At 28.6% G+C, this 115,343-nt stretch carries 122 protein-coding genes, 10 tRNA genes, 3 rRNA genes and 1 pseudogene (1 of these 136 running past the window's edge); 132 read left to right on the forward strand and 4 right to left on the reverse strand.

Going from position 1 to position 115,343, the window contains the following annotated elements:
* From VJI94_RS00005 to VJI94_RS00295, 59 genes and pseudogenes are all read left to right on the forward strand, one after another.
* Window positions 1-160: ribosomal RNA gene (locus VJI94_RS00005) — 23S ribosomal RNA — on the forward strand; the annotation flags it as partial.
* Window positions 161-406: 246 nt separating this feature from the next.
* Window positions 407-522, forward strand: a 5S ribosomal RNA gene (gene rrf / locus VJI94_RS00010).
* Window positions 523-980: 458 nt separating this feature from the next.
* Window positions 981-1,096, forward strand: a 5S ribosomal RNA gene (gene rrf / locus VJI94_RS00015).
* Window positions 1,097-1,171, forward strand: a tRNA-Asn gene (locus VJI94_RS00020). It begins immediately after the preceding rRNA gene.
* 5 nt (window positions 1,172-1,176) lie between these two features.
* A tRNA-Leu gene (locus VJI94_RS00025) sits at window positions 1,177-1,265 on the forward strand.
* Window positions 1,266-1,272: 7 nt separating this feature from the next.
* Window positions 1,273-1,347: transfer RNA gene (locus VJI94_RS00030), tRNA-Glu, on the forward strand.
* Window positions 1,348-1,361: 14 nt separating this feature from the next.
* Window positions 1,362-1,438 (forward strand) — tRNA-Met (locus VJI94_RS00035).
* 37 nt (window positions 1,439-1,475) lie between these two features.
* Window positions 1,476-1,551 (forward strand) — tRNA-Val (locus VJI94_RS00040).
* A gap of 5 nt (window positions 1,552-1,556) precedes the next feature.
* Window positions 1,557-1,633 (forward strand) — tRNA-Asp (locus VJI94_RS00045).
* Window positions 1,634-1,640: 7 nt separating this feature from the next.
* Window positions 1,641-1,716: transfer RNA gene (locus tag VJI94_RS00050), tRNA-Thr, on the forward strand.
* Window positions 1,717-1,721: 5 nt separating this feature from the next.
* A tRNA-Gly gene (locus VJI94_RS00055) sits at window positions 1,722-1,796 on the forward strand.
* A 33-nt stretch (window positions 1,797-1,829) separates the two neighbouring features.
* A tRNA-Arg gene (locus tag VJI94_RS00060) sits at window positions 1,830-1,906 on the forward strand.
* Window positions 1,907-2,230: 324 nt separating this feature from the next.
* Complete coding sequence (locus VJI94_RS00065; protein WP_004833738.1) at window positions 2,231-2,965, forward strand: gamma-glutamyl-gamma-aminobutyrate hydrolase family protein; 735 nt, start codon at window positions 2,231-2,233, stop codon at window positions 2,963-2,965.
* Between the two features lie 15 nt (window positions 2,966-2,980).
* Window positions 2,981-4,315 carry an APC family permease gene (locus tag VJI94_RS00070; protein WP_004833736.1) on the forward strand — a complete coding sequence of 445 codons (1,335 nt, stop codon included), beginning with the start codon at window positions 2,981-2,983 and terminating at the stop codon, window positions 4,313-4,315.
* Window positions 4,316-4,409: 94 nt separating this feature from the next.
* Entirely contained in the window at window positions 4,410-5,186 is a 777-nt protein-coding gene (locus VJI94_RS00075; protein WP_324007925.1) for a hypothetical protein, read from the forward strand.
* Window positions 5,161-5,952: a threonine/serine ThrE exporter family protein gene (locus VJI94_RS00080; RefSeq protein ID WP_269752319.1), complete on the forward strand. Its 792-nt coding sequence runs from the start codon at window positions 5,161-5,163 to the stop codon at window positions 5,950-5,952. Before VJI94_RS00075 ends, VJI94_RS00080 begins: the two co-directional genes overlap by 26 nt.
* A gap of 8 nt (window positions 5,953-5,960) precedes the next feature.
* Complete coding sequence (locus tag VJI94_RS00085) at window positions 5,961-6,446, forward strand: threonine/serine exporter family protein (RefSeq protein ID WP_004833733.1); 486 nt, start codon at window positions 5,961-5,963, stop codon at window positions 6,444-6,446.
* A 177-nt stretch (window positions 6,447-6,623) separates the two neighbouring features.
* Window positions 6,624-6,720 (forward strand) — tRNA-Sec (locus VJI94_RS00090).
* Between the two features lie 91 nt (window positions 6,721-6,811).
* Window positions 6,812-7,126: a YerC/YecD family TrpR-related protein gene (locus tag VJI94_RS00095; RefSeq protein WP_004833732.1), complete on the forward strand. Its 315-nt coding sequence runs from the start codon at window positions 6,812-6,814 to the stop codon at window positions 7,124-7,126.
* 159 nt (window positions 7,127-7,285) lie between these two features.
* Window positions 7,286-9,064: an aminopeptidase P family protein gene (locus tag VJI94_RS00100; RefSeq protein WP_118058655.1), complete on the forward strand. Its 1,779-nt coding sequence runs from the start codon at window positions 7,286-7,288 to the stop codon at window positions 9,062-9,064.
* Window positions 9,049-10,911 (forward strand): excinuclease ABC subunit UvrC, encoded by a 1,863-nt coding sequence (gene uvrC / locus VJI94_RS00105; RefSeq protein WP_324007926.1) that lies wholly within the window; start codon window positions 9,049-9,051, stop codon window positions 10,909-10,911. Before VJI94_RS00100 ends, uvrC begins: the two co-directional genes overlap by 16 nt.
* 1 nt (window position 10,912) lies before the next feature.
* Window positions 10,913-11,845 (forward strand): HPr(Ser) kinase/phosphatase, encoded by a 933-nt coding sequence (gene hprK, locus VJI94_RS00110; RefSeq protein WP_040597133.1) that lies wholly within the window; start codon window positions 10,913-10,915, stop codon window positions 11,843-11,845.
* Window positions 11,846-11,854: 9 nt separating this feature from the next.
* Window positions 11,855-12,742: a UDP-N-acetylmuramate dehydrogenase gene (gene murB, locus VJI94_RS00115; protein WP_324007927.1), complete on the forward strand. Its 888-nt coding sequence runs from the start codon at window positions 11,855-11,857 to the stop codon at window positions 12,740-12,742.
* A 3-nt stretch (window positions 12,743-12,745) separates the two neighbouring features.
* Complete coding sequence (gene rapZ / locus VJI94_RS00120) at window positions 12,746-13,597, forward strand: RNase adapter RapZ (protein ID WP_150262864.1); 852 nt, start codon at window positions 12,746-12,748, stop codon at window positions 13,595-13,597.
* Window positions 13,591-14,562 carry a gluconeogenesis factor YvcK family protein gene (locus VJI94_RS00125; protein WP_324007928.1) on the forward strand — a complete coding sequence of 324 codons (972 nt, stop codon included), beginning with the start codon at window positions 13,591-13,593 and terminating at the stop codon, window positions 14,560-14,562. Before rapZ ends, VJI94_RS00125 begins: the two co-directional genes overlap by 7 nt.
* 179 nt (window positions 14,563-14,741) lie before the next feature.
* The gene (dnaJ, locus tag VJI94_RS00130; protein ID WP_324007929.1) at window positions 14,742-15,881 is read left to right on the forward strand and encodes a molecular chaperone DnaJ; all 1,140 of its coding nucleotides are present in this window, start codon (window positions 14,742-14,744) and stop codon (window positions 15,879-15,881) included.
* Window positions 15,881-16,819: a 50S ribosomal protein L11 methyltransferase gene (gene prmA, locus VJI94_RS00135; protein ID WP_029948832.1), complete on the forward strand. Its 939-nt coding sequence runs from the start codon at window positions 15,881-15,883 to the stop codon at window positions 16,817-16,819. Before dnaJ ends, prmA begins: the two co-directional genes overlap by 1 nt.
* Entirely contained in the window at window positions 16,812-17,540 is a 729-nt protein-coding gene (locus tag VJI94_RS00140) for an RsmE family RNA methyltransferase (RefSeq protein ID WP_324007930.1), read from the forward strand. The genes prmA and VJI94_RS00140 overlap by 8 nt, the downstream gene beginning before the upstream one ends.
* Before the next feature lie 7 nt (window positions 17,541-17,547).
* Entirely contained in the window at window positions 17,548-18,858 is a 1,311-nt protein-coding gene (gene mtaB / locus VJI94_RS00145; RefSeq protein WP_029948835.1) for a tRNA (N(6)-L-threonylcarbamoyladenosine(37)-C(2))-methylthiotransferase MtaB, read from the forward strand.
* A gap of 17 nt (window positions 18,859-18,875) precedes the next feature.
* The gene (metG, locus tag VJI94_RS00150) at window positions 18,876-20,825 is read left to right on the forward strand and encodes a methionine--tRNA ligase (protein ID WP_324007931.1); all 1,950 of its coding nucleotides are present in this window, start codon (window positions 18,876-18,878) and stop codon (window positions 20,823-20,825) included.
* Window positions 20,825-21,595, forward strand: coding sequence for a TatD family hydrolase (locus VJI94_RS00155; RefSeq protein WP_029948837.1), 771 nt, complete (start codon window positions 20,825-20,827; stop codon window positions 21,593-21,595). The genes metG and VJI94_RS00155 overlap by 1 nt, the downstream gene beginning before the upstream one ends.
* A gap of 1 nt (window position 21,596) precedes the next feature.
* Window positions 21,597-22,148 (forward strand): ribonuclease M5, encoded by a 552-nt coding sequence (gene rnmV / locus VJI94_RS00160; RefSeq protein WP_004833696.1) that lies wholly within the window; start codon window positions 21,597-21,599, stop codon window positions 22,146-22,148.
* Window position 22,149: 1 nt separating this feature from the next.
* Window positions 22,150-22,992, forward strand: a complete 843-nt coding sequence (gene rsmA / locus VJI94_RS00165; RefSeq protein WP_324007932.1) for a 16S rRNA (adenine(1518)-N(6)/adenine(1519)-N(6))-dimethyltransferase RsmA — start codon at window positions 22,150-22,152, stop codon at window positions 22,990-22,992.
* A 125-nt stretch (window positions 22,993-23,117) separates the two neighbouring features.
* Window positions 23,118-23,348 carry a glutaredoxin family protein gene (locus tag VJI94_RS00170; protein WP_004833693.1) on the forward strand — a complete coding sequence of 77 codons (231 nt, stop codon included), beginning with the start codon at window positions 23,118-23,120 and terminating at the stop codon, window positions 23,346-23,348.
* Between the two features lie 179 nt (window positions 23,349-23,527).
* Window positions 23,528-24,379 (forward strand): hypothetical protein, encoded by an 852-nt coding sequence (locus VJI94_RS00175; RefSeq protein ID WP_324007933.1) that lies wholly within the window; start codon window positions 23,528-23,530, stop codon window positions 24,377-24,379.
* 132 nt (window positions 24,380-24,511) lie between these two features.
* Window positions 24,512-25,141 (forward strand): phosphatase PAP2 family protein, encoded by a 630-nt coding sequence (locus tag VJI94_RS00180; RefSeq protein WP_324007934.1) that lies wholly within the window; start codon window positions 24,512-24,514, stop codon window positions 25,139-25,141.
* On the forward strand, window positions 25,141-25,752 hold the full coding sequence (locus VJI94_RS00185) for a phosphatase PAP2 family protein (protein WP_004833689.1): 612 nt from the start codon (window positions 25,141-25,143) through the stop codon (window positions 25,750-25,752). Before VJI94_RS00180 ends, VJI94_RS00185 begins: the two co-directional genes overlap by 1 nt.
* 14 nt (window positions 25,753-25,766) lie before the next feature.
* Window positions 25,767-27,050 (forward strand): adenylosuccinate synthase, encoded by a 1,284-nt coding sequence (locus VJI94_RS00190; RefSeq protein ID WP_029948841.1) that lies wholly within the window; start codon window positions 25,767-25,769, stop codon window positions 27,048-27,050.
* A gap of 29 nt (window positions 27,051-27,079) precedes the next feature.
* Window positions 27,080-28,216: an HlyD family efflux transporter periplasmic adaptor subunit gene (locus VJI94_RS00195; protein WP_004833687.1), complete on the forward strand. Its 1,137-nt coding sequence runs from the start codon at window positions 27,080-27,082 to the stop codon at window positions 28,214-28,216.
* A complete protein-coding gene (locus VJI94_RS00200) occupies window positions 28,216-28,914 on the forward strand; it encodes a YggS family pyridoxal phosphate-dependent enzyme (protein WP_269754965.1) in 699 nt (232 codons plus the stop codon). The genes VJI94_RS00195 and VJI94_RS00200 overlap by 1 nt, the downstream gene beginning before the upstream one ends.
* Window positions 28,915-29,000: 86 nt before the next feature.
* Window positions 29,001-29,471, forward strand: coding sequence for a cell division protein SepF (locus VJI94_RS00205; RefSeq protein ID WP_004833685.1), 471 nt, complete (start codon window positions 29,001-29,003; stop codon window positions 29,469-29,471).
* A 4-nt stretch (window positions 29,472-29,475) separates the two neighbouring features.
* Complete coding sequence (locus VJI94_RS00210; protein ID WP_324007935.1) at window positions 29,476-30,255, forward strand: YlmH/Sll1252 family protein; 780 nt, start codon at window positions 29,476-29,478, stop codon at window positions 30,253-30,255.
* Complete coding sequence (gene lspA / locus VJI94_RS00215) at window positions 30,252-30,704, forward strand: signal peptidase II (RefSeq protein ID WP_324007936.1); 453 nt, start codon at window positions 30,252-30,254, stop codon at window positions 30,702-30,704. The genes VJI94_RS00210 and lspA overlap by 4 nt, the downstream gene beginning before the upstream one ends.
* Window position 30,705: 1 nt before the next feature.
* Window positions 30,706-31,374, forward strand: a complete 669-nt coding sequence (locus VJI94_RS00220; protein ID WP_269720911.1) for a uracil-DNA glycosylase — start codon at window positions 30,706-30,708, stop codon at window positions 31,372-31,374.
* 3 nt (window positions 31,375-31,377) lie between these two features.
* The gene (locus tag VJI94_RS00225; protein WP_324007937.1) at window positions 31,378-32,310 is read left to right on the forward strand and encodes an RluA family pseudouridine synthase; all 933 of its coding nucleotides are present in this window, start codon (window positions 31,378-31,380) and stop codon (window positions 32,308-32,310) included.
* Window positions 32,292-32,747: pseudogene (locus tag VJI94_RS00230) on the forward strand (GNAT family N-acetyltransferase); the annotation flags it as partial. The gene VJI94_RS00225 and the pseudogene VJI94_RS00230, both read left to right, overlap by 19 nt.
* 66 nt (window positions 32,748-32,813) lie before the next feature.
* Window positions 32,814-33,410, forward strand: a complete 597-nt coding sequence (locus tag VJI94_RS00235) for a peptidylprolyl isomerase (RefSeq protein WP_324008160.1) — start codon at window positions 32,814-32,816, stop codon at window positions 33,408-33,410.
* A 2-nt stretch (window positions 33,411-33,412) separates the two neighbouring features.
* The gene (locus VJI94_RS00240) at window positions 33,413-34,024 is read left to right on the forward strand and encodes a thymidine kinase (protein ID WP_004833679.1); all 612 of its coding nucleotides are present in this window, start codon (window positions 33,413-33,415) and stop codon (window positions 34,022-34,024) included.
* Window positions 34,025-34,117: 93 nt separating this feature from the next.
* A complete protein-coding gene (locus tag VJI94_RS00245) occupies window positions 34,118-34,318 on the forward strand; it encodes a cold shock domain-containing protein (protein WP_004833677.1) in 201 nt (66 codons plus the stop codon).
* 124 nt (window positions 34,319-34,442) lie between these two features.
* Window positions 34,443-35,009 carry a GrpB family protein gene (locus VJI94_RS00250; RefSeq protein ID WP_029948849.1) on the forward strand — a complete coding sequence of 189 codons (567 nt, stop codon included), beginning with the start codon at window positions 34,443-34,445 and terminating at the stop codon, window positions 35,007-35,009.
* A gap of 67 nt (window positions 35,010-35,076) precedes the next feature.
* Window positions 35,077-35,961, forward strand: coding sequence for an Hsp33 family molecular chaperone HslO (locus VJI94_RS00255; RefSeq protein ID WP_004833675.1), 885 nt, complete (start codon window positions 35,077-35,079; stop codon window positions 35,959-35,961).
* 9 nt (window positions 35,962-35,970) lie between these two features.
* On the forward strand, window positions 35,971-37,323 hold the full coding sequence (locus tag VJI94_RS00260; RefSeq protein ID WP_324007938.1) for an MATE family efflux transporter: 1,353 nt from the start codon (window positions 35,971-35,973) through the stop codon (window positions 37,321-37,323).
* A 271-nt stretch (window positions 37,324-37,594) separates the two neighbouring features.
* A complete protein-coding gene (leuS, locus tag VJI94_RS00265) occupies window positions 37,595-40,006 on the forward strand; it encodes a leucine--tRNA ligase (protein WP_324007939.1) in 2,412 nt (803 codons plus the stop codon).
* A gap of 104 nt (window positions 40,007-40,110) precedes the next feature.
* Window positions 40,111-40,668 carry an NUDIX hydrolase gene (locus VJI94_RS00270; RefSeq protein WP_324007940.1) on the forward strand — a complete coding sequence of 186 codons (558 nt, stop codon included), beginning with the start codon at window positions 40,111-40,113 and terminating at the stop codon, window positions 40,666-40,668.
* A gap of 98 nt (window positions 40,669-40,766) precedes the next feature.
* Window positions 40,767-41,591, forward strand: coding sequence for a patatin family protein (locus VJI94_RS00275; RefSeq protein WP_248109427.1), 825 nt, complete (start codon window positions 40,767-40,769; stop codon window positions 41,589-41,591).
* Window positions 41,592-41,599: 8 nt separating this feature from the next.
* Entirely contained in the window at window positions 41,600-42,289 is a 690-nt protein-coding gene (locus VJI94_RS00280) for a metallophosphoesterase (RefSeq protein WP_324007941.1), read from the forward strand.
* A gap of 1 nt (window position 42,290) precedes the next feature.
* The gene (locus VJI94_RS00285) at window positions 42,291-42,836 is read left to right on the forward strand and encodes a class IV adenylate cyclase (RefSeq protein WP_004833664.1); all 546 of its coding nucleotides are present in this window, start codon (window positions 42,291-42,293) and stop codon (window positions 42,834-42,836) included.
* Window position 42,837: 1 nt separating this feature from the next.
* Window positions 42,838-43,134, forward strand: coding sequence for a hypothetical protein (locus tag VJI94_RS00290; protein WP_004833662.1), 297 nt, complete (start codon window positions 42,838-42,840; stop codon window positions 43,132-43,134).
* 8 nt (window positions 43,135-43,142) lie between these two features.
* Window positions 43,143-43,868, forward strand: coding sequence for an HAD family hydrolase (locus tag VJI94_RS00295; protein ID WP_004833661.1), 726 nt, complete (start codon window positions 43,143-43,145; stop codon window positions 43,866-43,868).
* 67 nt (window positions 43,869-43,935) lie between these two features.
* Here VJI94_RS00295 and VJI94_RS00300 read toward each other — a convergent pair whose 3' ends face one another.
* Window positions 43,936-44,364, reverse strand: a complete 429-nt coding sequence (locus VJI94_RS00300) for a flavodoxin (RefSeq protein ID WP_004833660.1) — start codon at window positions 44,362-44,364, stop codon at window positions 43,936-43,938.
* A gap of 359 nt (window positions 44,365-44,723) precedes the next feature.
* Here VJI94_RS00300 and hrcA point away from each other — a divergent pair, with 359 nt between their 5' ends.
* From hrcA to VJI94_RS00375, 15 genes are all read left to right on the forward strand, one after another.
* Entirely contained in the window at window positions 44,724-45,737 is a 1,014-nt protein-coding gene (gene hrcA, locus VJI94_RS00305; protein ID WP_248109428.1) for a heat-inducible transcriptional repressor HrcA, read from the forward strand.
* A 15-nt stretch (window positions 45,738-45,752) separates the two neighbouring features.
* The gene (gene grpE / locus VJI94_RS00310) at window positions 45,753-46,283 is read left to right on the forward strand and encodes a nucleotide exchange factor GrpE (protein WP_324007942.1); all 531 of its coding nucleotides are present in this window, start codon (window positions 45,753-45,755) and stop codon (window positions 46,281-46,283) included.
* A 16-nt stretch (window positions 46,284-46,299) separates the two neighbouring features.
* Complete coding sequence (dnaK, locus tag VJI94_RS00315) at window positions 46,300-48,120, forward strand: molecular chaperone DnaK (RefSeq protein ID WP_029948863.1); 1,821 nt, start codon at window positions 46,300-46,302, stop codon at window positions 48,118-48,120.
* Window positions 48,121-48,301: 181 nt separating this feature from the next.
* Window positions 48,302-49,030 (forward strand): hypothetical protein, encoded by a 729-nt coding sequence (locus VJI94_RS00320; RefSeq protein WP_118058703.1) that lies wholly within the window; start codon window positions 48,302-48,304, stop codon window positions 49,028-49,030.
* Between the two features lie 189 nt (window positions 49,031-49,219).
* Window positions 49,220-50,545 carry a trigger factor gene (gene tig, locus VJI94_RS00325; RefSeq protein WP_324007943.1) on the forward strand — a complete coding sequence of 442 codons (1,326 nt, stop codon included), beginning with the start codon at window positions 49,220-49,222 and terminating at the stop codon, window positions 50,543-50,545.
* Window positions 50,546-50,601: 56 nt separating this feature from the next.
* Complete coding sequence (gene clpP, locus VJI94_RS00330) at window positions 50,602-51,180, forward strand: ATP-dependent Clp endopeptidase proteolytic subunit ClpP (RefSeq protein WP_004833650.1); 579 nt, start codon at window positions 50,602-50,604, stop codon at window positions 51,178-51,180.
* A gap of 10 nt (window positions 51,181-51,190) precedes the next feature.
* Window positions 51,191-52,414 (forward strand): ATP-dependent Clp protease ATP-binding subunit ClpX, encoded by a 1,224-nt coding sequence (gene clpX / locus VJI94_RS00335; protein ID WP_324007945.1) that lies wholly within the window; start codon window positions 51,191-51,193, stop codon window positions 52,412-52,414.
* A 13-nt stretch (window positions 52,415-52,427) separates the two neighbouring features.
* Window positions 52,428-54,776 (forward strand): endopeptidase La, encoded by a 2,349-nt coding sequence (gene lon, locus VJI94_RS00340; protein ID WP_324008161.1) that lies wholly within the window; start codon window positions 52,428-52,430, stop codon window positions 54,774-54,776.
* A gap of 1 nt (window position 54,777) precedes the next feature.
* Complete coding sequence (gene yihA, locus VJI94_RS00345; RefSeq protein WP_009448310.1) at window positions 54,778-55,368, forward strand: ribosome biogenesis GTP-binding protein YihA/YsxC; 591 nt, start codon at window positions 54,778-54,780, stop codon at window positions 55,366-55,368.
* A gap of 163 nt (window positions 55,369-55,531) precedes the next feature.
* Window positions 55,532-57,220: an ABC transporter ATP-binding protein gene (locus VJI94_RS00350; RefSeq protein WP_324007946.1), complete on the forward strand. Its 1,689-nt coding sequence runs from the start codon at window positions 55,532-55,534 to the stop codon at window positions 57,218-57,220.
* Between the two features lie 29 nt (window positions 57,221-57,249).
* Window positions 57,250-58,209, forward strand: coding sequence for an ABC transporter ATP-binding protein (locus VJI94_RS00355; RefSeq protein ID WP_324007947.1), 960 nt, complete (start codon window positions 57,250-57,252; stop codon window positions 58,207-58,209).
* A 1-nt stretch (window position 58,210) separates the two neighbouring features.
* The gene (locus tag VJI94_RS00360; protein ID WP_324007949.1) at window positions 58,211-58,990 is read left to right on the forward strand and encodes an ABC-2 family transporter protein; all 780 of its coding nucleotides are present in this window, start codon (window positions 58,211-58,213) and stop codon (window positions 58,988-58,990) included.
* Between the two features lie 2 nt (window positions 58,991-58,992).
* Entirely contained in the window at window positions 58,993-59,766 is a 774-nt protein-coding gene (locus VJI94_RS00365; RefSeq protein WP_269753863.1) for an ABC transporter permease, read from the forward strand.
* Window positions 59,767-59,993: 227 nt separating this feature from the next.
* Window positions 59,994-61,325 carry an aminopeptidase C gene (locus VJI94_RS00370; RefSeq protein WP_004833635.1) on the forward strand — a complete coding sequence of 444 codons (1,332 nt, stop codon included), beginning with the start codon at window positions 59,994-59,996 and terminating at the stop codon, window positions 61,323-61,325.
* 119 nt (window positions 61,326-61,444) lie between these two features.
* A complete protein-coding gene (locus VJI94_RS00375; protein WP_324007952.1) occupies window positions 61,445-63,157 on the forward strand; it encodes a M3 family oligoendopeptidase in 1,713 nt (570 codons plus the stop codon).
* A 39-nt stretch (window positions 63,158-63,196) separates the two neighbouring features.
* Here the strand turns inward: VJI94_RS00375 and purB are convergent, their stop codons facing one another.
* Complete coding sequence (gene purB, locus VJI94_RS00380) at window positions 63,197-64,627, reverse strand: adenylosuccinate lyase (RefSeq protein WP_324007953.1); 1,431 nt, start codon at window positions 64,625-64,627, stop codon at window positions 63,197-63,199.
* Between the two features lie 316 nt (window positions 64,628-64,943).
* Between purB and VJI94_RS00385 the strand changes: the two genes are divergently transcribed.
* From VJI94_RS00385 to trpS, 48 genes are all read left to right on the forward strand, one after another.
* Window positions 64,944-66,008, forward strand: coding sequence for a polysaccharide deacetylase family protein (locus tag VJI94_RS00385; RefSeq protein ID WP_314719980.1), 1,065 nt, complete (start codon window positions 64,944-64,946; stop codon window positions 66,006-66,008).
* 7 nt (window positions 66,009-66,015) lie between these two features.
* Window positions 66,016-67,227, forward strand: coding sequence for a DNA recombination protein RmuC (locus VJI94_RS00390; RefSeq protein WP_029948881.1), 1,212 nt, complete (start codon window positions 66,016-66,018; stop codon window positions 67,225-67,227).
* 316 nt (window positions 67,228-67,543) lie between these two features.
* Entirely contained in the window at window positions 67,544-69,793 is a 2,250-nt protein-coding gene (locus VJI94_RS00395) for a DUF1542 domain-containing protein (protein ID WP_324007954.1), read from the forward strand.
* Between the two features lie 438 nt (window positions 69,794-70,231).
* Window positions 70,232-70,567, forward strand: coding sequence for a 30S ribosomal protein S10 (gene rpsJ, locus VJI94_RS00400; RefSeq protein WP_004833624.1), 336 nt, complete (start codon window positions 70,232-70,234; stop codon window positions 70,565-70,567).
* A gap of 52 nt (window positions 70,568-70,619) precedes the next feature.
* Complete coding sequence (gene rplC, locus VJI94_RS00405; protein WP_029948883.1) at window positions 70,620-71,246, forward strand: 50S ribosomal protein L3; 627 nt, start codon at window positions 70,620-70,622, stop codon at window positions 71,244-71,246.
* Window positions 71,247-71,263: 17 nt separating this feature from the next.
* Window positions 71,264-71,887 carry a 50S ribosomal protein L4 gene (rplD, locus tag VJI94_RS00410; RefSeq protein ID WP_029948884.1) on the forward strand — a complete coding sequence of 208 codons (624 nt, stop codon included), beginning with the start codon at window positions 71,264-71,266 and terminating at the stop codon, window positions 71,885-71,887.
* The gene (rplW, locus tag VJI94_RS00415) at window positions 71,884-72,174 is read left to right on the forward strand and encodes a 50S ribosomal protein L23 (RefSeq protein WP_172965474.1); all 291 of its coding nucleotides are present in this window, start codon (window positions 71,884-71,886) and stop codon (window positions 72,172-72,174) included. Before rplD ends, rplW begins: the two co-directional genes overlap by 4 nt.
* Window positions 72,175-72,191: 17 nt before the next feature.
* Entirely contained in the window at window positions 72,192-73,025 is an 834-nt protein-coding gene (rplB, locus tag VJI94_RS00420) for a 50S ribosomal protein L2 (RefSeq protein WP_029948886.1), read from the forward strand.
* Between the two features lie 16 nt (window positions 73,026-73,041).
* The gene (gene rpsS, locus VJI94_RS00425) at window positions 73,042-73,326 is read left to right on the forward strand and encodes a 30S ribosomal protein S19 (protein WP_004833618.1); all 285 of its coding nucleotides are present in this window, start codon (window positions 73,042-73,044) and stop codon (window positions 73,324-73,326) included.
* 19 nt (window positions 73,327-73,345) lie between these two features.
* Window positions 73,346-73,678, forward strand: coding sequence for a 50S ribosomal protein L22 (rplV, locus tag VJI94_RS00430; RefSeq protein WP_004833617.1), 333 nt, complete (start codon window positions 73,346-73,348; stop codon window positions 73,676-73,678).
* 17 nt (window positions 73,679-73,695) lie between these two features.
* A complete protein-coding gene (rpsC, locus tag VJI94_RS00435) occupies window positions 73,696-74,430 on the forward strand; it encodes a 30S ribosomal protein S3 (protein ID WP_004833616.1) in 735 nt (244 codons plus the stop codon).
* Window positions 74,431-74,453: 23 nt separating this feature from the next.
* Window positions 74,454-74,888, forward strand: coding sequence for a 50S ribosomal protein L16 (rplP, locus tag VJI94_RS00440; protein ID WP_004833615.1), 435 nt, complete (start codon window positions 74,454-74,456; stop codon window positions 74,886-74,888).
* Window positions 74,878-75,084 carry a 50S ribosomal protein L29 gene (gene rpmC, locus VJI94_RS00445; protein WP_004833614.1) on the forward strand — a complete coding sequence of 69 codons (207 nt, stop codon included), beginning with the start codon at window positions 74,878-74,880 and terminating at the stop codon, window positions 75,082-75,084. The genes rplP and rpmC overlap by 11 nt, the downstream gene beginning before the upstream one ends.
* Window positions 75,085-75,090: 6 nt before the next feature.
* A complete protein-coding gene (rpsQ, locus tag VJI94_RS00450) occupies window positions 75,091-75,345 on the forward strand; it encodes a 30S ribosomal protein S17 (RefSeq protein ID WP_004833613.1) in 255 nt (84 codons plus the stop codon).
* 24 nt (window positions 75,346-75,369) lie between these two features.
* A complete protein-coding gene (rplN, locus tag VJI94_RS00455; protein ID WP_004833612.1) occupies window positions 75,370-75,738 on the forward strand; it encodes a 50S ribosomal protein L14 in 369 nt (122 codons plus the stop codon).
* Between the two features lie 14 nt (window positions 75,739-75,752).
* Window positions 75,753-76,064 (forward strand): 50S ribosomal protein L24, encoded by a 312-nt coding sequence (gene rplX, locus VJI94_RS00460; protein ID WP_004833611.1) that lies wholly within the window; start codon window positions 75,753-75,755, stop codon window positions 76,062-76,064.
* Window positions 76,065-76,083: 19 nt separating this feature from the next.
* Complete coding sequence (gene rplE, locus VJI94_RS00465; protein ID WP_009372736.1) at window positions 76,084-76,626, forward strand: 50S ribosomal protein L5; 543 nt, start codon at window positions 76,084-76,086, stop codon at window positions 76,624-76,626.
* 14 nt (window positions 76,627-76,640) lie between these two features.
* Window positions 76,641-76,910, forward strand: coding sequence for a 30S ribosomal protein S14 (gene rpsN / locus VJI94_RS00470; protein WP_004833609.1), 270 nt, complete (start codon window positions 76,641-76,643; stop codon window positions 76,908-76,910).
* A gap of 24 nt (window positions 76,911-76,934) precedes the next feature.
* Window positions 76,935-77,330 (forward strand): 30S ribosomal protein S8, encoded by a 396-nt coding sequence (rpsH, locus tag VJI94_RS00475; protein WP_004833608.1) that lies wholly within the window; start codon window positions 76,935-76,937, stop codon window positions 77,328-77,330.
* Window positions 77,331-77,363: 33 nt separating this feature from the next.
* Window positions 77,364-77,903, forward strand: a complete 540-nt coding sequence (gene rplF / locus VJI94_RS00480) for a 50S ribosomal protein L6 (RefSeq protein WP_324007955.1) — start codon at window positions 77,364-77,366, stop codon at window positions 77,901-77,903.
* A 16-nt stretch (window positions 77,904-77,919) separates the two neighbouring features.
* Complete coding sequence (gene rplR, locus VJI94_RS00485) at window positions 77,920-78,285, forward strand: 50S ribosomal protein L18 (protein ID WP_004833604.1); 366 nt, start codon at window positions 77,920-77,922, stop codon at window positions 78,283-78,285.
* A 17-nt stretch (window positions 78,286-78,302) separates the two neighbouring features.
* A complete protein-coding gene (gene rpsE / locus VJI94_RS00490; RefSeq protein ID WP_029948888.1) occupies window positions 78,303-78,809 on the forward strand; it encodes a 30S ribosomal protein S5 in 507 nt (168 codons plus the stop codon).
* Between the two features lie 14 nt (window positions 78,810-78,823).
* Window positions 78,824-79,003, forward strand: a complete 180-nt coding sequence (gene rpmD / locus VJI94_RS00495; RefSeq protein WP_004833601.1) for a 50S ribosomal protein L30 — start codon at window positions 78,824-78,826, stop codon at window positions 79,001-79,003.
* Between the two features lie 13 nt (window positions 79,004-79,016).
* The gene (gene rplO / locus VJI94_RS00500; RefSeq protein WP_004833599.1) at window positions 79,017-79,466 is read left to right on the forward strand and encodes a 50S ribosomal protein L15; all 450 of its coding nucleotides are present in this window, start codon (window positions 79,017-79,019) and stop codon (window positions 79,464-79,466) included.
* 1 nt (window position 79,467) lies between these two features.
* The gene (secY, locus tag VJI94_RS00505) at window positions 79,468-80,745 is read left to right on the forward strand and encodes a preprotein translocase subunit SecY (RefSeq protein ID WP_004833598.1); all 1,278 of its coding nucleotides are present in this window, start codon (window positions 79,468-79,470) and stop codon (window positions 80,743-80,745) included.
* Between the two features lie 17 nt (window positions 80,746-80,762).
* Complete coding sequence (locus VJI94_RS00510) at window positions 80,763-81,413, forward strand: adenylate kinase (protein ID WP_324007957.1); 651 nt, start codon at window positions 80,763-80,765, stop codon at window positions 81,411-81,413.
* Between the two features lie 18 nt (window positions 81,414-81,431).
* Window positions 81,432-81,713, forward strand: coding sequence for a hypothetical protein (locus VJI94_RS00515; RefSeq protein ID WP_004833595.1), 282 nt, complete (start codon window positions 81,432-81,434; stop codon window positions 81,711-81,713).
* 12 nt (window positions 81,714-81,725) lie between these two features.
* Window positions 81,726-81,944: a translation initiation factor IF-1 gene (infA, locus tag VJI94_RS00520; RefSeq protein ID WP_004833593.1), complete on the forward strand. Its 219-nt coding sequence runs from the start codon at window positions 81,726-81,728 to the stop codon at window positions 81,942-81,944.
* A 16-nt stretch (window positions 81,945-81,960) separates the two neighbouring features.
* Window positions 81,961-82,074, forward strand: coding sequence for a 50S ribosomal protein L36 (rpmJ, locus tag VJI94_RS00525; protein WP_004833592.1), 114 nt, complete (start codon window positions 81,961-81,963; stop codon window positions 82,072-82,074).
* A gap of 23 nt (window positions 82,075-82,097) precedes the next feature.
* Entirely contained in the window at window positions 82,098-82,466 is a 369-nt protein-coding gene (gene rpsM / locus VJI94_RS00530) for a 30S ribosomal protein S13 (protein ID WP_004833591.1), read from the forward strand.
* Window positions 82,467-82,479: 13 nt separating this feature from the next.
* Window positions 82,480-82,875, forward strand: a complete 396-nt coding sequence (gene rpsK, locus VJI94_RS00535) for a 30S ribosomal protein S11 (protein ID WP_004833590.1) — start codon at window positions 82,480-82,482, stop codon at window positions 82,873-82,875.
* Window positions 82,876-82,937: 62 nt separating this feature from the next.
* On the forward strand, window positions 82,938-83,879 hold the full coding sequence (locus VJI94_RS00540; RefSeq protein WP_004833588.1) for a DNA-directed RNA polymerase subunit alpha: 942 nt from the start codon (window positions 82,938-82,940) through the stop codon (window positions 83,877-83,879).
* Window positions 83,880-83,897: 18 nt separating this feature from the next.
* On the forward strand, window positions 83,898-84,242 hold the full coding sequence (gene rplQ, locus VJI94_RS00545) for a 50S ribosomal protein L17 (RefSeq protein ID WP_004833587.1): 345 nt from the start codon (window positions 83,898-83,900) through the stop codon (window positions 84,240-84,242).
* Window positions 84,243-84,497: 255 nt separating this feature from the next.
* Window positions 84,498-85,634, forward strand: a complete 1,137-nt coding sequence (locus tag VJI94_RS00550) for a cysteine desulfurase family protein (RefSeq protein ID WP_029948893.1) — start codon at window positions 84,498-84,500, stop codon at window positions 85,632-85,634.
* Window positions 85,635-85,645: 11 nt separating this feature from the next.
* On the forward strand, window positions 85,646-86,848 hold the full coding sequence (locus tag VJI94_RS00555; protein ID WP_004833583.1) for an AI-2E family transporter: 1,203 nt from the start codon (window positions 85,646-85,648) through the stop codon (window positions 86,846-86,848).
* A 9-nt stretch (window positions 86,849-86,857) separates the two neighbouring features.
* The gene (gene alaS, locus VJI94_RS00560) at window positions 86,858-89,464 is read left to right on the forward strand and encodes an alanine--tRNA ligase (protein WP_004833581.1); all 2,607 of its coding nucleotides are present in this window, start codon (window positions 86,858-86,860) and stop codon (window positions 89,462-89,464) included.
* Between the two features lie 15 nt (window positions 89,465-89,479).
* Window positions 89,480-89,731 carry an IreB family regulatory phosphoprotein gene (locus VJI94_RS00565; protein WP_004833580.1) on the forward strand — a complete coding sequence of 84 codons (252 nt, stop codon included), beginning with the start codon at window positions 89,480-89,482 and terminating at the stop codon, window positions 89,729-89,731.
* A gap of 55 nt (window positions 89,732-89,786) precedes the next feature.
* Window positions 89,787-90,212 carry a Holliday junction resolvase RuvX gene (ruvX, locus tag VJI94_RS00570; protein ID WP_029948895.1) on the forward strand — a complete coding sequence of 142 codons (426 nt, stop codon included), beginning with the start codon at window positions 89,787-89,789 and terminating at the stop codon, window positions 90,210-90,212.
* A gap of 10 nt (window positions 90,213-90,222) precedes the next feature.
* On the forward strand, window positions 90,223-90,465 hold the full coding sequence (locus VJI94_RS00575) for a DUF1292 domain-containing protein (RefSeq protein ID WP_004833576.1): 243 nt from the start codon (window positions 90,223-90,225) through the stop codon (window positions 90,463-90,465).
* 15 nt (window positions 90,466-90,480) lie between these two features.
* Window positions 90,481-90,924, forward strand: a complete 444-nt coding sequence (locus VJI94_RS00580) for a Fur family transcriptional regulator (protein WP_004833575.1) — start codon at window positions 90,481-90,483, stop codon at window positions 90,922-90,924.
* Window positions 90,925-90,966: 42 nt separating this feature from the next.
* Window positions 90,967-92,607 carry a ribonuclease J gene (locus tag VJI94_RS00585; protein ID WP_174411449.1) on the forward strand — a complete coding sequence of 547 codons (1,641 nt, stop codon included), beginning with the start codon at window positions 90,967-90,969 and terminating at the stop codon, window positions 92,605-92,607.
* 8 nt (window positions 92,608-92,615) lie between these two features.
* On the forward strand, window positions 92,616-92,939 hold the full coding sequence (locus VJI94_RS00590; RefSeq protein WP_004833572.1) for a YlbF family regulator: 324 nt from the start codon (window positions 92,616-92,618) through the stop codon (window positions 92,937-92,939).
* Window positions 92,939-93,577, forward strand: a complete 639-nt coding sequence (locus VJI94_RS00595) for an O-methyltransferase (RefSeq protein WP_324007959.1) — start codon at window positions 92,939-92,941, stop codon at window positions 93,575-93,577. The genes VJI94_RS00590 and VJI94_RS00595 overlap by 1 nt, the downstream gene beginning before the upstream one ends.
* 66 nt (window positions 93,578-93,643) lie before the next feature.
* Window positions 93,644-94,873: a U32 family peptidase gene (locus VJI94_RS00600; RefSeq protein WP_324007961.1), complete on the forward strand. Its 1,230-nt coding sequence runs from the start codon at window positions 93,644-93,646 to the stop codon at window positions 94,871-94,873.
* A 15-nt stretch (window positions 94,874-94,888) separates the two neighbouring features.
* Complete coding sequence (locus VJI94_RS00605) at window positions 94,889-95,425, forward strand: GNAT family N-acetyltransferase (protein ID WP_150262896.1); 537 nt, start codon at window positions 94,889-94,891, stop codon at window positions 95,423-95,425.
* A gap of 181 nt (window positions 95,426-95,606) precedes the next feature.
* Window positions 95,607-95,873 (forward strand): 30S ribosomal protein S15, encoded by a 267-nt coding sequence (gene rpsO / locus VJI94_RS00610; RefSeq protein WP_004833566.1) that lies wholly within the window; start codon window positions 95,607-95,609, stop codon window positions 95,871-95,873.
* Between the two features lie 55 nt (window positions 95,874-95,928).
* Entirely contained in the window at window positions 95,929-98,037 is a 2,109-nt protein-coding gene (locus tag VJI94_RS00615) for a polyribonucleotide nucleotidyltransferase (protein WP_324007963.1), read from the forward strand.
* Window positions 98,038-98,116: 79 nt separating this feature from the next.
* Complete coding sequence (trpS, locus tag VJI94_RS00620) at window positions 98,117-99,106, forward strand: tryptophan--tRNA ligase (protein ID WP_269753038.1); 990 nt, start codon at window positions 98,117-98,119, stop codon at window positions 99,104-99,106.
* Window positions 99,107-99,149: 43 nt separating this feature from the next.
* Here the strand turns inward: trpS and murC are convergent, their stop codons facing one another.
* Window positions 99,150-100,550, reverse strand: coding sequence for a UDP-N-acetylmuramate--L-alanine ligase (murC, locus tag VJI94_RS00625; RefSeq protein WP_118058733.1), 1,401 nt, complete (start codon window positions 100,548-100,550; stop codon window positions 99,150-99,152).
* 115 nt (window positions 100,551-100,665) lie between these two features.
* The gene (locus VJI94_RS00630) at window positions 100,666-101,163 is read right to left on the reverse strand and encodes a hypothetical protein (protein WP_324007967.1); all 498 of its coding nucleotides are present in this window, start codon (window positions 101,161-101,163) and stop codon (window positions 100,666-100,668) included.
* A 358-nt stretch (window positions 101,164-101,521) separates the two neighbouring features.
* Between VJI94_RS00630 and polA the strand changes: the two genes are divergently transcribed.
* The 10 genes from polA to VJI94_RS00680 form a co-directional block, all read left to right on the forward strand.
* On the forward strand, window positions 101,522-104,152 hold the full coding sequence (gene polA / locus VJI94_RS00635) for a DNA polymerase I (protein ID WP_324007968.1): 2,631 nt from the start codon (window positions 101,522-101,524) through the stop codon (window positions 104,150-104,152).
* The gene (gene coaE / locus VJI94_RS00640) at window positions 104,139-105,845 is read left to right on the forward strand and encodes a dephospho-CoA kinase (protein WP_324007970.1); all 1,707 of its coding nucleotides are present in this window, start codon (window positions 104,139-104,141) and stop codon (window positions 105,843-105,845) included. The genes polA and coaE overlap by 14 nt, the downstream gene beginning before the upstream one ends.
* Before the next feature lie 151 nt (window positions 105,846-105,996).
* Window positions 105,997-106,371 (forward strand): hypothetical protein, encoded by a 375-nt coding sequence (locus tag VJI94_RS00645; protein WP_324007972.1) that lies wholly within the window; start codon window positions 105,997-105,999, stop codon window positions 106,369-106,371.
* 185 nt (window positions 106,372-106,556) lie between these two features.
* The gene (locus VJI94_RS00650) at window positions 106,557-107,021 is read left to right on the forward strand and encodes a CtsR family transcriptional regulator (protein ID WP_004833556.1); all 465 of its coding nucleotides are present in this window, start codon (window positions 106,557-106,559) and stop codon (window positions 107,019-107,021) included.
* A complete protein-coding gene (locus VJI94_RS00655) occupies window positions 107,014-107,508 on the forward strand; it encodes a hypothetical protein (protein WP_248109454.1) in 495 nt (164 codons plus the stop codon). The genes VJI94_RS00650 and VJI94_RS00655 overlap by 8 nt, the downstream gene beginning before the upstream one ends.
* Complete coding sequence (locus tag VJI94_RS00660) at window positions 107,501-108,478, forward strand: ATP--guanido phosphotransferase (protein ID WP_324007975.1); 978 nt, start codon at window positions 107,501-107,503, stop codon at window positions 108,476-108,478. Before VJI94_RS00655 ends, VJI94_RS00660 begins: the two co-directional genes overlap by 8 nt.
* A gap of 11 nt (window positions 108,479-108,489) precedes the next feature.
* On the forward strand, window positions 108,490-110,913 hold the full coding sequence (locus tag VJI94_RS00665; RefSeq protein ID WP_324007976.1) for an ATP-dependent Clp protease ATP-binding subunit: 2,424 nt from the start codon (window positions 108,490-108,492) through the stop codon (window positions 110,911-110,913).
* A gap of 77 nt (window positions 110,914-110,990) precedes the next feature.
* Window positions 110,991-111,323 (forward strand): heavy metal-binding domain-containing protein, encoded by a 333-nt coding sequence (locus tag VJI94_RS00670; protein WP_004833551.1) that lies wholly within the window; start codon window positions 110,991-110,993, stop codon window positions 111,321-111,323.
* Between the two features lie 256 nt (window positions 111,324-111,579).
* A complete protein-coding gene (locus VJI94_RS00675; RefSeq protein WP_324007977.1) occupies window positions 111,580-114,261 on the forward strand; it encodes a cation-translocating P-type ATPase in 2,682 nt (893 codons plus the stop codon).
* Window positions 114,262-114,587: 326 nt separating this feature from the next.
* A protein-coding gene (locus tag VJI94_RS00680; RefSeq protein WP_150262905.1) for a formate--tetrahydrofolate ligase crosses the window boundary here: on the forward strand, window positions 114,588-115,343 show its 5' portion. Its footprint extends 915 nt past the window's final position; 756 of the gene's 1,671 nt are visible here — the first part of the coding sequence; it begins with the start codon at window positions 114,588-114,590; its stop codon lies beyond the right edge, outside the window.

A 115,343-nucleotide genomic window follows, 5' to 3' on the forward strand; every position in this document is an offset into this window, starting at 1 on the left:
AGTGCTGAAGGCATCTAAGCACGAAGCCCCCCTCAAGATGAGATTTCCTGTTGCAGAAATGCAAGAGAGATTCGATAAAGAAAATGTCGTAGATAGGTCAGAGGTGTAAAGGTGGCAACATCAAAGCTAACTGATACTAATAAATCGAAAGCTTGACCAGAAATATATACTCTTTAGTTGTAAGGGTTTTAAACAGAAATATATTGAAAAAGAAAAAGTAAATAAGTATGGCTGTGAGGCTTAAGAGGCTACACTGTTCCCATCTCGAACACAGAAGTTCATGACCTAACAGCAATCTGAGATTGCGTCGTAGGTCAGATGCTAAGAAACTCCATTTGTCAAACAAATGGCAAGTTTCGACAGTGAAAGCTCAGAGCTTAACGGCAAAGAAAAGTAAATAAACAAGTATGGCTGTGATAGCTAAGAGGATACACCTGTTCCCATCCCGAACACAGAAGTTAAGCTCTTAAACGTCGAAGGTACTGATACATCTCGTATTGGAAGAATAGAAAACAGCCAAACAAACCACTCGAAAGAATGGTTTTTTGTTTATATAAGTAATTAATTTTGTTTATTGTTGTGAAAGCTCAGAGCTTAAAGGTAAAGAAAAGTAAACAAAAAAGTATGGCTGTAAGGCTTAAGAGGTTACACTGTTCCCATCCCGAACACAGAAGTTAATGACCTAACAGCAATCTGTGATTGCGTCGTAGGTCAGATACTAAGAAACTCCATTTGTGAAGCAAATGGTAAGTTTCGACAGTGAAAGCTCAGAGCTTAAAGGTAAAGAAAAGTAAACAAAAAAGTATGGCTGTAAGGCTTAAGAGGTTACACTGTTCCCATCCCGAACACAGAAGTTAATGACCTAACAGCAATCTGTGATTGCGTCGTAGGTCAGATACTAAGAAACTCCATTTGTGAAACAAATGGTAAGTTTCGACAGTGAAAGCTCGTAGAGATTAACACCATAAAAACAAAATAAGTATGGCTGTGATAGCTAAGAGGATACACCTGTTCCCATCTCGAACACAGAAGTTAAGCTCTTAAACGTCGAAGGTACTGATACATCTCGTATTGGAAGAATAGAAAACAGCCAAACTCCTAGGTAGCTCAATGGTGGAGCACCCGGCTGTTAACCGGTAGGTTGTGGGTTCGAGCCCCACCCTGGGAGCCAATTATGCCGGGGTGGCGGAACTGGCAGACGCACAGGACTTAAAATCCTGCGATGTTAACTCATCGTACCGGTTCGATTCCGGTCCTCGGCACCAGTTCTTAGGCCCCATGGTCAAGCGGTTAAGACATCGCCCTTTCACGGCGGTAACCCGGGTTCGAATCCCGGTGGGGTCACCATTTATTATTTATGTGGCGGAGTAGCTCAGTTGGCTAGAGCATGCGGTTCATACCCGCAGTGTCAGGGGTTCAAATCCCTTCTCCGCTACCATTTTTATATTATATTTTTTTACATTGTGGTTATATTTGGGCGCATAGCTCAGTTGGGAGAGCATCTGCCTTACAAGCAGGGGGTCATAGGTTCGAGCCCTATTGTGCCCACCAAATACGGCCTGGTAGTTCAGCTGGTTAGAATGCTAGCCTGTCACGCTAGAGGTCGTGGGTTCGAGTCCCATCCAGGTCGCCACTATTTTGCTGGTGTAGCTCAATTGGTAGAGCAACTGACTTGTAATCAGTAGGTTAGGGGTTCAAGTCCTCCCACCAGCTCCATATTTGCGGGAGTGGCTCAGTGGTAGAGCATCGCCTTGCCAAGGCGAGGGTCGCGAGTTCGAATCTCGTCTTCCGCTCCAAGAACTCAGAATTTATTCTGAGTTTTGTATTATGTGCCATTAGCTCAGCTGGATAGAGCGTTTGGCTACGGACCAAAAGGCCAGGGGTTCGAATCCTCTATGGCACGCCAAAAAAAAGTAATTGCTTATTTGTGATTACTAAGTTTAAAATTAAGGATCGATGAAAATTCATTGATCCTTTTTTGGTAATAAAATTTGGGTATAATCAAATTAATTAATAATTTACTAAAAAGTATGATAAATATAATTAAAGTTTGAATTTCATATTTATTTGAACTTTTTATATTGTGATTTATTATTTATAATTTTGTATGTGAATGTGTTTATCTTATAATATGGTTTACATATTAATTTATGAATTAAAGTCATTTTATATTGTTTTTTTTCAACTTTAATGGTATAATTGTTAAGACACTATTTAAGGAGGCGATTTTATGAAACCGATTATTGGGATTTCAGGTAGTATTTTGATTAATAAGGGTAATACTTTTTCAGGTTATAGAAGATCTTATGTAAACCAAGATTATGTTGAATCCGTTTTAAGAGCAGGAGGTATTCCTTTCATTATACCATTTAATGAAGATTTGGAAAGCACAAGAGAAATGGTTGAGCAAGTTGACGGAATTATTTTATCAGGAGGACATGATGTAGATCCATATAATTATGGGGAAGATCCAATGTTAAAAATTGGAGAAGTTTTTCCTAAAAGAGATGTTTTTGATATGGAACTTTATAAGACTGCTATAAAATTGAAGAAGCCTATTTTTGGTATTTGTAGAGGCTATCAAATAATTAATGTTATTAATGGAGGAACTTTATATCAAGATTTGTCTTATGCCGATTTTGTTAAAATCAAGCATGATCAAGTAGACAATCCTACTCAAGCTACTCATTTTGTAGATTTGGAAGAAGGAACTTTCTTGAAAAATATTTTAGGTAAAGAATATAAGGTAAATAGTTTTCATCATCAAATAATAAAAGATGTTGCTCCTGAATTTAAGGTGGTTGCAAAAAGTTCTGATGGAGTTGTTGAATCTATTGAAAAAATTACAGAAGATAGTTTTATAATAGGAGTTCAATGGCATCCGGAAATGTTATCTTTAAATTGTGAAAAATCTCAAGAGATTTTTAATTCATTTGTAAGAAAAGTCATAGAATATAAAAAATAGGAGGTGTAAATTTTTATGACTGATAAAAACAAAAATAAAATGGGATTATTGAGTATAATTCTATTAGGATTTAACTCCATTATTGGTTCAGGTATATTCTTATTACCTAATAAAGTAATGGCACAAGTTGGACCTGCTGCACTTTTAGTAACAGTTTTTGATGCAATTTTGGTTATTAGTATAGCGATGTGTTTTGCAGAAGCAGGTGGAATGTTTAAGAAAAACGGAGGACCTTATGTTTATGCTAAGGAAGCCTTTGGTGAATTTGTAGGTTTTGAAGTTGGATTTATGAAATGGGCTATTGCAATTATAGCTTGGGCAACAATGACTGTTGGATTTGCTGAAGCATTAATGGGATTATTGCCAAAAGGAACTTTTTCAAATCCTAATATTGCAAAAGCAATAATAGTAACAATTATAGTTGTTTTGCTTACAGGACTTAACTTATCAGGTATTAAGGCAACGAAGATTGTAAATAATATTGTAACAACAGGTAAGTTGTTACCTCTTATAATTTTTATTGCTGTTGGTTTGTTCTTTATAAACGGTTCAAATTTTACTCCGTTCTTTACGCCAGGTACTCTTAAAGATGGTACAGTTATGACATCAGGAGCTGCTATTGGAGCTGCTGCGCTTACAATTTTTTATGCTTTTACAGGTTTTGAGAATATTGCCGTTGCTGCAGAAGATATGGAAAATCCGGAAAAAGATGTTCCTAAATCAATTTTATTGGTAATTTTATTGTGTTCAGTATTTTATATTGCAATTATTGGGATAGCTATTGGTATTTTAGGACCGGGTCTTGCAAAGGAAACAGCACCTGTACAAGCTGCATTTACTAAAATAATTGGTAATGCAGGTAAGTATCTTGTAGGAGCAGGTACTTTAGTTTCAATTGGAGGTATAAATATAGCTGCTTCAATAGGAACCCCAAGAAGTGGTGCTGCCTTAGCAAATGACGGATTAATTCCAAGAGTTGTTGCAAAGAAAAATTCAAATGATGTTCCTTACATTGCAATTATAATTACAGGTATTATTACTTTAGCATTGGGATTATATGGATCACTAATAGGATCATTTGCAATTTTAGCTGCAATAAGTGTAGTTTCAAGATTTGCACAATATGTACCAACTTGTTTATCAATAATGATATTAAGAAAGAAAAGACCTGATTTAAAAGCTTCATTTAGGGTTCCATTTGGTTGGGTGATTCCTATTTTTGCATCAGTTGTAAGTTGTTGGTTATTATATAATGCTACTAAACAACAAATAGTAATAGGTCTTGGAGGCTTGGTTATTGGAGTAGTAGTTTACTTTTTGATGAAATTGATAAATAAAGAAAATGCTTAATAAAAATGATTTATATCAAGAATTATAGAGAAGAAGTGATTTCTTCTCTATTTTTTATTAAAAGTTTATGGTAAAATATACTAGAGGTGATTTTATGAGTAATAGATTTTTAAATATAAAAAATATCATAGAAAAATTTTTAGTTTTATTTTTAATTTTTATATTAAGTTTTAATTTTGTATCTAAAAATTCTTTCGCGGATGATAACTTTGATAGAGCAAATAGAATTTATGACATGGATTATAGAAGTTTCTTTATTGGAAATATTGTTGATGATTCTAATGGAAAATTTAAAGTAAAAGTTACTACAATTTTTTTAGGAGAAAATCTTAAAGAAATTGAAGTTCCTAAGTTTAAAGAGTATAGTTATAGTAGGCTAACTCCTTCAAAAGGAGATTATTTTGTTGGAATTTTGAAAAAAGATAATACTTTAGATTTGACTTGGATTTTTAAAGCGACTTCCGGTAATTATCAAACACTTTATTTAGCTAATGATAAAGACCCGGATAATTCAGAGATTAAGTTATTCCAAAATATGATAAATAAGGGTGATTATGTTCCGAATCTTGACGAGATTGAAAGGAATAAAAGATTAGAGGCTAATAAATATTCAAAACCTAAAGATGATTTTAAAAAAAATTATGATGAGTTAACTGAAGAAGAAAAGAAAAAGAGGCTTGAAGCTGTAAATGAAAAATCTGAAAAAGAGTATAAAGAAAGAATGGAAGCAATTGCCAGTTTAATAAAAAATCCTGTTATGTTGATTGTTCCTACAATTTTATTTTTATTGATATTTTATGTTGTTCGTTCAAAAAGAAAATTTTTAAAGGAAATGGAAGAATGTGATGATGAGTACGATGATGAAAAATAATTCTATAAATAGTGATTATGAAGCAAAGAAATTATTAAATTTCAGCATTAAATTTTCTTACTCTTTGCTTTATAATGGAGCAGAGGTTTATAGAGTAGAGGATAGTATAAATAGAATTTGTAAATCTTTTCAAAATGTTAAAGCTGTTAATACCTTTGCATTGAGTAATATGGTAATAATTTCATTTGTATATAACGGAACAAATTATACAAGCATGAGAAGATTAAATGATTCAGGAAAGAATTTAGAAAAAATAGCCTTACTAAATGAGTTATCAAGAAATATTGTTTCAGGTAAAGTAGATGTTGATGAAGCGTTCAAAGAACTGAAAAACATAAAAAATAAAAGTTCATATAGTAATTTTACAACTATTTTATTAATTACTTTATCTGCTCCGTTTTTGGCATTTATTTTTGGGGGGACATTGAGCGATTTTATTCCGGCGTCAATGGCTATGCTTGTCGAAATGTTATTTCTGATTTATATTGGAAAATTAGGATTACCTTCATTTTTAACGACTTTTTTATCTGCATGTGCAGTTACACTTTTTATTATGACTATGTCAAGACTTATTCATATAGAAAATGTTTCAAGTATTATAATTGCAGGAATTATTCCGCTTTTTCCGGGAATACAGATAACAAATTCTATGAGAGATATTTTATCAGGAGATATTTTATCCGGAATAATAGGTATAATGTCTGCAATATTTACAGCTGTTTCTATTGCTGTTGGTGTTGTTCTAATTCTTAGACTTTTTGGATAGGTGGTTTTATGGATTTATTTTTAAACATTATTTGTGCAGTTGTATCGAGCATTGCATTTTCAATATTTTTTATAGTTCCAAAGAAAGCTATTGTTTATTGTACTGTTATAGGAACAATCAGTTGGATTGTTTACTATTTTTGTAGCAAATATTTTGGAAATGCAGTTAGTAATTTAATTGCATCTTTAGTTGTTGGACTTTTTGCTGAATATTTTTCTGTAAAATTAAAAATGCCTTCTACGGTATTTTTATATATCGGAATTGTAATGTTGGTTCCCGGATATGGAATGTATCATACTATGGAATATTTTGCAAAAGATGAGTATTTATTGGCTTTAGATAGTGGAATAAGTACTGTAGTACATGCAGGTTCAATAGCAATAGGAGTTTTGATTTCTGCGGTATTTTCCAGATCTATTAAGAGAGTTAAATTTGATAGATTAAATAAAATTAATGAAATAACAGAAAAAATTGAAGAGTTTGTGGAAAAATGAGAATTGTATCCTTTTACGACGCTTCACATCGAGAAGATGTTTAAGAATTTTGTTGTTTTGCAATAAAAAATATTTTTTAATATTTTATTTATAGTTATAATCAACTTGTTTATAAAAAATTTTGTAAAAGGTTGATTTTTTTTATTAGATAATGTATAATACTTAATGTTGTTTTATGGGAGTAGATGAGTTCTGGTGTGCTCTCTGGTCTTCAAAACCAGCATAAGGAGTTTGTAGCTTCTTAGGTGGGTTCGATTCCCACATATTCCCGCCAGTTTTTTATAAAATACAATTTAGTACTTGACTATTATTGTATAATGAAGTATAATTGAATAGAAATATTGTTAAATAATTGGAGGTGTGTTATGTCAAATTTAAAAAAATTACAATCAAAACAATTAGATGAATTCTTCGAAGCTATTTTAATGTTAAAAACTAAAGATGATTGCTATGCTTTCTTTGAAGATGTTTGTACTTTACGTGAATTAAATTCTATTTCTCAAAGATTGGAAGTTGCTAAACTTTTAAAAATTAGAAAAACATATAATGAAATAGAACTTGAAACTGGAGCATCAACTGCTACAATTAGTAGAGTAAATAGATCATTACAATTTGGTGCAGAAGGTTATGAATTAGTTCTTGATGCATTAATTGCTAAAGATTTGAAAGGTAAAAAATAATTAAATTTAGTTTTAATAGATACTGTTTGTAAAATGGTATCTATTTTTTTGTTTATTTAAAAGATTTTCATTATTGATTGTAAAAATTTATTGAAATATTAAATTTACAATGCTATAATATAGTTGTTAGAATTTAAATTTTAAGGGGGTATTGTTATTATGATTAATGAAAGAATAAGTAAATTGAGAAAGTTGATGGCTAAAAGAAATATAGATGCCTATATTGTACCTAGCTCAGATCCGCATCAATCCGAATACTTGGCGGATTATTACAAAACTAGACAATTTATAACAGGTTTTACAGGTTCAGCCGGAACAGCTGTTATTACTACTAAAAAATCTGGTTTATGGACTGATGGAAGATATTTTATTCAAGCAGCTAAAGAATTATCTGTAGGGGAAGTTGAACTTTACAAGATGGGTGTTCCTGATTCAATTTCTATTGAGGAGTTTTTGTTGAAAGAATTTCCTAATGGAGTAGCAAAGATTGCTTTTGATGGTAATAATACTTCTGTTGCAGAATATGAAAATTTAATGAGAAAATTACCTAATTTTGAGTTTATAACTGATGTTGATTATATAGGAGATATTTGGAACGAAGAAGGTCGTCCTGCAAAGCCGGACAGCAAAGTTTATATTTTTGATGAAAAATATTCTGGAGAATCAACTTCTGATAGAATTGCTAGACTTAGAAGCATGATGAAAGAAAGAGGAATAGACTATCATTTTATTGGTTCTTTAGATGATATTGCTTATGTTTTGAATATTAGAGCGAATGATGTTCAATGCAATCCTGTTGTAATTTCATATCTATTGATTTCTGAAAATACATGTAATTTATATATCGATAAATCTAAATTATCACAGGAAGTTGCAGATTATTTGAAAGAAAATAATATTTCAATTAAAGCTTATGAAGTTATAGCAAGAGATATTTCTGATATTGAGGCAAAGAAAACTTTATATTTAGAAACAAAAAAGACAAATGTAGCAGTTTATTCATCAATCGGAAGAGGAGTAAATGTTGTTACAGGCTTAAATCTTACTTCAATAATGAAATGTCATAAAAATGAAATTGAAATAAAAAATACTAAGAATGCATTCATTAAAGATGGAGTTGCACTAGTTAGATATTTAAATTGGTTGGAAACAGGTGTTTCAACAGGAACTATAACTGAAATGATTGCATCAGAAAAATTATTGGAATTTAGAAAACAACAAGATTTATTTATTGAAGACAGTTTTGAATCAATTTCTGCTTACGGTGCAAATGCTTCAATGCCACATTATAAACCAAGTCATGAAAATCCTGTAAAAATTGAACCTAGAGGATTGTATTTAATTGACAGCGGTGGACATTATTTAGATGGAACAACTGATATTACAAGAACTGTTGCACTTGGTAAATTAAAAGAAGAAGAAATTTATCACTATACGCTAGTTTTAAAGGCACATATTGCTTTAATGGAAGCTAAGTTCTTAGAAGGAACAAATGGTGGTTATTTAGATGCTTTCACTAGATATAATCTATGGAAAAACAGAATTAATTTCAATCATGGTACAGGACATGGAGTAGGTCATGTTTTAAACGTTCATGAAGGACCTCAAAGAATAGGAACTGCAGGTAACGAATATCCAATGGAAGTTGGAATGGTAACTTCTGATGAACCGGGCATTTATATTAGTGGTAGTCACGGAATTAGAATTGAAAATATTATGGTTTGTGTTAAAGATGAAATGACTGAATTTGGTCAATTTTTAAAATTTGATAATTTGACAGTTGTGCCTATTGATACAAGACCTGTTGATAAATCATTATTAACTGAAGAAGAAATTGTTTGGTTAAATGATTACAATAAGATGTGTTATGAAAAATTATCTCCATATTTAAGTGGACATGATTTAGAATACTTAAGAGAACAATGCAAGGAAATTTAAAAGAATTTGATATAAATTACGAATTAAAAAAGCTACCCGATTTACCGGGAGTTTATATAATGTATGATAAGGATGATAAGATTATCTATGTTGGAAAGTCTGTATCTTTAAAAAATAGAGTTAGGTCATATTTTACTACTAATCACAAATACAAAAAGGTTCAAGCTATGGTAGAACATATCCATAGATTTGAATATATAATTGTAAACAACGAAACTGAAAGTTTAGTTTTAGAAGCAAATTTAATTAAAAAGAATAGACCTAAGTATAATATAAATTTAAAGGACGACAAACAATATCCTTATATAAAAATCACAAATGAAAAATTTCCTAAAATTTTAAAAGTTAGAGATATTAAGGAAGATAAGGCTCAATATTTTGGGCCTTTTCCTACAATTTCAGACTTAGAAAAATTGATGGAATTATCTATATTGATTTACAATATAAGAGATTGTAAGTTGAACTTTGATAAAGGAAAGTTTTTACAAAGACCTTGTATGAGCTATTATTTGGAAAGATGCTCAGCACCATGTACTCAAAATATAGATAGAGAAAATTATAATAATGATGTTAAAAGAGTTATTAAGTTTCTTTCAGGAGATACAACTGAGATAAAAGAAATTTTACTAAATAGAATGAAACAGTCATCAGCTAAAGAAGAATATGAACTTGCGATGAAATATAGAGATTTCTTAAGTGAAATTGATTATTTATTTACTAAACAGATTTTTAATATCAAGAAATTTAAGGAATATCATTTGATTTCTTATGCTTATGCTGAGAATATTTTGGTTGTTGCAATTTTTATTGTAAATGATGGACTTGTAGTTGATAGAAAACATTTCATTGTTGAAAATATTTTGGACTTGGAAGTTGAAGAGCTATTCTCAAATGTTATAAGGCAATTTTACATAAGTCATCATAACAAGGTTAAAGAAGTATATATTGATTATTCGAATGAAAAATTTTTAAATGAAATTTCATTATTCTTAGCAAATATTTTTTCTGAAAAATCTATTTCTGTAAAAAATCCTAAAAAAGGTGTTAAATTTGATCAAATGAAAATTTTGCAAAAGAATGCAAATGAAATTTTAACAAAACATATTTTTGATAATAAAAATATAAATGTAAAATACTTGCAAGCTATTAATTATCTAAAAAATATTTTGGATATTGACAATCTAGATAGAATAGAATGTTATGATATTTCAAATATTTCAGGTGATTTTAATGTTGGGAGTATGGTAGTTTATAAAAATGGTTTTAAAAGCTCAAAAGATTATCGAAAATTTAAAATAAAAACAGTTGTAGGGCAAGATGACTATTCAAGCCATAGAGAGATGCTTACAAGAAGATTTAATAGATTTTTAGATGAAAAAATAAATTCTGCTGGAAGCAGTTTTTCAGAAAAGCCGGACTTAATTTTAATGGATGGTGGAAAGGGACATGTTAATGTAGCAAAAGAAGTTCTTTTGGAAAAGAACTTGGATGTTCCTGTTATTGGACTTGTAAAAAATGACAAACATAGAACTAAAGGAATAATTTTTGAAGACAATTATATCGAATTAGATATAAATACAAATATATATAGATTTTTATTTGACATACAAGAAGAAGTTCATAGATTTGCTATTAACTATCATAGAAGTTTACAGAATAAAAAATTACAAAATTCTGTTCTTGATGAGATAAAAGGTGTTGGAGAAATTAAAAAGATTAAACTATTATCTCATTTTGGAAGCATTTCTTCGATAAAAAAAGCAAGTGTTGAAGAACTTCTTATGGTTGATAAAATGGATAAGAAAACAGCTAAAAATATTTTTGAATTTTTTAATAATGAGGGATAATATGAAAAAAAGTGTTCTATTGAAAGACTTAGTTGAAAAACTTGGATTTGAGATTGTTTATAAAAGCGATGATTATGATAAAATAGAAATAGATATTAATGAAGTTAATAGACCTGGTCTTCAACTAAGTGGTTTTTTTGATACTTTTTCATATAAAAGAATTCAAATAATTGGACTTCCAGAGCATGAATATTATAACAAATATTTGCCCTTTGATGAAAGAAGAAATATTTTTGATAAGTTCTTTTCATATCCTATTCCTGCCTTAATTTATAGTTATGGAATTAATATACCTTACGAAGTTTATTCTTTGGCAAAAAAACATAATAGAACAATTTTAAGAGTAGATTATGGAACTACAAAACTTATTTCTAAGCTGAATGTGTTTTTGGAATTTGCTCTAAGCGAAGAAATTAGAATTCACGGTGGATTACTTGAAGTATTTGGTATGGGAATTTTAATAATTGGAAAAAGTAGTATAGGAAAAAGTGAAACTGCTTTGGAACTTATCGCCCGTGGACATAGATTAGTAGCAGATGATGCTGTCGATATAAGAAAAATAGATAATAAACTCTATGGAGAGTCCCCTGAAAATATTCGACATTTTCTAGAGATAAGAGGACTTGGAATTTTAGATATCCAAAGATTATATGGTGTCGGAGCAGTAAAAAAATCTACTGAAATAGATTTTGTTATTGAACTTGAAAATTGGATAGATAATAAAGAATATGATAGATTAGGGCTTGATGATAAATATAAAAGCATCTTAGGTCTTGAACTTCCATATATTGTAATTCCTGTAAAACCGGGTAGAAATATAGCACTGATTGTTGAAGTTGCAGCAAGAAATATGCGTCAAAAAATGTATGGATATAATGCTGCGGAAGAATTGAATAAAAGAATAATGGAAGAAATAAAAAATAAATCAAATTAGGTGGTAAATATGTTATTTAATAAATTGAATTGTATTGTAAGATATGATGAACCTTTAAAAAATCATACTACATTCAAAATAGGTGGAAATTGTATAGCTTTGGTTGAACCTAGAGAAATTTCAGATATCATTGAAGCTGTAAAAATATGTAGAGAAAATAGTATTAAATTTTTTGTAATTGGAAATGGATCAAATTTACTTGTTCCGGATGAAGGCTATAATGGAGTTATAATAAAATTAAAGAGTGAATTTTCAAAAATAAAAGTTGAAGGAGACTATTTAATAATAAATTCTGGTGCAAAATTATCAGAAGTTTATACTGTGGCATTTAAAAATTCTTTAACAGGATTTGAATTTGCTTCAGGAATTCCAGGAACAATAGGTGGAGCAATCTATATGAATGCAGGAGCCTATGGTGGGGAAATGAAAGATATAGTGGAATCCGTTCAAGTTTTGGATTTAGATAATTTCGAATTAAGAGAATTAATAAATGAAGAGCTTGAATTTTCTTATAGAAAAAGCATAATTCAAAGAAGAAACTATATTGTAACTAGTATTAAATTGAAATTACAAAAAGGAAATAAAGAAGAAATAAATGCTGTCTATGAAGATTTAAGAGAAAGAAGAAATTCAAAACAACCTTTGAACTTCGGTTCTGCCGGAAGTACATTTAAAAGACCTGAAGGACATTTTGCTTCAAAATTAATTGAAGATGCTGGACTTAAGGGATATCATATAAATGATGCTTGGGTTTCCGAAAAACATTCAGGCTTTGTTGTTAATAAAGGAAATGCAAGTTATAAAGAAGTTATGGAACTTATAGAATATGTTCAAAAAGTTGTTTTTGAAAAATTCGGTGTTAAATTGGAAACGGAAGTAAGAATTTTAAAGGATTAGGTTATGGAAGCAGTTATAATTACAGGAATGAGTGGAGCAGGAAAGACCTTGGCATTAAACCATTTTGAAGATATGGGTTATTATTGTATGGAAAATCTCCCTCCAAAATTTATTGTAGATTTTGTTGAATTAATTAATAATTCTACAAAGTCTATTGAAAAGTTGGCTATAGTTATTGATGTTAGAGCAAGATTTTTTGAAGACTTATCAGAAACAATTCAAAATTTGAAAAAAATGGATTGTGAATTAAAAGTTTTATTTTTAGATGCAAGTAATAGAACTTTAATAAATAGATATAAGGAATTAAGACGTCCTCATCCGGTAAATCCAAATGGAGCCTTGTCAGATTCTATAGAATTGGAAAGAGAAATGCTCAGTGAGATAAAGGATAATTCCGATATTATCATCGACACTACAAGACTTTCTGCAAGTAGCTTTAAAAATAAATTAAATACATTATTTTTTAATGGGAATAAAAAAGATTTGGTTATAAATATAGAATCATTTGGATTTAAAAATGGAATTTTGGTTGAAGCTGATTTAGTTTTTGACGTTAGATTTTTACCTAATCCATATTATATTGAAGAACTAAAAGAACTTAATGGAAAAGATGATGAAATTCAAAATTATGTTATGGGTTTTGATGACTCAAAGATATTTTTAAATAAAGTAGTTGATTTATTGGAGTTCTTAATACCTAAATATAAGGCTGAAGGGAAAAATATGCTTACTATTGGAGTTGGATGTACAGGTGGAAAGCATCGTTCAGTTTGTTTAGCTGAAAAAATTTATTCAGAACTTAAAAAAGAACATTCTAATGTTAATATTTCTCATAGGGATGAAAGACTATGGTAGATGATACTAGAATTGTAACCATAGGAGGAGGAACTGGAAGTTCTACTATTCTTAAAGGTTTAAAAAAATATTTTAAAGATATTACTGCAATTGTAACTGTAGCTGATGACGGCGGAAGTTCCGGAATGCTAAGAGATGATTTAGGAATTATTCCACCGGGAGATATTAGAGCTTGTTTGATTTCCCTAGCAAACACTGAAAAATCAATGGAAAGATTGATGAAATATAGATTTAAAGAGGGAAATCTAAAGGGACAAAGCTTTGGAAATTTATTTCTAGTTGCAATGGCGGATATTTATAAAGATTTTATGTTAGGTATACAAGAAACTTCAAATATTTTAGCAATAACCGGTAAAGTTTTACCAGTTACTTTAGATAATATAAAATTATTTGCAGAGCTTGAAAATGGAGAAATAATTGAGGGAGAAAGTAATATAACTGCTTTAGATTTAGAAGATGAAAAAAGTAGTAGAATAAATAGAGTTTTCATTTCTCCGAAATATGCTAAACCACTTAATGAAGTTGTTCATGAAATCTATAATTCTGATGTAATTTTAATAGGTCCTGGAAGTTTATATACTTCTGTAATTCCTAATTTGTTAATTTCTGAAATAAGTGAAGCATTAACAAATACTAAAGCAAAAATTTGCTTTATTTTAAATGTTGTTAATCAATCAACAGAAACCTTCGATTATAAGGTTACTGATCATTTAAACGCAATTTATAAGCATTGTGAAGGAATTAAAATTGATACAATTGTTGTAAATAATGAAATAATTCCAGAAGATGTAGATTTAAAATATAAAAGAAAAAGTGCAAGTCAACTGTTATTAAGTGATGAAGAAAGAAAGTATTTAAAAAAATTAAAAATAAGAATTTTAGAGGATAATTTAGTTAGTAAATCTTCAGGTTATTCAAGGCATAATGAAGATAAACTTGCAAGATTGATTTTAGAAAATTTTTAATAATAATTTAATTTATAATATTTAAAATTCATTAATTTTAGATTGGGTTTTTCCCAATCTTTTTTTGTTTTTATTTTAGTTAAATTGTTTAAATTTCAATTAAAATACTGGAAAGAAAGTTCATTTTATGGTAAAATTATATATTGAGTAATTATAAATTAATTATTTTAGGAGAGAGTATGAGAGATTTATATGAAATTTTAGGGGTTGAAAAAAATTGTAGTAAAGCAGAGTTAAAATCTGCATATAGAAAACTTGCAAAAAAATATCATCCGGATGTTAATCCTGATAATAAAGAAGCAGAAGAAAATTTTAAAGAAGTAAATTTCGCTTATGAAATTTTAAGTGATGATAATAGAAGACAAAAATATGATACTTATGGCGAAGCAAGCTTTAATGCAAATGCAGCAGGAGGCGGAGGCTTTGGAGGCTTCTCTGATATGGAAGATATTTTTGAAAGTATTTTTGGAAATTTTGGAGGCTTCGGTGGATTTGGAGGCTTCGGATCTTCTGCAAGAAATTCAAATCGACCAAGAAAAGGAGAAGATATTGAATTTTATTTGGATTTAGATTTCTTTGAAGCAGTAAATGGTGTAGAAAAAGAATTTTTTGTGAATGTAAAAACTGTTTGTAATAGTTGTTCAGGTAGTGGAGCTAAACCTGGAACTAAAAAAGTTACTTGTAAAAAATGTAATGGACGTGGAAGTATTAGAGTTCAAAGGCAAAGTTTTTTTGGAACAGTAGTTTCTGAAGAATTATGTAATGAATGTAATGGTACAGGAGAAATTGTTGAAGAAAAATGCGAAAAATGTAAAGGCAAAAAGTATGTTTTAGTCAGAAAGAAATTTACTGTTAAAGCTCCAAAGGGTGTAAATACAAATAACATAATGACTTTAAAAGGACAAGGTAATTGTGGAGAAAATGGTGGACCTAATGGAGATGTATATGTTATTTTCAAAGTAAAATCTCATAAATTATTTGTAAGAAATGGAAATGATGTTTTCTATGAATTACCAATTTCCTTTACAGAGGCAACACTAGGAGCAGAAGTAGAAATTCCAACTTTAGAGGGAAAAGAAAAATATACGATTCCTGAAGGAACAGAGACTGGTACAGAATTTATCCTTAAAGATAGGGGAATTTCTGATGTAAATGGATATGGTAAGGGTAATTTAACTTTTAGAGTTAAAATTATTACTCCAAAGAATTTAACTGATAGACAAAAGGAACTTTTAAGAGAGTTTTCTAATGAGAGAGAAGAACATTTGACGGAACATAAAAAGAACTTTTTTGAAAAAGTGAAGGAGCTATTTGACTAATGGACTGGACTGAAATTGAAGTTGTAGTAAAAAATCAATTTGAAGATAATATAGTTGGAATTCTTTATTTATTTGATATTGATGGAATAAATATAAAAGATTCAAGAGATTATGAAGAGTTTGCAAAAGAAAAGCCTTATTGGGTAGTTTTAGATGAGGATGATTTTGAAAAAAGTGATTTTATTACTGTTAAGACTTATTTAAAAAATGACGATGAAATTGAAGAAAATTTGCAAATTTTACAAGAGAGAATTTCAGAATTTGAAAGAGAATACAACGAAAAAGTCATTTTAAAAATAGATTCTAAAATAAAGACCGAAGATTGGGCAAATGAGTGGAAAAAATATTATAAACCTACAAAAGTTGGTAAGAATTTCATTATAAAACCAACTTGGGAAGCTTATGATTTAGCTGAAAATGAAGTTATGATTGAATTGGATCCCGGAATGGCTTTTGGAACGGGAACTCATGAAACTACAGCTCTATGTTTAGAAGCTCTTGAAAAAGTGGATTTAAAAGATAAAATAGTTTTCGATATAGGTTCTGGAAGTGGAATTTTATCTGTTGGAGCTTTGAAACTTGGTGCAAAAAAAGTAGAAGCTGTAGATATTGATATTCTAGGTGTTGAAGCAACTTTAGAAAATGCTAAGCTAAATAAAGTTGAGGATAGAATCATTGTTCATCATGGAGATTTATGTGAAAAATTAAATTCAAAAGCAGATGTAATTGTTGCTAATATTCTTGCACATATTTTAGTAAAATTATTGGATGATATAAGTAAATTTATAAAAGATGAAGGAATTTTTATTGGTTCTGGAATAATAGAAGAAAAATATTCCGATGTTGAAAACGCCTTGATAAAAAATAATTTTGAAATTTTGGAAGTAAACAAAAACAAAGATTGGGTTTGTGTAATTGCAAGGAGAAAGAATGCATAGATTTTTTACTGACGAGTCTATCTTAGATGGAAAAGTTAAAATATACGGAGATGACTATAATCATATAAAAAAAGTTCTTAGAATTGCAGAAGATGAAAAAATTGAGGTAGTAGTTTTAGGGGAGCTTTATATTGGGCATATAGAGATTTGTGATAAATATATTTCTGTATATAATTTGGAAAAAAATTCAGAAAATACTGAATCAAAAATTAAAATTCATCTATTGCAATGTTTGGCAAAGGGTGAAAAAATGGATTTAATAGTTCAAAAATCAGTTGAACTAGGAGTTTATGATATAACTTTGGTGAATTCTAAAAGATGTATCGTAAAAATTGATGAAAAAAAAGAAAATAAAAAAATTGAAAGATTGCAAAAAATTTCTTATGAGGCTTCAAAGCAATCAAAGAGATTAATTGTTCCTAAAATCAATGAATTAATACAAATTAAGGATATTATAAATTTTGTAGGAGATAATTACTTACTTGTAGCTTATGAAGAGGATAAAAATATTTCTTTAAGGGATGTAATTATGAAAATAAAAACAGAAGAATCCTGCAAAGATATTTATATATTAATAGGTTCAGAAGGTGGCTTTGAAAGAGAAGAAATTGAATTTTTAACAAATAATGGAGCTTTCAGCATTGGCCTTGGAGCTAGAATTTTGAGAACGGAGACTGCAGGCATAAATTTACTTTCAATTTTGCAATATGAATTTATGTAGGAGGTTTATGAATAAAGTTAGTTTTTTAACTCTGGGTTGCAAAGTTAATCAGTATGAAACTGAAGCTATGCAGGAGTTATTTAAGAAACGAGGGTATGAGATTTGTAATGAAAATGATATATGTGATGTATATGTTATAAATACTTGTACAGTTACAAATTTGAGCGATAGGAAATCAAGACAATTTATTTCCAGAGCGAAAAAATTAAATAAGGATGCTATTTTAGCTGTAGTAGGTTGTTATTCACAGGTTGCACCTGATGAAATTTCTGCAATTGAGGATGTAGATGTAATTATTGGAACTAAAAATAGAGCTAGAATAGTTGAATTATGTGAAGAATCAAAGAAGTCGAATTTAAAGTTTAATATCGTTTCAGAACTTACAAAGGATTGTGGTTTTGACGTTTTGTCAATAGAAAATCAAGAAAGTAAAACAAGAGCATATATAAAAATTCAAGAAGGCTGTAATATGTTTTGTACATACTGCATAATTCCTCATGCAAGAGGACCGATTAAGTCAAGACCAATTGATGATATATATGAAGAAGCTGTAAAACTTGCGAATAATGGATATAAGGAAGTCATAATAACAGGGATTCATGTTGGTTCTTATGGACTTGATTTAGGAAATGATACTAGACTTATTGATGTTATAGAAAAATTATCTACTATCGAAAATCTTGACAGAATAAGACTTAGCTCCATAGAAGCGGGAATTATTTCTAAAGATTTTTTAATTAGATTAAAGAATTGTAAAAAAGTTTGTGAGCATTTTCATTTGTCTTTACAAAGCGGTTGCGATAAAATTTTAAAACTTATGAATAGAAGATATACAACTGATATGTATAGAAAAAAAGTTAGAATGATAAAAGAAATTTTTCCAAATGTTGCTCTTACAACTGATATTATTGTTGGATTTCCAGGAGAAAATGACGAGGATTTTCAAGAGACATTAAATTTTGTAAAAGAAATAGGATTTTCTAAAATTCATGTTTTTAAATATTCAAAGAGAAAGGGAACTCCTGCTTTTGATTTTAAGGAACAGGTTGATGGAAATGTGAAGAAATTTAGAAGTAATGAATTAATCCTATTAGCAAAGGATATGACGACAGAATTTTTGAAAAAAGAACTTTCAGAAAAACATGAAGTTTTATTTGAAGAAAATATTAATGGAAATAGACTTGTAGGTTATACAAGAAATTATATAAGATTTTCTGCTCCTTATAATGAAGATATGAAAAACAAAGTTGTTTATTGCAATGGTATTTCGGTTGAAGGAGAAGAAATATTTGGATTAGCAAGTAAAATAAAGATTTAAAAATTAGGAGGCTTATTTTGGAAAAGAAAAACTTTTATTTGACAACACCTATTTATTATCCAAATAGTAATTTACATTTAGGTCATACTTATACAACAATTGTTGCAGATGTGTTAAAGAAATATAAACAAGCTCAAGGTTTTGATGTATTTTTTACAACTGGAACTGATGAACATGGTCAAAAATTACAAGAATCCGCTATAAAAGCTGGTAAAGCTCCATTGGAATATATTGATCCCATTGTTGAAAGTGCAAAAGAACTTTGGAGAACTTTAGATATAGATTTTGATGCTTTTGTTAGAAGTACAGATAAAATTCACGAAAAAAATGTAAGTGAAATTTTTACAAAACTTTATGAAAAGGGAGAAATTTATAAAGGGAGTTATAAAGGAATGTATTGTGTTCCTTGTGAAGCCTTTTGGACTGAAAGCCAACTAGTTGAAGGAAATAAATGTCCTGACTGTGGTAGAGAAGTTTCTCCTAGTGAAGAAGAAACATACTTCTTTAGACTTTCTAAATATCAAGATAGACTTTTAAAATTATATGAAGAAAATCCTGATTTCATTCAACCAGAATCAAGAAAAAACGAGATGATAAGTTTCATTAATGAAGGTTTAACTGATTTATCCGTTACACGTTCAAGTTTTGATTGGGGTGTTAAAGTTCCCTTTGATGAAAAGCATGTTGTTTACGTTTGGATAGATGCCTTAAGTTGTTATTTAACAGGTATAGGTTATGGAACAGATGAAGAAAAGTTCAATAAATTTTGGCCTTGTGATGTTCATTTAATTGGTAAGGAAATCATGCGTTTCCATGCAATTATTTGGCCTGCAATTTTGATGGCTTTAGATTTACCATTGCCAAAGAAAATTTTTGGACATGGATGGATTTTATTTGATGATGATAAGATGAGTAAAAGCAAGGGAAATATAGTTTATGCTGAACCGATTATAGAAAGATATGGAATGGATGCATTAAGATATTTTATGCTAAGAGAATTTACTTTTGGACAAGATGGTAATTTCACTTATACTAAAATGTTAAACAGAATTAATTCAGACCTTGTAAATGACTTAGGGAACTTAGTCTCAAGATCTGTAGCAATGTGTGAAAAGTATTTTGATGGTTTTGTTCCTTCTCAAACAGAATTAACTGAACTTGATAATGATCTAATCGAAATTGCCACTACTACTAGAGATAGAGTTGCAGAGTTGATGGATAAACTTAATTTTTCAATGGCTCTTGAAGAAATATGGAAATTAGTAAGAAGAACAAATAAATATATTGATGAAACAACTCCTTGGACTTTGATTAAAGAACAAAAAGAAGAAAGACTTAAAACTGTAATTTATAATTTACTTGAAAGTATAAGAATTATTTCAGGATTAATTAAGCCTTTTATGAAAGAAACTTCATTAAGAATAAATGAACAAATAGGTTATTCTGATTATTCTTATGAAGATTTAACTAAATTTGGACTACTTAAAGTTGGAACGAAAGTTTGTAAAGGTAAAAATTTATTTGACAGACTTGATGTTGATAAAGAATTAGAAATCATAATTCAAAAGAATTCAGAATTAATTGAATTGAGAAAAAAGAAAAATTCAGGAGCTGATGAAGTGAAAGAAACTGTTGAAGAAAATGAACTTATAACAATTGATGACTTTGCAAAAGTTGAACTTAAGGTTGGAAAAATCTTAGAATGTCAACCTCATCCAAAGGCAGACAGACTTTTAGTTTTTAAAATTGATATAGGAGATGAAGTTAGAACTATAGTTTCAGGAATAAGAAAATACTATTCTGAAACAGATCTTATAGGGAAAAAAGTTATTGTTGTTACAAATTTAAAACCTGTTAATTTAAGAGGTGTTGAAAGTAATGGAATGATACTTGCTGCATCTGATGATGAAAATTTAAGTGTATTAACTGTTTTAAATGATGTTAAAGAAGGCTCAGAGGTATCATAATGAAAATAGTAGATAGTCATTGTCATATTGATGATGAGAAATTTGATCAAGATAGAGAAAAGGTCATTTCTAATTTTGAAGATGATGGAATAGATTTTATTGTTGATCCAGCTTCTGATATATCATCAAGTGAAAAAATAATTGAAATTGTAAAAAAATATGATAGAGTATATGGAGCAGTAGGAATTCATCCACATGAAGTTGAAGATGTAACTGATGAAGATTTAAAAAAAGTTTATGAAATGTCTTTTAGTGAAAAAATAGTTGCTATTGGAGAAATTGGACTTGATTATTACTATGATAATTCTCCAAGAGAAAAACAAAAAGAAATCTTTAGAAAACAACTTGAAATCGCTGAGAAAAGAAATCTACCAGTTATAATTCATACAAGAGATGCAATGGGAGATACTTATGATATTCTATCCGAATTTAAAGGTAAAGTAAAAGGTGTAATGCATTGTTACACAGGTTCAAGCGAAATGGCAAAAAGATTTATGAAGCTTGGTTACTATATTTCTATTTCAGGAACGGTAACTTTTAAAAATGCAGTTAATGTTAGAGAAATGGTAAAGACTATTCCACTAGATAATTTGCTTGTGGAAACGGATAGTCCATATTTAACCCCAGAGCCAAATCGTGGAAAGCGAAACGAACCTAAATATGTAAGATTTACAGCTGAAAAAGTTGCTGAACTTAAAGAAATGGAATTGAATGATTTAATCTATAATACGAATAGTAATGTCAGGAATCTTTTTTCAATAGAGGATTAATATGAAAAAAATCAAAGAAATAATAGTAGTTGAGGGAAAAGACGATATTTCAAAAGTGAAGTCCGCCTTTGATTGTGATGTTATTGCAACAAATGGAACACATTTTTCTAAAAATTTGCTTAAAAAATTAAAAGAGGCAAATGAAAAATGTGGAATAATAGTTTTTACAGATCCCGACTACGCAGGAGAAAAGATTAGAAAAAATATAAACAGAGTTGTACCAAACTGTAAAAATGCTTTTTTAAGTAGAAGCCTTGCTCTTAAAGGGGATAATGTCGGGGTTGAAAATGCAAAAGTCGAAGATATTATTGAAGCTATTGAAAATGCAAAAGTAACAGTTTTAGAAAGAAAAGATGAAATTAATTTAAGCCTTCTAGCTTCTTTAGGAATTAGTGGAATGGGAAATAGTAAAGAGCTTAGAGAAAAACTTTGTGATTATTTTAAAATTGGATATTGTAATTCAAAGCAATTTATAAATAGATTAAATAGTTTTGGAATAACTGAAAGCGAATTAGTTTTAGCTGTTGAAAAAATTTTAGGAGAGGAAGTTTAAAATGGATTTGTATAAATTGTCGGTAATAAAAGAAATTTGTGATAAATTCGGATTTTCATTTTCTAAAAATTTTGGACAAAATTTTTTAACAGATAGAAATATCTTAGAAAAGATAGTTGAAGTTTCAGCTGTTGGCAAAGACTATGGAGTAATCGAAATAGGACCGGGTTTTGGAGTTCTTACAAAATTTTTACTTGAAAAAGCTGGAAAAGTTGTTTCAATAGAGATTGACACAAGATTGAAAGAAGTTTTAGATTATACACTTAGTGAATATGATAATTTTGAATTTGTTCAATCCGATGCTCTAAAAATTGATTTGAAAAAACTTATTGAAGAAAAATTTACTCAAAAGAAAATTGTCGTGGTTGCGAACTTACCATACTATGTAACAACACCAATAATAACTAGACTTTTGGAGAGTGATTTAGATTTGGAATCCATAACTATAATGGTTCAAAAAGAAGTTGCTCAAAGACTTGTTGCAGATGAAAACAGTAAAGATAATTCAAGCATAAGTTTATTCGTAAAATATTATGCAGATGCAAATATAGCTTTCAGTGTATCTAGAAATGTATTCGTTCCTGCACCGAATGTAGATAGTGCAGTTGTAAATATGAGACTTAAAAAGGAAAGATTTGAGTGTGAAAAAACAATGTTTAAACTTATAAAAAATGGCTTTGAAAATAGAAGAAAAACAATTTTAAATTCATTTTGTAAGTCCGGTATCGAGAAAGAAAAAATTATTAAGGTTTTAGAAAAACTAGATATAGATACTAGAATTAGGGCAGAAAAATTATCACTCAAAGATTTTAAAAATATTGCGAGAGAATATGAAAATTTATAAATTGTTGAGAAACTAAGAAAAAATAAAATATCCTTTGTTTAAACAAAAATACAGGGGGTATAAACTTACTGAACAAATATTGAAAGTATTCAAACTATTAAAAAATTTTTTAGGGGGAAAATGAAATGGCAAAAGTAGTAGTATATTCAAGTGATTCTTGTACTTATTGTAAACAAGCAAAGGAATTCTTAAAGGCAAATAATATTGAATATGTTGAAAAAAATGTTTCAACAGATTTAGAAGCTAGAAAAGAATTAATGGCAAAAGGACATATGGGTGTTCCTGTAATCTGTGTTGATGATGTAGAAATGGTTGGCTTTAACAAAGCTGAATTATCAAAAGCATTAGGATTATAATATTAAAGTAATGAATTTAAGAGGTTCAGTAAAATTGCTGAATCTTTTTTTGTGCATATTTTTAAGCTTTTTATTTAAGTAATTATTTACTTAAAGTAAATAAATTATTCTAAACTTTTATTTAGGTCTTGACTTAATATATATAATGTTGTCATACATATTTATTTTAGGAGGGCTTTATGGAAAATAAAAATTTAGAAAATTGTAAAAATGAAGAATCAGAGGAAATTATAAATGATTCTGGAAATGAAACTGAAGTTGCTAAGAATGAAAATAGCAATACTAAAGAAATTAGTTTAGGAAAAGAAAATAATTCCGATTGCAAAGAAAATGTTTTAGATGAAAAAGAAAAAAATATTGAAGAATTACAAAACAAAAACTCTTTCTTAAAGAAGGTTTGTGGTGGAGTTGTGGTTGGATGTATTTTAGCTTTATTTATTTTTAATAGTGTCAGAAATAATTCTATGGAAAAGAAGATAAATGAAATAGCTATAAAATACAAAAATCAAATTGAAACAGCTAACGAAAATGCTAAAAAGATAGAAACTGAATATGCAGAATACAAATCTAAAATGCAACCATATGAAAACATGCAGTTAGCAGAAAAAGAAAAGAAAGAAGCGGAATTAAAAGCTAAAAGAGAGAAAAAGGAAGCAGAGGAAAAGGCAAGAAAAGAAGCTGAAGAAAAAGCAAAAAAAGAAGAAGAAGCTAAAGGGTACGATACGGGTATAACATATGATGAATTAGCTAGAAATCCTGATAAAAACAAAGGAAAGAAGGTAACTTTTACAGGAATTGTTATACAAGTTATTAGAGGAAATGGAGAAGATCAATTTAGAGTTAGAGTCAATAATGACTATAAAAAGATAATCTTTGTTTCTTATATTCCTAAAAGTGGAGAGAATAAAATTTTAGAAAATGATAAAGTTGTTGTTAGAGGGGTTTCTGTTGGAGAAATTAGTTATAAATCTACAATGGGCGGAAAAATTTCTATTCCAGGAATAACTGCACATTCAATAGAAATCAAATAACAGAATAAAAATATTTTTAACAAACTACTGTTAAATTTTTGTAATTTAATAGTAGTTTTTTTGATAAAAAATATGTATTTTTTTGATTAATAAATCAATTTATGATATAATTATTTTGATTTAGGAGGAAAAATGGAAAAATTAAAATTAAGACAATTTATTGTTTTATTTTTTATAGTTTTATTTTGTAGCATTATTTTCGGTTTCTATCTAAAAAGTATTAGGCTGACTAATAGTATTGACTATAAAATTATGACTTTAATTCAAAATAATAACATTTTTACAAAAAATACTGTTCTCCTGAATTTTATTAAATTTGTAACATCTTTAGGAAATGGATTAACTTATTTTATCTTATTTATTCCGTTTGGAGTATATTTTTATTATAGCAATTTGAAAAAAGAGTTTTTATTTTTAATTGCTACATTACTATTAACGTATATGTTAAATGAGTTAATTAAACATATTGTATTAAGAAAAAGGCCTGTTGAATTTTTTGTAATAAATATGAGTGGTTTTAGTTATCCAAGTGGACATTCTATGAATTTTTCAGCTTTTTATTTAACTTTTAGATTTTTATTATCTGAAAGATTCAAGAGCGGGTTTATGAATATGGTTATCTATATTATGATTTTTTTAATTGCTATAAGTAGAGTGATTTTGGGAGTTCATTGGCCAACTGATGTTATTGTAGGATTTATATTAGGTTATTTTTGTTATGGTTTAGCTAAAGCATTATATCTTAATTTTTGGAGGGATTAATGGTATATTTGATTATCTTTACTGTTGTCGTACTTATTTTTACTTCGATAGTTGGAAATAAATTGAAAAAACAAAATTTTTTGATAGACTTAAAGTTAAAGAATTTTTTTCAAAATAATAATTTAAGATTTTTAAAATCTTCGATGAAACATATAACTTCAATGGGGGATGTTGTAACATCACTTATTATTATATTTCCTATCTTTTTTTATTCTGTTTCAGAGAAAAACTATGTATTGGCAAGTGCAATTTTAAATTCATCGTTGTTTAATATGATATTTTTAAATTCTTTTAAGTTTTTATTTAGAAGAGAACGTCCTGTTTCACATTCTGATATAAAATACTGGGGATATAGCTTTCCAAGTGGACATTCTTGCATAGGTTTGAGTTTTTATCCTACCGTTATGTACGTTTTGTTTAATGGATATAGCTCATTTCCTTTTTGGATGTTTGTAGGTGTTTTATTTGGACTTAGTATTGCAATAAGTAGAATTGTTGTTGGAGTACATTGGTTTTCAGATGTTGTCTTCGGATCTTTGGTAGGAGTTGTATTTTTTAGTTGGACGATATATTTGTATAATATTGGATTTTATTATAAATTTTTATTTTGATATTAGGAGGAACTATGGTTAAAGCAGTAGTAGGAGCAAATTGGGGAGATGAAGGAAAAGGAAAAATAACAGATATGTTAGCTGAAAATGCTGACATAATTGTTAGATTTCAAGGTGGTTCCAATGCCGGACATACTATCATAAATGAGTATGGAAGATTCGCATTGCATTTACTACCTTCGGGTGTTTTTTATAAGCATACAACATCTGTAATAGGTAATGGTGTGGCACTTAATATCCCTTATTTACTTAAAGAAATTGAGTACTTAAAAGAAAAGAATGTTCCTGATATTAATATTTTGGTTTCAGATAGAGCACAACTTGTTATGCCTTATCATATTGATTTTGATGCGTATGAAGAAGAAAGACTTGGAAAAAATTCATTCGGTTCTACAAAATCCGGGATTGCACCTTGCTATTCGGATAAATATGCAAAAATCGGTTTTCAAGTAAATGAATTATTTGATGAAAATTTATTTGAAAAAGTTAAGAGAGTTGTTGAATATAAAAATGTAATTCTAGAAAATTTATATCATAAAGAAAAAATTGATGCTAAAGAGTTATATGAACTTATGCTCGTTTGGAGAGATGCAATCAAACCTTATGTTTGTGATGTATCAAAATTCTTGAATGATGCTATAAAATTAGGAAAGAAAATTTTACTTGAAGGACAACTTGGTTCTTTAAAAGATACAGATCATGGCATTTATCCTATGGTAACTTCTTCATCAACTTTAGCAGGATATGGAGCAATTGGAGCAGGGATTCCACCTTATGCTATTACAGATATTATTACCGTTGTTAAAGCATATTCCAGTGCAGTTGGTGCCGGAGCATTTGTAAGTGAAATTTTCGGCGAAGAAGCTGAAGAGCTGAGAAGACGTGGCGGAGATAAGGGAGAATATGGTGCTACGACCGGAAGGCCTAGACGTGTTGGATATTTTGATGCAGTTGCTTCAAGATATGGTTGTAGAGTTCAAGGTAGTACAGAAGCTGTATTAACAGTTATTGACGCTTTGGGATATTTAGAAGAAATTCCAATCTGTATAGGATATGAAATTGATGGCGAGATTACCAGAGATTTTCCAACAACTGATAAGCTTGAAAAGGCAAAGCCGGTTTGGAAGGTTTTAAAAGGATGGAATAGAGATATAAGAGGAATTAAAAATTATGAAGAATTACCAATTGAATGTAGAGAATACATCGAATTTATTGAAAATGAATTGGAAGTTCCTGTTAAGATGATTTCTAATGGTCCAAAGAGAGAAGATATAATTTATAAAAATAGTAATATTTAATTTTATAAATTAGTACTAATGGGTATTATATGAGAAAACGTAATGGAATTTTACCTAATGCTAAAGAACATTTGGGTTTAGTCATTTTAATTGTATTTGTTAGTTTGTTTTTAATAAAAAATGTGTTTTTTAATAAAAATTTAAATAATGATATAATGGTTTTGGAAAATCCAAAAACTTATGATTTAAACCTTTCATCTAAAGCGTTAGTTATAAAAGATGAATACTTATATTATATTGGAAAGAATAATATTGAAGTAGATAATTCAAAAGTTGGCGTTGACAAAGAAATAGGTGAAGTTGATGTTTCAAAAGTTGACCAAAACTTTAAAGATTATTTAGCTGAAAAAGTTCAAGCATTGCAAGAGCAGGAGGATAACAAGGATTCAAAAGTTAAAAATATTGATTTGGAGGATGTTTTGAAACATATTCGAGATAAAGATTTTTCAAAAACTTTTGATATACTTTCAAGTGATCAAAACAAAACTGCTTTTGGTAAAAAATATAGTTCTGATAAATTATTTAGATATTCATTATTAAATGATACAATTAATTCCGGAAAAATTGTTTCAAAAAATTCCGGAGTTGTATTAAACAAAATTGACGGCCTAGAGAATGTATATGATTTTTCTGTTATTGATTCTATAGATGAAAAAGACTTTAATTTTGATAACGCAAATAATATTTCAAATATTGACGGAATAAAAATAGTAGATAATTTGAAGTATTATCTTTGTATCAGAGTTAAGGCTGAAACTTTAGAAGACATAGATGTAGATAAAAGTATAAAGGTGAATGTTGGAAATTCGGTTGCTACTGGAATAATCAAAAGGGTAAAAAAAGGTTCTGAATATGATTTAATTGTTGCTCAGTTTTCATCTGCTTTTAATGAAATTGCAGATAAGAGATTTATCGACTTAAATGTAATAAAGACAGTTTCTAGTTCTTTTGAACTTCCATTAACTGCTCTTACTTCTAAAGATGGTGAAGATTATGTTTTGGTGGTTGATTCTTTTGGTAATATAAAGAGAGCAAAGGTCAATGTTAAATTTATTGATAAGATAAATTCAAAAGTTTATATTGATTCAAAAAACAGTTCAGTTGGAATTTTTTCTAATATCTTAAAAGATGCCAGTAAAGTTAAAGAAGGTGCAATTTTAAAGTAATGAAAGAAAATATAAATAATATACTTGAAAAAATTTCTCTAGCTTGTAAAAATTCAAATAGAGATAAAAAAGAAATATTTTTGTTACCAGTTTCAAAGACAGTTGATGTGGATAAAATTCAAGAAGCTATCGATTTAGGATTTTATACTTTTGGAGAAAATAAGGTTCAAGAAATACTAAAAAAGTATGAATATTTTGATGGAAAAGTTAAATTTCATATGATTGGACATCTCCAAACAAATAAGGTTAAATCCATTATTGATAAAGTTGAATTGATTCACTCTTTAGATAGAATTTCACTTTTAGATAAGTTGGAATTGGAAGCTAAAAATAAAGGAATTACTGTAAATTGTTTAGTTGAAGTAAATATTGGTAAAGAGGATAGTAAATCAGGAATTTTTGAAGAAGATGTTTTAGATTTTATAAGAGAAGTTTCAAAAAGAGATAATGTTTTAGTAAATGGACTTATGACAGTTGCTCCTTATTGTGAGGATGCTGAAGATACTAGAATTTATTTCAAAAAGATGAAATCTTTGTTTGATGAAATTTCAAAACTTAAATTAAAAAATGTTGATATGAAGATTCTATCTATGGGAATGAGTAATGATTTTATGGTTGCCATAGAGGAAGGCTCAAACCTTATAAGGATTGGAACATCAATATTTGGTGCAAGAAATTATGGAGTACTTTCAAATTAATGAAAGTGTTAGGTAGATTGATTATAATTAGAAAATTTTAAATTTTCGTTTGTTATAAAATATATTAAAATATGAGGAGGAATATTATGGCAGGCTTTATGGACAAAATAAAGAAATTTGTTGGAAGTGATGACTTGGAAGATGAATATGATGATTATGAAGAAGAGGCAGTTGTTGAAAAGCAACCTAAATCAGTAGGAGAGAGCTATGCTAGAAATGCAGGAAATAAATTAGCTTTTGAAAAAGAAAAATCTAATGTCGTTACAATGCCAAATATTAGTAGATTTTTGATTTCTATCAGAGAGCCAATAACTTTTGATGATGGTACTCAAGTTTTAGATGATGTTTTAAAGGGAAAAGTTGTTGTTTTGAATTTGGAAATGTTAGAAGTTGATAAGAAAAGGCAAATTTTTGATTTTGTAAGTGGCGGTATTTATTCTCTATCAGGAAAAATCCAAAAAGTTACAAAAGATATTTTTATCTTAGCTCCTAAGGGAATTGATATCGATGGAAAAGTTAAAGATCAAATTGAAAATAACGGATTTTATCAAATATAATTAAATGAAATCATTTGATAAGATTAAGATTTTAGATAATATTAATAATATAGAAATTAAAAAGACCATCAATAAATTTTTAGATGGTCTTGTTTCTATGGAAAAAAATTACAAAGAAGTGTTTGTTTCTAATTTTTTTACTCCACTGGAGTTTAAATATGTAAAGAGAATTTTAAAAAATTTAGATTTGAATTATGATATTATCTTTGCTGAAGAAGATTATGAAAGAAAGTTTATAATTTTTTATAGGAATGACTATATACTAAATGATTATTTAGAAACCTTGCGATTTAAAGACATTTCAGGAATAGAACATAGAAATATCTTGGGAAGTATTCTACATTTAGGAATAAACCGTGAAAAAGTTGGAGAAATATTAAAAGTTGATGGATATTGGTATGTTTATTGCTTAAAACCTATAGGAACATTTTTATTTTCCAATTGTTTAAAATTTTCAGGACAAGATTTAAAATTGGAAATTCTGAATGATAATTTTATACCTACTAATTTCAGAAAATACGAAGATGAAAAAATAATAGTCTCCAGTTTTAGATTGGACTGTTTTGTAAAAGAACTTGCAAGGACTTCAAGAGAGATTGCTCAAAAATTCATTAAAAGTGGAAATGTAAATTTGAACTATGAGGAATGTAAAGATTTTGATAAAAAGATAAATGAAAATGATATAATTTCAATAAGAAAAGAAGGAAAATTTAAGGTTGACAGTTTTGATGGGCTAACAAAAAAGAACAAATTTGTTGTCAATATTAAGAGGTATTCTATATGATATATGCAATTATAATTGTTGGATTAGCATTAGACCAACTTACAAAATATATTACAGTAGCCAATTTAAAAGGTGCTGATTCAGTAGTTTTAATTAAAAATTGGCTAGAATTTACCTATGTAGAAAATACAGGTGTAGCTTTTGGCAGTTTTAGAGGATATAAATATTTCTTTATTTTTATTTCTTTGGTTGCATTTTTTGGAATTTTATTTTATATATATAAAAATAAGGATAAAATGTCTAAAATTGAACAAATATTATTTACTTTAATTGCTTGTGGAGCATTAGGAAATTGTATTGATAGAATTAGATTTTCTTTTGTTGTAGATTTTATACACACAAGATTTGGTGGATTATACGATTTTCCGGTTTTTAATTTTGCGGATATTTATATTTGTGTAGCTTGCTTTTTACTTATAGTTGTTTCGTTTACTAAAAAGGAGAATTAAGATGATATCTAATTATGTTGCTTGGAATGAATATTTAAAAGATGAATTTAAAAAAGACTATTTTGTTAAGATGAAAAATTTTTTAAATGAGGAATATAAAAATAAAACAATATTTCCTCCTAATGAATGTGTTTTTACTATTTTTGATAAAATATCACCAAAAGACATTAAGGTAATTATCTTAGGACAGGATCCATATCATGGGGTAAATCAAGCAAATGGAATGAGTTTTTCAGTAAATAGAGGAGAGAAAATACCGCCTTCACTTAGAAATATATATCTTGAATTATATTCTGATTTAGGGATAATTCCTCCAAATCATGGAGATTTAACTGCTTGGGTTGAACAAGGTGTTTTTTTATTAAATGCTACACTTACTGTTGAAAAGTCAAAGCCAAATTCACATAAAGATATAGGTTGGCAAATTTTTACAGATAGAGTTATTGAAATAATTTCAAATTTTGATTATCCTAAAGTTTTTATTCTTTGGGGAAGTTTTGCTATTTCAAAGAGCAATTTAATAAAAAGAGATGAAAATAACTTTATAATTACAAGTACACATCCTTCTCCTTTTTCAGCTCATCGAGGATTCTTTGGCAGCAAGCCATTTTCTAAGGCTAATGAATTTTTGGTTAGCAAGGGAGTTAAACCGATAGATTGGAGAGTATAATTTTTGACAGAATTAAAATATATTAGTGATAAAAAAATTAGATGTGATGTTTTTTTATCTGAAAAAATTTCTAATTTATCAAGGACTTCAATTCAAAAATTGATAAAAGAGAAATTAGTTTTTGTTAATGGGAAAAATATAAAGCCTAATGTAATTTTAGAAATAGGAGATGAAATTACAGTTTCTATTCCCGATAAAAAAGAAATTACATTAGTTGCCGAAGATATAGCTTTAGATATTGTATATGAAGATGATTATATTATAATTATAAATAAACCTAGAAATATGGTTGTTCATCCGGCTGCAGGTAATGAAGAGCATACTTTGGTTAATGCTCTTTTAAATCATTGTAAATTATCAATGATTAATTCCGAAAGACCTGGGATTGTTCACAGACTTGATAAGGATACAACAGGTCTTATAGTCTGTGCAAAGGACGATGAAACACATTTAAAATTGGTTGAAAAGTTTTCTAATAGAGAAATTACTAAAAAATATTTGGCAATCTGTAATGGAAGTTTTTCAAAAGATAACGGACTTATAGATAAGCCTATTGGTAGAGATGAAAAAGATAGAAAAAAGATGAGTGTAAAAAGCAAATCAGGAAAAGCAGCTATTACAGAATACAATGTTTTAATTTCAAATTTAAAATATTCATTAGTTGATGTAACTCTACATACTGGTAGAACTCATCAGATAAGAGTTCATTTTAGTAGCCTTAATCATCCTATAGTAGGAGATGAAACTTATGGGAAAAAAAATGAAAAGATAAAGGCGAATGGACAGATGTTACATTCTTATTATCTTGAGTTTTCACACCCAATTACAGATGAAAATTTAAGTTTTACAGTTTTACCTGATGATTATTTTTTTAGCATTTTAAATAAAACAGGATTGGAATTTAATGAGGAGTTATTATGCAAAGCAAAAGATTAATTTTTAGAAAATTCAATTTAGATGATATAGATGATGTTTTTGAGTTTGGAAATGATGATGAAACTTGTAAATTTGTCACTTGGAATAAACACAAAAATATTCTAGAATCTGAAAAAGTAATTGCAGATTATTTTATGAAAAATAAATATTGTTTTGCAATCGTTGAAAAATTTTCCAATAAATGTATCGGTTCTTTTGAATTTAAAGCGGATATAAAAAATAATTCCTTATCTTTAGGATATGTTTTAAATAAAAAATTTTGGAACAAGGGTTATATGACTGAGACTTTGAATTTTATGCTTGACTATGCTTTTAATACCTTAAAAGTTAATAGAGTTTGTGGCGTTCATATTAAAGAAAATATTACTTCAGGAAAAGTTATGGAGAAATGTGGACTTAAAGTCGAGGGCGAATTTGAAGATGAGGAATTTTTAAAAGGAAGATATATAACCTTAATACATAGAGCAATTTTAAGAAAAAATTATTTAAAAGGAGAAAAGAGAATGAAACAATTAGAAATGCCTAAAAATGGTGAAAAAGTTTATATAATGAAAACAAATGTGGGAGAAATTTCTCTAAGATTATTTAATGAAGTTGCTCCTAAGGCTTGTGAAAATTTTATTACATTGGCTAAAAGAGGATATTATAACGGAGTTATTTTCCATAGGGTTATTAGAGATTTTATGATTCAAGGTGGAGATCCAACAGGTACTGGAATGGGTGGAGAAAGTATTTGGGGAGAATCCTTTGAAGATGAGTTTGATGCTAATTTTAGAAATTATAGAGGGGCCTTGTCAATGGCAAATGCTGGACCAAATACAAATGGAAGTCAATTTTTTATAGTTCAAAATAGTAAAATTTCTGATAATTATGTAAATTATTTAAAAAATTCAGATAAAAAAGTTTATCCTGATGAAGTTGTTGAAACTTATGAAAAAAATGGTGGAGCTTTTTGGTTAGATTTTAAGCATACTGTTTTTGGACAAGTTTTTAAAGGAATGGAAGTAGTTGATGAGATAGCAAATACTTACTGTTCAAATGATAAGCCGGTAGAAGATATTGTAATTTTATCAATTGAAGAAAAAGTTTTTGAGGGTTAATTATGCATCAATATAAAGGTAAATTAATTTTACATACAGGTAGTATGTTCTCGGGAAAGACTTCAAGTTTATGGAAGGACTTAAATAGATTTGAAATTGCAAAATATGAAACTGTAGTCTTTAAGCCAAAATTTGATAATAGATATGCAGATAAAGAAATAGTTACTCATGATAATAATAAAATGAGAGCTATTCCGGTTGAAAATATTGATGAAATTATAGAATATATGAAGACGAGTACTGCAAGTATTATAGGAATTGATGAAGTACAATTCATCAAGGGAGATATTAATAAGATTGTTGAAACTTTAAATTTATTTTTAGAAAATGAATTTACAGTCGTATTAGCTGGTCTTGATATGGACTTTAAAGCTGAACCTTTTGAGTTAGTAAAAGAGTTGATGCCACGAGCTGATTATCTATATAAACACCATGCAGTTTGTGCAAATTGCGGAGTTGATGCTTGGGTTAGTTATAGAAAAACACATGATGATGAAAGAATAAAACTTGGAGCTGCAGAAAGCTATGAACCTCTTTGTAGAAAATGTTACTATGAAAAAGAAAAAATCAGAAAGCAAATGGAAAATCAATTAAGTATGTTAGAAGATGAGTAAATTATACTTGCTTTATTCTTTTAGATATGTTATAGTATGAAGGTAGTAATAATTTACTACATATTTCCTATAGTATTGGAGGATTAAAAGGATATGAAAGGAACTGTAAAGTGGTTCAATGCAGCTAAAGGATTTGGATTTATTTCTACTGAAGATGGAGAAGATGTATTTGTACATTATTCAGCATTAGAAGAAACTGGTGAATTTAGAACTTTAGATGAAGGACAAGCTGTTGAATTCGAAATAGTTGAAGGCGCTAAAGGTCCTCAAGCTTCTGGTGTTGTTAAGTTATAAGATTGTTTTTTCTTAAATGGAAATTCAATTTAAACATACTTCAGTATGTTATGATATTAATATTAATCAAGAAGTAAAATCTCCTTTTTAGGAGATTTTTTAAATTTAACCAAAAGGAAATTTTATGAGTAAAAAATTAGATGAGATGAGTTTAGAGGAATTATGGGAAATTTTTCCAATATTTCTAGTTGAACATAATGATGAATGGAAAACTTGGTATGAAGATGAAAAACTAAATATTTTATCTTTAATTCCAAGCGAAAAAATTTACAGAATTTCACATATAGGAAGTACATATATTCCTACAATATGGGCAAAAAACATTGTAGATATTCTTTTAGAGATTAAGAATAATGAAGATTTAAAGTTTGTAAAAGAGATATTATTAAAAAATAATTGGCTTTGTATGAGTGAAGATGAAAAGAGAATTTCTATGAATAAAGGCTATACTGAAAAAGGATTTGCTAAAAAAGTATTTCATTTGCATATAAGATTAGCAGGAGATAATGATGAATTGTATTTTAGAGATTATTTATTTGAAAATTCTAAAATTGCAAAAGAGTATGAAAGACTAAAATTATCTCTGTGGAAAAAATTTGAACATAATCGAGATGCTTATACAGAATCAAAAGGAGAATTTATTAAAAAATATACTGAGATTGCAAAGAAAAAATATGGAAAAAGATATTAATTTATCAATTGATTTCTTTAAATTTTTAGTATATAATTTTACATGAGATTAATATTAAGGAGTTTCTATGGCAAAAATATTAAGATGTATTGATGAACATAATTCTATGAGATTTTTCTTTGCTTTTACAGATGATATAGTAAAAGATTTTGAAAAATTACAAAAGAGCTCTATCAGTGCAAATATTGAAATGGGAAAAGTTTTAACGATGAATGCGTTACTTTATTCCGATTTTAAAAATGATACTGACTCAATTGATTTAAAGTTAAAGACTAATGGTGAATGTGGTCTTATAATTTCAAAATTATACAATAATTCATTTATAACAGGATATTTGGAAAATAAAAACTTAAGTAAATATGATAAAATATATGAAAAAGGAAAATCTTCAAAAGATTTTATAGGCGATAAGGGAATACTTGTTTTGATAAAGGATTTGGGTCTTAAAGCTCCATATGTTGGACAAACAAGTATAATTTCTCCAAATATTAGTGAAAATTTTACCAATTATTTCAGCGCATCCAATCAAACTGTTACTTCTATTGATTTGCAAGTAAAAAAAGTTGAAGATGATTATATTTCTTTTGGATTTATGATGGAACTTTTGCCGAATTATACTGAAAAAGATTTATCACAATTTACTATCTATTCAGATATGTTTAAAACTGAATTAGATAATTATTTAGCTTCAAAAACTGATGATATAAGTTTTTATGACTATATTGTTTCTATTTTGAAAATCTTTAATATAAGAATTATTGAAGAAAAAATTATTCATTACAGATGTAATTGTAGTGAAGAAAAAATAGATAATATGTTGTTGGGACTAGGGAAAAAAGAGCTTAATGATATAATTGAAGACGGGAAAGACATAGAAATTTCTTGTAATTTCTGCGGTAAGAAGTACAAAAAAAGTATTGAACATATAAAAAATTTATTAAATAAACTTTAGGAATTATTTATGAAAAAAATAAATTTATTAGATAATAAAATCTATAGAAATTTAGTAATGATGTCTATTCCAATAATGACAACTTCATTTATCCAGATGTCTTACACTTTAATGGATACATTTTGGGTTGGAAAACTTGGAACCGAAGCAATTGCCGGAGTAGGAATAGTAGCATTTATTATGTGGTTTGCAAATTCTTTGGTTTTAGTTTCAAAGACAGGAATAGAAATAGGGGTTGCGTATAGTGTAGGTTCTAGGGATGATAAACAATTTAGAAAATATATCGACACTTCCGTTGCCATAAATTTATTTATGTCTATAACATTTGGAATATTATTATATATTTTTAGACTTGATATAATTAAATTTTTCAATATAAAAAGCGAAGTAGTAATTTCACTTGCAAATAGCTATTTAAAGATTGTTCTATTAGGACTGCCTTTTACTTTTTTAAATCCGCTATTTTCAGGAGTTTTTAATGGTTCAGGAAATAGTAAAGTTCCTTTTATAGCAAATTCAATCGGTCTTATTGTAAATATAATTCTAGATCCGATTTTGATTTATGGATTCTTTGGATTACCTGAGTTTGGGGTTAGTGGAGCTGCAATTGCTACTACTCTATCTCAAATTATTGTTACAAGTATTTTTATGATATTTTCAATTTTAGATGGAAGAATCCTTAAAGGAATAAATTTAGTTAAAAATTTTAACAATGCTACACTTAAGGAAGTTCTAAGACTAGGTGTTCCAACAGCTTTTAAATCCTGTATATTTGCTTTTATCTCAACTATTTTACTTAGAATAATAGCTAATTGGGGTGAAAATGCAGTTGCTGCTGAGAATGTTGCAGTACAAATTGAAGCTATAAACTGGATGACTGTTGAAGGCTTTTCCATTGCACTTTGTGCTTTGATAGCACAAAATTATGGAGCAAAAAATTATGAAAATATAGCTTCCGGTTATAAAAAAGGACTTAGGATAATTTTAGGAATTGGAGTTTTCTGTTCATTCTTTCTGTTTTTTTCATCAGATTATATAATCAAATTATTTATAAGAGATGATTTAAATACAATTAGAATGGGTGTTAGTTATTTAAAAGTTTTAGCCTTTTCGGAGATATTTTTAGCACTTGAAATTGGAATTTCAGGGATGTTTAACGGGCTTAAAAACACAAAAACTCCAACGGTGATAAGCACTTTTTCAAATGCTCTAAGAATTCCTTTAGCTTACTTGGTTTTTTATCTAAAATTGGATATAGCTTATATATGGGCTGTAATTTCTTTTTGTACTTTTTTAAAAGGAATACTAAATTATATTTTCTTTAAGAAATTTATTAGAGAAAATTTTGATTTTAAGTTATAATATATTGAAAAAAAATAAAAAATGTGTTATCATATTTTTGTTATATTTAGAAAATTTTAGATTGAAAGCAGTAAATATATTCAAATTTTTAGAGAGTTATTGTTTGGTGAAAAATAATATTTTGAAGTATTGAACTTGTTCATAAAATGCAAATGCCGTTGATTACGTTATAATCTTAGAGTGAGTTTAATACTAATTAGAGTGGTACCACGGAATTTATACTTTCGTCTCTTTGTGAGGCGGAAGTTTTTTTATGGAATGGAGGAATGTTATGAAAAATTATGATCCGAAAAATATCGAAAAAAAATGGCAAGATATTTGGGATGAAAAGAAGCCTTTTAAATGTGAAATTAATGATAAAGAAAAATTCTATCCTTTAATAGAATTTCCATATCCTTCTGGTCAAGGACTTCATGTAGGACATCCAAGACCATATACTGCAATGGATGTTGTAAGTAGAAAAAGAAGACTTGAAGGGCAAAATGTATTGTTTACAATGGGTTGGGATGCTTTTGGTTTACCAACTGAAAACTATGCGATGAAAAACAAAATTCATCCGGAAATTGTAACAAAAAATAATATTGCAAACTTTAAAAAACAATTAAAGCGTATTGGATTTTCTTTTGATTGGGATAGAGAAATAAATACAACAGATCCTGAGTACTATAAATGGACTCAATGGATTTTTATGAAGATGTTCGAAAAAGGGCTTGCTTATAAAATGGAAATACCGATAAACTTCTGTACTTCTTGTAAAGTAGGTTTATCAAATGAAGAAGTAGTTGGCGGTTGTTGTGAAAGATGTGGTAGTGAAGTTATTCATAAAGTTAAAAATCAATGGATGTTAAAGATAACAGAATATGCAGATAGACTTATTGATGACCTTGATGAAGTTGACTTTATTGACAGAGTTAAAACCCAACAAATTAATTGGATTGGTAGAAGTTATGGAATGGAAGTTAAATTCCAAATCAAAGATATTGATGATACTATTTTGGTATATACTACAAGACCTGATACAATTTTTGGTGCAACTTATATGGTTATATCCTGTGAGCATCCATTACTTAAAAAATACGAAGACAGAATAAAGAATAAAGAAGAAATAGAAAAATATATTTTAGAAGTTCAAAAGAAATCTGAATTTGAAAGAACTGAAATGAATAAAGATAAAACCGGGGTTAAAATTGATGGAATAACAGCAATTAATCCTTGTACTAAAAAAGAAATTCCTGTGTTTATTTCTGATTATGTTCTAATGACTTATGGTAGTGGAGCAATTATGGCAGTTCCTGCACATGATACTAGAGATTTTGATTTTGCTAAGAAATTTAGATTAGAAATAGTTGAAGTTGTTAGTGGTGGAGAAAATGTTCAAGAAAAAGCATATACGGATACTAATAATGGAATTATGGTTAATTCAGATTTTCTAAATGGACTTTCAGTTAAAGAAGCAAAAGAAAAGATTTTTGAATATTTATCAAAACTTGGTATTGGAAATAAAAAGACAAACTTTAAACTTCGTGATTGGGTATTTTCAAGACAAAGATATTGGGGAGAACCGATTCCTTTGGTAAATTGTGAAAAATGTGGTTGGGTTGCAATTCCGGAAGAAGAACTACCTTTAAAACTTCCTGAACTTGAATCTTTTGAACCTACAGAAACAGGAGAATCTCCACTTTCAAAAATTGATGAATTCGTAAATTGTACTTGTCCTAAATGTGGAGGAAAGGCAAAGAGAGAAACTGATACAATGCCACAATGGGCTGGTTCTTCATGGTATTATTTAAGATATATGGATCCTAATAACAAAGAAAATCTTGTCGGAAAAGATGCTTTAAAATATTTCAATCAAGTTGACTGGTATAATGGTGGTATGGAACATACTACATTGCACTTGTTGTATTCAAGATTTTGGCATAAATTTCTTTATGATATAGGTGTAGTAAATACAAAAGAACCTTATTTAAAAAGAACATCACATGGAATGATTCTTGGAGAAAATGGAGAAAAAATGTCTAAGTCAAGAGGAAATGTTGTAAATCCAGATGAAATGATTGACAAATATGGGGCAGACGCATTGAGATGTTACGAAATGTTCTTAGGAGATTTTGAAAGAAGTGCGTCTTGGTCTGACGGTGGAATTAACGGTTGTAGAAAATTCTTAGATAGAGTTTGGAAATTACAAGAAATTACAAATTCATCCGAAGAAATGACAAAATCTTTGGAAAAATCAATCCATAAGACAATTAAAAAAGTATCAGAAGATTTTGAAAGTCTTAAATTTAATACTGCAATAGCAGCTCTTATGACTTTAATTAATGAATTTTATTCAGTAAAAGAAATTTCAAGAGAAGATTTAAGAATATTCTTGATTTTATTAAATCCAGTTTCTCCACATATTACTGAAGAAATATGGGAAGAAATGAATTTTGGTGGATATATCTTTGAACAAACTTGGCCAAAATATGATGAAGCTAAAACAATTGATTCTGAAGTTGAAATGCCTATTCAAATAAATGGAAAAGTAAGAACAACATTAATGATTCCAAAAGATGCAAAATTTGAAGATTTTAAAGAATCACTTTATGATAACGAAAATGTTAAAAAATTTATAGAAGGAAAAACTGTTGTAAAAGAAATTTTTGTTCCAGGGAAAATTTGTAATATAGTTGTTAAATAGTAATGAAAGAAAGATATGTATTTAATTGCATATCTTTTTTTGTTATAATTTATATAATATAATTGATATGATTAAAAATTTTATTTAATCAAGGAGGTTTGAAAATGAAGTATAAAACAAATATAGATATACCGGAATTGGATTTAGAACTTCAAGATGATGAATGGAATAAGGAATATATTGATCACAATAGACAAATTGTCAGAGCAATTGTCGTTGATGACTCAAATTATTTTTACTTTGTTAGAGTTCATAGAGATGATGACTTTGGCAAAGCTACTCTTATTGAAACTGCAGGTGGTGGAGTTGAATTAAATGAAAATTTAGAATCCGCTGTCAGAAGAGAATTAAGGGAAGAATTAGGAGTAGAAGTTGAGATTATTTGTAAAATAGGAGTTGTAAATGACTATTATAACCTTATCCATAGACATAATATTAACAATTACTATTTTTGTAAAATAGAATCGTTTGGAGATAGAAATCTGACAACTGAAGAAATTGAGAGTTTTAAATTATCAACACTTAAATTGACATTTGAAGATGCTATAGAGGAGTATAAAAAATGTTCAAATACAAAACTGGGGAAGCTGATTTTAAATAGAGAGCTACCCGTTTTAAATTATGTAAAAGAAATTTTAAATATATATAAATGTTTTGATTAATTGAAAAATTAATTAAATTTCGTAGACTTGTTTTTTTTGTATATTTTTGGATTTTATGGTAAAATAGTAAATATAATTAATAAAATGTGAGGTGTTTTATGAATAATAAAGTTGCATTAGTTATTGAAGGCGGAGCAATGAGAGGAGCTTTTTTAAAAGGAGTTTTAGATTGCTTTAAAGAAAATGAAATTAAATTTCCATATATTGTAGGAGTATCTGCAGGAGCTATTACAGGCTTTGAATTTTTTAGTGGAATAGAGTTTGATGTTAATAAATTGTTTCAAGAGTTTTTGAAAAATATGGAATTATTAAAGAATTCTTCTGAGCCTATTGATTTGAAATCAACAGTTAATAGTATTTTTAATTTTCCTGAATTTGATAAAAGCTTAGATGGAGATTTTGAAGCAGGGGTAACTTCTTTGATTGATGGCAGTTATAAATTCTTTTCAGCAAAAGATGCAAAAAACACTTCAGATATGGTTGATAAGATAATAGCTTCATCTTCTCTTCCAGATATGGCAAAATTTGTAATGATTGATGGAATTCCTTATTTTGATGGAGGAATGTATAATAGCAATCCACTTGAAAGAGCAATTGAAAAAGGTTATGAAAAGTACGTAATTTTACTAACTAGAAATAGAGGTTATAGAAGAGAGGATTCTGATGTTAGTGATAGAGTAAAGTATGCTTATAAAGATTATCCTAAATTTATTGAATCAATGGAAAATGAAAAAAATAAATATAATGAAACTATGGATTTAGTGGATAGTCTAGAAAAAGAGAAAAAAGCATTAGTTTTTGCACCGGTTAATCCTTTAAAATTTAAATCATTTACAACTAATATGCAAGATGTTGTAGATTTATATAAGGAAGGATATATGGTTGCAAGTCAAAATATTGAAAAGGTTAAAAAATTTGTTTAGGAGTTAGAATGATATACGGTTTATCTGATTTGCATTTAGATTATACTGGAGATAAGTCAATGGAGGTTTTTGGCTCCGCTTGGGAAAACTATGAAGAACGAATGTTTAAGTCTTGGAAAGAAATTGTAAAAGATGATGATTATGTCGTTGTACCCGGAGATATCTCTTGGGCATTAAAAATTGATGAGGCCTACAATGATTTAAAAAGAATTGAAAGTCTTCCGGGAAAGAAAATTTTTTTAAAGGGTAATCATGATTTATGGTGGAGTAGTCTTAATAAAATAAAAGAATTAAATTTAAAAAATATGTTCTTTTTACAAAATAATAGTTTTGAAACGGAAAAATATGTATTTATTGGAACGAGAGGATGGGTTTCTCCAAAATCTTCTGAATTTTCCGAAGGTACAGATAGAAAAATATATAATAGAGAGCTTATGCGATTAAAAGTAAGTTATGATTCTATTAAAAATAAAGAAAAGGAAATAATTTGTCTTTTTCATTATCCACCGGTAGAAAAAAATAGGACTTTAAATGACTTTGGATTATTCGTTAAAGAGCATAATATAAAAATTGTTTTATATGGACATCTACATGCATATTCTTTGAATAATGTTGTGGATGAAGTAGTTGACGGAATAGAATTCCATTGTATTTCCGCAGATTACTTAAAATTTATCCCAAGACTTATTAGGAGATAAAATGGAGAAAGAGTTAGAAGTTAAAATTTTAAATATAGATGTTGAAGAAGTTAAAGCCAAATTGGAAAATTTAGGGGCAAGATTTTTGAAAAGTGAAAATCAAGAAAATATAAGGCTTACATCTTCAAAATTTGATTATATTCCAAAAGGAAGTTTTTTGAGAATTAGAAAATTTTTAGATAAAAATGGAAAAGAAATTAATTCAGAGTTAACATATAAAGAACATAAAGAAAATAAATTTTTAAAGGAATTTAATGAATATAATGTTTCTTTGAAAAATAGTGAAGAGATGTTAAGAATTTTAAATTTTTTGGGTTATGATAAACTTGATATAGAGAAAAAATTCAGAACATCATATAAATTAAGAAATGCTTATATTGACATTGATATATGGGATAAAGAAGTTTATCCGTATCCATATATGGAAATTGAAGTTTCCAATTATGATGATTTGTGTGAAGTTTTGAATTTGTTGGGAATAAGCGAAGGAGAAATTTGTCTTAAATCTTTACCTGAACTTAAAGAAGAATTAAAAAATAGGAGTTAGTATGAAGGAATTGTTTGAAATTTTAGTGAAAAAGAGAACATCTGTTCTTATTGTATTACTTGCAATATTTGTAGCAATGGTTGTAACATATTTGTTAAGTAGATTAAAAAACAGATTTATTAAATTTATTCCAGCATTTATTTTAATTATTGTAGGAACTGTATTTTTAGCAGATGGATGGACAAATATTTTGACTGCAAGAGGGATAAATTCACTATACTATGCAATGATTATTGGTACAAGTGGAGTTGTTTCGCTATTTTTCGCTTTAATACTTATGAATTTTAAGAGAAAGTAGGTGTATGTATGGGTAATGTAGCCGCATTTTTTGATATTGACGGAACTATCGCAAGAGAATCACTTATGATTGAACACTTTAAAAGACTTATAAAATATGAGATTTTAGATGAAAGTATTTGGGTTGATAATGTAAAACAATTATATATGGAGTATGTTAATAGATATGGAGCTTATGATGCTTATATTGAAGCACTTTCTGAAAAGTATAGAAGCGACTTAAAAGGATTTGATGTAAGATATAATAAATTTATTGCAGAACAATCCATTAGAAAAGTATTTGAAAGAGTTTATGTGTTCTCAAGAAATCAATTGGAATTTCATAGATCTAATGGACATCTAATCTTTTTTATTTCAGGCAGTCCTGATTTTTTGGTTAAGGAAATGGCTGAAAAATATAATGTTACAGAATTTAGAGCAACAAAATATTTATATGATGAATACGGAAAATTTACCGGAGAAATTGTACCGATGTGGCATAGCGAGGGGAAAGACAAGGTCTGTAATGAAATTATTGAAAAATATGATATAGACACTGAAAAATCTTATGCTTATGGAGATACAACCGGAGACTTATCAATGCTTAGAAGATTTGGTAATGCTTATACAATTAATCCGTCAAAAAAATTGTTAGAAAGAATAAAAAAGGATGAAGAACTTTCAAAAAAAGTAAATGTAATAGTTGAGAGAAAAGACGTTATTTATAAGTTAAAAGCTGATGTAACAACTTTATAATTTAAAATTTTTGATATTAAGAACATAAAAAAAGTAGCTCATCGGCTACTTTTTGTTTTTTATAAAATTATGCTTTTGCTATCTTTTCTCCAAACGCTACACAATCATCTTCGTCTTCTGGTGTTGGACAATCATATACGCAAAGCGGTTCAGCAACGATTTTAGCTCCAACTCCTTCACATCTAACTTTCCAGTCTTTCATCCATTTTTGTCCTTCATTCCATTCATAAGATCCGAATAAAGCAATTTTTCTACCATTTAATTCTTCTTCAACTTCTTCAAACATTGGTTCAAAGCTTGATTCTTCAAGAACTTCATCTCCCATTGCCGGACAACCGAATGCAACTAAGTCGTAATCGTTCAACATATCTGCTCCAAAATCGTCACAGAAGATTACTTCAACTTCAGAACCTGCATTTTCAATTCCTTCGGCGATACAATCAGCCATTTTTTCAGTATTACCTGTACCTGACCAATATACAACTGCTACTTTCATTTAAAAGTCCTCCTTAAATTTTGAATAACAAAGTAAAAATTTATTGTATCTGTAAATAATACAACACGAATTATAATTAAATTTAAAATAGATATTTTAAACTTAATAACAATTTCTACAAGATAATAATAACAATAATCTAAAAATTTGTCAACCATTTGTAAAATTTTTACACTATATTTTATATGGTAAATAGAGTAGTTTATGCTAAAATTTAATAAAAATAACAGAAGAAAATATATAAAAAATTATTTTAAAAAATTTTTAATAAAATTGTTTTAAATCTTGACATTAGGGAATAATAGTAATATAATGTTGTTAGCAGTCTAATAGATTGAGTGCTAAAAAGAGGTGATAAAATGCTTGATGATAGAAAATTGAAGATTTTATATGCCATAATAGATAGTTATATCAGTACGTCTGAGCCTATAGGTTCTCGAACAATTTCGAAACAATATGATATGGGAGTCAGTTCGGCAACGGTTAGGAATGAGATGAGTGACTTAGAAGAACTTGGATTTTTAAATAAGGCTTATTCTTCTTCCGGTAGGATTCCATCAGATAAGGCTTATAGACATTATGTTAATTATCTATTGTCTTCGCATTTTGATGAGATTTCTAAAAATATATATGGAATTGACATTTTATCAAAACATATCAATGAAAAAAACAAGATATTTAAAGAGTCTGCAAAAATAATTTCGGATGTGACAGAGTGTATAACAGCAACAATGATTACGGATTATATGGATTGTTCTGTTAAAAGTATCGATGTTATCAATATAAGTGGAAATTCTTATGTTTTGGTATTAGTTTTTGATACTGGAAAAGTAATTAATACCGTATTCGATTCAAAAACGAAGTTTAGTACTGAAGTTTTACAAGAATTGCTATTCTATTTAAAAAAATATTTGATAAATGTTAAAGTATCTGATTTGAATGAAAGATTAGAGTATTTGAAACTTACTTTTGTTTCGAAAATTCCTTTTATAACGGAGATTTCCGATTTAATAGGTAAAGAAATTTCAAAGACTGAAAAATCCAGTATTGAACTTGAAGGAATTTCTAATATATTTAATTTTCCTGAGTATCAAGATTTGAAAAAAGCTAAAGAACTTATTCATTTCTTAGAAGATAAAAATGAACTTGAAGATTTATTTTTAAGTTATAGTGGAGATAAAATATATGTAAGTATAGGAAGTGAAAATAATAAAGATTTTTTAAATGAAAATACTATTGTTGCGACATCCTATGATTTTGGAGACGGTAGCAAAGGTAAAATAGCGGTTATCGGACCAACCAGGATGGATTATGAAAAGATATTGTCAACTATGTTAAGTTTAAATGATAGAATTAGAGATATTTTAAAATGACGGGAGGCGGAATAGTTGAGAAAAAATAAAAAAGAAGTAAAAGATGAAATTAAAGAGGATGCTATTGAAGAAGTAGAGGAAAAAGATTTAGAACAAAATTCTTCTGACGAGGTTGAAAAGAAATTAAATTCAGAAATTGAAGAATTAAAAAATCAACTTTTAAGACTTCAAGCTGATTTTGTAAATTACAAGAACAGAACAGAAAGAGAAAAATCGAGTTCTATTATTCTTGCTAATGAAGACTTAATTTTAAAATTGTTACCTATTTTGGATAATTTTAACAGAGCTTTTGCTCACGCCGATTTAAATGATAAGATTATTAAAGGTTTTGTTATGATTAAAGGACAATTTGAATCAGTTTTAAAGTCTGAAATGGTTGAAGAAATAGAAAGTGATGGAGCCGTTTTTGATCCGAATTTGCATAATGCAGTTATGACTGAAAGCAAAGAAGGAGTAAAAAGTGGTATAGTATTAGAAACTTTTGAAAAAGGATATAAAATTAAAGATAAAGTAATTAGACCAAGTATGGTTAAAGTTAGTGAATAATAAGGAGGAAAAGATTATGTCAAAAATTATAGGTATTGATTTAGGTACAACAAACTCAGCAGTTGCTGTTATGGAAGGTGGAGAACCAACAATTATTCCGAATGTAGAAGGAAATAGAACAACTCCTTCAGTTGTTGCTTTTACAAAAAATGGAGAAAGATTAGTAGGTGAAACTGCTAAAAGACAAGCAATTACAAATGCAGCAAGAACAATAACTTCAATTAAGAGGGAAATGGGAACAGATTACAAAGTAAAGATTGATGATAAAGAATATACACCGGAAGAAATTTCAGCAATGATTTTACAAAAAATTAAATCAGATGTTGAAAGTTATTTAGGAGAAACTGTTTCCGAAGCTGTAATTACAGTTCCTGCATATTTTACAGATAGCCAAAGACAAGCTACAAAAGATGCCGGAAAGATTGCAGGTTTAGATGTTAAGAGAATTATTAATGAACCTACTGCTGCGGCCCTTGCTTATGGAATGGACAAAGATACTGAACAACATAAGATAATGGTATTTGACCTTGGTGGTGGTACATTTGATGTTTCTATTTTGGAAATCGGAGATGGAGTTTTTGAAGTTTTAGCTACAAGAGGTAACAATAGACTTGGTGGAGATGATTTCGACGAAGTTTTAATGAAATATATGATTTCAGAATTCAAAAAAGAAAATGGTATTGACTTAAGTAAAGATGTAACAGCAATGCAAAGATTAAAAGATGCCGCCGAAAAAGCTAAAAAAGAACTTTCAACAACAATGACAACAAATGTAAATTTACCATTTATTACTGCTGTTGACGGGGCGCCGGTTCATTTAAATATGGATATTAAGAGAGCAAAATTTGAAGAATTAACTTCAGATTTAGTTGACAAAACATTAACTCCGGTTAGAGAAGCTTTAAATGACGCAGGGCTTACTGCATCTAAAATTGATAAAGTTCTTTTAGTTGGTGGCTCAACAAGAATTCCAGCAGTACAAGAAGCTGTTAAAAAATTAATTGGAAAAGAACCACAAAAGGATATTAATCCTGATGAATGTGTTGCTATTGGAGCTGCTATTCAAGGTGGTGTTTTAACAGGAGAAGTTAAAGATTTATTATTACTAGATGTAACTCCATTATCATTAGGTATCGAAACAATGGGTGGGGTAATGACAAGATTGATAGAAAGAAATACAACAATCCCTGCTAAAAAAAGTCAAATTTTCTCAACAGCTGCAGATGGACAAACAGCAGTAGACATTCATGTTTTACAAGGTGAAAGAGAATTTGCTCATGATAATACAACACTTGGAAGATTCCAATTAACAGGTATTCCTGCTGCTCCAAGAGGAGTTCCACAAATTGAAGTTACTTTTGATATAGATGCTAATGGAATTGTAAATGTTAGTGCTAAAGATTTAGGTTCAGGAAATGAACAAAAGATTACAATTACCGCATCAACAAAATTATCTGAAGATGAAATTAATAAGAAAGTAAGAGAAGCAGAACAATTTGCTCAAGAAGATAAAAAGAAAAAAGAAATTGTAGAAACTAAAAATAATGCTGAATCTTTAATCTATCAAACTGAAAAAACTTTGAAAGATTTGGAAGGAAAAATTTCTGAAGAAGAAAAATCAAGCATTAATGCAAAAATAGAAGATTTAAAATCTGCTTTAACAACTGATAATGTAGAAGATATCAAGGCAAAGAATGATGCCTTAACTCAAGAGTTCTACAAAATTTCAGAAAAATTATATCAAAATGCTAACCCACAAGGACAAGGAGCAGAACAAAAGAAAGATGATGTAGTTGATGCCGACTATGAAGTAGTTGACGAAGATGAAAATAAATAGAACTAAAAATACTAAAAATTAATATTTTACAATGCGAACCCCTAAGTTCATATAAAGGATTTTGGGGTTTTTTTGTATATCAGAATACGATGTAAGTTTTTATTCTTTCTTAAGTATTATTTTTAAATTTTGACAAATATGATATAATATCGATGTGTATGTACTTTTGAGGGGGTAGGAAATGTTTAAAAATAAGAAATTTTCTCTATTAGGATTAATATTTGTAATATTTATTTTTACAGCTTGTTCAAGTAATAAGGAAATTAGTGAATTATTTAAAAAATCAAAAAAGGTAAATAATATTCAGTCCTATGTCTTGGTTAATGAAATTGACTATGAAAATAAAGGAAATGTAAAAAATCAAATGATGAAGGCTAAACTGATAAATGACAAGGATACGAAAAAAATTATTAAAGGAAGAGTATCTGTTAGATACAGCGGGACTGCAAATTATGAGAAAAACAATTATGATGTTATATTTGTTGGAGATGAAAATAAGTCGTTGGTTATGACAAAAAAAGTTGATGGAAAAGAGAGTAAAACTCAAAAAAATAATGCTGATTATAATATAAATCCGGATTATTTTAAATTGTTGGATAATATTTATTCTTTTGACAAAGAAGACTTGACATTTGAAGAAACAGATTCTGAATATTATCTGAAATTAAAAAATGGGAATAAAAATTCAAAAGTTTTTGATTTATTAAAATCAGAATATAGATTTTCTTTGAACAATGTTACTGAAGAGGAAGTTGATATAATATTTGAAACTATATTTGACAAGAAGACATTTTATTTAAAAAGTATAGTTTGGACTGTGGAATATAGTGGGAATAAAGGTGCTTTTAAATTGAAAAATACTACAACATATTCTGACTGGAATAATGTAAATTTAGATGAAAATAGATAGATTAAACAGTTAAAGAATGTTGCTCTTTTGAGTAGCATTTTTTCTCTATTGAAATGTATAATATTTTGTGGGTATAAATTGCTCGATTATATATTAAATGTATTGAAATATATGTTATTTTATGTTATAATTTTTGGGTATGTAAATAGAAAATATATAATTTTTATATAGTAACTAGGAGGAATATAAATGAATACTAAATTAGTATCAAGAGATGAAAAGAAAATAGTTTTTACATCAGAAATTAGTTCAGAGGCTTTTGAAGCTTCAGTTAATAGAGTTTATAACAAAATGAAATCAAGATTTAACATTCCAGGTTTCAGAAAGGGAAAAGCTCCAAGAAAAATCATTGAATTAAATTATGGAGAAGGTATTTTCTTTGAAGATGCCGTGAATGAATTATTGCCTGAATTATTTGAAGAAGCTGTTAAAGAGTTGAAAATAGGTAAAGATATTTGTGGAATGCCAAAAATAGATATTGAAGAATTTGATAAAAATAAAGCTATAGTTATTAAGTTTGATCAAGAATTAAAACCTGTTCCTGAACTTGGAGATTATAAAAATTTAGTTGCTGATGATGTTAAATTTAAAGTAACTGATGAAATGGTTGACGAAAGAGTAAATAAAGAACGTGAAAATAATGCAAGAATAGTTTCAATTGAAGATAGACCTGTAAAAGATATGGACACTGTTAATATTGATTTTGAAGGAAGTGTTGAAGGAGTTCCATTTGACGGAGGTAAATCTGAAAATTATGATTTAGTTGTAGGTTCACATACCTTTATTCCGGGTTTTGAAGAACAATTAATTGGAAAGAATATAGGAGATAATGTTGATGTCAATGTTATTTTCCCTGAAGAATATCATTCAGAAGAATTAAAAGGAAAAGAAGCTCTTTTCAAAGTAAAAATAAATTCAATTAAAGAAAAGCAACTTCCTGAATTGGATGATGAATTTGCTCAAGATGTTTCAGAGTTTGATACATTGGAAGAGTATAGAGCAGACATTAAAAAGAATCTTGTTGAATCAGCAGAAAAAAATGCTTTGGTTCAAAAACAAAATAATGCAATTGATGCACTCATTGAAAGTTCAAATGTAGAAGCTCCAGAATCAATGATAAATGAAGAAGTTGATAAGGCTTTTAGAGATTTTGCAGGTAGAATTAGACAATACAATATGGATTTAGATAACTATTTCAAAATGTTAAATACTACTGAAGAAGCGGTTAGAGAACAATTAAGACCAGAAGCTACTAAGAGAGCTAATGCTGAACTTGTTATCGATGCTTTTGCAAAATTGGAAAATATTGAAGTATCTGAAGAAGAGATCGATAAAGAAATTGATGAATTCGGAAAGAATATGAAAGTTAAAGATTTTGAAGAATTTAAGAAGGAATTAAAATCAGGAGAAGGTCTGGAAGGTATTACTGCAAGTTTAATTAGAAGAAAAGCGGTTGATCATTTGGTAAGTCTTGTTAAATTCCAAGAACCTAAAAAAGAAACTGTTGAAGAATAATTAGTTAAAATATAGCTTGCATTTTGTTAAGCTATATTTTTTATTAGGAGGTAATTATGGCGCTTATACCTATGGTAGTTGAACAAACCAATAGAGGAGAAAGGTCTTATGATATTTATTCAAGACTTTTAAAGGAAAGAATCATATTTTTAAGTGGAGAAGTAAACGATCAAATGGCTGATTTGATTGTTGCACAACTTTTATTTTTAGAATCAGAAGATCCTAAAAAAGATATTCAAATTTATATAAATAGTCCAGGGGGATCAGTTAGTGCAGGACTTGCAATTTATGATACTATGCAATATATTAAACCTGATGTAAGTACTATTTGCATTGGACGTGCTGCAAGTATGGGAGCATTTTTATTGACATCAGGAGCAAAGGGGAAGAGGTTTGCTTTGCCTAATGCGGACATTATGATTCACCAACCTTTAGGAGGAGCTCAAGGTCAAGCTGAAGATATTAAAATTCAAGCTCAAAAGATTTTACAAGTTAGAGCAACTCTTAATGAAATTTTAGCAAAGAGAACAGGGCAATCACTTAAAAAAATTGAAAAAGACACGGACAGAGATTTCTATATGAGTGCTTATGAAGCAAAAGAATATGGAATAATTGATGAAGTAATTGAAAATTAAGGAGTTAATTTTGGAAAAAAAGGTAACTAGATGTTCTTTTTGTGGTAAAGAAGTAGAAGAAGTAGATCAAATAGTAAGTGGAATTAATGCAAATATCTGCAATGAATGTATTGAGATTTGTCATTCCATGCTTGAATACCAAGAAAGAACTAAGAAAAAAGAAAGTTTAGAAAAATTACCAACTCCGGTAGAAATCAAGAAAATTTTAGATGAATATATTATTCAACAAGACAATGCAAAGAAAGCATTGAGTGTTGCAGTATATAATCACTATAAGAGAATTAACAGAGATGTTGAGAGTGAAGTAGAAATTCAAAAGTCTAATATTTTGCTTGTTGGACCTACAGGAAGCGGTAAAACTCTTTTAGCTCAAACTCTTGCAAAAGTTTTAGATGTTCCATTTGCAATAGCTGATGCAACAACTTTAACTGAAGCGGGATATGTTGGAGAAGATGTTGAGAATATAATTTTGAAATTAGTTCAAGCAGCAGACTATGATATAGAAAGAGCTGAAAAAGGAATTATATATATAGATGAAATTGATAAAATTACCAGAAAAAGTGAAAATCCATCAATAACTAGAGATGTTAGTGGAGAAGGTGTTCAACAATCACTTTTAAAAATTATAGAAGGAACTGTTTCAAATGTTCCTCCTAAAGGTGGAAGAAAACATCCTGATCAACAATATATACAAGTTGATACTACAAATATTTTATTTATTGTAGGGGGAGCTTTTCAAGGTATAGAATCAATTTTAAAAGCCAGACTCGAAAAGAAATCAATGGGGTTTGGCGCAGATGTTAAAACGGATAAACTTGATGATTTTTCTGAAATTATTAAGAATTTAAGACCTGAAGATTTACTTAAGTATGGTTTGATACCTGAATTTGTTGGTAGAATACCTATGATTGTAACTTTAGAAAGTTTAAATGAAAATTCTCTAATTAGAATTTTAGAAGAACCAAAGAATGCATTAATTAAACAATATAAAGAGCTTTTATCTATGGATAATATAGAGCTTGAGTTTGAAACAGATGCAATTAAAGAAATTGCAAAGATAGCTCTTGAAAGAAAAACAGGTGCAAGAGGTTTGCGTGCTGTTATAGAAAGCGCTCTTTTAGATACAATGTTCACATTGCCGTCTGAGAAAAATGTTGAAAAATGTATTGTTACAAAAGATGTAGTTTTAGGAAAGGCAAATCCCGTTTTAATATATAATGAAAATAAAAAATAGAGGAAAAATATTTATGAGCAATATAAATTTTAATGTTGAAGAAAAATTAAATAGACCTGTAATAGCACTTAGAGGACTTTGGATTTATCCTTATTCTGTTGTTCATTTTGATGCAGGAAGAAAAAAGTCTATAGATGCAATAGAATCTGCATTAAAAAAGGATTCAATTTTAGTTGCTTTTACTCAAAAAGATATTAGGACAGAAGATCCTAAGGCAGAAGATTTATATGAAATGGGAACTGTCGTTATCGTTAAACAAATTTTAAAGATGAACAATGGAATAACTAGGGTTTTAGCCGAAGGTATTTGTAGATGTAGAGCAAAGAAAATTTATGATGATGGTAAGTTTTTAACAGCTGATGTTGAAGAATTCTATTATGATGAAGTTGGTGAAGAAGTAGACTCTGAATTGGCAACTTTAAGAAATATGGTTGAAGTTGCATTTGAAGAATATACAGCTAAGAAAAGACATTTAGATGTTGATACAGAAATTAGTGTTCAAATCTCTTCTAATATTGATAAATTTACAAATAATGTAGCAAGTTATATAATGCGATTATCTGATGATGAACATTATGAAAACTTTAAAATTTTTGATATGAAAGAAAGACTTGAAAAGCTTTATGAAATTTTAAAAAATTCTATAGAGTTATCATTTTTAGAAGAAAGTATTTCTAGAAAGGTTTCTTCAAGACTAAATAAAAATCAAAGAGAATATTACTTAAGAGAACAACTTAATGTAATAAAAGAGGAACTTGGAGATGGAGAGGATTTAAATTCTGAATTAGATGAATATGCTAGTGCTATAATGAGTTTTGGATTTGATGAAAATATCGAAGAAATGCTATTTAAGGAAATTAGAAAACTTTCAGAAATACCTCCAGGATCTCCGGAAGGAAATGTAATTAGAAGTTATCTTGATAAAATAGTTGCATTACCTTGGAAAAAATCTAAAAAAGAAAAATTAGATGTATCTTATACCAGAAAAATTTTGGATAAAGATCATTTCGGACTTAAAGATGTTAAGGATAGAATTATTGAATCAATAGCTTTAAGAAAAATTTCAAATAATCAAAAAGGCTCAATAATTTGCTTAGTTGGACCTCCGGGAGTTGGTAAAACTTCTATTGCAAAATCTATAGCAAAATCTTTGAATAGAGAATTTGTGTCTATGCGTTTAGGTGGGCTTCATGATGAAAGTGAAATAAGAGGGCATAGAAGAACATATGTTGGAGCAATGCCAGGTAAAATTTTAACTTTATTAGAACAATGTAAAGTTAATAATCCAGTAATGCTACTTGATGAGATTGATAAGGTTTCAAATGATTTTAGGGGAGACCCTTCAAGTGCCTTACTTGAAGTTTTAGATCCTGAACAAAATAATAAGTTTACAGATAATTATATAAATATTCCTTTTGACCTTTCAAAAGTTATGTTTATAACTACTGCGAACACAACTTCTACAATTCCATCTCCATTACTTGATAGAATGGAAGTTATTCCGGTTTCTAGTTATACTTATGATGAAAAAGAAAAAATTGCCATTAATCATTTGATTCCAAAGGCATTTAAAAACTTTTCAATGACTAAGAAAATGCTTGATATAAAAGCTGATGCAGTAAGGGATATCATTCGATATTATACTAGAGAATCCGGTGTAAGAAATTTGGAAAGAATGATTGAGAAAATAATTAGAAAAGCAGCTGTGATTTTAGTTTCAAAAGAAAGTAAAAAAGTTACAGTTAATTCAAAAAATCTTGTTGATTTCTTAGGAAAGAAAAAATTCCATGATGATATTTTGGAAAAAGAAGATAAGGTTGGACTTGTAAACGGATTAGCTTGGACAGAAGTAGGAGGAGAACTTTTAACAATAGAAACTGATATTGTCAACGGAACAGGAAAAATTCAACTTACTGGACAACTTGGTGATGTTATGAAGGAATCTGCAATGACTGCAATTTCATTTGTTAGAAGTAAAGCTGATAAATTTAATATTAAAGAAGATTTTTATAAGGAAAAAGATATACACATTCACGTTCCTGAAGGAGCAGTACCAAAAGACGGTCCATCTGCTGGTATAACAATGACAACAGCAATTGTCAGTGCTCTTACAAATAGGAAAGTCAATAGACAATTTGCAATGACTGGGGAAGTAACTTTAAGAGGAAGAGTTTTAGCAATAGGAGGACTTAAAGAAAAAATCCTTGCAGCAAATAGGTATGGAATAAAAAATATAATTATTCCAAAAGAAAATGAAGTTGATATTGATGAAATTCCTGAAGAAATTAGAGAAACATTAAAAATTTATACAGTTTCTGATGTTTGTGAAGTATTAGATTTAGTTTTAGAAAAAGAGGTGTAATGTGAAAATAATCTCAAGTGAATTAGAACAAATAGCTGCGATTATTTCACAGTATCCAGATTCTAATTTAAAAGAAGTTGCGTTTGCCGGCAGGAGTAATGTTGGGAAATCAAGTTTTATAAATGCTTTCATAAACAGGAAAAATTTAGCGAGAACTAGTTCCAAACCTGGAAAAACAAGAACAGTAAATTTTTATAAAATAAATAATTCATTTAGATTAGTGGATTTGCCAGGATATGGATATGCACAAGTTTCTAAAAGTGAAAAAGAAAAATGGGGAGTAATTATTGAAACCTATCTTTCTAATAGAGAAAATTTGTGTGAAGTTATTCTTATTGTAGATATTAGACATGCTCCTAGTAAGGAAGATGTTATGATGTATAACTGGCTTTTAGAATATGGATTTAGTGGTTATGTTATAGCAACTAAAGCTGATAAAATTTCTAAAGGACAATGGAATAAACATTTAAAAGTTGTTAGAGAAACTTTAGGAATAAAGGATATGAATTTAGTTATTCCATTCAGTTCGGATTCTAAAGCAAATTTAGAGGCAGTCCATAATAAAATAGAAGAAATATTAAGCTGTGAGTAATCACAGCTTTTTTAGTCTATATTTCTTGTTAATAGTAATTAATTTAAGATTTATAATTGAATTAAAGCTAGTCCTTACTATTGACTTTTTAACCTGTTTCTTCTAAAATAGTGCTATAAATATGATATTCTTTGAAAAGGTTATTTGTTGAGGAGGAAATAATATGAAAAAAATATGGAAAAATAATTTGAATATTTTGCTACCACTTTTTGTAGTTATGTTTATTTATATTTCATTGGAAATTGGAGTTGCAATGTTTTTTGGTTATGTTATAGATTCAGCAAGTGGAGCAATAAATATGCAATTTTCTAAGGTTATGATTTATACTTTTGCTTTACTTATTACAGAGAGCGTTTTTAAATGGATTTATGAAGTTATGAGTTATAAATTTGTAGCTAAAATGTCTTTAGATACAAAGATTTACATATTTAATAATTTAATAAAACAAGATATTGAAAGTTTTTATAATAATGATGTAGGGGATAAGATTTCAATTCTTACTAATGATATTAATACAATAGAAACAGAGTATTTTAGAACATTTTTAAATTTAGTTAAATCAGGATTTTTGTTTCTTTTTGCCTTTGGGACAATTTTCTATGTTTCCTATCAAATGACGATTGCTTTAATGATATTGTCTATAATTTCATTTGTTTTTGGAAATATTCCGATGAAAAATTTAAAAACTTTTAAAGAGAAATTTTCAAATTCTCAAAGTGAATATACTGCAAGAACAAGCGAATATTTTAATGGTTATGAAACAATCAAAGTATTTGGACTGGAAAAATTTATTTCGAAAGTATTTTATAATAACTCAAAAAATGTTTATGACAAAGGACTTGCATATCAGAAAAGATATAGTTTAGTAACTATGATTTCATACTTTTTTGGAGGTTTTACATTTTTAGGTGGTTTTGTTTGTGGGGGATATTTAGCGTATAAAGGATTTATAACACTTGGACAAATGATTGTTTGTGTTCAACTTACAAATCATATTGTAAATCCTTTGATGTTTGCTATAGAATCTTATGGAAAATTTAAGTCTGTTGATAAAATATTAAATAAAATCGAAAATACTTTAATTTCAGAAGAAAATGTTGAAACAACAGAAATTAAAGACTTTAATAATAAGATTTCTTTAGAGGATGTTAGCTTTAAATATGATGATAAAAAAGTTTTGGAAAATATAAGTTTTGATTTTGAAAAAGGCAAAAAATATGCTTTAGTAGTTTTATCAGGAAGTGGAAAATCAACTTTGATGAAGCTAATTTCAAAAAGAATTAAAGCAGATGAGGGAAAAATTTGTATAGATGGAACTGATTTGGATGAAATTTCAAGAAATTCTATTATAAATTTAATTTCAACAATTAATCAAAATGTATTTCTATTCAAAGGAAGTATTTATGATAATATAACATTATTTAGTAAAGATTATTCGGAAGAAAAAGTAAAAGATGTTATATTGAAAGCTGAACTTGGTAAATATTTGGATAGATTGTATGACAAGGAATTGATTTCTGAAAACGCAAATAATTTATCAGGAGGAGAAAAACAGAGAATTTCAATTGCAAGGTCTTTGATAAAGGATACAAAGATAATACTTGCTGACGAAATTTTATCAAGTTTGGATAATGAAATTGCATTTTCAATAGAAAAGGGACTACTTGAACTTGAAAATATAACATTGATTTCTGTAACACATAGATTAATAAAGGAAAATTTAAAACAATATGACAAAATATTGGTATTAAAAGATGGGAAGATAGAAGAAAAAGGTAATTTTGAAGAACTTATGAATTTTGATTCATACTTTAAAAAATTATATACAATTTCTGAGGTTGAAAATAATTAATTATTACACTTGGGAGAATTAATTTATTTATGATAAAAATTGAAAATTTATTTTATAGTTATAATTCTTTTGAAAAAGATAGTGGTTTTTTAGGTTCTTTAAAGGATTTTTTCAAAAGAAGAGAAATAAAAAAATCTGCTATTGAAGATTTTAATTTAGAAATCGAAACAGGAGAAATAGTAGGAATTTTAGGTCCTAATGGTTCAGGAAAAACTACATTGATAAAATTGCTTACTGGAATATTAAATCCGGAAAGTGGAAATATTGAGTGTGAAGGATATATTCCTTTTAAGAAGGAAAAATCTTATCTTAAATCAATAGGTGTGGTTATAGGACAAAAGAGCCAATTAATTTGGGATTTACCTGCTGAAGAAACTCTTGAGATGTTAAGATGTATTTACAAAATAGATAAAACAAGTTATAGAAATAAATTGAATAATATGGTTAAATTATTAAATTTAGAAGATAAGCTAAGGGTTCCGGTTAGAAAATTATCGCTTGGAGAGAGAATTAAGTTTGAGATAATCTGTGCTTTAATTCATAGTCCTAAAATTTTATTTTTAGATGAACCTACGATAGGATTGGATATAACAAGTCAAAGGTCGATACATGAGTTTTTACTTGATATAAATAAAAAAGACAATGTGACTATATTTTTAACTTCTCACTATATGAAAGACATTGAAACATTGTGTGATAGGGTTATAATTTTGTTAAATGGGAAAAAGGTGGAAGATTCAAATATAAATGAAATTATAAATAAATTCTCTGCTAAAGATGAATACATAATAGAATTTAAAGATTTTATACCTGATGAATTTAATCGTTTTAAATTTTTGGATAAGAAAAAATTACAGGTAAATTTTGATGAGGCAAAATTTATATTAAAAAATGTGGATTTTTCACTTATGAAAAATATATCTTGTGAAAATAAAAGCTTTGAAGATGTAGTTTTTGATATTTTCAGCGAATGTAAAAAGGAGGATTAAAATGAGTAAATATTTACCAACTTTTTTTAATCAGCTGAATATACAATTAAGCTATAAGTTTAATTTTATTTCCAATATATTTGTTAATATATTAAGTATTTTAATTTCTATATTTACTTGGAAGGGTATTTTTGAAAGTACTTCAGTAGAAACTATTGGAGGTTTTACTAAAACTCAAATGATTTATTATATAATTATTTCAAATATTGGGATGATTCTATTTTCAAGTGAAAATGTTGTTAATATGGGGCATCTTGTTAGGAGTGGAAAGCTTACTTCCATGTTGATTAGACCATATTCTATATTAATAAATTCCTTTTTTGCATTTTTAGGAAAGAAGTTTATATTTATTGTTTTTTATGTCCTTATGTTTATTCTGTCTTTTTTTGTTAATGCAAATATAGGATATTTTTTGTTGGTGTTTTTGTTCTTTATAATAAATTTTTGTATGTTTTTTATGCTGGTTTCTCTTGTTGGAAATCTTGGATTCTATTTGATAAATATGTGGACATTAAGACCTTTAATAAATTCAGTTTACTTACTATTTGGAGGACTGCTTTTTCCTTTAAATTTATTGGGAAATAAAATTTATAAAATAGTTGATAAAAACCCATTTGCAATAGTAGGATTTAATTTTACAAGGGCTATGCAAGGAAAATTAACAATTGAAGAATTAATTTTTTATATAATTCTTTCTTTTTCTTGGTTTATTCTATTTTTTGTTCTATATAAAATTACTTATTATTTTGGACTGAAAAGATATGAGGGAATGGGAGCATAAATATGAATTTTAGATTGTATAAAAAGTTTTTATCTCATAGTTTTCAAGAGTTTTTAATTTATAGATCTACTGCAATTGTAACAATAGTTTTCGGCTTGATATTTTTTCTTGCTGAATTTATTGCAGGGGTAATTTATTTTGATTATACTGAAACAATATATGGTTGGATAAAAAATGACTATTTACTTTTAATATCAGTAGCTTCTGTAATAAGTTACGGTTATCAGTTTTTATTTACCGTTGCTCATGAAAATTTATATGAATTTATATTAGATGGAGAATTGGATTATATTTTAATTAGACCGGTAAATTCTTTTTTGTTTTACTCATTTTATAGGGTGGATTTTCCGAGTTTGATTAATCTATTTATAGCTTTGTGTTTTCAAATCTTTATGTTGACAAAATATAGTTTAAACTTAGTTTTAATAATTGAATTTATTATTTCTATTTTTTTATCAATATACTTAGTATTTTTGTTAAATCAGATTGTAATAACTATTTCATTTTGGAAAGAACATTCAAGTGCCATAATGGGAATACCGGAATACCTAATTGATTTTTCAAGCAGGCCAAAGTCTATTTATCCTAAATCAATACAGTTTGCATTAATTTATATAGTTCCTATTTTGCTGTCAATTAATCTACCTGTACTTATAGTTAAAGGGGAAGCTTCTGTTTTAAGTATATTATATATATTCTTATTCGATTTATTGGGAACTATTTTTGCGATATTTCTTTGGAAAAAAGGCTTGAAGAAATATGTATCAGCTAATTAGTTGCTATTAAAAAATAAATATTGAAATTAACTAAATCTTAATTAATAAAGTATATTTTATTTCATTAGGGTTTATCTATTATGTTGGATAGAATTATATGGTGAAAAAATAATTTTTAAAAATAAAATTGATAAAAAATATCAATTATATCTAAAAATCTATTGAAATATTTTTTTTGTTGTGCTATTATGAGTATGTTGAAAATAAAAAAATGGAGGGAATAAATTATGGTAACAAATGAAATGATGAAAAATTTTAAAGAACGTTTTGAAAGCGATTTATCAAGCAAAGTAATTTCAAATGCAATTGCAAAAAATGGTATTCAAGATAGTTCAATTAATAATGATGCTTTAAGATTTCATAATTTTAAGTTTTCAGACAGCGTAAAGAAAGCTGAAATTACAAATCAAAAGAAATCAGGACGTTGTTGGATGTTTTCAGGGCTTAATGTTTTGAGATTAAAAGTTATGGAAAGACTTAATTTAAAAACTTTTGAATTTTCACAAGTTTATCTTTTCTTTATGGATAAAATGGAAAAATCAAATAATTTCTTAGAACTTATGATTGAACATATAGATGAGCCATTAGGATCAAGGCTTATGGATAGTTTGTTAGATTTAGGAGCTGATGATGGGAACTTTTTTGAATGTTTTGATGATTTAATTTCAAAACATGGTATTGTTCCTAAGTCAGTTATGCCGGAAACTTTCAGTTCATCCGATTCAGGTGCTTTTGTTGAACAAATCAATGTAAGACTAAAGAGAACTGCAATGAATATGAGAAAAGCACATTCAAATGGAGCTTCAGTTCAAGAATTAAAGAAATTAAAAGAAGAAACTCTTTATGAAGTTTATAATATTTGTACAAAAGTTTTAGGAAAATTACCAGAAACTTTTGATTTTGAATATACAGATAAAGACGATAAATTCCAAAAGATTACAAATTTAACTCCAAAAAAATTCTATGAAGAATATGTTGGAAATTATTTTGAAAATAAAGTTGATTTAATTGAAGATCCAAGGGGCAAGTATCCATTTGGTAAAAGAATAGAATTAAAATATTTTAAATCTGTTAGAGAAGGAAATCCTGTTGCTTCTTTAAATGTTCCTCAAGAAGACATTAAAAAAGCTATAATCGCATCTATAAAAGCTGGAGAAGCTGTGTGGTTTGCTTGTGATGTTATGAAGAATTGTGATAGAAAATTAGGCATAATGGATAAAGATTTATTTAATTATGATGAAACTTTAACAGAACTTGGAGAATTTTCTAAAGCAGATAGAATCGACTATAGATATACAGATTTAACTCATGCTATGACATTTGTAGGAGTTGATTTGGATGAAAATGGAAATCCAATTAAGTGGCAAGTTGAAAACTCTTGGGGAGATGAAGTTGGAGAAAAGGGAATATTCTCAATGAGCGACTCTTGGTTTACAAATGAAAACATTTCAGCAATAGTAGATAAAAAATTCGTTGATGAAAAATGGTTAAAAGGTTTAGAAGAAGAATCTATAAAGATTGAACCTTGGGAACCATATGCAATGATGTTAAAAAGATAGTTTTTAAGGAATTACTACGGTAATTCCTTTTTTTGGATTTTTAAATCTTTATAAGACTATTTTTTATTGTCAAATTATGTTAAAATAGTTTTGAAATATTAATTAAATAGGAGGTATTTATGACTAAAGATAATTTAGATTTAAAGTTTGGAGACTATAAATATATTCGTCCAGATTTTGAAAAACTTAGAACTGATATTAGAACTTTGACTCAAAGACTTGTAAATGCTAAAACGGTTGAAGAAGCTATTGAAACGTATAATGAACTTGATGAATTAAATTCAAATGCTGACAGTATGGTTGCTTTGGCTCATGTAAAAAATTCAATAGATACTAAAGATGAATTTTATGATAAAGAAATGCAATTTATTCAAGAAAATTCTCCGAAAATTGAAGAAGTTTTAGTTGAATATATTAGAGAATTTGTAAACAGTAAATTTAGAAAAGAGCTTGAAGAAAAGTTTGGAGTTTATTTATTCCAAAAATATGAAAATTATTTATTGACTTTTAATCCTTCAATTATGGATGATTTAGTTGAAGAAGCAAAGGTTGTTATGGAATATCAAAAACTTTTATCTTCTTGTTCAAAAGAATGGAATGGGGAACAATTAAATCTTACTCAGCTTGCTAAATACTCTCAAGATTCAGATGCAGATATCAGAAGAAAAGCTACAAATCTTATTTCAGAAGTTTATGAAGAACAAACTGAAAAATTAGATGAAATTTATGATAAGGTTGTTAAGATAAGAGATAGAATGGCTAAAAAGTTAGGATATAAAAACTTTATTGAGCTTGGTTATAAAAAAATGGGTAGAGTTGACTACAATGCAAAAGATGTTGAATCTTATAGAAAACAAATTGTAGAAACTATCGTTCCTATTTGTAATAAGTTAAGAGAAGAGCAAAGGAAGAGAATCGGTTTAGATAAACTTACTTTCTATGATGAACCTATTTTCTTTAAATCAGGGAACCCTGCACCTCATGGAGAAAAAGACTGGATGCTTGAAAGAGCTGAAAAGATGTATAGTGAGTTATCTCCTGAAACAAAAGAATTTTTTAACTTTATGAAAACAAAAGATTTATTTGACTTGGATGCTAAGAGTACAAAAGCTGCAGGTGGATACTGTACTTACTTAAGAAATTGGAGAAGCCCTTTTATATTTGCCAATTTTAATGGAACAACTCATGATGTTGAGGTTTTAACTCATGAAGCGGGTCATGCTTTTCAAGTTTTCTCATCAAGAGATTATATTCCTGAATATACTTGGCCAGGAATGGAATCAGCAGAAATTCATTCAATGAGTATGGAATTTTTCACTTGGCCTTGGATGGATTTGTTCTTTAAAGAAGAAGCTGATAAATTTAGATATAAACATATAACTCATTGTTTGATGTTTTTACCTTATGGAGCATTAGTTGATGAATTTCAACATGTTGTATATGAAAATCCGGAACTTTCTCCAAAAGAAAGGCGTGAAAAATATAGAGAATTGGAAAAGAAATACTTGCCATATAGAGATTATGATGGAATAAAGGTTCTTGAAGAGGGTGGATTTTGGTTTAGACAAAGACATATTTATCAAATGCCTTTCTACTATATAGATTATACTTTGGCTCAAGTATGTGCTTTCCAATTCTGGAATAAGGATAGAAAAGACCATAAAACTGCTTTTGCAGATTATTTAAGATTATGTAAAACAGGTGGAACAAAACCTTTCTTACAACTTCTTGAAGTTGCAAAATTAGAAAATCCATTTATATATGGAACTATAAAAAAAGCAGTTGAACCAATAGAAGAATATCTAAATTCTGTTGATGCAAGTAAATTTTAAGAAAAATGTTAACTAAAAAACGCTCCGTCTGGAGCGTTTTTATATTTCAACTTCTTTTATATTTTCAATCATATTTTTATTTTCTTCTAAAATAGGATTAACTTCATTTTCTATAAATTCATCAACTTGAGAAGGACATCTTCCTATATATTTCATTGGATTAAGAACTTCATTAAGTTCATCTTTGCTTATGTCAAAGAAATCATCTTTTTCAATTAATTCTAATAGATTATTTTCTAGGCCTTTTTCTTTTACGTTTTTTCCTGCGATTTGAGAAAGTTCTCTGATTCTTTCGTGAAGTTCCTGTCTGTCTCCACCTTTTTTTACTTGATTCATCATTATGTTTTCACTTGCCATAAAAGGTAATTCAGCCATTAGATGTTTTTCGATTACTTTTTCATAGACTACCATTCCATAAACTATATTTGCATAGAGATTCAATATTCCATCTACTGCTAAAAATCCTTGAGAAATTGAAAGTCTTTTATTTGCACTGTCATCTAAAGTTCTTTCAAACCATTGTGTTGCAAAAGTTATAGATGGATTCATTACATTTGAAATAACAAAATTTGATAAAGCTCCAATTCTTTCTGATTTCATAGGATTTCTCTTATAAGGCATAGCAGATGATCCAATCTGACTTTTACCAAAAGGTTCTTCAATTTCTTTAAGATGTTGTAAAAGTCTTAAATCATTTGAAAATTTATGTGCAGATTGTGCTATATTTGATAATAAAAATAAAATCTTACTGTCAATTTTTCTTGTATATGTTTGACTTGTAACGGCAAAAACACCTTTGAAGTTCATCTCTTTAGCTATATAATTATCAAGTTTTTTAACTTTTTCTTCATCATTATTAAATAATTCCATAAATGATGCTTGACTTCCGGTTGTTCCTTTTGCGCCACGAAGTTTTAAGTTTTCCAATATGAAATTTAATTCTTCAAGATCTATAATTAAATCTTGCATATAGAGCGTTAATCTTTTTCCAACTGTTGTAGGTTGTGCAGCTTGAAAATGTGTATATGCTAAAGTTGGAAGATTTTTATATTTTAGAGCATTTTTCTTTAATAAATTTAAAACATTTATAATTTTTTTCTTTACAATTAAGAGTGCCTCTTTCATAACAATAAGTTCAGTATTATCTCCAACAAAGCAACTTGTAGCACCTAAATGAATAATCCCTTTTGCATTAGGACACTGAACCCCATAGGCATAAACATGACTCATCACATCATGTTTTACAATTTTTTCTCTTTCTAATGCAACATCAAAGTTTATATCATCTTTAAAGGCTTCAAGTTCTTTAATTTGCTCATCTGTTATATTTAGTCCTAAACTTTTTTCTCCTTTTGCAAGAGTTATCCATAATTTTCTCCAAGTTTTAAATTTAAATTCATCGGAAAAAATGTAACTCATCTCTTTACTTGAATATCTACTTGTAAGTGGATTTGAATAAATATCTTTCATAAAAACTCCTTGATAATATATTTTTTACTATCATAATATAATTTATACATAAATGACTTTTTAAATTAAAAAATGATAGGTATAAGTATAACTATATTATATCATAAATCTATTTATATTGTTATTACAAAGAGAACACAAATTTTAAAAATACTTGAAATAAGCAATAATTGAGTTTACAATATATTTATAAATATGTTATAATAAACGGAGCTTATATTTTAACTATATAAGGGAGTCTTGTTATTTGGTAAATTATTATTTTATCAAATAAATTTGCAGATTAACATTGATTTTAAATTAGGAGGTAATTTTAATGATAAATAATGAAGAAAAAAATTTAGATGATAAAGAAAAAAATCTAGATAATAGAGAAAAAATGGTAGATAATGAAGAAAAAATAAAAATAATGAGAAAGAAGAGAAAGAAAAACAGAAGAAAAGAAAATTTTATTATAATAACTGCAGTTTTTTTGGCACTTTTTATTTTTTTAGGTGGTAAGTATGCATTAGATGTTATTTATCAAAATAAGAGTCAAGTACAAAATAAAAATAATCAAAACGAGCAAAAAGAAACTTCAGATAATAACTCAAAAGAAAAGCAAAGTGAATCTGAAAAAGAAACTGAACAAAAAGATTCAAGCGGTATAGACTTTGCAGAATCTGGCAATCATATAAAGTCTGCAGATTCATACGCTTATGATACTGCAGAGATTAGAGATTATATTATGAGTAAAAAAGAATATACAGGAAAGAAAATGGTATTCTTAACTTTTGATGATGGAGTTACTCCGGGAGTTACAGACAAGGCTTTAGATATACTTAAGGAAAAACAAGTTCCTGCTACTTTTTTCGTTGTTGGTAAAACTCTAAATGATCAAGCTAAACCATATTTGGAAAGACAATTAAAAGAAGGACATGGAATTGCTATCCATAGTTTTTCTCATGATTATAATAAATTGTATCCGAAGAGGGTTCCAAATCCTGCTACTATAAAAGAAGAAGCAGAAAAAACTATGTTAAGATTAAAAGAACTTTTAGGAGATAAATTTAATACAAGAGTTTGGAGATATCCTGGTGGACATATGTCTTGGAAAGGACTTGAAAATGCGGGTAACGGAGATGAAACTCTAAAAAGTTTAGGACTTGAATGGATTGATTGGAATAGCTTATCAGGAGATGCAGAACCTCTTAAGGTAAGACCTACAAATAAAGAAGAAATGCTAAAATATGTTAAGACATCTTTAAGTTATTGGAAACAACAAAATGTGGCAGTCGTTTTGATGCATGATTCTCAAGGGAAAAATTTGACATTAGAAACTTTGCCTAGTATAATTGATTATTTTAAATCTAATGGATATGAATTTGGTATTTTAAAATAGGTGAGTTATGAATTATTTATTAACTGGAGTTTTAATTTTATTAGTTATTTTTGCGATTGTTCTGATTTTAAAACTTTTGAAAAAATCAAATGATGAAATTATAAAAGACGAAGATATTTTGAAATTAAAACTCAGTTTTTCAGATGAATTTAACAAATTGAATGAGAAATTAAATGGGAATAACGAAAAAATCTCCAATCAGTTGCTTGAGTTTAAAAATTCTACTAATGATAATATTTTAAAAGCGGGAAAAGAAAATATTGATTCTATTTTTAATTTTAATGATAAGTTAAAATCAGAGTTAAAAAAAGACTTTTTAAATCTTACGGTTGTTGTTGAGGGAAGACTTGATAAAATAAATGAAAGCGTTGAAGTAAAACTGGAAAAGAGTTTTGAAGACACTAAAAAGACATTTAGTAATGTTATGCAAAGTTTAGGAAGACTTGATGAAGCTCAAAAAAAGATGGAGTTTTTATCAAATAATGTTCAAAATCTAAATAATGTTTTGACTGACAAAAAAACTCGTGGGATTTTTGGAGAAGTACAACTGTATCAGGTTTTGTCTTCCGCTTTTGGGAATAACAGTGAAATTTATCAAAAACAATATAAACTTTCTAATGGAACAATGGCAGATGCAGTTATATTTGCACCGGAACCTGTAGGAACGATTTGCATTGATAGTAAGTTTCCATTGGAAAATTATAGAAGAATTTTTGAAGATATATCTGAAAATAAGTTGGAAAACGAAAAGAATTTTGAACAAAACTTGAAAAAACATATTGACGATATTTCTTCCAAGTATATAATAAAAAATGAGACTACAGATCAAGCTATTTTGTTTTTACCTGCAGAAGCCATATTTGCATATCTTAATGCATATATGCCTAAAACTGTTGAATATGCTTATTCAAGAAGAGTTTGGATTACATCTCCAACGACAATGATGGCGATACTTACAACAATACAAGCCGTTTCTCAAAACTTAAAGCAATCTCAATATGCGCTTGAAATTCAGAAAGAGTTAAATTCCCTTTCTGATGAGTTTGAAAGATATGCAAAAAGATGGGAAACACTGGAGAAAGATATAAACAAGGTAAGCAAAGATGTAAAAGATATTTTTACAACTTCTACAAAGATTACGAGACGATTTGATAATATAAAAAATGTTGATGTCTTTGAGAAAGAAGAAGCTGAGGAAGTTTTAAAAATTAAAGAATAAATTTTAAAAAAGTAGTGTATCAGTATAAAAATTTTTCTGAACACTACTTTTTTTGTAAATTTTTAGGCATATAATTTCAGATTGTAATAAAAACATACTATGTTTTTTGTTTATATAACTTTTAAGAGGGTAAAATATAGCGGAGTTAAAATTTTTTAGATGATTTTTCAATTTAATTAATATGATAAATTTTATTCTAATAACTTATAAATGAGATAATTTATCTTTTAATTAAACTTATCTAAATGAAAATAACTCTATAATTTTATAAATAATTTTATAAATTGAAATTATTTAATATCATGTGGAGGTTAAAATGGAGAAGAAAAAAATTGTTTCAGCAGTGTGTTTAGCAACTATGCTTTCCACAACAAGCGTATATTCAATTGCTGCTGCAGAAAAACCGGTAACTCAGACGAGTTCTCGTGCAACAAATGTATTAAAAGCATTAGATAATGATGATCAAAAAGCTTTAAAAGCAAAAGAAGCTGCAAAAAAAGAATTAACTGCTTATGCAAATAGTATTAAGGATAAAGTTAATTCAGACAACACTCTTACAACTGAAGAAAAGAAATCAGCTGTTGATAAGATAGACAAAGCTTTAGCAAGAGCTATAAACCAAGTTAATATCTTACATACTCATAAGTATGTTGATTTAATAAAAAGAGAGATGAAACAAAAGATTGGTGAGGCTTCAGTTGTTAAAAATAAAATTAAGGATATATCTAAAAAAGTTATTGATGAGGAGTTAAAGAAGCAATTTAAAATTATAAATGAAGCTGACGACTCAACAATGGAAGAAAAAAATAAAGCGATTGAAAGTGCTAAAAAAGAAGCTGAAAAAGCAAAGAAAAATATTGATAATGCGAAAACAAATACTGAAGTTCAAAAGGCAAAGAATGATGGAGTTGCTGAAATTCATAAATCAAATCCTGAGTCAAAAGTAAAAGAAACAGCTAAAAAAACTATCGACTCTGTTGCAAAAGAACAACTTGATAAGATTGTTGCTGATAAAAAAGCAAAAGAAGAAGAAAGACAAATGACTATAAAAAAAGTTGATGAAGAAGTTAGAAAAGCTAAAGCTGATATTGATAATGCTAAGACAAACAAAGAAGTTGAAGATATAAAAAATAAAGTTATAGCAAAAATTAAGAATATAAGCATTAAGCAAAAATCTGCAAAAGAAGATGCTAAAAAAGAATTAACGGATTATGCTGAAAAAGCCAAAACTAAAATTAATTCAGATTCAACTCTTACAGACGAAGAAAAGAAAACTGCAGTTGAAAAAGTAGATACAGCGTTGAATAGTGGTTTGAGCCAAATTGATTCTTCAACAATTGACGATTTTATTGATACGATAAAGCAAAAAGTAAAAGGAGAAATTGACAAAGCTGTTAATCCCGAAAACAAAGCTAAAGATATTGCAAAAAAAAGTATTGATGAGGAGTTGGCAAGGCAAAGTCAAATTATAAATGAATCCAACGATTCAACAACTGAAGAAAAAAATACAGCAGTTGAAAAAGCTAAAGATGTAGCAAAAAAATCTAAGGCAAATATTGACAATGCAAAAACAAATAATGATGTTCAAAAGGCAAAAAATGACGGAGTTGCTGCAATTCATAAAGCAAATCCTGAAATTAAAATAAAACTTGAAGCAAAAAAAGCTCTTGATGAAGCTAAAAAGAATAAAATCAAAGCAATCAATGACAATAAGAGCACAACTGAATCTGAAAAGCAAACTGCTATAGATAGAGTTAATGAAGAAACTAAAAAAGGTATATTTGGTATTGTTCAAGCTAAAACAAACAAAGATGTTGAAAATGCTAAAAATGATGCTTTAACAAAAATTAAGAACATAAAGCCTGAATCAAAAGCGAAAACAGATGCTAAAAAAGTTGTTGAAGAAACAGCAAAAGAACAAATCAAAAAAATTAATGCCGACAAAAATTCGACTAAAGAAGAAAAAGACGAAGCTATAAATAAAATAAACAATGAAGTTATGAAGGCAAAGACAGCTATTGATAATGCAAAAACGAGCAAAGATATTGAGAATGCAAAAGATAATGGAGTTAAACAAATTATGCATATAGTTGCTGATACAAACATAAAAACTCCTCTTAAAAAAGCTGTTGAAAATAAAAGTGAAACAATAAAAACAAAAACTTTTAAAAAAGCTAAAAAAGAAAAACAGGATGCTTATCTAAAAGCAATAGAGGAAGGACAAAGAGTTCTTAACAATCCTAAAGCGACTAAAAAGGACGTTGAAAATGCTAATAAAGCCATTGAACTTGCAAAGAAATCTTTAGATGGTATCAAGCAAATGGGACATAACAAGGCTAAAGACAAAACTAAAGAGAATGGTAAAATGAAAGAAAAAGTTAAAGAGTCAAACAGAACCAATGAATCTAATAAGTCAAAAAATTCAAAAAATCCTAATGGACAAAAAAATTCTAAAGGTAATTTACCGAAAACTTCTTATGCAAGTGGAATTGTTGGTTATGGGGTTTCAGTCTTAGCAAGTGTATTAGGCGCCTTCGCTATTGGCAAAAAGAGAAAAGAAGATTAATAGAGTTAATAATATATTAGATACGATATGTATTAAAAATAATTAGGTAGTATATTAAAATTTTGAAATTTGGTATACTACCATTTTTTTGCTCTTAACTTTATGATAATATATAAAAAATATATAAAAAATATATAAAAAATTAAAAATGCGAATTTTTATAACAAAGTATAAACTAAAAGGCAAAAAATGAAAAAAATTTGAAAAAAGTATTGCAATAATCGAGATGATATAGTATAATATATGGGTGCTTATATGCACATAATAGGCGTTGAAGAAATAGGTTGCTCAAATTATGGCTATTTTCCAGCCTTTTGAGGTAATTATTTCTGAGTATGTCGAACTAGATTTCGGCGACGGGTCGCCGTATTTTTTGGAAGTGAAAATGGAACACACGGATGAGTTGATACGGAAGACCTAGTTGCATGATGCCAAAACATGCGAAATAAGGAGGTAAAAAAATTGGCAAACAAGCAAAAAATCAGAATTAGATTAAGAGCTTATGATCATGAATTAATTGATAGCTCAGCACAACAAATAGTGGAATCTGCAAAGAGAACTGGTGCAGAAGTATCAGGACCTATTCCACTACCAACAGAAAAGGAAATCATTACAATCTTAAGAGCTGTTCACAAATATAAAGATAGTAGAGAACAGTTTGAACAAAGAACACATAAAAGACTTATTGATATCCTAAATCCGAATCAAAAAACTTTGGAAAGTTTAAAGAAATTAAATCTTCCAAGTGGTGTAGATATCGAAATTAAGTTATAAATCTTAGAATGATTGTAAATCAATCCGCTGTAAGTAATAGGAGGTGTACTCAATGAAGAGTATTTTAGGTAAAAAAATTGGAATGACTCAAATTTTTACTGAAGATGGAACAGTTGTTCCTGTAACAGTTGTTGAAGCGGGCCCTATGTTCGTTACACAAGTTAAAACTGTTGAAACTGATGGTTATAATGCAATCCAATGTGGATATGTAGACAAAAAAGAAAAGAAGGTTACAAAACCTCTTAAAGGACATTTTGATAAAGTTAGTGTTGGATATAAGAGATTTGTAAGAGAATTCAGATTAAACGAAGGCGAAACTTTTGAAACTGGTCAAGAAATTAAAGTTGACTTATTTGCCGAAGGAGATAAAGTTGATGTTATTGGAACTTCAAAAGGTAAAGGTACTCAAGGTGCTATAAAGAGATGGAATTACGGAAGAGGCCCTGAAGGACATGGTTCTAAATCTCATAGAGTTGCCGGAGCTAGAAGTGCAGGTACTTATCCAGGTAGAGTTCTTAAAGGTAGAAAAGCAAGTGGAAAAACAGGAAATAAAAAGAGTACTGTTCAAAATCTTGTTGTTGTAAAAGTTGACGTTGAAAAGAACCTAATTCTTGTAAAAGGTGCTATTCCGGGACCTAAAGGTGGTTTAGTAACAATTAGAGAAGCGGTTAAAAGATAGTTTAAGGAGGATAAATAATGCCTAAGGTTAATGTTTATAACCAACTTGGAGAAGTTGTTGGTGATATAGAGTTAAACGAAGCTATTTTTGGTATTGAAGTTAATGAACATGTTGTTTATGAAGTAGTAAAAAACCATTTAGCTAACAGAAGACAAGGCACTCAATCAGCTAAAACTCGTGCAGAAGTGCGTGGAGGTGGAAGAAAGCCTTGGAGACAAAAAGGTACTGGTCGTGCTAGACAAGGTAGTATAAGAGCTCCTCAATGGAAAGGTGGCGGAGTTGTATTCGCACCAAAACCAAGAAGTTATAGATACTCAGTTCCTAAAAAAGTAAGAAGACTTGCTATGAAATCTGTTCTTTCTTCAAAGGTTCTTGAAGGAGAATTAAGAATTTTAGATGCTTTAACAATTGATGCATTCAGCACAAAGAAAGCAAAAGAAATTTTGAAAAATTTAAGTTTAGAAACAAAGACTATGATAGTTTTACCGGAAGGAAATGATATGATTATTAAATCATTTGCTAACCTTCCTAAAGTTGAAACTGTTGTTGTAGATTATATGAACGTTTATGATTTAATGAGATTTGATAATCTTGTAATCGTAAAAGATGCCTTATCAAAAATTGAGGAGGTGTATGCATAATGACAGCATATGATATTATTATTAAACCGGTTGTAACTGAACGTTCAATGGAAAATATGGAATCAAAAAGATACACTTTCAAAGTTGATACTAGGGCTAATAAATCAGAAATAAAAAAAGCTGTAGAAACAATTTTTGGTGTAAAAGTTAAACAAGTAAATACAATGAATATTACTGGTAAGAAAAAAAGAATGGGAGCTAATGTTGGCAAAAGACCTGATTGGAAAAAAGCCATTGTTACTCTTACAGAAGATTCTAAAGAAATTGAATTTTTTGAAAGTATTTAATATAGGAGGTAATATTAATGGCTATTAGAAAGTATAAACCAACTTCTGCCGGTGTGCGTGGAATGAGCGTTTTAACTTTTGATGAAATAACTAAGACAAAACCTGAAAAGTCTTTATTAGTTTCTTTATCAAAATCAGGCGGAAGAAATTCATTAGGTAGAGTTACCGTTAGACATAGAGGTGGCGGTGCTAAAAGAAAATATAGAATAATAGATTTTAAAAGAAATAAAGATGGAGTACCTGGAAAAGTTGCTTCTATCGAATATGATCCAAATAGAACTGCTAATATAGCATTAATCCATTATTTAGATGGAGAGAAGAGATATATCTTAGCTCCTGAAGGATTAAAAGTTGGAGATAAGATAGAATCAGGCGAAAATGCTGATATCGTAATTGGTAATGCATTAAAATTAAAAGATATTCCGGTTGGTACAAATGTCCATAATATTGAGTTAAAACCCGGAAAAGGCGGACAACTTGTTAGAAGTGCGGGTTCTGAGGCTCAATTGATGGGTAAAGAAGGAAGATTTGCACAATTGAGATTACCTTCAGGTGAATTTAGATTGATTCATTTGGAATGTAGAGCTACAGTTGGTCAAGTTGGTAATTTAAGTCATGAACTTATAACTATAGGGAAAGCCGGAAGATCAAGACATATGGGTAAGAGACCTCATGTTAGAGGATCAGCGATGAACCCGGTAGATCACCCTCACGGTGGTGGGGAAGGTAGAACTCCTGTTGGACGTCCAGCACCTTCAACTCCTTGGGGTAAACCAGCTTTAGGACTTAAGACTAGAAAGAAAAACAAAAAGTCTAATAAGTTCATAGTAAGAAGAAGAACTAAAAACTAATTAAGGAGGAAAACAAATGGGTAGATCTCTTAAAAAAGGACCATTTTGTGATGATCATCTTTTAAAGAAAATAGACGCATTAAATAGTGCAGATGAGAAAAAAGTTGTAAAAACTTGGTCAAGAAGAAGTACAATTTTTCCACAATTTGTTGGACATACTATAGCTGTGCATGACGGAAGAAAGCACTTACCAATATATATTACTGATGATATGGTAGGACATAAACTTGGAGAGTTCGTTCTAACTAGAACTTACAGAGGTCATGCCGGAAAAAATGAAAAAAATAGTAAAGTAAGATAATAGATAAGGAGGAGATAACATGCAAGCTAAAGCAATTGCAAAATATCAAAGAATTTCACCTCTTAAAGTAAATTTTATTTGTAGAGAAATAAGAGGAAAGCATGTAGATGAAGCTTTATCTATTCTAAGATTCACTCCTAAAGCGGGTGCTAGATTATTAGAAAAGGTATTAAAATCAGCTGTTGCTAATGCAGAAAATAATCATAATTTAGATAGAAAAGACCTTTATGTATTAGAAGCTTATGCAAATGATGCTCCAGTTATGAAAAGATGGAGACCAAAAGCTAAAGGTTCAGCTTACCCAATTTTGAAAAGATCAAGTCATATTGGTGTAACGGTAGCAGAAAGATAGTATAAGGAGGATAAAAAATGGGTCAAAAAGTTAATCCTCATGGGTTAAGAGTTGGAATAATAAAAGATTGGGACTCAAGATGGTTTGCCGATAAAAAAGAATTTGGTAATTTATTAGTAGAAGACCACAATATTCGTAAACTTGTTAAAAAAGAGGTTGCTCTTTCAGGAGTACCTAAAGTTGAAATAGAAAGATCAGCAAATAGAGTAAAGGTTACAGTTTTTACTGCTAAACCCGGAATGGTAATCGGAAAATCAGGTGCTGGTGTTGAAGAATTAAGAGTTAAGATTGAAAAATTAACTGGTAAAAAAGTAATTGTTAATGTTGAAGAAGTTAAGAGACCTGATTTAAGTGCTCAATTAGTTGCTGAAAACATTGCTGGACAATTAGAAAGACGTGTATCTTTCAGACGTGCTATGAAACAAGCTATGCAAAGATCTTTAAAAGCAGGAGCAAAGGGTATTAAAACTGCTGTTTCCGGTAGACTTGGCGGAGCTGATATGGCAAGAACTGAAGGATATTCTGAAGGAACAATTCCTCTACAAACTTTAAGAGCAGACATTGAATATGGATTTGCTGAAGCTGATACTACTTATGGAAAGTTGGGCGTAAAAGTTTGGTTATATAAAGGAGAAGTTCTTCCAGGAATGAAAGCCGCAGTTATTGAAGAAAGACCTGCAAAAAAAGACAGAAGAAATAAAAAAGACAATAAGAAAAGATTTAATAAAACTGGTGCTAAGAAAGAAGCTTAGTTACTGGAAGGAGGAAAGAGTCTATGTTAATGCCTAAGAGAGTAAAATATCGTAGAGTTCATAGAGGCAGAATGACTGGTAAAGCTCTAAGAGGAAATACAATTTCTTATGGAGATTATGCAATTCAAGCATTAGAACCTTGCTGGATGACTGCAAACCAAATTGAATCTGCAAGACGTGCGATGACAAGATATATAAAAAGAGGCGGTAAGATCTGGATTAAAGTATTCCCTGATAAGCCTGTTACTAAAAAACCTGCTGAAGTAAGAATGGGTTCTGGTAAAGGAGCTCCTGAGTACTGGGTAGCAGTTGTTAAACCAGGTAGAGTATTGTTTGAAATGAGTGGAGTTCCTGTTGATGTAGCTAGAGAAGCTATGAGACTTGCTGCTCATAAGTTACCTGTAAAGACTAAATTTATAACTCGTGAGATGAAGGAAGGTGAAGCTAATGAAAATTAAGGAAATTCGCCAAATGAATGATAGTGATTTACAAGCAAAATTAAAGGATTTAAAAGTAGAATTATTTAATTTACGTTTTCAATTAGCCACTGGACAATTAGAGAATCCTATGAGAATTGGTGGCATTAAAAAAGATATAGCTCGTGTTAAGACTATTATCAGAGAACGTGAGCTTAATGCTGGAAAGGAGGCTTAATACTATATGGAAAGAAATAGTAGAAAAGTCATAATAGGAAATGTAGTTTCTAATAAGATGGATAAGACTATAGTTGTAGAAGTTGCAACTTTTGTATCTCACCCACTTTATAAAAAACAAATGAAAAAAACTACAAAATTTAAAGCACATGATGAAAATAATGAATGTTTAATTGGTGATAGAGTTAAAATTATGGAAACAAGACCTCTTTCTAGAGAGAAGAGATGGAGACTTGTTGAGATACTTGAAAGAGTAAAATAATTTTCATCTGGAAAGGAGTATCGTATGATTCAAACAGAAAGTCGTTTAAAAGTTGCTGACAACTCTGGCGCTAAAGAACTTCTTGTTATTAGAGTACTGGGTGGTACTAATAAGAAATATGCAAAAGTTGGCGATATAGTAGTTTGTGCTGTTAAAAGTGCTACACCAGGTGGAGTTGTTAAAAAAAGTGACGTTGTAAAAGCGGTAATCGTTAGAACAACAAATAGTATAAAAAGAAATGATGGAAGCTACATTAGATTCGATGATAATGCAGCAGTAATTATAAAAGATGATAAAAATCCAGTTGGTACAAGAATTTTTGGTTCAGTTACAAGAGAGCTAAGAGCCGGTAACTTTATGAAAATTATATCTCTTGCACCTGAAGTATTATAATAGGAGGTGTTAGAATGAAAATAAAATCTGGAGATACTGTTATTGTAATTGCAGGAAAAGATAAAGGAAAAACTGGAAAAGTACTTAAAACTTTAGTTAAAGAAAACAGAGTAATAGTTCAAGGAGTAAACATTCAAACTAAACACAAGAAAGCTAAGAGTCCTAAGGATGAAGCTGGTTTAATCAAAATTGAGGGAAGTATTGATGTTTCAAATGTAATGTATTTTGATACTAAAGTAAATAAACCTTCTAGAATTGGTTATGCTCTTGAAGGAGATAAAAAAGTTAGAATCAGTAAAAAAAGTGGTTCAAAAATAGATAAATAGTTGAAAGGAGGAATCTTAAGTGACTTCCAGAATGCAAGTTAAATATAAAGAAGAAATAGTTTCTGCTTTAATGGAACGTTTTAAATATAAAAATATTATGGAGGTTCCTAAATTAAATAAGATTGTTATCAATATTGGTTTAGGTTCAGCTAAAGATAATCCAAAAGTTTTAGAAAGCGCTTTAAGAGATTTGGAAATTATTTCAGGTCAAAAGCCTGTAATAACTACTGCTAAAAAATCAATTGCTAATTTCAAATTAAGAGAAGGTATGAAGATTGGTACTAAAGTAACTCTTAGAGGGGAAAAAATGTATGATTTTCTAGATAGATTAGTTAATATAGCTCTTCCACGTGTAAGAGACTTTAGAGGTGTTAGCGCTTCAAGCTTTGATGGTAGAGGAAATTATGCATTAGGTATAAAAGAACAATTAATATTCCCAGAAATCGTATATGATATGATTGATCAAATAAGAGGAATGGATATTATAATAGTTACTACTGCTAAGACTGATGAAGAGTCAAAAGCACTTTTAGAGCTATTAGGAATGCCTTTTAAAAAGTAGTAGGAGGAAATTTAATGGCTAAAAAATCAATGGTACAACGTGAATTAAAACGTCAAAAGTTAGTTGAAAAATATGCTGCAAAACGTGCAGAATTAAAAGCCAAAGGGGACTATGTTGGATTAAGCAAATTACCAAGAAATGCTTCTCCAACACGTTTACACAACCGTTGTAAAATAACTGGACGTCCTCATGGATACATTGGAAAATATGGAATCAGCCGTATTGTATTCCGTGAATTAGCTTACAAGGGAGAAATTCCTGGCGTTAAAAAGGCTAGTTGGTAATATTAGATAAAGGAGGAAGCTTATATGATGACTGATCCTATAGCAGATATGCTTACAAGAATTAGAAATGGTAATAACGCAAGACATTCATCTGTTGAAATACCTGCATCAAAAATGAAGAAAAATCTTGTACAGATTTTATTAGATGAAGGTTTTATTGAAGGATATAATGTAATTGAAGATGACAAACAAGGAATCATCACAGTTGACTTAAAATATGGAAAAAACAACGAAAAAGTTATTTCAGGACTTAAGAGAATTTCAAAACCGGGTTTGAGAGTTTATGCTAGAAGCCACGAAATTCCTAAAGTTTTAGGAGGACTTGGAATTGCAATTATCTCAACATCAAAAGGAGTTGTAACTGATAAAGTTGCTAGAAAAGAAGGTATTGGTGGAGAGGTTCTTTGTTACGTTTGGTAACATTTTAAGGATTAAAACTAAGGAGGTAAACCAATGTCAAGAATTGGATTAAAACCAATTGTTGTTCCTGCTGGAGTTGAGGTAATCTTAGGTGGAGAAAACTTTGTTGAAGTAAAAGGACCTAAAGGAAAATTAAATCAACAATTAAGCAGAGAAATGAACATTAAAATGGAAGGAAATACAATAAGTATAGAACGTCCTTCCGAAATAAAAAGACATAAATCACTTCATGGTTTAACAAGAACATTACTTGCTAACATGATTGATGGTGTTTCAAAGGGATTTACTAAAACTTTGATTATTGAAGGAACTGGATATAGAGCAGCAAAATCTGGAAAGAAATTAACTTTAAACTTAGGATATTCTCATCCAATTGAAGTAATGGATCCGGAAGGTATTACTATTGAAGTTCCTGAACCAACAAAAATTGTGATTAATGGTATTGATAAACAAAAACTTGGAAACTTTGCAGCAAATATTCGTTCTTATAGAAGACCGGAACCTTATAAGGGTAAAGGTGTTAGATATGAAGGTGAATATATCAGACGTAAAGTTGGTAAAACTGGTAAATAGGAAGGAGTGAAATTTAATGTTAAAGCAAATTAACAAAAATGAAAATAGAAAAGCAAGACATGCTAGAGTAAGAAAAAAAGTTTCTGGAACTCCTGAAAAACCAAGATTAAATTTATATAGAAGTAATACTAATATATATGCTCAAATTATAGATGATACTAAAGGTGTAACTTTAGTTTCAGCTTCAACTTTAGATAAAGAATTAGCTTCATTAGAATCAAAATCAAATAAAGAGGCTGCTAAAGCTGTTGGTCTTGCAATTGGTAAAAAAGCGATTGAAAAAGGCATTACAGAAGTAGTTTTTGATAGAAGCGGATATTTATATCATGGAAAAGTTAAGGAATTAGCTGAAGGTGCCAGAGAAGCTGGACTTAAATTTTAGTATCAGGAGGGTAATTAATGGAACTTTTAATTAAAGAAGTAGAAGGATTAGAATTAGAAGAAAGAGTAGTTGCCATCAACCGTGTTACTAAAGTAGTAAAAGGTGGTAGAAACTTTAGATTTAGTGCTCTTGTAGTAGTTGGAGATGGTAATGGACATGTTGGTGTTGGTATTGGAAAAGCGCTTGAAGTTCCTGAAGCTATCAGAAAAGGTGTACAAGACGCTAAGAAACATGTAATTAGAGTGCCACTTGTAAATACTACAATTCCTCATGAAATTGTTGGGGTTTTTGGAGCAGGTAGAGTTTTATTAAAACCTGCTGGAGCCGGTACTGGAGTTATCGCTGGTGGTCCTGTTCGTGCGGTTTGTGAACTTGCAGGAATTAAAGATGTTAGAAGTAAATCTTTGGGAACTACTAATGCTAGAAATATAGTTAATGCAACTATGGAAGGGTTAAAGAATCTTAAAAGAGCTGAAGATATAGCTAGATTAAGAGGAAAATCCGTAGAAGAAATATTAGGTTAAGGAGGGCTTTTAAAATGGCAAAGCTCAAAATAACACTTAAAAAGAGTAAAATTGGTAGAATAGAAAAACATGTTAAAAATGTTGAAGCTTTAGGTTTAAAAAAAGTTGGTCAAACAGTTGTTAAAGAAGACACTCCATCAATTAGAGGTATGATCAATCAAATTAGTTTTATGCTTGAAGTTGAAGAAATTTAAGGAGGTATAAAGCGTGAAGTTACATGATTTAAGACCTGCTGAAGGTGGAGGCTCAAAGGCAAGAAAAAGACTTGGTAGAGGTTACGGTTCCGGACTTGGTAAGTACGGTGGTAAAGGACGTGACGGTCAAAATTCAAGATCAGGCGGTGGAGTAAGACCTGGATTTGAAGGTGGACAAATGCCACTATTTAGAAGGCTTCCAAAAAGAGGTTTTACAAATATTTTTGCAAAAAAATATGCAGAAGTAAATGTAGAACAATTAAATATTTTTGAAGATGGTACAGAAGTTACTGAAGAATTAATATTTGAAGTTAATTTAGCTAAAAAGGCAAAGGCAAAAGATGGTGTTAAAATTTTGGGTAATGGAGAATTAACTAAAAAGTTAACTGTATCTTGCAGTAAATTTACTAAGAGTGCTGTCGAAAAAATAGAAAGCACTGGAGGAAAGGTAGAGGTGATCTAGTATGTTCAAGACTCTATCAAATGCGTGGAGAATAAAAGAAATCAGAAGTAAAATGATTTTTACGCTATTGATGATTGTTGTTTATAGACTTGGTAACATTATTCCTATTCCTTTTATGGATAAAAATGTTGTTAATAAACTTATGAGCAGTAATGCTGGAGGTTTAGTGAATCTATTAGATTTACTTGCCGGAGGTAGTTTAAAACAAATGAGTGTTTTTGCTCTTAGTATTTATCCATATATTACAGCATCAATAGTTGTTCAACTTCTTACTATTGCATTTCCAAGACTTGGAGAAATTGCAAGAGATGGAGAAATGGGTAGAAAGAAAGTTGCAAAATATACTAAAATAGGAGCAGTAATTCTTGGAATTTTTGAAGCTATGGCAATAGCAAACGGATTATTTGCTAAGGCAATAGTTGCTAAAGGATATATTCAATCAGCATTAATTATTACATCTTTATTGGCTGGTTCAATGTTTTTAGTTTGGTTAGGTGAAATAATTACTGAAAAAGGAATTGGTAATGGTATCTCAATTATTATCTTCCTTGGAATAGTTTCAAATTTACCGACACAAATCGGAACCTTTATTTATGGAATTATGACTGGAACAGTTGGAATTTTGACAATAATAGGAATTGTGCTAGCAGCTGTTTTAATAGTTGTAATAGTTGTACTTATAAATGAAGGTGAAAGAAAAATAACAGTACAATATGCTAAGAAAGTCGTTGGAAGAAAGATGTATGGTGGACAAGCTACTCACATTCCTGTAAAGGTTAATATGAGTGGTGTAATGCCTGTAATCTTTGCATCATCTTTGTTGGCTATGCCACAAACTCTTTCATTGTTATTTTCTGGTGGAACTCCAAGTTGGATTAGTTCGTATTTAACTGTTGAAGGCTCAGTTGGTGTATATGTATATTCAATAATGAATTTTATATTAATAATATTATTCGGATTCTTTTATTCATCAATTCAGTTTAATACTGTTGAATATGCAAAAAATTTACAACAGTATGGTGGCTTTATTCCTGGAATAAGACCAGGAAAACCTACTGGAGAATATTTACAAAAAATATCAAATAGAATTACTTTCTCAGGTTCTATTATATTAGCATTAGTTGCTTCAGCTCCAATAGTTCTTTCTCGTTTGAGTGGAATGAAAATAAATTTTGGTGGAACATCAGTTATAATTATAGTTGGTGTTGTAATTGAAACAATGAAACAAATAGAATCTATGATGTTGATGAGACACTATAAAGGTTTTTTAAATAAATAGTTTATAGGAGATAAAATATGAGACTAATTTTGTTAGGACCCCCTGGAGCAGGAAAGGGAACTCAAGCGTCAAGTATCGTTGCGGAATATGGAATAACTCATATTTCAACAGGAGATATTTTTAGACATAATATTAAAAATGAAACAGAGCTTGGGAAAAAAGTAAAGTCTTACTTAGACAAAGGTCAATTAGTACCTGATGAACTTACTATTGATTTAGTTTGGGATAGACTTTCAAAGGAAGACTGTAAAAACGGATTTTTATTAGATGGTTTTCCAAGAACAATTAATCAAGCAGAAGCCTTACAAAAAGGATTAGAAGAAAGAGGTCTTAAACTAGATAAAGTTATTAACATTGATGTTGATAAAAATATTTTAGTAAAGAGACTTTCAGGAAGAAGAGTTTGTAAAAACTGTGGAGAAACTTATCATATAGATAATAAACCAACATCAAAAGATGGAGTTTGTGATAAATGCTCAGGCGAAGTTATTCAAAGGGCTGATGATAATGAAAAAACTGTATTAGATCGTATAGAAGTATATGAAAATCAGACTTTTCCACTAATTGATTTTTACAAGAATTTAGGATTGATTTTAACTGTTGATGGTACTTTGTCTATTGAGGATGTCTTTTCACAAATTAAGGAGTCTCTTTCTAAAAATGTCTAACATTTTGGAGAGTATACTATGGATCTAAATTTTGATTTTAAAGTAGGTCAGGTTGTAAAATCACTTAAGGGCCGGGACAAGGGCGAAGTAATGATCATAGTTGAGGTGGTAAGTTCATCATTAGTAAAAGTTGCTAATGGAAGTAACAGACCTCTTTCTAAACCTAAACTTAAAAAGTCAAAGCATTTGCAAATTTATAATGACGTGCTTAAAGATTTTAGTTTGAATCCATTATCATTTAATGATTCTAATTTGAGAAAATTATTAAAATCATATATACAGGATAATGTAGAAAAATAGGAGGTTCTTTAAATGTCCAAAAAGGATGTTATAGAAGTTGAAGGAACTGTTATTGATGCTATGCCGAATACTATATTTAAGGTTAAACTTGCAAATGGTCATGAAATAACAGCTCATATATCAGGAAAATTAAGAATGAATTATATAAGAATTCTTCCGGGTGATAAGGTATTGGTTGAACTTTCACCTTATGATTTAACAAAAGGAAGAATAACTTGGCGAAACAAGTAGCATAGGAGGGACTTAAATGAAAGTAAGACCATCAGTGAAAAAAATGTGCGAAAAGTGTAAAATCATCAGAAGAAAAGGTAGAGTAATGGTGATTTGTGAAAATCCAAAGCACAAACAAAAACAAGGTTAATGAAGATGGAGGTGTAGGTAACAGTGGCAAGAATTGTAGGTGTCGACTTACCAAGAGAAAAAAGGGTAGAAATAGGTTTGACTTATATCTATGGTATAGGTAGAAAGACTTCAAATGATATTCTTAGAAATGCTGGAATCAACCCAGATACAAGAGTTAAAGATTTAACTGAAGCTGAAGTTGCTTTAATAAGAGCTGAAATAGATAAATATCTTGTTGAAGGTGATTTACGTAGAGAAATCGCTATGAATATTAAGAGATTAAGAGAAATTAACTGTTACAGAGGAATCAGACATAGAAGAGGTTTACCTGTAAGAGGACAAAATACTAAAAATAATGCCAGAACAAGAAAAGGTCCAAAGAAAGTTTCTGGTACAAAAAAAGGTAAATAAGGAGGGATTTTAATTGGCAATTAAGAAACAAAAAGCTCGTGTTAAAAGAAGAGAGCGTAAAAATATTGAAAAAGGACAAGCTCATATCGTTTCTTCATTTAATAACACTATGGTAACTCTTAGTGACTTAAATGGTAATGTAATTTCTTGGGCTAGTGCTGGACAATTAGGCTTTAGAGGATCAAGAAAATCTACTCCATTTGCTGCACAACAAGCTGCTGAAGAAGCTGCAAAAAAAGCTATGGAACATGGACTAAAAGTTGTAGAGGTTTATGTTAAAGGACCTGGATCAGGTAGAGAAGCTGCTATTAGATCATTACAAGCTACTGGACTTGAAGTTAGTTTAATTAAGGATGTTACTCCAATTCCACATAATGGTTGTAGACCACCAAAGAGAAGAAGAGTGTAATTGTAAACTTTTAAAGGTATTTAAAAGTTTCAATATGAATTAGACTAAGGAGGATAAAGTCTATGACAGAAGATTTAAATACAAATATTGAAGTTTTAGATATAGATCTTGAGAAAAACTATGGTAAATTTGCTATAATGCCTCTTGATAGAGGATATGGTACTACACTAGGGAATTCCATGAGGAGAGTGCTTTTGGGTTCTCTTCCTGGATCTGCCATAGCAACTGTGAAGATTGATGGTGTTGGACATGAGTTTACAACTATTAAAGGTTCGATTGCTGATGTTCCTGAAATATTAATAAATATTAAAGGAATTGCATTAAAGAAATTTAATGATGAACCTGTAATATTAGAATTGAATGTGAAAGGTCCAAAAGTTGTAACAGCTGGAGATATTTCTGAAAATCAAAATGTTGAAATAGCTAATAAAGATCATTATATAACAACTCTTAATGAAGAGGGAGAAATTAGAATGGATTTGTTGGTCTTAAATGGTAAAGGCTACAGAGTTAGTGACTTGAATAAGGAATATTGTGATATTAATTCAATAGCGGTTGACTCTTCTTTTTCTCCTGTAAAAAAAGTAAACTTTATCGTGGGAAATACCAGAGTTGGACAAAGTATAGATTTTGATAAACTTGAAATTGAAGTTTGGACAAATGGAACAATAACTCCACAAGAGGCTCTTTCAACAGGTGCTGGAATTTTTATAGATTACTTAAGTCTATTTAGATCACTACCAGATATTAATCTTGATAATTCAAGTATAAAAGATGGTAAAATTTTAGATGCTAACGGTGTTTTATCAAAGAGTGTTGAAGAATTAGATTTATCCCTTAGAAGTTTTAACTGTTTGAAAAGAGCAAATCTTGATACAGTTAAAGACATTATTTCACAAGATATAGAACAACTGAAGAAAATTAAAAACTTTGGTAAAAAATCTGTAGAAGAAGTAGTAGATAAAATACATGAATTAGGATTAAAATTTTTAAATGAAGAATAAAAAAGAGGAGGTAGTACTTTGGCTAATTTAAGAAAACTTGGACGTAGAGCTGACCATAGAGATGCGATGCTTAGAAATCAAGTTCAATCTCTTATTGAAAACGGAAAGATTGAAACTACGTTAACAAGAGCAAAGGAAACTAGAAGAGTAGCTGAAAAAATGATAACTCTTGGTAAAAAAGGAGATCTTCATTCAAGAAGACAAGCCTTGGCTTATATTTATAAGACTGAAACAGTTCATAAGCTATTCGAAGAAATTGCTCCACTTTATAAAGAAAGAAATGGTGGATATACAAGAATATTAAAGCTAGGACCTAGACAAGGGGACGCAGCTGAAATGGCGATTTTAGAATTAGTAAAATAATTGCTTAAAAGCTAATATTAGATTTTAATAAAAGTTTACTAAAGGCACTGAAAATTCAGTGTCTTTTTTATGAGAAAATATATTGGATAACTCAAAAAATATATTCTAATTGATAAACGATAAGTGTAAAAATAAAAAATTTATTTACTAATCTTAGAAAGTTTTTAGGACTTTTTATTATGATTTCTTGTAATTTATAGCATTTTGGAGTATAATTATAGTGATATATTTTTTTAAAAATGGAGTTTTATGTATATGGATAATATTATTTATTTTGATAATTTTGCAACTACAAGTTTGAATGAAGAAGTTTTTGACTCAATGAAGAATTTTTTAATTTATAATTATTCAAATCCTTCATCTCTTTATGAATTTTCACAAAAGTCAAGAGTTGCTATTGAAAAATCAAGAGAAAATATTTCTAATTACATAAATGCGGATAAAAATGAATTGTTTTTTACATCAGGAGGAACTGAAGCAGATAATTGGGCTTTTATAGGAATGACTTTGTTTAAAGGGAGAAAAAACGGTCATATTATATTAACAGCCTTTGAACACTCTGCAATTTTAGAAACTGCAAAATTTTTGAAAAATAGAGGTTTTGATGTTACTTATATTTTTCCTGATAGAGATGGTTTTATAGATGCAAAAGATGTGACTGATGCTATAAGAGAAGATACTTTTTTAGTATCTGTTATGTATGTTAATAATGAAGTTGGAACTATTCAAGATATAAAGAAGATTTGTAGTTTTGTCAAGAAAAAAAATCCGAATATAGTTTTTCATACAGATGCAGTTCAAGCTTTATCAGAAATAAAAATTGATGTAAAAGATTTAAATGTGGATTTACTTTCTGTTTCCGGTCATAAAGTTCATGCACCTAAAGGAATAGGTGCATTGTACATAAAATCCGGGACAGAAATTGAAAATTTTATATTTGGCGGGAGTCAAGAGCGATCAAGGCGTGCAGGAACTGAAAATGTTGCAGGGATTGTAGGTTTTTCAAAAGCTATAGACATTTTAAGAGATTCCAGAGAGAAAAATGTTTCTAAAAGATTTGCTTTAAGAGAGTATTTTTTAAAAATCCTTAATGAAAACTTTAGTAGATTTAATATAAATGGTTCTCTTGAAAATAGATATTCCGGTAATATTAATATTTCTTTTCCCGAAGTAGATAAGGAAATGCTAATTATGAGTATGGATTTTAGAGGAATTTGTATTTCCGGAGGATCTGCATGCAGTAGTGGTGCTGTTGAAAAATCTCATGTTCTAGATGCTATGGGAATTGAAGAGGAATTAAAAAATAGCGCTGTTAGAATTAGTTTTGGTGAAAATAATACTTTTGAAGAAATAGATGAGTTTATTTTAGCTTTAAAAGAAATAATTGATTAGATGGAGGTAATATGTTAGATTTTAATTTAATTTTAAATATTACTATAAAAATTTTAGTTTCTATTTTGTTAATTGTTGGAATTTATGTATTCATCCAATTTTCAAATAAAAAATTAGAAAATGAAGATAAAATAAGGTTTAATAAGTTTAAAATTTTAAGAATAGTGTTATATGGGTTATCAGTATTTTTTATGATTTTTTTATTTAAGAATTATTCAATTTTAAGGATAACTTTAGTTACATTTTTGGCATCAGTTGTTATTGCATATATTTTAAATCCATTTATGAAGTTTTTTGAGAGAAAAAACATAAAGAGAATATATGCTATAATACTTATTTATATTATAATTGCTCTTGCTATTTTTGTTTTGGGGATAGGAATATTTCCTAGTACATTTAAGCAATTTAAACATTTATTGTTTTCTTTGCCTGATTTGGTCAAAAATTTTGTAGATTATAGTGACAGTATTAGAAAAAGTTTATTTACAGATACACCTTTTATTAATAATATGATAAGTAGTATAAATGGTCAACTTGTAAAAATTGCTAATACATTATTATCGTCTTCAGCATCTTGGGTAACGGGAATGGTTGCAGGCATTTCCGGTTTTATAGCAGTGATTATTCAGCTAATTTTAATTCCTGTAATAACATTTTATTTATTGCTTGAAAAAGATAAAATTTTAGAAGCAATAAGTAAAAGAGTACCTGATAGGTATGAAAATTTTTTAGTAAGAATTTGGAGAGAAATAGATGAATCATTATCCATGTTTGTAAGAGGTAGAATTATAATGGCTATATTTGTAGGAGTAGCTACTATGATTTATCTAATGCTTTTTGGAATTGAGTTCTCTTTTGTAATTGGAGTTATAACATGTGTGGCAGATATTATTCCATATATAGGGCCATTTTTAGGTTTTGTACCCGCTGTTTTACTTGCATTGTTCAAAGGTCCATTTACTGCATTTTGGGTTGCAGTACTGTTTTGCTTTGTTCAATGGCTTGAAAATAATATCTTAGGTCCAAAAATACTTGGAGATAGTACAGGAATGCACCCACTTATAGTTTTGATATTATTGATTATTGGTGGAGGAATGTTTGGCGTTTTAGGTATGATTTTCTCTGTACCGGTTGCTGCGGTTATAAAGATAATTTACAAACACACCAAGCCATATGTAAAAAAATATTTGTATAAAGATAAAATTGACAACTAAGAGGGATATATGAGAAGATTAGGATTAAATGAAATTAGAGAAGAATATTTGGAGTTTTTTGAGAGCAAAGGACATTTGCGTTTGAAGAGTTATCCTTTAATTCCAAATAACGATAAAAGTTTATTACTTATAAATGCAGGAATGGCTCCGTTAAAAGATTATTTTACCGGAGTTAAAAAGATGAGTAAAAATAGAGCTACTTCCAGTCAAAAATGTATTAGAACAGCCGATATTGACAACGTTGGAAAAACTCAAAGACATGGAACTTTTTTTGAAATGTTAGGAAATTTTTCTTTTGGAGATTATTTTAAGAGAGAAGCTATAACTTGGGCTTGGGAATTTTTGACAGAAAAGCTTGAAATGGATAAAAATTTATTGTCTGTAACAGTTTATGAAGAAGATGATGAAGCTTATGATATTTGGAGAAATGAAGTTGGACTTTCAGCTGAAAAAATTCAAAGACTTGGAAAAGAAGATAATTTCTGGGAATTAGAAGTTGGACCCTGTGGCCCATGTTCCGAAATTATGTATGATAGAGGAGAAAAATATACAAATCCGGATGATAGATTTATGGAAATTTGGAATTTAGTTTTTACTCAGTTTAATAAAGATAAAGACGGGAATTATCATAGATTAGAACATCCAAACATTGATACCGGAATGGGACTTGAAAGACTTACTCTAGTTTTAGAAGAAAAGGACAATATATTTGAGATAGGCTTGGTTGATACAATAATAAAGAAAATAGAAGAAATTTCAGGAGTTAAATATAAATCAAATGAAATTTCTGATATTTCCATAAGAGTAATTGCAGATCATGCTAGAGCTATGACTTTTTTAATCTATGATGGTGTAATTCCAAGTAATGAACAAAGAGGTTATGTTTTAAGAAGACTAATAAGACGTGCAGCAAGACATGGCAAATTGTTGGGAATTAAGGATAATTTCTTAGTAGATGTTTCAAAAGTTGTTATGGAAGCATATAATACGGAGTATCCTGAATTATTGGAAGATAGTGAAAGAATTTTTAAGATTTTAAATGCTGAAGAATCTAAATTTCAAGAAACAATAGAACAAGGTTTAGGTATTTTAAATTCTTATATAGAAGATGAAAAATCAAAAAATTCTAAGATTTTATCCGGAGATAAAGCTTTTAAATTGTATGATACTTATGGATTCCCATTGGATTTGACAAAAGAAATTTTGGAAGAACAAAAAATGACAGTTGATGAAGAGGCTTTTAATAAAAATATGGAAAAACAAAAAATTAGAGCAAGACAAGGAAGAAATGTTTCATCAGCGGGTTGGAGTGAAAAAAATACTGACTATTTAAAATCATTGGAAACTACTGAATTTTTAGGATATACAGAAAATGTATGTATTGGGAAAGTTATAAAATTATTTAAAGATGAATTGGAAGTTTCAATTTTAAATCAAGGAGATAAGGCACTTTTAGTATCTGATAAAACTGTTTTCTATGGAGAAGGTGGTGGACAAGTAGGAGATGTCGGAATTATAGAAGGTAAGCATTGTAAACTTAAGGTTTTAGATACTAAGAAAAACAAAAATAATGGAATTTTCCATAGTGTAGAAGTTATTGAGGGAAGTGTTAAGTTAAATGATGAATTGATATTTAAAATAGATGTAAATAACAGACGTGATATTATGAAAAATCACTCTGCAACACATCTTTTACATCAAGCATTGATTGAAGTTCTAGGAAATCATATTAATCAAGCAGGTTCGTTAGTAGATGCAAATAAATTAAGGTTTGATATCACTCATTTTGAAGCTATAAGTCCAGAAGATTTAAAAAGAGTGGAACAAATTGTAAATGATAAGATTGCTTTAAATCTTGAAACAATTATAAAAGAAGTGCCTTTAGAAGAATCTTCAAAAATGGGAGCTATTGGTCTTTTTGAAGATAAATATAAAGATATTGTAAGAGTGGTTTCATTTGGAGGTTGGTCAATAGAACTTTGTGGTGGAACACATGTAAAAAATGTTAGCGAAATTCAAATGTTTAAAATAATTTCTGAATCAAGTGTTGCTGCAGGAGTTAGAAGAATTGAAGCTATAACAGGAAGAAAAGTTTATGACTATCTAAAGAAAACTGAAAATCAAATTGAAGAAGTTTCAAATGTATTAAAATGTAAAAAAGCCGAAATGGTTTCTAAAGCGGTTTCTATGGTTGATGAAATTAAATCATTGGAAAAGGAATTAAAAGAAATTAAATTAGAAATAACTTTGAGCAGTTTAGACTCTTTTATAGCTGAAAAGAAGGAAATAAATGGAATTTCATTCATAGCTAAAAAAGTGGAATTTGAAAATCAAAATGATTTGAGAGATTTAATTGATAAATTAAGAGATAAATTGGGTACAAGTGTAATAGTATTTGCCAATGTTTATCAGGGAAAACTTACCTTTACAGTTGGAGTAAGTAAAGATTTGAATGCAAGAAAAATTAATGCAGGAAATATTGTTAGAGAAATTGCTAAACTTGTTGGTGGTAACGGTGGTGGTAGACCGGATATTGCATCAGCTGGAGGTAAGGACTTAGATAAAGTTGATTTTGCTTTGAAACAGGCAGAAGAGATTTTAAAATCTCAATTTTAAAATAGGAGGGATTATATGTCAAACGAATTTAATGAAACAATGAGAATTGAAATACCAAATGATAAGAAAAGTATTAAGGAAATAATAAAAATCGTGTATTCAGCACTCGAAATTAAGGGATATAATCCTAAAAACCAAATTATAGGATATATTCTTTCAGGGGATCCTACTTATATTACTAGCTATAATAATGCTAGAGGTTTAATTAGACAAGTTAGTAGAGATGAAATACTTGAAGAATTTTTAGAAAATTATATAAAAGATTAGATTTTTCCCGGCAAATTGTCCGGGCTTTTACATAATGCAATTAAAAGAGGTATTTATGAATAGATATATGGCTTTAGATGTAGGCGATAGAACTATAGGAGTAGCTGTTAGCGATCCTTTGTTTATTATGGCGGAAGGCTATAGTACAATTTTTAGGGAAAGTATTGAGAAAGATTTAGAATCTTTAAAAAACATAATTGTTAAAGAAAATATAATTAAAGTTGTTGTTGGACTTCCTAAGAATATGAATAATACAATTGGACCACAAGGCGAAAAAGTTTTATCTTTTGTAGACGAGTTGAAAGATTTTTTAGTTAAAAATAGTTTTGATATAGAAATAGTTATGCAAGATGAAAGACTTACAACCGTTAGCGCTGAAAGAATTTTAATTGAAGGAAATATGAGTAGAAAAAAGAGAAAAAAAGTGATAGATAAAGTCGCTGCCACTTACATTTTACAGTCATATTTGGATAGAAAATAGGAGTGATATTTTGGAGCGTTTTGAAGCTTTTGACGAAAATGGGAAAAAAATTATTTTTGAATTAGTTGAAACTTTTGGTATGAATGATAGTGAATATGCAGTTTTAAATTCGAATAATGATGTAAATACGTATATTTTGAAAATTATATATGATAAGGATGGAAACATTAATCTGGAAGGTATTGATGATGATGAACTTTCCGATGCGATAGAAATTTATGAAGAGTTAAAGTCAGAAAAAGAAAAAATTTAGAAAAGGAGAATTGTTATGGAAGTAAAAGATATGAAAAAATTGTTAGTTGAAAACAACTATAAGATTACTAAACAAAGAGAAATTGTTTTTAATGTTTTAAACGAAAACAAAGGTAATCATTTAAGTCCTGAAGAACTACATGAAATAGCAAGTAAATATGACAAAGATTTGGGAATTGCTACAGTTTACCGTACTCTTGTTATTTTTGATAAGATGAATATAGTTCATAAATTGGATTTTGATGATAAAAGATACAGATATGAAATAATAAGAGATGATGACAAACATCAACATCATCATCTTTTATGTAAGGATTGTGGTAAGATAATTGAAGTAGAAGAAGATTATTTAGAAACTTTGGAACAAATAATAGAAGAAAAATACAAATTTAAAATTATAAACCATGATTTAAAATTCTATGGAAAGTGTTCAGATTGTTCAAATCTTGAAAAAAAGTAGGGTATTGTTGTGGTGCAAAAAAATAAAAAGAAAACTTTAAAGATGATACCCTTAGGAGGCGTTGGTGAAATAGGTAAAAATATGTCTATTTTGGAATATGATGATGAAATTATCATTTTGGATTGTGGTATGACTTTTCCGGATGATGATATGCCAGGAATAGATATTGTAATTCCCGATATTACCTATTTAATGAAAAATATTGATAGGGTAAAAGCACTTTTTTTGACACATGGACACGAAGATCACATCGGAGCCGTCCCATATATACTAAAAAAAATAAATGTACCGGTTTATGGAACTAAATTGACTTTAGGGCTTGTTGAAAGTAAACTGCAGGAACATAATATTAGTAAGGAAAATTTGCACTTGGTAAATGCAGGAGAAACCGTAAAAACTAAGCATTTTTCTGTTGAATATATAAGAGCATGTCATAGTATTCCTGACAGTGTAAGTTTCGGAATAAAAACGCCGGTCGGGAATATTATTTTTACAGGAGATTTTAAAATTGATTATACGCCTATTGATGGAGATAAAATGGATTTACATCGTATTGCTCAATGGGGAATGGATGGAGTTATGCTCTTATGTGCAGACAGTACCAATGTTGAAAGACCCGGTTATACTCTTAGTGAAAGTTCCGTCGGCGATACCTTTATAGAACTTTTTAGTAAAGCTTATGGAAGAATTATTGTTGCGACGTTTGCATCTAACTTACATCGTGTACAACAAATAATAAAAGCTGCAGAAAAATTTAAACGAAAAGTTGCAGTTTCAGGACGTTCTATGGTTAATGTTATTAAAGTTGCTACTGAACTCAACAAATTAGAAATAAAAAAAGGAACTCTTATTGACTTAAAAGATATTAATAAATATGATGAATCGGAAATTGTGCTTTTGATGACAGGAAGCCAAGGTGAGCCTATGAGCGCATTAAACAGAATGGCTTATGGTGAACATAGAAAACTTGTATTGACTGAAAATGATACCGTAATTATTTCAGCATCACCAATTCCCGGAAATGAAAAAATCTTTTTTGGACTTGTAAATCGCCTTGTTGAAATGGGAGTTAAGGTTATTCATTCTTCTCTTGCAGATGTTCATGTTTCAGGTCATGCTTGTCAGGAAGAATTAAAGTTAATTCATACTTTAGTAAAACCAAAGTATTTTATTCCAGTTCATGGAGAATCAAGACATTTAAAAAGACATGCAAAATTAGCTGTCGAGATGGGGATGCCTGAAGAAAATATATTCATAGGAAGAAATGGAACTGTTTTTGAATTTAATTATAAGCAAGAAGGTTTTATATCCGGCACTGTTGAATCCGGAAATATTTTGGTTGACGGTCTTGGAGTTGGTGATGTAGGTAGTGCAGTTTTAAGAGATAGAAAACATCTATCAGAAGATGGTATTATAATCGTTATGGTAGTTCTTGAAAAATCTACTAAAGAAATAATTTCAGGACCTGAAATAGTTTCAAGAGGATTTATCTACGTAAAAGAAAATTTAGATCTTGTTTCTGAAATGAGAAAAGTTGTTGAAAACACCTTGAATATTTGTAAGGAAGATTCTATAACAGATATTGGAACTATGAGATATAATATAAGGAAAGATCTAAATTCTTATATCTATCATGAAATAAAAAGAGGTCCAATGATTATTCCTATAATTACAGAACTTTAGGAGGGATTATGAATATTTATAATAGTATTTTAACTTTTTCAAATGATTTTAAAAATTGTGATGAAGTTAAAGAATTTAAAAAATTAAAGAAAAAGATTGATGAAAATCCTGAAAACAAAAAAATTATAGATGATTTTCATAAGAAATTATATGATTATCAAATTGCAAAACAAAATGGAGAAGATGTTGCTGAAAAAGAAAAGCAATTAAATGAATTGAACTCTATTTTGATGAGCAATTCTGAAATATCAGAATTTATGGCTGCTGAAGTTAGGATTTCAACTATAATGAATGATATTGTAAAAATGTTAGAAGAAACAATAGCGGAATAATGGAAATAGTTGCAAATTATGTTTCTGAATATATCAGGAGTTTAGAACAAAGTAAAGAGCCTATATTAATTGAAATGGAAGAATATGCTAGCATAAATAAAGTGCCAATTATAGAGGTAGAAGTTGCCAGATTTTTAGAATTTTTGGTAATGTTAAAAAAGCCAAAAAGAATATTAGAGATTGGAACAGCAATTGGCTATTCATCTATAATTATGAATAGAGCTTATCCTGATTCTATTATCACAACTATTGAGATTGATGAGGAAAATTTTTTAAAAGCTAAAGAGTTTATAAAAAGAGCAGGTTGTGAAAAGAATATTGATCTCATATATGCCGACGCAAATGACGCTCTAGATTTTATTACAGACGAATATGATATGATTTTTATGGATGCAGCAAAGGGACAGTATATAAGTTTTTTTGAGAAATCCATTGAAAGATTAAATCATGGAGGAATATTAGTTTCTGATAATATTTTATTTAGAGGTCTTGTTGCAAAAGAGAAAAATAATATAAGAAGAAAAAATACAATAGTTAAAAGATTGAAAGAATTTTTAAAAATTATAACGAATAGTGATAAATTTTCAACTACTATAATACCAATAGACGATGGTATGGCTATATGTTATAAAAAATAGACTAAATATAAATGGGAATCCGATTTTCTTGGATTCCTATTTAATAGTTAAAGGAGAAAATAATTAATGAAAGAAGTTGAACTATTAGCCCCCGCAGGGGATATAGAAAAATTAAAAATGGCAATTATCTATGGGGCAGATGCAGTTTATCTTGCAGGTGAATCATTCGGTTTAAGAAAAGCATCTAAGAATTTTACAGTTGAACAACTAAAAGAAGCTACTGATTTTGTTCATGAAAGAGGTAAAAAAATATATATAACAATGAATATTATTCCTCATAATGATGATTTAATAGGTCTTGAAGAATATGTAAGAATTCTAGTTGATATAGGTGTAGATGCATTAATCGTTGCAGATGCTGGAATATACACTGCTGTTCGTTCTGTAAGTAAAGATATTGAAGTACATATGAGCACACAGGCGAGTGTTACAAATTATAGAACTGTAAAATTTTGGTATGATTTAGGTATTAAACGAATTGTAATGGCAAGAGAATTATCTTTAGAAGAAATTAATTTAATACATAAGGAAGTACCTGAAGTTGATATTGAAGCTTTTGTCCATGGTGCAATGTGTATTTCATATTCAGGAAGATGCTTATTGAGCAACTATATGTGTGGAAGAGATGCAAACAAGGGAGATTGTGCTCATGCTTGTAGATGGAAATATAATTTAGTTGAAGAGAGAAGACCAGGAGAGTATTATCCTATTGAAGAAACAGAACAAGGAACTTTTATATATAATAGTAAAGATTTATGTATGTTGGATTCTCTTGAAGATGTTATCAAAGCAGGAGTTCATAGTTTAAAAATTGAAGGAAGAGTAAAGACTCAATACTATGTTGCAACTGTTATAAGAAGTTATAGATTAGCTCTTGATGCAATTAAAAATGGTACTTATACAAAAGAAATGGCAGAAAGACTTTTACTTGAGATTAAAAAAGCAAGTCATAGAGATTTTACAAAGGGATTTTACTATAAAAAGCCGGATGAAAATGATCAACTTTACAATTCAAGCTCATATATAAGAACTTATGATTTTGTTGGACTTGTTTTGGACTATGATAAGGAAACAAAAATTGCAACTATAGAGCAGAGAAATAGAATTTTTGTTGGAGATGAAGTTGAAATTTTCGGACCTAGAGATGGTTTTGAAACTTTTAAAATAGAAAAAATGTATGATGATAAAGGCGAAGAAATAGATGTTGCTCCAAGAGCAAAACAAATTATAAAAATGCCTTTACCATTTGAAGTAAAGCCTTGGGATATAATTAGAAAGCAATTATCTGATGAATAAATTCAGGAGAAATTTATGATTGAACTAAAAAGAATTCAAAGAGATGAATTAAGACGATTATATGATATAGAATATTCAAGTAAAACACCTAAATGGAAAGAATATGATGCTCCATATTTTGATGATTTTGAATTTAAAACTTATGATGAATTTATTCTATCAAGCGAAATAGAATTCTTTTTGGGAGAAAGAGTAAAAGGAATTTATTTTAACGATATTCTAGTAGGAATAGTTTCAAAATATTGGGAAAACGAAAAAACTAGATGGCTTGAAATAGGAATTGTAATTTTTGATGATAATTTCTGGAGTAAAGGAATCGGCTCGAAGGCACTTTCGTTATGGATAGATGAAATTTTTAATACTGAAGATAATTTAGAACATATTGGTTTGACTACTTGGAGCGGAAATATAGGAATGATGAAATGTAGCTTAAAAATCGGTATGATACTTGAAGGAAGAATTAGAAAAGTTAGATACCATAATAATATATTTTATGATTCAATGAAGTATGGAATTTTAAAAGATGAGTGGGCAAAACAAGTTAAGAATTAATAATAATTGTAAATTTATAATATACGATAACATAAAAATTCGATGATAACCGGTAAAATTTTTTAAAAATAGTTTACTTTTGTTGTGTTTTATGTTATACTTATCAAGTACTGTTGCTATGTTTATGGAAACTCCGACCTTTACATTGCTACGGTGAATTATATTTTAGGAGGTAGTTATAATGATAACTAAAGAAGACAAATTAAGAATTATTGATGAATTTAAAAGAAGTGAAGGAGATACAGGTTCTCCGGAAGTTCAAATTGCATTATTAAGTTTCAGAATTAAATATTTAACTGAACACTTAAAAGAACATAAAAAAGACCATGCTACAAGAAGAGGTTTATTCAAATTAATCGGACAAAGAAAAGGTCTTTTAAAATATCTTAGTAATGTTGATATCGAAAGATACCGTGAATTAACTAGTAAATTACAAATAAGAGGATAATTATTAAAGGGCGATTTATTCGCTCTTTATTTTTAGAAGACCATAGGAGGATTAAATGGTTAGAGAATTTATATATGACTTAAGTGGTAGAGAACTTAAAGTTACAATAGGAAAAGTAGCAGAACAAGCAAATGGATCTTGTCTTGTACAATGTGGAGAAACAGTTGTTTTAGTAAATGCTTGCGCTTCTAAAGAACCTAGAGAAGGAGTTGACTTTTTTCCATTAAGCTGTGATTTTGAAGAAAAACTTTATTCAGTAGGAAAAATTCCTGGTGGATTTATTAAAAGGGAAGGACGTCCAAGTGAAAAATCAATATTAACTTCCAGACTAATAGACAGACCGTTACGTCCACTTTTTCCGGAAGGATATAGAAATGATGTTCAAGTTATTGCAACAGCATTATCAGTTGAACAAGATAATCAACCTGATATACTTGCAATGATAGGTTCTTCTATTGCACTTACAATTTCAGATATTCCTTTTAACGGACCTACAGGATCTGTTAATGTTGGATATGTTGATGGGGAATATATTATAAACCCGACAATTGCACAAAGAGAAAAATCAAGACTTAATATTACAGTATCAGGAACAAAAGATGCTATTATGATGGTTGAAGCAGGTGCTGATATTTTAAGTGAAGAAGAAGTTTTAAATGCAATTCTTTTCGCACATGAAGAAATTAAATCAATTTGTAATTTTATCGAAACAATTAGAGAAGAAATAGGTAAAGAAAAATCTGAAGTTATTATAAAACAAAGAGATGAAGATTTATTCAATGCAATTATTGAATTTGGTAAAGAGCAAATTATTTCTGCTCTTAGAACTCCAAATAAAATGGAAAGAGAAGAAAATTTAGATAATATTACAAAAGAAATTTTCGAAAAGTTTTTACCTGATTATGAAGATAAAAAGGGAGAAATTAATTCCGCTATAGAATCAGTAATCGTTGATGAAGTTAGAAGATTAATAATAGAAGACGGCATTAGACCGGATGACAGAGAACTTGATGAAGTTAGAAAGATTTCTTGTGAAAGAGGACTTTTACCTAGAACTCATGGATCAGGTTTATTTACAAGAGGACAAACTCAAGTTTTAACTTTAACAACTTTAGGAGCTCCCGGAGAAGTTCAAGTTTTAGATGGAGTTATTGATGAAGATGATAAGAGATATATGCATCAATACAATTTTCCACCATTTAGCGTTGGAGATGTTAGACCTTTAAGAAGTCCGGGAAGACGTGAAATTGGTCATGGTGCTTTAGCTGAAAGAGCTTTAGTTCCTGTTTTACCAAGTGAGGAAGAGTTTCCATATACAATGAGATTAGTTTCAGAAGTTTTATCTTCAAATGGATCAAGTTCACAAGCAAGTATTTGTGGCTCAACACTTTCATTATTGGATGCAGGTGTTCCTATTAAAGATTCTGTTGCAGGTATCGCAATGGGACTTATAAAAGATGAAAAAACTAATAAAATTGCCATTTTAACCGATATTCAAGGTTTAGAAGATCATTTTGGAGATATGGACTTTAAAGTTGCTGGTACTAAAGATGGAATCACTGCTTTACAAATGGATATTAAAATTGATGGTATTAGTAGAGAAATTTTGGCAACTGCACTAGAAAAAGCTAAAAGAGCAAGACTTCATATTTTATCAATTATGAATGACTGTATAGCAACTCCAAGTGAAGAAATGTCAAAATATGCTCCAAAGATATTTACTATGCAAATTTTACCAGAAAAAATTAGAGAAGTAATTGGACCTGGTGGAAAAGTTATCAATAAGATTATTGATGAAACAGGAGTTAAAATTGATACTTTTGATGATGGACGTATTGCAATTACAGCTGATTCAAGAAAGAATGGTGAAAGAGCAATAGAAATGATTAATGAAATTGTTAAAGAAATTGAGGTTGGAGAAATTTACAGTGGTGTAATTACGACAATCACAAATTTTGGAGCATTCGTTGAACTTATTAAAGGTAAGGAAGGCTTACTTCATATCTCAAATATGACTCACGAAAGATTAAATAAAGTCGAAGATTTATTTAAAGTTGGAGATGTAGTTGAAGTTAAAGTAATAGAAATTGACAATCAAGGAAAGATTAAATTGTCAAGAAAAGCCTTACTTGAAAAACCTAAAAAAGAAAAAGAAGAAAAATAAATAACAGAAATAGGTCAATATTCTAATTAGATTAGGATTGACCTTTTTTATTAAAATCTTATGATTGGAGGATTTGAATATGGGAAAAATAGTTTATAGTGCATTACAGCCTTCAGGTCAACTAACAATAGGAAATTATTTAGGTTCTATAAGAAATTTTAAGAGTTTACAAGATCAATATGAATGTTTTTTTAATGTTGCAGATTTACATTCTATAACTGTACCACAAGAACCTAAATTACTTAGAGAAAGAACATTGGACTTAATGGCTATATTTTTAGCATCAGGATTAGAACCTGATAAATCTACTCTTTTTGTTCAGTCACATGTACCTCAACATGCTGAATTATCTTGGGTTTTAAGTTGTATGAGTTATATGGGACAGCTTAATAGAATGACTCAATTTAAAGAAAAATCACAAAAATCTGAAGAAAATCTAAATGCAGGTTTATTTACTTATCCCGTTTTAATGGCTGCAGATATTTTACTATATCAAACAGATTTAGTTCCTGTTGGTGTTGATCAAAAACAACATTTAGAACTTGCAAGAGACTTAGCCGAAAGATTTAACAATAGATATTCAGATACTTTTGTAGTTCCTGAAGGAATAATTGGAAAAGAAACTGGTAAAATTATGAGTCTTAAAAATCCTGAAAAGAAGATGAGTAAATCTGATGAAGATGTTAATTCATTTATATTACTTCTTGATGATGAAGAAACTATCAAGAGAAAAATTAAAAAATCTGTAACTGATAGTCTTGGAAATTTCGATTATAATGATGAACAAAAAGGACTAAAAAACTTAATAAATATGTATATTGCTTTTAGTGGAAAAACAAGTGATGAAATTGTGGCAAAATATAAAACTGAAAATTATTCGGTGTTTAAAGAAGATTTAGGACAATTAATTGCAGATAGTTTAAGACCGCTAAGAGATAACTACAAAGAATTTATTTCAGATAAGGCATATCTTGAAAAAGTTATGAAAGAAGGAGCAGATAAAGCATCCTATTATGCAACTAAAACACTTAGAAAAGTTTATAAAAAAGTTGGTTTTTTACCAAGATAAAAAAGAGACAGAAAATTTTATATTTTCTGTCTCTTTCTTTTAATTATTTATAGTCTTCTACAATCATTCTTGCAAGTTCATGTGGATTTCCACATCCTGTTGTAATTATAGTATCTTTATCTTTAAATGTTTCAAATATATAATCTCTTGCTTCTTCAAATGTTTTTAGGTATATAGCATTTACTCCGTTTTTATTTAGTTTTTCAACTAAATCTATTGAATGAATAGTAGGATCGAATTTTTCTCTTGCAGCATAAATCTCAGTAACAATAACTTCATCACAATCATCAAAACATTTTGCAAAGTCATTTAATAAAGCTTTTGTTCTTGAATAAGTATGTGGCTGGAAAATACACACAAGTCTGCCTTCTTTATGTTCTGCAATAGAACTTAAACAGCTTTTTATTTCTTTTGGGTGATGACCATAATCGGTAAGAATAGTAGCTTTTTTACCATTACCGATTACTCCATAAACTTCCATTCTTCTGTGTAAATTTTTATATTTTGAAATAGCATTCTTAATATATTCAACATCTATTCCTGTTTCATAAGTTGCTATAATCGCAGCAGCTGCATTGTAAATATTATGTCTTCCTATTATATTTAAACAAAAATGATGTTTTCCGAATTTTTCATTTTCAATATCAAAACAAGGATGTCCGACTTTATCAAAACTTATATTTGTAATGTTATAAGTAGCATTTTCATTATTTATACCAAATGTAATAGTTTCTCCTTTGATATGTTCTAATAGGGGAAGACAGTTAGGGTCGTCAATATTTATTATAGCTTTTGAATTTTCATCCAAGTTTTTCATATATCCTATAAATGTATCTACAATATGATCCAAGTTTTTATAGAAATCTAAATGATCTTCATCTATATTTAAAATAATAGCCATACTAGGATAATAGTGAAGAATATTAGCCTTAAATTCACATGCTTCAGTTACAAGATAATCTTCATTTCCACACAAAACATTTCCATCAATTTCATCTAAATTTCCACCAATTAAAATTGATGGGTCAAATGGAGAATTAATTAAAATTTTTGAGATCATACTCGTTGTTGTACTCTTTCCGTGTGAACCGGAAATTGCAATGGAATGGGTATAATTTCTCATTAAGGCACCTAAAAATTGTCCTCTTGTTACGCAAGGAACTCCAATTGATTTTGCTTTAATTAACTCTTCATTATCCGGTAAAATTGCATCTGTATATACAATTAAATCAGGATTTTCAATATTTTCCTTTTTTTGACCTATAAATATTTTTGCACCATTTTGTTCTAATATTTGAATTTCTTTAGAAGTATTTCTGTCACTTCCAGAAATACTATATCCTTTTTTTAAAAGTAGTTTAGCAATTCCACTCATACTAATTCCACCAATACCGATGAAATGTATATTTTTGTATTTTTTATCATTAAAATCAAATTTAAACATAATAACTCCATTCAAAATAATATAATCACTGTAATTATAACATAAAAAATATATATATGCCAAATTTTTTATGAAAATTAAAAAATGGGAAAAAACTTCCCATTAATATATATATTTACTTAAACAGCAAATACATTATTTCTTTGTAGGTAGCAACATAAGTTTTTGAATTTTTACATACTACGTTATCTAAAACTAAAGTACCACCATACCATGCTTCAAAATCATCGTTATATTCATCATAATATCTACTATATGGGAAGTTTGGTGAAATACCAGATACTTTTAAAGTTTTAAATCTTGTTACTGCGCTATTATTATATTCATTATAAACTTCATCTGTGTCATCAGGTATTTCAGCATATTCATCACAATCTAAATCACAAATCATAGAAATTTCATCTTTATCTACAATTGTAAAAAAACCTTTTTTAAATTCAATTTCTAATTTTCCATTTTCTAGTTTTCTAACTCTATATTCTTCTTTAATCCCATATTCTTTACCTGATTTAGTATTGCTGTGTGTAGGTTCAAAATGTTCACTTGCCGTTACTATATTGAATCCTAATCCCATTGATAAAATCAATGTACAAACTATTAAAAATTTTTTCATATTAACCTCCGTTGTTATACCTTTTAAAATTAATATTACGCGTTTATTCAGCAATTAAGTTATTAAATATACTTTCTTACAACATCATTATACTGTTTTAAAAAATATTTGTCAATATATATTAATAATATTTTTAAAATGCTTAACTTTATGTTATAATTAATGTAGTTTTACGCCGTATGGTAAAACTATAATAATTTCAGCATAATAACAATGAGTTATAGTAAGGGAAATATGCTATAATTAATATAGTTTTACGCCGTATGGTAAAACTATGATAAATTCAGCATAATAACATTAACAGATAAAAAGAATTAATTTAATGGTTTTTGTGATAAAATATATTTTGGAGAATAAAATGAAAAAAATACTTTTAATCGACGGTTCAAGTCTTATTTTTAGGGCTTTTTATGCGATAAGAAATTTAACAACTAAAGATGGAGTTTTTGTAAATGGAGTGTATGGTTTTTTAAATATGTACTACAAAGCATTGGAATTAATAAATCCTACTCATATTTTTGTAGCTTTTGATAAGGGTTCAAAAACTTTTAGACATAATGAGTTTGCAGATTATAAGGGAACTCGTGATAATGCTCCTAATGAAATAACTTATCAGTTTGGAATTTTAAAAGATTTACTATCTTCTATGAATGTAAATTATTTGGAGCTTGATGAATATGAAGCAGATGATATTATAGGAACAATTGCAAAACTTGCTCAAAAAGAAGGCTTTGAAGTAGATATTTTTACGGGAGATAGAGATTATTTACAATTAGTTGATGATAATATTCTTGTTTATTTGACAAAAAAGGGTATTAGTGAAATTAAACTTATGAATACAGAATCAATTTTAGAGGAATATGATCTTTCTCCTAAACAACTGATTGATGTTAAAGCTCTTCAGGGAGATAGCTCCGATAATATACCCGGAGTTAAGGGAGTTGGAGAAAAAACTGCATTAAAATTAATTCAAGAATATGGTAATCTTGAAAACTTATATGAAAATATAGATAATCTTAAAGGAAAATTAAAGGAAAATCTTGTTAATGAAAAAGATAAGGCTTATTTAAGTAGATATCTTGGAGAGATTTTTTTGAGAGTTCCTATTGAGAGAAATATTGAAGATTTTGAAATTAAAGATGTAAATTATAATGAATATCTTAAAAAGTTAGAAAAATTAGAATTTAATAGTATTATAAATAAGCATTTTAAAGATATAAAAAAAGAAAGTACAGTAAAATCAAATCAAAATATTGATTTTGAAGTAATTAATTTTTCAGAAATTTTTGAAAAGATAAAAAATGATGATGAGATATCAATTAAATTTTTCTCTGATAAAGGGTATATCTATAGGAAGAAATTTTATATCGGAATTTATTCGAATTTTAATAAGAAAGCTTATATTTGTAAAGATTTTAAGCTATCAGATTTTGAAAAGTTTTGTAATTTAGATATAAAGATAATTGGTTATGATATAAAGGAAGAATTGTTTTTTGCATTAAAAAACAATTTAGAATTTAAAAATTATGAAGATGTAATGATTTTAGAATATTTAATTGACTCTAATAAAGGAAATTATGATATTCTAAAAGTTAGTAATGAATTTTTAAATCTAGAAATTTTAGATTTAAAAGAAATGCTTGGAAAAGGTAAAAATAAGAAGACTTTTTTTGAATTGGAAGAGGACATTATTTTTAAATTTATTTCACAAAATGTATTTGCAATTTCAGCTTTATATGATATTTTTATAGAAAAAGCTAAAGAAAATAATCTGATTTCATTATATGAAAATGTTGAAAAACCTCTTGTTAAGGTTCTTGCAGATATGGAAAAAACAGGAGTTTTAGTAGATAGAAATAAGATTATTGAGTTAAATGAGGAATATTCAAAACTTGCATATTTGTATGAACAAAAAGTTTATGAACTTGCAGGAGAAGTTTTTAATTTGAATTCTCCAAAACAGCTTGGTGTAATTTTATTTGAAAAAATAGGATTACCTGTAGTAAAAAAGACAAAAACAGGATATTCAACAGATGTTGAAGTTTTGGAAAAATTATCTAAAAAGCATGGAATTGCAGATTATATCTTAAAATATAGGTCTTTGAATAAATTAATTTCAACTTATCTAGATGGTATATTGGAATATATTATGGATGATGGCAGAGTCAGAACGTCATTTAAACAGATGATTACCGCCACAGGAAGACTTAGTTCAGTAGATCCTAATTTACAAAATATTCCAATAAGGAGTGAAGAAGGAAAAAATATTAGAAAAGTATTCGTAGCAGATAAAAACAAAGTTTTTATTGATGCGGATTATTCACAAATTGAACTTAGAGTTTTAGCTCATTTATCTAAGGATTCGGTTATGATTGATTCTTTTAAAAATGATTTGGATATACATTATAAAACTGCAAGTGAAGTTTTTGGCGTGCCGATTAATGAAGTTACTGATAATCAAAGACGAAGTGCAAAAGCTGTAAATTTTGGAATAGTTTATGGGATAAGTGATTATGGTCTTTCAAAGGATTTGAATATTACCAGAAATGAAGCAATGCAGTATATTGATGGATATTTGAATACTTATCCTAGTATAAAAAGTTATATGGAAGAAATAGTTAATAAAGCTAAGAAAGATGGTTTTGTAACAACGATTTTGGATAGAAAGAGATATATTCCGGAAATTAACTCCAAAAATTTTAATATTAGAAGTTTTGGAGAGAGGATTGCTTTGAATACTCCAATACAAGGCAGTGCAGCTGATATCATAAAACTTGCTATGATTAAAGTTTATGAAAGACTGAAAATTGAAAAAGTTAATGCGAAGTTGATTTTGCAAATTCACGATGAGCTTATAGTAGAATGCGAAGAAAGTGAAAAAGAAACTGTTAAGAAGATTTTAAAAAATTCTATGGAAAATGTATATAAATTGGATTTACCGTTGAAAGTCGATATTTGTGAGGGGAGAAATTGGTATGAGTCGAAATAAAAAATTTATTGTTATCACAGGACAAATTGCCAGTGGTAAGAGCAGTCTAGCCGAGCTGATTAAAGAGAGGAACGAAAATTATTTAGTTTTAGATGCAGATGATCAAATTAAAGAATTATATAAAAGAGGTGCTGAACTTTATAAAGTTTTAGTAAATGAGTTTGGAGACAGTATTCTAAATGAAAAAGGCAATATTTCAAAGTCAAAATTAAGAAAAATTGTATTTTTGAATGATGAAAATAGAGAAAAGCTTAATTCTTTGACTCATCCTGTTATTTTGAAGAATATGGTCAATCTTGCTAAAAATTCTGATGCAGAAGTTGTGTTTTTACAAATTCCTCTTTTAAACGAATCAATAGACAGATTAGAAAAATTAATTGATGTTGATGAAATATGGAATGTAACTGCAAATGATGAAGTTAGATTTAAAAGGCTAATGGAGAGAAAGGGCATTACAGAAGAAATTGCTCGTAGAATTATGGAAATTCAATCAGAGTTTGAAAACGAAAATTATGATATTTTATCTGTCGAAAATAATGGTGATTTTGAGGAATTAAAAGATAAACTTGATTTATTTTTTAAAAACAGTTGTATAAATGAAGGAAAAAAAGTTGGATTTTTTGGAAAGTTGAAGAAGAGTAAAGAAGAAGCTGAAGAAGACAAAGCAATTGTCGAAGACAAAACTGAAGATGCAGATGTAGTTAGAAAATTAACTGAAGATGAATTAAAAGCGATGAATACGGCTGAGGAAGTTTTTAATGATCATCCTTTAGAGAAAGAAAACTTAAACAATAATGAAAATTTGGATGGCTTTATGAAGTCAGTATTCGCAAATGAACAAAGTACTGAAAATGTTGATTTAAAAAATTTGGAAAGTCAGAATTCATTAAATATGGAAAAGACTAAATTAACAGATTTAAGTCTTTTGCGTGAAGAAAAATTAGATTCTACTAATTCTGCTAAAAACGGTATTAATAATTCTAATGAAGAGTTTTTTGAAGAAGAAGTAGTAGAAGATACAAAAAAAGACAAAGGCAAAAAAAAGAAAAAAAAGATGAAAATGTGGAAAAAAATATTAATAACAATAATAACAGTATTAATTATATGTAAGGCATTATTTTTGGGAGCCGTATATTACGGTGGGAAAAATTATCCTATAAATTATATTGAAGAAATTCAAAAATATTCTAATGAGTATGGAGTAGATCCGAAGGTAGTTTTAGCTATTATGAGGGTTGAAAGTAATTTCAAAAGTGATGCAGTAAGTAAAGTTAATGCTAAAGGTTTAATGCAAGTTTTACCGGATACTGCTAAACATGTTGCAAAGTTGTTAAATGTTAATGTAAATTCTGTTGACTTAAACGATCCCGAAACGAATGTAAAATTTGGAACATATTATTTAAAATATTTAATGCAAAATTTTAGCAATATGGATACAGTTTATGCAGCATATAATGGTGGAATAGGAAATGTAAATACTTGGCTAAAAGATTCAAAATATTCAAATGATGGAGTTAGTCTTTACAATATTCCTTCAGCAGAAACTAAAAATTATGTAAATAAAGTGAATAAAGCATTAAAAGCTTATGAAATTTTATATGGAAAGGAATTTCCAACTAAAAAAACTAAAGGATTTGCAAAATTTATAGATAATGTGAAGAATTCAGTTAGATATATTTTTAGAAATTTTTAATAAAAAAGTAAAATTATAGTACTGGATACAAATAGCAACGGACTACGAAGTCCGTTGTTTTTTGTGAAATTAAAAAAGATTCAAAAATTGATTCTAACTAATATATATGATATAATCAATGCGATTTTATAATAATATTTTGGGGATAATTATGGAAAATAAAAAGATTGAATTTATGAAAGATTTTATAAATGATAGAGAAAAATTAATGAGAATTTTACTTTGGGGATCAGTAGCTTTAGATATTTTTTTAGTATTATGTTTTGTTATTGGTTTTGCGCTTGGAATGGGAAGTTCTGAAATAGGATTCTTTATGATTGGAATTATTTTTAGATATGGGTTAATTCTATTTATAATAAGCATTATACTTAAGTTTATAGCTTTTATTTTAAGTTTTCGAAGAGATACAAAAGAAAAAAGGAAATACTTTTTTATTACTTTGTTTTCCTTGTTCAGGTTATTGTTTATTGGAGCATTAGTTTACGGAATATATTATATTGGAAAGATAATGACTGCTGTGGGATAAAAAATTATATTAAATTTAAATCATATTAATTTAAGAGTTGAAGTTGAGAGAAATTTAAACATTTTAATCAACTTTTTTGTTTATGTTAACAATCTTTAAATTATAAAAAAATTTTTCAAAAGTAAAATAATCTCATTCGTTGGGTATAATATAATAAAAGTCAAAGTAGGTCAGGAGGTGTTCTTTTGGCAGGTATCAGTGATATTATAGAAAAATTTTTGAAAGAAATGTTAGATAATTCGGAGAATGGGATTATTGAGATAGGTAGAAATGATTTAGCAAGTAGATTTTCTTGTGCTCCTTCTCAAATAAATTATGTTTTGACAACAAGATTTTCTTCAACAAAAGGATATTATATTGAAAGTCGTCGAGGAGGGAGTGGTTATATAAGAATTTCAACTCTTTCAAATGAAGATGTATTTTTAAATTCAGTTATTGAGTATTTAGAACAAAATAATATAACTTTTAATGAAGGTCGAAGAATTATAGATAGAATCTTTGAATTGGGATATATCACAAAAAGAGAAAGATTTATTATTTTACACGCTATAAGCGATAATTCTCTTTGTGTAGATAATAAAGTTAGAGATAAGTTAAGAGCTAATATTTTGCTTAATATTTTGTATTCTTTCGGGAGGGAAAATGAGTAAGAGAATTGCAACGATTAGTTATGAAAAAGAAATTACAGATATTGAATATGATAATTTATTCAATTCATTAAAATCTTATGAAAAAGATGAACTGTTTTGTAACTTTAAAGGTCAAATTTCTAATTCAAATATTAAGTGTAAAAAGTGTAAAACTTCTGTAAAGGATATTGTTCATACAAATTTACTTGTTTGTCCTTGTTGTTTTGAGACAATTTATAAACTTATAGAAAACAAGAAATTGAAACCTACACTCATTTATTCAAATTTTATCAAAAGACTATTATGCAATGATTTTAGAAAATATAGAGGCAAAAAACCTGAATATGCTAAGGAATTTTTTGAAAACGAAATAAAAATTTCAGATTTAGAAAGAGAGCTGGAGCATAGTATAGAGAGGGAAGAATTTTTAAAATGTGATATTTTAAAAAATGCTATTGAAGATTTAAAAAAGAAAAATCTGAAATTTAGGAGGAGAATAAATGAGTAGTTTCTTAGGAAAAATTTCTGAAAAGTATGTTTCTCTTTCAAGTCAAGTTGATGTTTATAGAAATATAAAGGGATTCAAATTTAATTGTATGTTAACTTTTGAAGATGAAATTAATTTATATAATAAAATTTGTTCTCAATTCTATAAATTGTATTACAGTGATAGGTTTACATTTGAAAAGGTAAATACAAAAAAACAAATATTAAAATATTATAATAAAGGGATATTTTTGTATTCAAATGATATTTTTAGAGAAAATTCATATATAGCTTCAAGAGATGATAAGTTTGTTTTTATGAATATAAACATTGGGGAACATCTTAGGTTGACAGGGAAACTTCCGGGAGTTAATTTTTTTAGATGTGGACATTTTGCTTATGGGCTGGAGTCAGATTTAGATGAGAAACTGAAATTCTCATTTAATACAAATTTCGGCTATGTTTTTAAAGATGTGAATTTAGTTGGGAATGGATTAAAAATGATTGGAGTTTTACATATCCCGTCATTAAAATATTATAAAATGACTGAATTTTTAGAAAATAAAATGAAAAAATTAGGAATTAACTTTTATTCTTTATCCAAAATAGGTCTTTGTGAGGATTTTTATATAGCAGAATTTTGTAATCACAATGCAGAAGAATTTTCTGCTATTAGAAAAATGGACAAATATATTACAGAAATTGTTAATTTGGAAATAGATAATCGTAGAAAACTTTTAGGTATAAAAACTGATTACTATAGAGAAAAATTTGAAAGATATAAGAAAATTTTGAAAAATAGAGAAAATATAAGTCCATATATGATTAGTAAATTTATTTCACTTTGTATATTATTACAAAGTTTGGAACTTATAGTTAATTATGATATAAAGGTGTTGTATGAATGTCTTATGACTGTTAGAAGTTCAACTTTTTTAAATGAAAAAGAGAGAGATAAAGAACTTTTAAATGTAATTTTTAAATTAATATAGGGGGTAGTTTTATGTATGAAAATGTAATTAGAAGCGTTGATGAGTTTATCCGATATGCAGTAAATGAAGCCTTTTATCTGAAGGATGATTATATTGGAACTGAACATATTTTACTAGCTTTTTTAAAAATAAACAGTAGAGAAACTGAAAGTCTTATTTCAGCAGGTGCAAATTATAATTCTTTAAAAAGTTATCTAATAGATAAGAGAGGTTTTGGAAACTTTTCTAATGTTGCTAGTAAGTTATCTAAAAACGCAAAGAAAGTTGTAGATAATGCTATGGATATTGCAATGAATTCAGATAATATTCAAGTTTTACCTTGTCATCTTTTGATTTCTTTAATGGAATTAAAAGTAGGGTTAGCATATAAAATGCTTATTGAAACTAATGTCAGTCCTGAAAGTATTTTAGCAGATATAAAAGAAAAGATACATTTTGAAAATGATTCGGATATTACAGGGGAAGTAACAACAGAAACCCTAGAAAAATACACTGTAAATTTGAATGAAAGAGCAAAAAACGGAAAGATAGATCAAGTAATAGGTAGAGATAAAGAAATAGATAGAATTTTACAAATTTTACTCAGAAGAACAAAAAATAATCCAATTTTAATTGGAGAGGCAGGAGTTGGAAAAACTGCCATTGTAGAAGGTCTTGCTCTTAGGATTGTAGAGGGGAAAGTTCCCGAATTTTTAGAAAATAAAACTATTTATAGCCTAGATTTACCGGCTATGCTTGCAGGAAGTAAGTATCGTGGAGATTTTGAAAAAAGAGTAAAGGATACTTTAGATGAAATTATGAAAAATAAAAATGTAATTGTATTCATAGATGAATTTCATAATATAGTTGGAACTGGAGGTAGTGAAGGTTCCATTGATGCGGCAAATATTTTAAAACCATTTTTAGCTAGAGGAGAAGTTCAATTAATTGGTGCCACAACTACTGATGAATATAGAAAATATATTGAAAAAGATTCTGCACTTGAAAGAAGATTACAACCTATAGAAGTTTCTGAGCCAACAGTTAGTCAGACTATAAATATATTATTGGGTCTAAGAGAAAAATACGAAAAACATCACGGGATAGTAATAACAGATGAAGCTATAAAAGCAGCTGTAGAATTATCTAATAGATATTTGACAGATAGATTTTTGCCGGATAAAGCTATTGATTTGATAGATGAAGCCGGATCTATGCTAAGAATAAAATCATATTTAAATCCGGATGATATAATTTTTTTGAAAGATGAAAATTCTAAATTAAAAGCTGATATAAAGAATTTTGTTGCAAATCGGGAATTTTTAAAAGCTCAGGAATATAAAAATAGATATGAACAAAATTTAGAAGAGATTAAAAAGCTTAAAGAGATAAAAAAAGACAAAAAAAATAATGAGAATTTAACTTTAAAATATGATGATATTGCAAAAGTTGTTTCAGATTGGAGTAAGGTTCCGGTTAACAAATTAACTGTTGAGGAAAGTCAAAAATATTTGTCCCTTTCAGATAATTTAAAAAATATTGTTATTGGTCAAGGAACAGCAATTGACAGAGTTACAAGTGCGATAAAAAGATCTAGAGCAGGAGTATCTTTGGGTAGTAAGCCTATAGGTAGTTTTATTTTCGTCGGAGCAACAGGAGTTGGTAAAACATATCTTGCAAAATCTTTGGCAAATCTTTTATTTGAATCTGAAGAAAATATGATTAGGATAGATATGAGTGAGTATATGGAAAAACATACTGTTTCCAAACTTGTAGGCTCTCCTCCCGGATATGTCGGATATGGAGAAGGTGGATATTTAACTGAAGCAGTTAGAAGAAGACCATATAGTGTTGTATTGTTTGATGAAATTGAAAAAGCTCATCTGGATGTATTTAATATGTTACTTCAAATTCTTGATGATGGAAGACTTACGGATTCACAAGGAAAAACCATAAATTTTAAAAACACAGTAATCATTATGACTTCAAATGTAGGAGCATCTGCAATTGAAAAGAAAAACACTTTAGGTTTTTATTCAAAAAAGGATGAAGTAGAAAAAGAATATGATAGGATTAAAGATATTGTAAATTCTGAACTTAAGATTATGTTCAAACCTGAATTTTTAAACAGAGTAGATGATATAATAGTATTTTCAAGACTTGACGAAAAAGATATATTTAAGATTACAGAGCTTTTACTTGAAAAATTGAAAAAAAGACTTAAAAATATTGGTCTAAATGTTGGATATAGTAATAAGATTATTAAAAAATTATCCGATATGGGATATGATAAGTCTTATGGAGCAAGACCTCTTGAAAGAATTATAAAATCTGAACTTGAAAATAAAATTGCAGATGAGATTTTAAAGAATCAAATTCTCAGTGATGAAAAACTATTTTTAGATGTTAAAAAAGGCAATATTGTATTGGAAAAAGTAAAAGTCAAAACTAAGTAAATATATTTTTTATTCTTAAGATAATAGAATATCTTGATAATATTTATAAAATATGTTAATATCATAAAAAAGGAGAGATGTTTGTGATAATTACAACTACAAATAGTATTGAAGGATATGAAATTGTTGAATATAAAGGAGTTGTTTTTGGCGAAGTAATTACAGGAGTAAATTTTGTAAAAGATTTTAAGGCGGGACTTAGAGATATTTTTGGAGGACGTTCGTCTTCTTATGAAGAAGAATTGATGGAAGCGAGAGAAGAGAGCGTAGATGAAATTGTAGAAAGAGCGACAGAAATTGGAGCAAATGCTGTCGTTGGACTTAAGATGGATTATGAGATGCTTGGGGCATCGAATAGCATGATGATGGTTACCTGTTCTGGTACTGCTGTTAGAATTGTAAAAAAATAGATTTTAGGTGTTTTAAAATTTTTTAAAACACCTTTTTCGTTTTAAGTTTTTAAATTTAATTTATTTTACTTGAAAAAATTTTTAAAATTTAGTATAATGTATTCAATAAAGGGGAGTAGCTAATTTTGTTTGGTCGTCAATACGGTTTATCCCGGCTAAACACCTAACTATTTCAATAGGAAGCAAGACCTTTGTTTAATTTTATTAAACAAGGTTTTTTTTATGTAAAAAAGCCTTAATTCAAGGAGGAAAATTTATGTTTTGGTACAACAAAAGTGTTAATGAATGTATCAATGAGCTTGGAAGTGATGCGGAAAATGGTCTTTCAAGCAAGAAAGCTATAGAGCTTTTAGAGAAAAATGGAAGAAACGAATTAAAACAGAAGAATAAAAAATCACTTCTTTCAAAAATTATTGACCAATTCAAAGATCCGATGATTTTAATTCTAATTGGAGCTTGTATTATGTCTGCTGTTGTTGGAGAAATAACTGATGCTTTTATAATTATTGCAATTGTAATTGTGAATGCAATTCTTTCGCTTAATCAAGAAGGAAAAGCTGAAAAGGCAATAGAAGCCTTGCAAAAAATGGCAAGTCCTATGGCTAAAGTTTATAGAGATGGAAAGTTATTGCATATTCCTTCTCCAGAAATTGTGGTTGGAGATATTGTAGAGCTTGAAACAGGTGATATTATTCCAGCAGATTTAAGATTAATTAAAAGTTTTATTTTAAAGATTGATGAAGCTTCTTTAACTGGGGAATCTGTACCTGTTGAAAAATTTGCAGATAAAGTTTATGATGGAGAAATTGAGATTGGTGATAGAGAAAATATGGCTTATTCATCAACTATTGTGTCTTATGGTAGAGGAAAAGGAGTAGTAGTTTCTACTGGAGAAAATACTGAAATTGGTAAAATTGCAACAACTCTTGATTCTTTTGAAGATGAAGACACTCCACTACAAAAGAAGCTAGCTGGTCTTTCAAAATCTCTTGGACTGATAACAATAGGAGTTTGTGTTGTAGTTTTTATAGTTGGACTTCTATATAGACAGAAATTCTTACTTATGCTTTTAACTGCTATTTCACTTGCTGTTGCAGCGGTTCCTGAAGGATTACCGGCAATAGTTACGATAGTGTTATCACTTGGTATGACAAAGATGGTTAAAAAGAATGCAATAGTAAAGAAACTTTTAGCAGTTGAAACATTAGGAACTACAACAGTAATTTGTTCAGATAAAACAGGAACTCTTACTCAAAATGAAATGACTGTAAAAAAAGTTTTCGTAAATAATTTAGTTTATGATGTAGAAGGAACTGGTTATGAACCTGTTGGAGATGTGCTTTTAGACGGAGAAAAAGTTTATGCTAAAGAAATAGATGATTTTATTTCAATTTCTAAAATTTCAACTCTTGTTAATGATGCAAAACTTATTAAAGATGAAAATATGTATAAAATTGTAGGAGATCCTACGGAAGGAGCATTGCTTACTCTTTCTGAAAAAGTTGCTATTTCAAAAGATGATTTAAGTAATAAACATAAAAGAATTGCTGAAATACCTTTTGATTCTACTAGAAAGATGATGACAACTTTTAATGAAAATGTATTTTCATCAAATATCATTTCTGCTACAAAAGGAGCTCCGGATATTGTAATAGGTAATTGTAAATATGTTCTAATAAATGGAAAAGAAGAAGAGTTTACTTCTGAGTTGAAAGATAAAGTTCTTTTACAAAATAGTCAATTTGCTAAACAAGCTCTTCGTGTGTTAGCTTTTGCTTATAGAAAATTTGATTCATTACCTGGAGACAGAACTTCAGAAAATATTGAAAAGGATATGATTTTTGTTGGATTGATGGGAATGATTGACCCCGCAAGACCTGAAGCAAAAGAAGCAATTAAGGAATGTAGAAATGCCGGAATAATTCCAATAATGATAACAGGAGATTATCTTGAAACCGCAGTAGCCATTGCGAAAGATTTAGGAATTTTAGATGAACATTCAAAAGCAATTATGGGTCGTGAACTTAATAAGATGACTGAAGAAGAAATTTGTGAAGTTGTTAAAACTACAAGAGTTTTTGCAAGAGTAAGTCCTGAAAACAAAGTACAAATAGTTAGTGCCTTAAAGAAAAATGGACATATTGTTGCAATGACAGGAGATGGAGTAAATGATGCGCCTGCAATTAAGAGAGCAGATATTGGCGTTTCAATGGGAATTACCGGAACAGATGTTGCAAAAAATACTTCAGATGTAATTTTAACAGATGATAATTTTGCAACAATAGTTTCAGCAGTTCATGAAGGACGTATAATTTATTCAAATATTAAAAAATTTGTATCTTTCTTGTTATCTTGTAATGTTGGAGAAATATTAATAGTTTTAATTTCAATATTATTAAACATACCGGTGCCTTTTGTTCCAATTCAATTGCTTTGGTTGAATTTAGTTACAGATAGTTTTCCGGCACTTGCACTTGGAGTTGAAAAAGGTGATGAAGATATTATGCATGTTTCTCCTAGAAATCCAAATGAACCAATTTTAGATAAGGAAATGATTTATAGTATAATTTCTCAGTCATTGGCAATTACTACAGCAACACTTGTAGCGTATTTTTATGGAATGTATCATTATCCTAATCATATTGAAGGAGCAAGAACAGTTGCATTTTTCACACTTATAACAGCAGAGCTTTTAAGAAGTTACTCTGTTAGAAGTAGTAGATTTACCTTACTCCATATTGGAGTATTTTCAAATAAAACATTAGTTTATGGAACAACTTTATCTTTCTTTATGATGTTAGTAGTTGTATATGTACCTTTCTTACAACCATACTTTGATACTGTTTCTTTAGGAATAAAAGAGTTAGCGGTTGCAATTCCACTAGCATTTTTACCTTTTATAGTTGCAGAAGTTTCAAAAGTTATGAGAAAAAAATAAAAAAATATTGTAAAAACAGCCGGATTATATGTAATAAAAAATTCGGCAGTTTTTTTACGATAAATTTTGAGTTAATTGTAATTAGTTATTATAAATTTAATTACCAACTATGGTTAAAATATTTATTTTGCTAAGCACAAACAAAAAAGAGTGTTTTGCAATTTATTCATAAGGGTATCTTATAATTTAAGTATGTAGTTTATTTTACATCGATATAGGATTCTTTTTAGAGTAAAAGATATTGACATATTCTTAAATAAATTGTATACTGAAAGAAGGAATAACGATTCCTAATAAATGTTTTGTTAATAAAAAGGAGGATTTTTATGAAGACAGATGTGCAAATTGCTCAAGAAGCGAAAATGAAACCTATCAAAGAAGTAGCTGATTATTTAGGATTTCCGGAAGAAGCTATAGAGCTTTATGGAAATTATAAGGCAAAGTTAAATATTCATGAATTGAAAGATTATAAAGATAGACCAAATGGAAAATTAATTTTGGTAACTGCTATTACTCCAACTCCTGCAGGGGAAGGAAAAACTACAACTGTTGTAGGACTTGGTGACGGATTAAATAGAATAGGGAAAAGAACATCTCTTGCACTTAGAGAACCTTCTTTAGGACCGGTTTTTGGAGTTAAAGGTGGAGCTGCAGGTGGAGGATATGCTCAAGTAGTTCCTATGGAAGATATAAATTTACATTTTACAGGAGATTTTAATGCTATTGGTGCGGCAAATAATTTACTTGCTGCAATGTTGGATAATCATATTAATCACGGAAATGAATTAGATATTGATGCGAGAACTATCACTTTAAAAAGAGTTGTTGATATGAACGATAGGCAACTTCGTTTCATTGTAGATGGATTAAACGGAAAAGCTAATGGTGTTCCAAGAGAAGATGGTTTTGAAATAGTAGTTGCTTCAGAAGTAATGGCTATTTTATGTCTATCAAATGATTTAAAAGATTTAAAGGAAAAATTAGGAAAAATCATCGTTGCTTATAATAGAAAAGGTGAACCAGTAACCGCAAAAGATTTGAATGCTCAAGGAGCTATGGCGGCTTTATTGAAAGATGCTATA

Source organism: Parvimonas sp. D9, assembly GCF_035282565.1.
GTDB classification, from domain to species: domain Bacteria; phylum Bacillota; class Clostridia; order Tissierellales; family Peptoniphilaceae; genus Parvimonas; species Parvimonas micra.

Excerpts from the sequence above, each read along its gene's own strand:
- VJI94_RS00065 (WP_004833738.1), top strand. The coding sequence starts at position 2,231 with ATGAAACCGATTATTGGGATTTCAGGTAGTATTTTGATTAATAAGGGT.
- VJI94_RS00070 (WP_004833736.1), top strand. The coding sequence starts at position 2,981 with ATGACTGATAAAAACAAAAATAAAATGGGATTATTGAGTATAATTCTA.
- VJI94_RS00075 (WP_324007925.1), top strand. The coding sequence starts at position 4,410 with ATGAGTAATAGATTTTTAAATATAAAAAATATCATAGAAAAATTTTTA.
- VJI94_RS00080 (WP_269752319.1), top strand. The coding sequence starts at position 5,161 with ATGATGAGTACGATGATGAAAAATAATTCTATAAATAGTGATTATGAA.
- VJI94_RS00085 (WP_004833733.1), top strand. The coding sequence starts at position 5,961 with ATGGATTTATTTTTAAACATTATTTGTGCAGTTGTATCGAGCATTGCA.
- VJI94_RS00095 (WP_004833732.1), top strand. The coding sequence starts at position 6,812 with ATGTCAAATTTAAAAAAATTACAATCAAAACAATTAGATGAATTCTTC.
- VJI94_RS00100 (WP_118058655.1), top strand. The coding sequence starts at position 7,286 with ATGATTAATGAAAGAATAAGTAAATTGAGAAAGTTGATGGCTAAAAGA.
- uvrC (WP_324007926.1), top strand. The coding sequence starts at position 9,049 with ATGCAAGGAAATTTAAAAGAATTTGATATAAATTACGAATTAAAAAAG.
- hprK (WP_040597133.1), top strand. The coding sequence starts at position 10,913 with ATGAAAAAAAGTGTTCTATTGAAAGACTTAGTTGAAAAACTTGGATTT.
- murB (WP_324007927.1), top strand. The coding sequence starts at position 11,855 with ATGTTATTTAATAAATTGAATTGTATTGTAAGATATGATGAACCTTTA.
- rapZ (WP_150262864.1), top strand. The coding sequence starts at position 12,746 with ATGGAAGCAGTTATAATTACAGGAATGAGTGGAGCAGGAAAGACCTTG.
- VJI94_RS00125 (WP_324007928.1), top strand. The coding sequence starts at position 13,591 with ATGGTAGATGATACTAGAATTGTAACCATAGGAGGAGGAACTGGAAGT.
- dnaJ (WP_324007929.1), top strand. The coding sequence starts at position 14,742 with ATGAGAGATTTATATGAAATTTTAGGGGTTGAAAAAAATTGTAGTAAA.
- prmA (WP_029948832.1), top strand. The coding sequence starts at position 15,881 with ATGGACTGGACTGAAATTGAAGTTGTAGTAAAAAATCAATTTGAAGAT.
- VJI94_RS00140 (WP_324007930.1), top strand. The coding sequence starts at position 16,812 with ATGCATAGATTTTTTACTGACGAGTCTATCTTAGATGGAAAAGTTAAA.
- mtaB (WP_029948835.1), top strand. The coding sequence starts at position 17,548 with ATGAATAAAGTTAGTTTTTTAACTCTGGGTTGCAAAGTTAATCAGTAT.
- VJI94_RS00155 (WP_029948837.1), top strand. The coding sequence starts at position 20,825 with ATGAAAATAGTAGATAGTCATTGTCATATTGATGATGAGAAATTTGAT.
- rnmV (WP_004833696.1), top strand. The coding sequence starts at position 21,597 with ATGAAAAAAATCAAAGAAATAATAGTAGTTGAGGGAAAAGACGATATT.
- rsmA (WP_324007932.1), top strand. The coding sequence starts at position 22,150 with ATGGATTTGTATAAATTGTCGGTAATAAAAGAAATTTGTGATAAATTC.
- VJI94_RS00170 (WP_004833693.1), top strand. The coding sequence starts at position 23,118 with ATGGCAAAAGTAGTAGTATATTCAAGTGATTCTTGTACTTATTGTAAA.
- VJI94_RS00175 (WP_324007933.1), top strand. The coding sequence starts at position 23,528 with ATGGAAAATAAAAATTTAGAAAATTGTAAAAATGAAGAATCAGAGGAA.
- VJI94_RS00180 (WP_324007934.1), top strand. The coding sequence starts at position 24,512 with ATGGAAAAATTAAAATTAAGACAATTTATTGTTTTATTTTTTATAGTT.
- VJI94_RS00185 (WP_004833689.1), top strand. The coding sequence starts at position 25,141 with ATGGTATATTTGATTATCTTTACTGTTGTCGTACTTATTTTTACTTCG.
- VJI94_RS00190 (WP_029948841.1), top strand. The coding sequence starts at position 25,767 with ATGGTTAAAGCAGTAGTAGGAGCAAATTGGGGAGATGAAGGAAAAGGA.
- VJI94_RS00195 (WP_004833687.1), top strand. The coding sequence starts at position 27,080 with ATGAGAAAACGTAATGGAATTTTACCTAATGCTAAAGAACATTTGGGT.
- VJI94_RS00200 (WP_269754965.1), top strand. The coding sequence starts at position 28,216 with ATGAAAGAAAATATAAATAATATACTTGAAAAAATTTCTCTAGCTTGT.
- VJI94_RS00205 (WP_004833685.1), top strand. The coding sequence starts at position 29,001 with ATGGCAGGCTTTATGGACAAAATAAAGAAATTTGTTGGAAGTGATGAC.
- VJI94_RS00210 (WP_324007935.1), top strand. The coding sequence starts at position 29,476 with ATGAAATCATTTGATAAGATTAAGATTTTAGATAATATTAATAATATA.
- lspA (WP_324007936.1), top strand. The coding sequence starts at position 30,252 with ATGATATATGCAATTATAATTGTTGGATTAGCATTAGACCAACTTACA.
- VJI94_RS00220 (WP_269720911.1), top strand. The coding sequence starts at position 30,706 with ATGATATCTAATTATGTTGCTTGGAATGAATATTTAAAAGATGAATTT.
- VJI94_RS00235 (WP_324008160.1), top strand. The coding sequence starts at position 32,814 with ATGAAACAATTAGAAATGCCTAAAAATGGTGAAAAAGTTTATATAATG.
- VJI94_RS00240 (WP_004833679.1), top strand. The coding sequence starts at position 33,413 with ATGCATCAATATAAAGGTAAATTAATTTTACATACAGGTAGTATGTTC.
- VJI94_RS00245 (WP_004833677.1), top strand. The coding sequence starts at position 34,118 with ATGAAAGGAACTGTAAAGTGGTTCAATGCAGCTAAAGGATTTGGATTT.
- VJI94_RS00250 (WP_029948849.1), top strand. The coding sequence starts at position 34,443 with ATGAGTAAAAAATTAGATGAGATGAGTTTAGAGGAATTATGGGAAATT.
- VJI94_RS00255 (WP_004833675.1), top strand. The coding sequence starts at position 35,077 with ATGGCAAAAATATTAAGATGTATTGATGAACATAATTCTATGAGATTT.
- VJI94_RS00260 (WP_324007938.1), top strand. The coding sequence starts at position 35,971 with ATGAAAAAAATAAATTTATTAGATAATAAAATCTATAGAAATTTAGTA.
- leuS (WP_324007939.1), top strand. The coding sequence starts at position 37,595 with ATGAAAAATTATGATCCGAAAAATATCGAAAAAAAATGGCAAGATATT.
- VJI94_RS00270 (WP_324007940.1), top strand. The coding sequence starts at position 40,111 with ATGAAGTATAAAACAAATATAGATATACCGGAATTGGATTTAGAACTT.
- VJI94_RS00275 (WP_248109427.1), top strand. The coding sequence starts at position 40,767 with ATGAATAATAAAGTTGCATTAGTTATTGAAGGCGGAGCAATGAGAGGA.
- VJI94_RS00280 (WP_324007941.1), top strand. The coding sequence starts at position 41,600 with ATGATATACGGTTTATCTGATTTGCATTTAGATTATACTGGAGATAAG.
- VJI94_RS00285 (WP_004833664.1), top strand. The coding sequence starts at position 42,291 with ATGGAGAAAGAGTTAGAAGTTAAAATTTTAAATATAGATGTTGAAGAA.
- VJI94_RS00290 (WP_004833662.1), top strand. The coding sequence starts at position 42,838 with ATGAAGGAATTGTTTGAAATTTTAGTGAAAAAGAGAACATCTGTTCTT.
- VJI94_RS00295 (WP_004833661.1), top strand. The coding sequence starts at position 43,143 with ATGGGTAATGTAGCCGCATTTTTTGATATTGACGGAACTATCGCAAGA.
- VJI94_RS00300 (WP_004833660.1), bottom strand. The coding sequence starts at position 44,364 with ATGAAAGTAGCAGTTGTATATTGGTCAGGTACAGGTAATACTGAAAAA.
- hrcA (WP_248109428.1), top strand. The coding sequence starts at position 44,724 with ATGCTTGATGATAGAAAATTGAAGATTTTATATGCCATAATAGATAGT.
- dnaK (WP_029948863.1), top strand. The coding sequence starts at position 46,300 with ATGTCAAAAATTATAGGTATTGATTTAGGTACAACAAACTCAGCAGTT.
- VJI94_RS00320 (WP_118058703.1), top strand. The coding sequence starts at position 48,302 with ATGTTTAAAAATAAGAAATTTTCTCTATTAGGATTAATATTTGTAATA.
- tig (WP_324007943.1), top strand. The coding sequence starts at position 49,220 with ATGAATACTAAATTAGTATCAAGAGATGAAAAGAAAATAGTTTTTACA.
- clpP (WP_004833650.1), top strand. The coding sequence starts at position 50,602 with ATGGCGCTTATACCTATGGTAGTTGAACAAACCAATAGAGGAGAAAGG.
- lon (WP_324008161.1), top strand. The coding sequence starts at position 52,428 with ATGAGCAATATAAATTTTAATGTTGAAGAAAAATTAAATAGACCTGTA.
- VJI94_RS00350 (WP_324007946.1), top strand. The coding sequence starts at position 55,532 with ATGAAAAAAATATGGAAAAATAATTTGAATATTTTGCTACCACTTTTT.
- VJI94_RS00355 (WP_324007947.1), top strand. The coding sequence starts at position 57,250 with ATGATAAAAATTGAAAATTTATTTTATAGTTATAATTCTTTTGAAAAA.
- VJI94_RS00360 (WP_324007949.1), top strand. The coding sequence starts at position 58,211 with ATGAGTAAATATTTACCAACTTTTTTTAATCAGCTGAATATACAATTA.
- VJI94_RS00365 (WP_269753863.1), top strand. The coding sequence starts at position 58,993 with ATGAATTTTAGATTGTATAAAAAGTTTTTATCTCATAGTTTTCAAGAG.
- VJI94_RS00370 (WP_004833635.1), top strand. The coding sequence starts at position 59,994 with ATGGTAACAAATGAAATGATGAAAAATTTTAAAGAACGTTTTGAAAGC.
- VJI94_RS00375 (WP_324007952.1), top strand. The coding sequence starts at position 61,445 with ATGACTAAAGATAATTTAGATTTAAAGTTTGGAGACTATAAATATATT.
- purB (WP_324007953.1), bottom strand. The coding sequence starts at position 64,627 with ATGAAAGATATTTATTCAAATCCACTTACAAGTAGATATTCAAGTAAA.
- VJI94_RS00385 (WP_314719980.1), top strand. The coding sequence starts at position 64,944 with ATGATAAATAATGAAGAAAAAAATTTAGATGATAAAGAAAAAAATCTA.
- VJI94_RS00390 (WP_029948881.1), top strand. The coding sequence starts at position 66,016 with ATGAATTATTTATTAACTGGAGTTTTAATTTTATTAGTTATTTTTGCG.
- VJI94_RS00395 (WP_324007954.1), top strand. The coding sequence starts at position 67,544 with ATGGAGAAGAAAAAAATTGTTTCAGCAGTGTGTTTAGCAACTATGCTT.
- rpsJ (WP_004833624.1), top strand. The coding sequence starts at position 70,232 with ATGCGAAATAAGGAGGTAAAAAAATTGGCAAACAAGCAAAAAATCAGA.
- rplC (WP_029948883.1), top strand. The coding sequence starts at position 70,620 with ATGAAGAGTATTTTAGGTAAAAAAATTGGAATGACTCAAATTTTTACT.
- rplD (WP_029948884.1), top strand. The coding sequence starts at position 71,264 with ATGCCTAAGGTTAATGTTTATAACCAACTTGGAGAAGTTGTTGGTGAT.
- rplB (WP_029948886.1), top strand. The coding sequence starts at position 72,192 with ATGGCTATTAGAAAGTATAAACCAACTTCTGCCGGTGTGCGTGGAATG.
- rpsS (WP_004833618.1), top strand. The coding sequence starts at position 73,042 with ATGGGTAGATCTCTTAAAAAAGGACCATTTTGTGATGATCATCTTTTA.
- rplV (WP_004833617.1), top strand. The coding sequence starts at position 73,346 with ATGCAAGCTAAAGCAATTGCAAAATATCAAAGAATTTCACCTCTTAAA.
- rpsC (WP_004833616.1), top strand. The coding sequence starts at position 73,696 with ATGGGTCAAAAAGTTAATCCTCATGGGTTAAGAGTTGGAATAATAAAA.
- rplP (WP_004833615.1), top strand. The coding sequence starts at position 74,454 with ATGTTAATGCCTAAGAGAGTAAAATATCGTAGAGTTCATAGAGGCAGA.
- rpmC (WP_004833614.1), top strand. The coding sequence starts at position 74,878 with ATGAAAATTAAGGAAATTCGCCAAATGAATGATAGTGATTTACAAGCA.
- rpsQ (WP_004833613.1), top strand. The coding sequence starts at position 75,091 with ATGGAAAGAAATAGTAGAAAAGTCATAATAGGAAATGTAGTTTCTAAT.
- rplN (WP_004833612.1), top strand. The coding sequence starts at position 75,370 with ATGATTCAAACAGAAAGTCGTTTAAAAGTTGCTGACAACTCTGGCGCT.
- rplX (WP_004833611.1), top strand. The coding sequence starts at position 75,753 with ATGAAAATAAAATCTGGAGATACTGTTATTGTAATTGCAGGAAAAGAT.
- rpsN (WP_004833609.1), top strand. The coding sequence starts at position 76,641 with ATGGCTAAAAAATCAATGGTACAACGTGAATTAAAACGTCAAAAGTTA.
- rpsH (WP_004833608.1), top strand. The coding sequence starts at position 76,935 with ATGATGACTGATCCTATAGCAGATATGCTTACAAGAATTAGAAATGGT.
- rplF (WP_324007955.1), top strand. The coding sequence starts at position 77,364 with ATGTCAAGAATTGGATTAAAACCAATTGTTGTTCCTGCTGGAGTTGAG.
- rplR (WP_004833604.1), top strand. The coding sequence starts at position 77,920 with ATGTTAAAGCAAATTAACAAAAATGAAAATAGAAAAGCAAGACATGCT.
- rpsE (WP_029948888.1), top strand. The coding sequence starts at position 78,303 with ATGGAACTTTTAATTAAAGAAGTAGAAGGATTAGAATTAGAAGAAAGA.
- rpmD (WP_004833601.1), top strand. The coding sequence starts at position 78,824 with ATGGCAAAGCTCAAAATAACACTTAAAAAGAGTAAAATTGGTAGAATA.
- secY (WP_004833598.1), top strand. The coding sequence starts at position 79,468 with ATGTTCAAGACTCTATCAAATGCGTGGAGAATAAAAGAAATCAGAAGT.
- VJI94_RS00510 (WP_324007957.1), top strand. The coding sequence starts at position 80,763 with ATGAGACTAATTTTGTTAGGACCCCCTGGAGCAGGAAAGGGAACTCAA.
- VJI94_RS00515 (WP_004833595.1), top strand. The coding sequence starts at position 81,432 with ATGGATCTAAATTTTGATTTTAAAGTAGGTCAGGTTGTAAAATCACTT.
- infA (WP_004833593.1), top strand. The coding sequence starts at position 81,726 with ATGTCCAAAAAGGATGTTATAGAAGTTGAAGGAACTGTTATTGATGCT.
- rpmJ (WP_004833592.1), top strand. The coding sequence starts at position 81,961 with ATGAAAGTAAGACCATCAGTGAAAAAAATGTGCGAAAAGTGTAAAATC.
- VJI94_RS00540 (WP_004833588.1), top strand. The coding sequence starts at position 82,938 with ATGACAGAAGATTTAAATACAAATATTGAAGTTTTAGATATAGATCTT.
- VJI94_RS00550 (WP_029948893.1), top strand. The coding sequence starts at position 84,498 with ATGGATAATATTATTTATTTTGATAATTTTGCAACTACAAGTTTGAAT.
- VJI94_RS00555 (WP_004833583.1), top strand. The coding sequence starts at position 85,646 with ATGTTAGATTTTAATTTAATTTTAAATATTACTATAAAAATTTTAGTT.
- alaS (WP_004833581.1), top strand. The coding sequence starts at position 86,858 with ATGAGAAGATTAGGATTAAATGAAATTAGAGAAGAATATTTGGAGTTT.
- VJI94_RS00565 (WP_004833580.1), top strand. The coding sequence starts at position 89,480 with ATGTCAAACGAATTTAATGAAACAATGAGAATTGAAATACCAAATGAT.
- ruvX (WP_029948895.1), top strand. The coding sequence starts at position 89,787 with ATGAATAGATATATGGCTTTAGATGTAGGCGATAGAACTATAGGAGTA.
- VJI94_RS00580 (WP_004833575.1), top strand. The coding sequence starts at position 90,481 with ATGGAAGTAAAAGATATGAAAAAATTGTTAGTTGAAAACAACTATAAG.
- VJI94_RS00585 (WP_174411449.1), top strand. The coding sequence starts at position 90,967 with ATGATACCCTTAGGAGGCGTTGGTGAAATAGGTAAAAATATGTCTATT.
- VJI94_RS00590 (WP_004833572.1), top strand. The coding sequence starts at position 92,616 with ATGAATATTTATAATAGTATTTTAACTTTTTCAAATGATTTTAAAAAT.
- VJI94_RS00595 (WP_324007959.1), top strand. The coding sequence starts at position 92,939 with ATGGAAATAGTTGCAAATTATGTTTCTGAATATATCAGGAGTTTAGAA.
- VJI94_RS00600 (WP_324007961.1), top strand. The coding sequence starts at position 93,644 with ATGAAAGAAGTTGAACTATTAGCCCCCGCAGGGGATATAGAAAAATTA.
- VJI94_RS00605 (WP_150262896.1), top strand. The coding sequence starts at position 94,889 with ATGATTGAACTAAAAAGAATTCAAAGAGATGAATTAAGACGATTATAT.
- rpsO (WP_004833566.1), top strand. The coding sequence starts at position 95,607 with ATGATAACTAAAGAAGACAAATTAAGAATTATTGATGAATTTAAAAGA.
- VJI94_RS00615 (WP_324007963.1), top strand. The coding sequence starts at position 95,929 with ATGGTTAGAGAATTTATATATGACTTAAGTGGTAGAGAACTTAAAGTT.
- trpS (WP_269753038.1), top strand. The coding sequence starts at position 98,117 with ATGGGAAAAATAGTTTATAGTGCATTACAGCCTTCAGGTCAACTAACA.
- murC (WP_118058733.1), bottom strand. The coding sequence starts at position 100,550 with ATGTTTAAATTTGATTTTAATGATAAAAAATACAAAAATATACATTTC.
- VJI94_RS00630 (WP_324007967.1), bottom strand. The coding sequence starts at position 101,163 with ATGAAAAAATTTTTAATAGTTTGTACATTGATTTTATCAATGGGATTA.
- polA (WP_324007968.1), top strand. The coding sequence starts at position 101,522 with ATGAAAAAAATACTTTTAATCGACGGTTCAAGTCTTATTTTTAGGGCT.
- coaE (WP_324007970.1), top strand. The coding sequence starts at position 104,139 with ATGAGTCGAAATAAAAAATTTATTGTTATCACAGGACAAATTGCCAGT.
- VJI94_RS00645 (WP_324007972.1), top strand. The coding sequence starts at position 105,997 with ATGGAAAATAAAAAGATTGAATTTATGAAAGATTTTATAAATGATAGA.
- VJI94_RS00655 (WP_248109454.1), top strand. The coding sequence starts at position 107,014 with ATGAGTAAGAGAATTGCAACGATTAGTTATGAAAAAGAAATTACAGAT.
- VJI94_RS00660 (WP_324007975.1), top strand. The coding sequence starts at position 107,501 with ATGAGTAGTTTCTTAGGAAAAATTTCTGAAAAGTATGTTTCTCTTTCA.
- VJI94_RS00665 (WP_324007976.1), top strand. The coding sequence starts at position 108,490 with ATGTATGAAAATGTAATTAGAAGCGTTGATGAGTTTATCCGATATGCA.
- VJI94_RS00670 (WP_004833551.1), top strand. The coding sequence starts at position 110,991 with ATGTTTGTGATAATTACAACTACAAATAGTATTGAAGGATATGAAATT.
- VJI94_RS00675 (WP_324007977.1), top strand. The coding sequence starts at position 111,580 with ATGTTTTGGTACAACAAAAGTGTTAATGAATGTATCAATGAGCTTGGA.